The sequence below is a fragment of the Nocardia terpenica genome, from assembly GCF_013186535.1.
In the GTDB taxonomy this organism is placed as follows: domain Bacteria; phylum Actinomycetota; class Actinomycetes; order Mycobacteriales; family Mycobacteriaceae; genus Nocardia; species Nocardia terpenica.
The window spans coordinates 1,415,436-1,530,778 of the sequence record NZ_JABMCZ010000003.1 but is presented as its reverse complement, the minus strand read 5'-3'; the positions used below and the strand labels follow the sequence as shown (position 1 = coordinate 1,530,778).

The window sequence follows — 115,343 nt, the reverse complement described above, 5'->3', positions numbered from 1 at the left end:
TGCGAATACCACTGCGGTAACGCCCGGATACCCGTATTCTTCGAATCGACGGTTCAGCACGGCGAATTCGGGGGCCGAGGGCAGCGCCCTCGGGTGGTGCACCGATCTCTCCCCTCCAGAGCGTTCAGATCGGTACACCGCCCGAGGGCGCTGATCGACGGAATAGAACCGAATGGTCGGAACGGCGGCGATGGGAATCACCGCCGAGCCTGCGGCAGTGGGACCCGGGCACTAGGATCGGCTAAGGTCGGTCGGCGGGCAAACGAGCATGGGTGGATGCAGCCCGAAGCCGCTGCTGGAGGGTTGTTTTGGATTTTTCGGAAGCGAACGGGAAAGCAGTGCGTCGGTGGATGCGCGGGTAGCCGAGACATCGTCGGGCGCGGGGCCCAGGGAGGTGTTCGCGGAGTCCTTCGCGCAGCTGTACGCGGCGGCCGGGGAGCCGCCGCTGGCCCGCCTGGTCTCCGAGGTCTCGAGCTCCCAGCGGCGCCGATTCCACGGCTCCGTACCGGTCCGGGTCACCGTGCCCCGAATCAGCGAGTGGCGCAACGGGCGCCGGGTTCCCGCCCGATTCGACGCTTTCCAGCTCGTGCTCGAGGTGCTGATCAAGCACGCGCTCGGCCGCAGCGCCGCGCCGCCTCGGCCCGGAATGTACGAAATCCAGTGGTGGCGACAGCTCTGGGAGCAGGCCCGCGCCGCCGGGGCCTCCGCCACGGACACCGAGGTGGCCGATACCGCCCTCGCGGCGAATTCGGTCTGCCCCTATCTGGGCCTGGCGCCCTACGGAATCGACGACAGCGACCGATTCTTCGGCCGCGACAAACATATCGCAGAACTAGTTTCGGTCACGAAAGACGCGCTGCGCCCGGCGTCCGGCAATGCGGTGGTGAGTTTGATCGCCGCGTCGGGCGCGGGGAAATCGTCGCTGCTGCGCGCCGGGCTGATTCCGGCGGCACGGCGCGGATCGCTGCGACTCGATTCCGGAGAAACCTGGTCCGCGATCCTGGTCGTCCCCGGAAAAAATCCGCTGCGCTGTCTCCTAGACCGAATTCGTGACGCCTTCGGCGTAGCCGGTGGCGCAGCGGGCGACAGTGACGTGGCGGGCGTCGGTCGCGCGGCGGACGACGGCGGCGCGGCGGACGACAGTGGCGCGGCGAACAACGGCGGCGCGGCGAACGACAGTGGCGCGGCGGACGACAGTGGCGCGGCGAACAACGACGGCACGGCGAACAACGACGGCACGGCGAACAACGACGGCACGGCGAGCGGCGGTGGCGGAGAGACCGGCGGTGGCGGGACATTCGGCGGGACAGCGACGGGCTCGGATGCCTCTGCCGCCGAGGAGATTCGGGCGATCATCGCCGCGCACCGCGGCGACACCGACCGCCTGCTGATCGTCGTCGACCAGCTCGAGGAGATCTTCACGCAGTGCCAGGACGAGGACGAACGCGCCGCGTTCGTCACCACGCTGGCGGACCTGTCGGCCCCGGCGGTCGACCGGAAGACCCCCGCCTGCGCCGTGGTGGTCGGCATCCGGGCCGACTTCTACTCGCACTGCCTCGGCTACCCCGAGCTCGCGGATTCGGTGCAGCGGCGGGCCATGGTGCTGCGCCCGATGAACCTCGGCGAGCTGCGCGAGGTCATCCTCTCCCCCGCCCGTGCCGCCGGGCTGCGGGTGGAACCGGCGCTGGTGGATGTGATCCTGCACGACTTCGGCATGGTCTCCGGAAGCAAGTCGTCGCTGGCGGCCCCCGCGTCCATGCCGCTGCTGTCGCACGTGCTGGCGGCGACCTGGCGGCAGCGCGAGAACGGCGTGCGGCTCACGGTGCGAGGCTATCGGGCCGCGGGCGGTGTCTCCGGCGCGGTCACCGTCACCGGCGAGCAGGCGTGGTCACGGCTCGACGAGACCGGCAAGGTCGTGGCCGAGGAGCTGCTGCTGCGGCTGGTGCGGGTGGGCGAGGACGCCGCCGATACCCGGCGGCGCGTCGCCCTCGACGAACTCGTCGGCGGCTGCTCCGACGAGCAGGCCAGTCGCGCGGCACTGGACGTGCTCGCCGACGCCCGCCTGGTGACGATCGACGGGGAGATGGTCGAGCTCACCCACGAGGCCGTCATCACCTCCTGGGACCGATTACGCAAGCTGATCGACACCGACCGCACCGGAACGATTGTGCGTCAACGCCTCGAGGAGGCCGCCAAGGAGTGGGAGGACTCCGGGCGCGACAAACAGCTGCTGTACTCCGGCCACCGGCTCGGGCAGGCGCTGGAGTCCAGCGACGCGGCCGGATCGCGACACCAGGTGGCGGGCGTGGCCCGCGAGTTCCTGACCGCCTCCTACCGGCAGCGCCGCTGGCTCACCCGGGTGAAGGTGGGCGCGGTCGCCGCGCTGGTCCTGCTGATGATCATCGCCACCACCTCCGCCACCTACGCCGTCCGCCAGGCCCGGGTCTCGGGGCAGCAGCGCGACAATGCGATCTTCACCTCGCTGCTGGCCCAGGCCGACGACGTGCAGGCCAACGATCCCTCCCTGGCGGCGCAACTGATCCTGGTCGCCCACCGGCTGCGGCCGCACGATCCGAAGGTCTACTCGCACCTGCTGGCCGCCCAGAACTATCCGCTGGCCACCTCGCTGCCCGGCCACACCGGCGCGGTGTACTGGGTCACGCACAGCCCCGACGGCCGCCTGCTCGCCACCACCAGCAACGACAGCACGGTCCGGCTGTGGGACACCTCCGACCCCGCGCACTACCGCCCGCTGCAGACGCTGTCACCCGCGCAGCGCGGCTGGGTGAGCTCCGCGGCGTTCTCCGCCGATGGCCGATACCTGGCCAGCGGCAACGAGAACGGCGACATCTACGTCTGGGACGTGTCCGACCCGGCGCACCCGCGCTCGATGGGCGGGCCGATTCCGGCGGGCTGCGGCTCGATCTTCACCGTCGCCTTCCACCCCAAGCAGCCGATCCTGGCCCTGGCCTGCCACGACACCACGATCCGGCTGTGGAACATCGGCGATCACCCGGCGCAGGCCGCCGTCGTCACCGGCCCGCGCGGCGCGGTGCGCACCCTGGCATTCAGTCCGGACGGCCGGACGCTGGCCGCGGGCGGCAACGACACCGCGGTCCGGCTGTGGAACGTCACCGACCCCCTGAACCCCGCCGCCCTCGGGCCGCCACTGACCGGATTCACCGATATCAGCCACGCGCTCGCGTTCAGCCCGGACAGCCGGCTGCTGGCGGCCGGCAGCGACGACCACACCGTCCGGCTCTGGGACGTGAGCGCGCCGGGCGCACCGGTTCCGGTCGGCGCGCCGCTGACCGATCACACCGGGCCGGTGTGGGCGCTGGCGTTCAGCCCGGAGGGCGGCCGGCTGGCGGCCGGGGGCTGGGACGGCATGATCAGCGTCTGGAACGTGGCCGACCCGGCCGCGCCGCTGCCCGCGACCGATCCGATCTACGACACCAGCGGCGTCAACAGCGTGTCCTTCGATCCGGTGCACGGCACGCTGGCCTCCGGCAACCAGGACGGCATGGTGCGCATCTGGTCCTTCCCCCGGGCCCGGATCGCGGGCCCCCAGCGCGGCACCGCCGTGACCGCGATCAGCCCGAACGGCGCGCACATCGCCCTGAAATCCCACGAGGCCGGGGTGGTGACCTGGGGTAACAGCACCGATCAGATCGGCTGGCTGCGTAGCCGATACGCGATTCCCGGCGATGTCCCCATCGGCGTCATGGCCGTCGACCCGCGCGGGTCCACGCTCGCCGAGGCCGCCTCCGGCAGCGGCAATGTCGTGGTCTGGAACCTGAGCGAGGACGCGTCCGCGCCCAAGCCCAGCGCGATCCTGCCGACGCGCAGCAAGTACTACACCGCGCTCGCCTTCGACAACAGCGGCAGGCATCTCGCCGCGGGCGAGACCGATCAGTCCCTGACCATCTGGGATCTGACGAATCCGACCCAACCGGTCGCGCTCGGCCACGCCGTCGTCGACGGCACCAGCTGGATCACCGCCGCGGTGTTCGACAGCGACGACAAGCTGCTGGCCGCCGGCACCGCGGACGGCCGGGTCTGGCTGTGGGACGTGAGCGACCCGGCCCATCCCCGCAGGTTCGGTGGCGCGCTGGTGTACGGCAACCCGGCGGTGAGCGCGCTCGCGTTCGGCAATCACGGACGGGCGCTGGCCATCGGCGGCCAGGACGGCTCGGTGCAGCTGTTCGATCTCGCCGATCCCGGCCACCCGCAACGGACATCGACGCTGACCCCGACCGGAGCCCCGTCGCAGATCGCGTCGGTGGCATTCGCCCCGGACGGGCGCACCCTCGCGGCGGCGAGCAACAATGCCGGAATCCAGCTGTGGAACATCACCGATCCGGCCGACCCGAGCCCGATCGGCGGTTCCATCGTGCCGGTCCGGTCGACGCAGTGGAATCTGCAGTACGCCACCGACGGCCGCAGCCTGCGCGCGGTGGGCCAGAACGGGACGGTCTACTCCTGGGATCTCGACCCGGACCGCATCGTGGCCACCATGTGCGCGGCGACCCGCTCCACCCTGACCCGGCAGTGGTGGGGACAGTATGTGTCCTCCCTCCCGTTCCGGTCCGACGTCTGTTAGCGCTAGGGTCGGAGAACATGGCGACCGAAACGGATTGGTACCAGGAGCTTCTCGAAGTCGAGCGGGAACTGACGGCCCGCGCCCCGGAATCGGCGCCGCAGCCGAGCCTGGACCGGGTGCGGGCGCTGGCCGATCTCATGGGCGGCACCCACCAGGCGTACCCCGTCGTGCACCTGACCGGCACGAACGGCAAGACGACGACCAGTCGCATCACCGAGGCCGTGCTGCGTGCCCACGGGCTGAAGACCGGCGGATTCACCAGCCCGCACCTGCAGTCGCTGGTCGAGCGGGTCACCATCGACGGCCAGCCGCTGTCGGCCGAGCGGTTCGTGCAGACCTACCGGCGGGCGCGGCCGTACCTCGACGAGGTCGACCGCACGCAGCCGATCATCATGTCCTACTTCGAGGCGTTCATGGGTGTGGTGTTCGCCGCGCTCGCCGACGCGAAGATCGACGTGGGGATCATCGAGGTCGGGCTGGGCGGCGCGTGGGACGCCACCAATATCGTGGACTCCGCGGTCTCGGTGATCACGCCGATCGACCTGGACCACCAGAGGTTCCTGGGCTCCACCCGCGCCGAGATCGCCCGGGAGAAGGCCGGAATCATCAAGCCCGGCAGCACCGTGGTGATCGCCCGGCAGGTCGACGAGGTGCGGCCGGTGCTCACCGAACGGGTCGAGCAGGTCGGCGCGACGGCCTACTGGGAGGACCGGGACTTCGCGGTGCTGTCCCGCACCGCGACCGATTCCGGTCAGACCCTCGAGGTGCGCACGCCGTCCGGCGCGGTATTCGACGGGCTGGAACTGCCGCTGCACGGCGCGCATCAGGCGCAGAACGCCGCGGTCGCCCTGGCCGCCGCCGAGGCCCTGCTCGCGCCCCGGCAACCGCTGGACCCGGAGCGAGTGCGCGCGGGCATCGCCGCCGCCAGCTCGCCCGGACGGCTCGAGGTGGTCGCCTCGAACCCGCTCACCGTCATCGACGCCGCCCACAACCCGGCCGGGGCGCACACCACCGCGCAGGGCATCATCGACGCATTCCCGGGCGTCCGTTTCACCGGCGTCGTAGCGATCCTGGCCGACAAGGACGTCAAGGGCATCCTGACCGAGCTGGAACCGGTCCTGGACCAGATCATCATCACCACCAACTCCAGCCCCCGCGCCCTGCCCGCCGACCAACTCACCACCCTCGCAACAACCATCTTCGGCCCCGACCGCGTCCACACCGAACCCACCCTGGAACGCGCCATCGACCTTGCCCGCCACCAAATTGCACCCCCCAACGGCGGCGTCCTCATCACCGGCTCGATCGTCACAGCCGGAGAAGCCCGCACCATCCTCACCTGAGCCACCCACCGCCCCGGCACGCTCTCCGCTGGCCGGGCACGCACTCCGCTGGCCGGGCAGGCACTCCGTTAGCCGGGCGCACACTCCGCTGGCCGGGCACGCTCCCCGCTGGCCGGGCACGCGCACCGCTGGCCGGGCACGCACTCCGCTGGCCGGGCACGCGCACCACTGGCCGGGCACGCGCACCACTGGCCGGGCACGCGCACCACTGGCCCCGGCACGCTGTTGGCCGGGGCCAGTGGGATGGGCCGGGGTCACACTTCGCTAGCCGGGCACGCACTCCGCTAGCCGGGCACGCGCACCATTGGCCCCGGCACGCTGTTGGCCGGGGCCAATGGGATGGGCCGGGGTCACAGGGAATGGCTGGCGGGCCGGGTCTGCATTGTGATCCATCGGGTCTCGGTGAAGGCTTCGATATTCGCGGTCGCGCCGCCGAATCGGCCGCCGGTGCCGGAGGCGCCGAGGCCGCCGAACGGGCTCACCGCCTCGTCGCCCACGGTTTGGTCGTTGATGTGCACGATGCCGGTGGGGATTCGGTCGGCGAGGGCGAGGCCCCGGGCCGCGTCGCCGGTGACGATGCCGAGGCTCAGGCCGTACTCGTCGGCGGCGGCGAGCCGGACCGCCTCGTCCAGCGTGGCGAACGGCAGCACGGGCGCGACCGGACCGAACACCTCCTGCGCGACGACCGGCAGCTCCGGGGACAGGTCGGAGAGCACGGTGGGCCGGTAGAACAGGTCCCGATAGCGGCCGCCCGCGGTCAGTTTCGCGCCCGCCTCGACCGCGGCGGTCACCAGGTGGTGGATCCGGTCGCGCTGCACGGCATCGATAACCGGGCCGAGCGAGACCTGCTCGGTGGCCGGATCGCCGACCACCAGCGCCTCGGCCCGGGCGGACAGCCGCTCGACGTACTCGCCCACCAGGCTCTCGTGCACCAGGTGCCGTCCGGTGGCCATGCAGATCTGCCCCGAATGCAGGAACGACCCGTACGCGCCGAGACCCACGGCGGCGTCGAGGTCGGCATCGTCGAGCACGATCAATGCCGAATTACCGCCGAGCTCGAGATGGGTCCGCTTCAGGTGCCGCGCGGCCAGCTCACCCACCCGGCGGCCGGTCGCGGTCGACCCGGTGAACGACACGACCGGAATCAGCGGATCGGTAACCAGCGCCTCACCGACCTCCGCGCCGCCCGGCAGCACATGCAGCACCCCCTCGGGCAGCCCCGCCTCCTCGAAGATGCGGGCGAGCACCACGCCGCCGCCGACCGCGGTCCGCAGGTCGGGCTTGAGCAGCACGGCATTGCCGAGCGCGAGCGCCGGGGCCACCGACCGGATCGCCAGCGTCATCGGGTAATTGAACGGCGCGATCACCGCCACCACCCCGACCGGCACCCGGCGGCTCATCGACAGCCGATCGAATTCGGTGGGCAGCACCGTGCCCGGCGGCGCGGACGCCAGCGCGGCCGCCTCGTAGCTCTCCTGCACCGCCGCCTCGGTCTCCCGCGCCGCCTTCACCGGCACCGATCCCGACTCCCGGATCAGCCAGTGCTCGACCTCGGCCGCGTGCTCCCGGAACAGGTCCCCGGCGCGCCGCAGCACCGCGGCCCGCGCGGTGAACGGCAGTGCGGCCCACCGCCGTTGGCCGTCGACCGCGGCGCGGGCCGCGGCGGCGACGTCTTCGACCCGGGCGGTGCCGATGCGCCCGAGCTCGGCGCCGGTGGCCGGTTCCACGACCGGTGCGGTCGCGGCGGCGTCGCGCCAGCGGCCGCTGAAGATCCTCCCGGTCCAGATCGTGGGGTCGAGCACGTCGGCGTGTGCGGGCATGGCGAAATCCTTGCTGCGGGAACGGTGTCCGGGGGAGATAATTCCACGGACGCGGGCGACGCGCCTAGGCCCGGGTCTTCCCGGCTCGACACCCGGCGCTGCGCAGTGTGACCATCCGTCCGGCCGAGCCCGCGCTCGATGGCGTGCACAATGATCAACTCGGAGCGCCCGTATTGCGCAGCAGGTATCCGATTGGTGTACTGCGCAGCGATGAATGCTCCAGCCATCGATCCCGAGGCCACCACCGACGTGCTCGACGAGATCCAGCGGCGCGTGCTGTGGCTGTCCACGGCGATCATCCACCACGCCAACCGGGTGCGCCCCAACCCCGGCGGGCTCAAGGTCGGCGGCCATCAGGCGTCGAGCGCGTCGATGGTCTCGATCATGACCGCGCTGTGGCTGCGTCACCTGCGGCCACAGGATCGGGTGTCGGTCAAGCCGCACGCCTCGCCCGTCCTGCACGCGCTCAACTATCTGCTCGGCGAGCTGGACGAGCAGTATCTGACCACCCTGCGCTCCTTCGGCGGGCTCCAGTCGTACCCGAGCCGGTCCAAGGACCCCGATCCGGTGGACTATTCGACGGGCTCGGTGGGCATCGGCGCGACGGCCCCGATCTGGGGTGCGGTGGCGCGCCGCTATCTCGGCACCGTGGGCGGCAATGCCGGTGTGGGACGGCAGTATTCGCTGGTCGGCGACGCCGAGCTGGATGAGGGCGCGGTGTGGGAGGCCATCCTCGATCCCGGTGTCGCCGAGCTCGGCGAGGTGGTGTGGATCGTCGACCTCAACCGGCAGTCCCTGGATCGGGTCGTGCCGAACATCGCCGCGCGCAAGCTGGAGAAGATGTTCGAGGCCGCGGGCTGGCAGGTCGTCACCGTGGCGTTCGGACGCCTGCTCGAGTCGCTGTTCGACCGGCCCGGCGGCCCGGCGCTGCGGGAGCGCATCACGCAGATGTCCAATGTCGAATACCAGCGCCTGTTGCGGTGCGGCGCAACCGAACTCCGCACCCGCCTGCCCGGCACCGGCCCCGGCGCGGCGCAGATCGCGGAGCTGATCGCGGGCATCGATGACGCGACCCTCACCGCCGCGATCCGCAATCTGGGCGGACACGATCTCGAGGCGCTGTCGGCGGCCTACGACCGCATCGACGACACCCGGCCGACGGCCATCCTCGCCTACACCATCAAGGGGTTCGGACTCCCCACCGAGGGGCACCCGCAGAACCACTCGTCGCTGCTGACCGTCGACGAATACACCCGGCTGGCAAGCGAATCCGGGGTGGATCCGGACCGGCCGTGGCAGCGTTTCGCCCCCGACAGCGCGGCCGGGCGGGTGTGCCGCGCGGCGGCGGCCCGGCTGCGCCGCGAACCGATCACCGGCGTGGCGCCGCCCGCGATCCCGGTCGACTTCGGCCGCACACCGAAGGGCACCGCCACCACCCAGGCGGCGCTCGGCCGGGTGCTGCTGGATCTGACCCGGCAGGCGCCCGACGCGGCCGCGCGCGTGGTGACCGTGAGCCCCGATGTCAGTTCCAGCACCAACCTCGCGGGCTGGGTCAACAAGGTCGGGGTGTGGTCGGCGGCCGAGCGGCACGACTGGTTCGCCGACGACGCCGAGACGATTCTGCACTGGCGGGAAAGCCCCTCGGGCCAGCACATCGAGCTGGGTATCGCCGAGACCAACCTCGTCGGGCTGCTGGGCGAGCTGGGCGCGACGTGGAGCCGGTGGGGGCAGGCGCTGTTCCCGATCGGGGTGCTCTACGACCCGTTCGTCGAACGCGCCCTGGAGCCATGGTCGTTCGGCATCTACGCGGGCGGGCAGTCCATCCTGGTCGGCACCCCGTCCGGCGTCAGCCTGGCCGCCGAGGGCGGCGCTCATCAGTCCATCAAGACGCCGTCCATCGCGCTCGAACAGCCCGGCTGCATCGGCTACGAGCCCGCCTTCGCCGTCGAGGTGGAGTGGACGCTGCTCGCCGGTCTGGCCCGCCTCGGCCGCCCCGACGGCGGTTCGTCCTACCTGCGCCTGTCGACCCGTCCGGTCGATCAGACCCTCGCCGCGGTGCCCGCGGATCCGGCGGCCCGGGAGCGCCGTCGCCGCCAGGTTCTCGCGGGCGGCTATCCCCTGGTCCGGCGGGACGACGCGAAGGTCACCATCGCGGCCATGGGCGCGATGGTGACCGAGGCCCTCTCCGCCGCAACACGTTTGGCGCAGGCCGGGGTGCCCGCCGACGTCGTGTGCATCACCAGCCCCGGGCTGCTGTTCCGGGCGGTGCAGGCGCGCGCCGGACGCGACACCGGCGAAACCTGGATCCTGGACCAGCTCTTCCCGGCCGACCGCGCCACCCCGCTGGTCACGGTCCTGGACGGGCACCCGCACACGCTGGCATTCCTCGCCGGGATCAACCGGGTGCGCCATATCGCGCTCGGCGTCACGCGTTTCGGCCAGGCGGGCTCGCTCGAGGACGTCTACCGCTATCACGGCATCGATACCGACAGCGTGCTGCGAGCGGCCCTCGACCTGCTCTGATCAGTCCCGCAGCCCCATCTTGGCGGCGCCGTTGCGGATGACGCCCCCGAAGTAGTCGAGGAACCGCTCCTCCGGTGAGCCGAACGGATTGTCGGTGACCAGATAGGTCCAGGTGGACGTGGGTCGTTTCAGCCCGGCGGATTCCAGGTCGAGCCCGTCGGCGGTGATCGTGGCCCGGTCGAGCGTGTCGGCCGAGCACTGATACACCTCGGTATAGAACCGGGAGAACTCCGTGACGGCGATGCGATGGAATTCGTCGATGGGGGTCTCGCGCCCCAGCGCCCGCAGGTGGATGCCCTCGCGCACATCGGCGAGGAAGGCCAGGTGCTCGCTCCAGCGCTCGTCGAGGTGCGCGAGGACGATGAGCCGGGCGGCATCTCGGAGGGCGGATTCGCCTGCGGCGGCGAGTATTTCGTCGTAACGCTCGGGGCGCAGTTCGTGCAGGCGGCGGGCCGCGAGGTCGCCGCGAAGCACCTCGTCGCGGTGTGTGAGCACCTCGTCGCGCTGGATATTGATCAGCTGGTGGTAGCGCCAGGTGTTGCGGTGGATCTTCAGGTGGGTGCCCTCGGCGACCCGCTGGGCGTGATCCATGGCCCGCTGCGCCCGTCCGTCGTGGACCCGCCCGTCGGGATCGACCGATTCGGGCGGTCTGGCGCCGGGGACGTAGTAGGTGAGCAGATCATCGTCCAGGCTGGTGAAGAAGACCGAGCTGCCCGGGTCGCCCTGCCGTCCGGCGCGGCCGCGCAGCTGATCGTCGAGCCTGCTGGTGTGATACCGCCCGTACCCCACGACGCACAGCCCGCCGAGCGCGGCGACCCGCTCCCGGTCGTGGCCGTCGACGGAGCCGAGCCGAATGTCCGTGCCGCGCCCCGCCATCTGCGTGGAGATCGTCACCCGGCCGTATTCTCCGGCGCGGGCCACGATCGCGGCCTCCTCGGCATCGTTCTTCGCATTGAGCACCACGCCGTCGATGCCCGCCGCGGCGAGTTCGACGGCCACGTGCTCGGACTCGGCGACGCTGAGCGTGCCGATCAGCACGGGCCGCCCGGTGTCGTGTACCTCGCGCACATAGTCGACGAGCGCGGCCAATTTCTGTGCGGCCGTGGCGTACAGCCGATCGGGCTCGTCGTCGCGGATACACGGCAGATTGGTGGGAATCCCCCCGGTCTCGAGCTTGTAGAACTCGGCCAGATTCTCGGCGACGGCGACCGCGGTTCCGGTCATGCCGCACACCGAGCGGTAGCGACCGATCAGGGCCTGCACGATGATCGAGTCCAGCACCTCGCCGGTCGGGCTGGCGGCCAGTCCCTCCTTGGCCTCGATCGCGGCCTGCAGGCCGTCCGGCCACCGCTGCAACTGCGCGACCCGCCCGCGGGCGACATTGATCAGTTCGACCCTGCCGTCGCGCACCAGATAATCCACGTCGCGGTGCAGTAAAGCCTTGGCGTGCAACGCGAGCTGCACCTGCGTGACCGACTCGACGTGCCCGGCGGTGTACAGATCGATGCCCCCGAGCCGGTGCTGCACCTGGTCGATTCCGGCGTCGGTCAGATACACATTGCGCCGATCGTCGTCCACCTCGTAGTGCTCGCCCTCGGCGAGACCACCCACGACCTCGGCGACGGTGGCGGCGGCCCCGAGCCGCCCGTGGTCCACCGTGCCCGCCAACACCAGCGGCACGGTCGCCTCGTCGACCAGCACCGAATCGCCCTCGTCGACGATCACGACGTCCTGCGCGGGCAGCACCGTGTCCGCGGGATCGGTGCACAGCCGGTCACGCAACACATCGAACCCGACCTCGCTGACCGACACATACGTCACATCGCACCCGTAGGCCGCCCGCCGCTCCTCCCGCTCGGCATCCTCGTCCACCCACCCGACCGAAACCCCCAGCGCCGCATACAGTTCCCGCATCCACTCCGCATCCCGGCGCGCCAGATAATCGTTCACCGACACCACGTGCACCCGCCGCCCCTGCAGCGCGTACCCCGCCGCCGCCAGCGCCCCCGACAGCGTCTTCCCCTCCCCTGTAGCCATTTCCACGACATACCCGTGCAGCAACGCCACGGTCCCCAGCAACTGCACATCGAACGCCCGCTCCCCCAGCACCCGGCGCGCCACTTCCCGTCCCACAGCACACATCTCGGCCATCTCACGATGCCCGAACGGCCGCTCCGGCGCAGTCCGCAGCCCCTCGGCAACCGCCGTCAACTCCTCCGCCGAAAGCCCCCGCAACGCATCTTCCCGCTCCCCGGCCGCCGCCACCACATGCCGAAACCGCGACAGATTCGCAGACCCCGGCCGATCCAGCAGCCGCCGAACAGCGGCCCCCGCGTCTCCCACTCGTAACCAGCGCACAAGCCACGGTAACCGAGCCCGAACCCCCTGTGCCCGAGATTCACCCCAGCCGCACCCCTTACCGCAGCCTCGCCGAGACACAGAAGACTCTAGATTGCTAGACAATTGCTAATGTGACCCGATACATACCCGATCGGGAGGACAAGCAATTGATGCGTAGGATCGCCGCCGTGGCCGTGGCGGTCGCCGCTGTCGGGCTGACCGCGTGCGGAAGTGACAAGGAGTCATCGGGTACATCCACCGCTCCATCGAGCGCTCAGCGCCTCGACCCTCATCGCATGGTCGATCTGCAGTCACACCGTGGTGGTCGCGGCCTGCTGGTGGAGGAATCGCTGGCCGCTTACGCGCATTCGATCGAAATCGGTGTCAGCACATTGGAACTCGACATCGTCCTCACCGCCGACAAGGCGCCGCTGATCTGGCACGATCCGGTGATCCAGGCCGAGAAGTGCGCCGATACCGCACCGGCGTTTCCCGGCGATCCGAAGTTCCCGTACGTCGGTAAGCTGGTCCACGAGCTCACCTACGACCAGGTGCGCACCCTCGATTGCAACAAGACGCTGCCGAAATTCCCGGAGCAACAACCCGTTCCGGGCAACAAGATCGCAAAATTACCGGAGTTGTTCGATCTGGTGAAGAGCTACCCGGGCGCCTTCGAGGCCCTCCGCTACAACATCGAGACGAAGATCGAGGCCGAACATCCGGAACAGTCCGCAACACCCCAGGAATTCGTCGACATCATCCTCGACGAGGTGAACAAGGCGGCCGCCACCGACAAAACCGAGATCCAAAGCTTCGACTGGAGCTCCCTCCCGCTGGTGAAGGCGAAGAACCCCGCCATCCCGACCGTAGCCCTCTACGACAATTCAACCTTCACCCCCCACTCCCGATGGCTGGGCCCCATCCACTACGAGGACCACAAGGCCGATCCCCTCGCCGCAGTAAAGGCCCTCGGCGCCGACATCGCCTCACCCAGCTACGTAGAACCCTGGGACACCGACAACACATTCGGCTCCCCCGGCTTCAAGATGGCAGTGACAACCACCGACGTCCAGAAGGCCCACAACCTCGGCCTGAAGATAATCCCCTGGTCCATCAACGACAAACCCGCCATCGCCGCCCAAATCGACACCGGCGTCGACGGCATAATCACCGACTACCCCAACCGCATGCGAGAAGTAATGCAGGAGAAGGGTCTACCCCTACCTCCAGCGTTCCACAAGTGAAGCGACCCGGATCAGACCATCCCGACTCACACCCAGTAGGCCGAAAAATGGCCCAGGCCGGAGAGTTCGAAAACTCCTCTGGCCTGGGCCGCTAGTAGCGGGGACAGGATTTGAGCCTACGACCTCTGGGTTATGACAGATACTCGTATACGGTTCGGGGGTAGCGTTCCTTCGAGATTGACAGCTGTGATTGCATGCTGACTTGACGATTGCAGCACGAACGGCGCGGTCGGTTCTGGCCGATTTCCGTCGCTGGAGCCGGAGGACCGGTCGTGCGTTTGTCGTCGTACGCATGTGGCCATATGCCCTGTGGGGCTCCTGGGCTCTGCCTGCAATTGCGGTGCCGTGTTCCTGTAGGGGCCAGTAGTCGTGTCGAGGGTTGGCCTTGGGTACGTCCGTGGGCCAGGCGGCGGGGTTTATGCGGTATCGATCGCTATCCACCTCGATTTAGGTACCGGAGCAACTGCTGCGTTGGTTGAGGGTTCGGTCGTGACCAACGGCCTGGTCGTCTTCGGGGCAGGTGCTGTCGATCCGGTTGTCGTGAAAAAGGTTGGCGCACTGGTGGAGAGACTGCTGTCCGGTGAACTCAACGAGCTGGGGGATCGAGGTGGGGGGGGCATGAAGCGTCTGGTGTGTGTGCTGTGATGGCCCGCTGCGACAGATGGGCACCTCGTGCACCGTGCGGATAGGGCGGAAGATTCACGGATGTGACGAACATCGCCAAGATCACTGGTTCGGTGCGCCTGGGCACGACTTCGGACACGGGTGAGCGCGTGGTCCAGCAGGTCTTTTATACGGACGGTTCCGGTTCACGCGGGAATCTGGACGCGGACCTCGCGACGATGCACAGGCAGCTGGCGTTGAACTGGGAGCCTGGTGACGAGATTTTCATCTTCGGCTTCAGCCGCGGCGCTTATACCACCCGCAGCCTGACCGGCCTGATTCACCGCCTGGGACTGTTGACGGCTGAGGCGATGGGCGCCGGACAATTTCCGGATGCTTTGAAGATCGACCGTCAGCACAAATAGAATCCCGACGATCCGGATCCGCAACTTTGGGTGGATTTCCGCGAGGAGCACAGCCACTATCCCGTGTCGGTCAAGTTTCTTGGAACGTTCGAGGCCGTCGGCGCGTTAGGAGTGCCCGAAGTGACCTCGTGGCGGTATCGCTTCCACGATGTGCAGCTGTCTCCATATGTAAAAACCGCCCGCCAGGCGCTGGCCATCGATGAACGCCGCCGGGCCCTGCCTGTGGGAGGGCAGCGACGAGGCGGGAGTGCTGCTGCAGCAGCAGCCCGACCGGGTCAAGCAAGTGTGGTTCAAAGGCTCACACATCGATATCGGTAGCGGCTATGCCGACAGCCGACTGTCCGATATCACGCTGCACTGGATGGAGAGAGGCAACCGCCGCAGGCCTACAGTTCTCCGGTACCGGATCCTGAATACCCTCGACTTGCTACTCGATCCGCGCAGCCGTCGGTACTATCCGGACTCCTGGCGACGCCTCGATGCCTCCGACGACCAGAAAGTCTACTTGTCATCGGCAGTCGATCCAGGCGGCGCCTACCACCCGCCGAATGTCGAGCGGTGGGAACAAAAGCTTCTCGGTGAGGGCAGGACCGTACCGACCGAACGGATGGACATAGGCAAGAGACCATCTCGCCTGAGCATCTGCCTGACGCGCCCTCATCACACACGACACGGAAATCTAGCAAAACATGCTTTGACCTGCATTTATTTCGACGCCACTGCCGCTTCCAGATAGCTCAAGTATCGGTGGTCCCAGGACCGGCGGCCTCGATCAGGATCGCTACTGCAATATTGATGCCGAGCGCGGGAATGCCAGCGTTCACGTGCGCCAGACCGATATTCCAGAACGTCGCCCAGACAACGAACGCCTCGCCGACGACGGTGCCACCCAGCACCGCCGCTTTACCCAGCAACGGACGTTCGGGCAACCCAGCCACCAGACCGGGAGCGAACTGTACCAGCCCGCTGAAGGTGATCAGCAGCAGATTGGCCAGAGAATTGGGCCGAGTCAGATCTAAAACCAACGCCAACGCCAGAATGAGTAGGACCACACCGTGGTTGGCGAAGACCTGGGCGCGTGGACTGCCGACGCGGATCACGTTGCGCGCCACATTCGATGACATCGCCAGCACCATCGCCGACGCTGGCACCATTGCTGTCGCCGCCCCTGCCACCGCGATCAGTCCTAGCAACCACGCCGGCACCGATTGGCGCGTCAGCGTCAACAGCGCACCGTTGGCCGACGCACTCCTGGGCAGCGTCAAGATCGCGACGAATCCGATCGTTATCGGCAGCACTATCGCTATCTGGTAGAGCGGAAGCAGTATCCAGTTGCGGCGCAGGCTTGTTGCGCTGCGTGCCGATAGCAGCGCGGGCCAGAGGCCCGGGAGTGTGAAAAAGGCGCTGCCGATGAGACTGGCCAGCATGCTGGTGATCCACCACACTTGATCATTGGGTCCGGCGTGCAGTGTCAGCATTGCCGGGTGTAGGCGCGCGATGTCGTGGAAGACATGTCCGATACCACCGACGTGTAACGACACCCCGACCGCGACGATCGCGACTGCGGCGAGCATGAGGGCGTCCTTCAGGTACGAGGTGGTAGCGGTGCCGCGGATACCCGACCACAGCACGAAGGCGGCCGTCAGCACCGTCCCGACGATCTTGGCCCAGGTGCCGGAGCTACTGTCGTGAGTGACCAAGCCGACGATCAGCCCGAGCCCGGTGATCTGCAGCTGCAGGTAGGGCAGCATGAAGATCACCGAGGAGACCGCAACCAACGTGCCCAGTGTCTTGCTGCCATATCGCTGCTCGTAGAAATCGGCCTGGGTCAGGTAGCCGTGCCTGCGTCCCAGCCGCCACAGCCGCGGCCCCACGAAATACCAGACGATACAGGCCAGCGGGGCGTACACGATGACGTAGGTGACGGCGACACCACCGGTGAACGCCAGGCCCGCTAGGCCGAGAAAGCCGAAGGTGGTGAATGTCTCGCCCGCCTGCAGAAACCACATGGTGACAGCGCCGAAACGTCGTCCGGCAACGGACCATTCGGCGAGGTCGACAGCGGGGATACGACGGCCCAGGAAGCCGGTCGCGGCAATGGCTACCATGCCAACCAGGGCGACGGCGACAGCGGTATTCACGGCGTGGCCACCAGCGCCACTGTCGGTGTCAACGGTGCCAGCGGGAGGACATCGCGGTAAGCGCCGTCGGGCAAGATGCGGGAGAAACCTTCGGAACCGGTGAGCGGGTTGACTATTCGCTCGAAGCATTCCTCGTTGGGGATCTCGGCGATGGCCAGGGCCATGGGGCAACCTCCCGAAGGTAATACGAAACCCGCTGCGAGAAAGTCTATTTCACGGTTGCAGAGTTGCGGTGATGCTCCACCGATTTGGGAGGTGCAACAGCCGCAAGGGACTGCGGCCCCGACTGTGATTAGGAATAATCGGCGCATGGGGAAAGCCCATCGAGAATTGGATCCACAGGCGTCGGCTGCGGCGACGTTCGGCGCGGAACTGCGGGCACACCGGCTGGCGAGCGGACGATCGCTTCGCGCACTGGGGCGTCTGGTATTTGTCAGCGGCGAGCTGCTGGCCAAGATCGAAAACGCGCAGCGGCGTCCGCATCCGGACTTGGTGCAACGGTTGGATGACGTCCTGGACGCGCGGGGTGAGCTCGAGCGACTGGCTGCGCTGTTGTTCGCCGCTGCGGATCGACCGATGGTTCAGCCGCCGACATTGTGTCCGGATAATGCGGAGATCACGTTACGACGAGTGATCGACGATGTGCGGGCGGCCGATCACACCCTGGCCGTGGATCGGCATGCCGAGCTGATGACATTCGCCAAAGCCACTGCTGCAGTGGACAGTTCGAAACTGTCGGCCCCGGCGAAAACATCGCTGCGACGCACGCTGGCCGAGGCCGAGCAGCTTGCCGGGTGGATGATGTTCGATCGAGGTGATCAAGCGGGCGCCGAGCGGATGTTCGCTCGCGCCCGGAACGTCGCAGAACAAGCCGGTGCCGCGGACCCTTGTCGCCTATGTGCTCGGGCCGAATGCGGCGTTATCCAATATCTGGTGCGGTAATCCCGCGTTGGGCGCCGAGCGCGCGTATGGGTCTTTGGCGTGGGCGCGACGCAGCGGCAACAAGAGGTTGGCGGCGTTCGCGGCCGCGATAGCTGCCCGCGCCCACGCCCGGCTGGGTGAGGCCGACCTGTGTCGCCGGATGCTCGATGAGTCGGAATCGGAGTTGAACCGGCATGTGGCAGACGACTCCGACCCCGACTGGCTATCGGTTTTCGACGAGTCCGGTCCGGTGAGACATCGTGGGTGGTGTCTACTGGATCTCGGCGAACCGCGAGCGGCGATTGCGGTGATGGAGGATGGAATCGCAGCCAGCCCGCAGCTGTTCGTTCGGAACGGTATCCTCTGCCGTCTCGCATCCGCTGAAGCACATCTGAAGCTCGGTGAGATCGAGACAGGCTGTGCCGCAATCGAGGAGGCACTCGACTACGCCGAGCCCGGCGCGGTAACCCCGCGCGTCATCCGAATGTTCCATGCTGCCAGCCTTCGTTTGCGATCGAGTCCGAGCATCCCGGACGTGGCCGCTACGTGGGACCGGTTGCGGAGTTTCATCGTGGCGAACGAGTGAAAGGGTACGTGGCCCAACGCAATTGGGTTCCCGAAGCAGTGCGGACAACGGTCAGGCGTTCGCCCTGGAAGCGTCCTTGGACGGCAAGGTAGCAACCGGGAGCATCGGTAATGAAAGCGGTGTCGGTGTTGTCCGGATCGGCGGCAAGGTTGGCGTGCAGGCCGTCATGGCGCCAGGTGAACACAGTTTCCTCGGCTTCGGACCACCACCGGCCGAGGATCTCGCCGACCTCCTCGGGACACGGCGGTGCCGGTCTCCACCTCGGTGCAGGGGCCGGCGGGTGGAGGACGGCGGCTTGGTCGGCAATGTCGGCGGTGACATCGGCCAAAGTGATGCCACGCGTGGCGTTGGTGCAGGCGACGACCACGGTCCCGGACTCTCTGTCGATGGTCAGCGCCGCGTGAAAGCCGGGCGTGTGGCCGGTGTGACCGGCGAGAATGCGATCGGGGCGGCGTTGGAGGATCAGTCCCAGTCCCCATCCCTTCGTCCACGCTCGGGGATCGGCCATGATCTGTAGGGTATGCATTCTGTCGATGACCGATATAGGCACGACATCCGGTTCCGCACCGATGAGCGCATTGCCCCAGCGCAGCAGATCGGCTGGAGTGGACCATAATTGGCCGGCAACAGCGGTCGCCGCTCGATCCAAGACCGGTTCACGGTGGAAGACCTCAATATATGGATCGATGCGATAGCCGACCACCGCATCCGACGGTGGCGTCCACGTTGTCCGGCTCATGCCCAACGGCGTCAGCAGTGTCTCGCTGATCAGCTCGTCACAGGGACGACCTGCGACATACTCGATGATCGCGCCGACCGTGGCGTACCCGAGGTTGGAGTAATGCCATCGCTGTCCCGGCTCGGCCACCATCTCCACCCGGGTAAAAGCCTCGCACAATTCAGATTTGGTCGGTCCCTGCATCGACTCCCACAGATCGCCGGGGACCTCACGTTGAATGCCGCCGCAGTGGGCCAACAGCATGCGCAGGGGCACCTGACCGAACGAGGTCGACCGAAGGTAGTGTCCGACCGGGGCGTTCAGGTCGAGGCACTGCTGATCGACCAACTGAAGGGCCAGCGCCGCGGTGAAGGTCTTGGTGATGGAGCCGATGCGGTACACGCTGTCGGGGCTGGCCGGAATACCGTGCTCGACGTCGGCGAAGCCCATTGCGACTGCGCCGAGGCAAACCTCGCGCTGGGCGACAGCTACCGTCAGGCTGGGCACGCCGTGAGCGCTGTGCAGCCGGGTGACACGGTCGCTGAGCATCTTTTCGAAATCGGTATCCATTATCCCTCCATTCACCACCAGCATCCCATACCACCCGCCGATGACTCCGTGTACAAAGTTCCGCTGTACACGTGATCTGTCTTCCGCCGCAGCGATATTCGGACGACGCTGATAGCAGCACCCGGCACCGGTCGGCAATGTGGCTGACCGGCGCCGGTGTAGCCCTCTCGGCGATGAACGTTCTAACTTCGAGCTCTCCGGTTCCGCGGTCGTTACGTAGATCGGACGCTACACAGCGTCGAGTGCATACCCAAGCAATAATGCTCTATCCGAGGATTCCGCCAATGCATTTCCCTCGCCACGTCTTTCGCAAGGTCGCTGATTCTTTCAAATTGATGGCGAAACCCCGCTGACCGACAGAAGGATCCGGTCAGCGGGACGCACAGTTGCTGAATTGCATTACGGTACAGGGAGGCTGGTTTCGACAATGCCTACGGACATCGGTCCTATCAAAAACCGGTCGTCAACCGGAGACCGATCTGATCCTCACGACCTGCGGGAGATTGCGGCCACACACGGCATGGATGCGATTGCGGCGCGAATCGACGAGTTGCACGCCGCAGGTAATCATTTGGCGGCGGACACCATCGAGTACGAGTTGCGGGGGTCCGGCGTGGATGGGGAGCCGGTCGACTCGGATTACATCGTCCGCCTGACTCGGCAGTTGACAGCCACACTACGTGACGACACGCTGGATGAAACCACCGCGCTGCGGCTGGTGGGAACACTGATCGCCCGCGCCGCCGGAAGCCGCGGATGCGGGAACAGCCGGTGACGTCACGCCTTCCACGCCAACACCCCCATTCGCGGTACCGCCCCCCTGTCCGCGCGCCCAGGAATCACCACCGTGTCCGTGGTGGTGCGAACGCCGACCCATACCTCGATATGCCCGGGGCCGGTTCTCGGCGCAACCAGCAGCCGACGCATCGGGTCTGCCGTTGAGAATTTACCGCGGACAAACCCTACGACGCGGGTGTTGTCCTGCAACCGCTATGTCAGCGGTGATCGTACCGTCCACCGCACTAGTTGCCGATCAAGTCGGGTACGTCAACCCGATCGAGATCTTGAACACCTATGCTTCACGCGAGGATAACCCAAAAACGATCAACGACTCACAGCTAACTCGGTCACGACCCCAGGCGCTGTTCCCGCGCTGCAGGGCCAGGGCACGCCTCCGGATATCGCTCTAATTCGCCTATTTGTTGCCCGTTTCGTCGGCGTCCTCCTCGAGTGACGAGGCCATTCCCGCGAAGAGGGCGGTTGCAGCGCTCGTTCGCTCTGCCTCCGCGACGCGAATCTGCTTTTGCAGAGCGGCGATGCCCGCATCGGCAGTGGCCATCTCAGCACCGATTCGTCTCTGCTCGTCCAGAGACGGCAGGGGCACTAGCAGCTTGCCGAGGTTGGCCGAACTGATGGACGGGATGGTGGTACCAGCGGCTTTGTTCTCGATCCACGTTCTGGTGGAAGGGAGCGAGAGGAATGCAAGGAGATACAGCGCGTCCACCGAGCTGGGGTCAAGTACGCGTAGCCTCAGTAGACTCGTGCTGAACAACATGCCCTCGTTGCTGCGATCGGCAATCGCGCAGGGGCCCAGAGACCCAGTCCTGACGCACAGAATGTCCCTCTCTCTAAGCTGGAACTTCCTCATCCCCGCAGCAACCGCTGGGAGTACCGACCTCGTATGTTCGTCCGTGATGCGGCGATACCGCAGTTGCGTGGGCGCAATAATTGGGACCCCGTTATCCGCATACTGGATCTTCTTGATGATATTGTTCGACGGGCCCGCCTGGATCTCACATAGGGCACGTAATGGCGCCAAATTTCTACCTGCGATATTGCCAGGAATCGGGCGGTAATCAGCGGGACCGAGAGAGTATGCATGACGTTTGATATCAGCAAGGCTTACAGCGACGGCGAGACCCCCTCGATCCAAATCTCTCGTGCGGAATTCCGGCGTAGAAGTTCGCCAGTCAAAATAACATCCGACGATGGATTTTTTATCCTGTTCTCGCAGGATTCGCTTCCCTGCCTGCTTCTTGCCCGCCGCTCGGGCGTCGATAAGAAGAACGGATTGTCTGCTTTCCTCCTGTCGGGTAAGGATCCAAATGCTCACCGGAACGGGCGTGGTAGCGAACAGCCCTGGAGGCAGGGTGATGACACATTCAACGACTCCGCGCTCGACCATTGCGGCACGTATGGCTAGCTCGTCCTCGTTATCTGACACGGCGGCTTGATTTGGCATGACCACCGCCGCCCGACCGCCATCGCGCAGCGAAGCAAATACGTGCTGGAGCCAGGCGAAGTTGCCGTTCTTCTTCGGCGGCACTTTGAATGGCCAACCTCCCTCGGGCGGAGTCCATTCGCCGGACACCTTCTGATTGAACGGCGGGTTGGACACGACAATGTCGGCCCCAATCGGTCGGCCCGACAGATCCTTAGCGGCCAAGACATCGCCAGGTAGCAGGTTCGCAATATCTGCGCCATGAACTGCGATGTTCATCGCCGCTAGGCGGAGTTGCTCCGGGCGATGTCCATACCCCGTCGCTTCTACATCTTCAACAGCAGATACCACCCCCGCGAGAAATTCCCCGAATCGCAGATAGGGATCGTGGCACCGTACAGGGCCCGTGACCTCATGGAGCATGATCTCAGTCGCCAGCCCCACAATGCTAGATGGCGTAAAGAATTCACTGCTGTCCCGTTGACCCCACTCCGCGAAACGATCAAGTATTTCCCGAAACGAGTCGTGGTCCAAATCATGACATGTCCGCAGGACCTGGGCCACGTCCTCGACCGCGTCCGGCTGTAGTCGCGCGAAGATGGGCCGCATACCTGGCAGCACACCGTGCCCGCGCAGTACTGCGTCTACGACTGCCCCAACCGAATCGAGCAGCTTCGCCGGATCACCTTGATCTGCAACAGCTTTGGCGGAAAGATCACTGATCCGCGCCCATTGCTCGGGAGCTCGGACTCGTACGAAAACCGCACACAGCAGTAGTTGCAGGTAGTCCATCTGCGGCCCGCTACCGCACACCCGTTGCGCCAATGGCCCATACAGTTCGGCGAGGGCATCGGCATGGCTGGATGATTGCCGGTCGGCCCCATCGCGAGCGCCCGATGGGGCCGACCGGTCAACAATCCGATTAGGAGAGTTCCGAATTATCCGATCGGCGTACGTGCAACCTTTGCGTTCGGTCGGCAGCAGTTGACCTTCAGGGATCGGGCGGGTCCTCAGCCACTCGAGTACTTCGGCAAGGACAAAGAACTCCCCCTCCTCCGAGGACTGCGGGCGAGGGAAGTCGGGGTGCCTCCGCTTCCACATCGACAGGGTCGCCCTGGTGATGCCTGCCAGGGCGGCGACCTCCTTCCGCGACACCAAGCGGTTCCCGGTCTCGATCACTGCCGGAATCCGAACAAGAAGGCGATGACCGTAAGGGCGAAGACGCTCGCACCGGCGCACCCAGCCGCCCCATGAACGACAGCGGAGGACAACGAACCGCCGTCGACAGCGGTCAGGATTCCAGCGATGAGGCCTACGATCACACCGAACAGGGTGGCAATCAGCATCAGCAGAACTCGGACGGACTGGGACATCGAACTCCTCCGTATCGATCAGCTAGGCGAGAGTCGTCTCGCTTCACGGCCAAGACGCTACGCTTACTGCCCTGCGAAAGGAAGAGCGCATTGCAATGCGCACTTCTCGATCCACTGAGCGCGTCGCGTCGCCGGGCACTAACTCTCCTCATAATCTAGGGTTAGACCTGCGCATTTGTGCTACGACGGGAAGGCACGGCCACCATTCTCACGCGTGCACGCTGTTAACAGCACTATCAGGTATGGAATCCAGAAGGTCGCTTGCGCGCGTCATGCCAAGCAGGTCCGAGGCGGGTTCAACCGGTCGGAATGCCGGAGGCGTTGAGCCATCGAGCGATGGAGGGTTCACGGTGGCATCACCTGCGTTGCATGGGCGTAGACATTGCGGTCCAGGTGACGTGCCCCTGGATTCGCCGGTCACTTACGCAGCGAATCCAGGTGCTCGCCAGTCTCGGTGACCTTCCAGAACTGCGTCCACCCATTCCGGGAAGCGGTGACGTCCGGCGAGGTAGCAGCGACGACCGCACTTGCTGACTGCGACGGGGATGTGAACACTTTCCCGGCCAGTTCCCCACTGGTGATCTTCACCGACTGATCGTCGGGGTAGTACTCGCCTTCAGTGCGAGTCCCCTTGTACGTGCCGTGAATCCGGATGCGCTCACGCAGCGGTGCTTGCGGCTTCACCGTGGTCAGCAGGCCGCGCAGCGCGCGGGCGTAAACCTCGGCTGGGTCGATCCCCCATGCCTCGGCGAGGGTTATGGTTGCGTGATAGTCCGGGTCGTTGACTCTGAGGTTCTTCATATCACTATGATACGAGTGATTCGGAGTAAATCCAAGTAGCGCTTCTACTATATCGACGCCATCGGTACATTCCGGACGCTGGGATCGCCTACCTACGCGAACCTGCCGGTGAGGAGGTTATCGAGCGTCATGCGAATGCCTGGCAGACACCCCGGCGATCCCAGTCCCATACGTCCCGCCCTGCCTAGGGAAATCAGCTGGTAGAAGAGTATTTCGGAGCGCTTCAAGCGCCGACCGGTACAAGCGACTCGGCGTGATACCAAGGCCGGTACCGCGAGCCTCGACAAAAGTCGAGGGCGGCCCTGAAAATGCCAGTCAGGACCGCCCTCGTTAGTAGCGGGGACAGGATTTGAACCTGCGACCTCTGGGTTATGAGGTCCCTTCCCCATACACCATCACATGCCATATGGCAAAAGTGAGTGCTCATCAGCAAAGACGCGGTTTACAAGCCCAGCGGTTAGGGCAAGTTATGGCACGTTGTGGCCGCAATAGTGGAGATTAAACGGAGACTCACGCACTTGCCATATGGCTCCATCCACCCCGAATGGGGTGGGTTGCACATCTCACCGGAGTGCGCCAACACCGAGCCTCACGCACTCGGCGTACGCCCATCAAATCAAGTTCAGCCTACCCAAGGAGCAGCAGAAGGGGCATCCACACAGCAAACCAGAGCAGGTGACCCAGCGGTCACGGTTCACGACCGCTGAGTCACCCAACTCATCAGGCCGTCATCGTGCATCAACCGGCTACCATCGGTACCCATGCCTGTGTCGCCCGAGGAACAGCAGAAGCTGCTCACTGCCGTGCGCGACACCGCGCGCCGTGCCGCCGAAGCGATCGAGGCGCGTGATCAGGCCATCCGTGTTGCATTCGAAGCCAAGGTGTCCCGGGTGCGCATCGCCGAAGCTGCCCAACTCTCCCGCGAGCGGGTCTATCAGATCGGCAACACACCGAACGACGAAAGTGTGTAGTTGACTTGACACTCCAGCACTCAGAGTGTGTAATTGATTACACACTCTGAGTGTGGCGCGAGATCGGCAGCAACCTCGTAGATCCGCCGATTCCGGGCACATAACCTGACATCACCAACCATTCCAGGAAGGCGTCATGCCGGATTTTGATTCAGCGCGCCCAAAACCAGAATCATGGTCGGGTGAAGCAGCCGTTGAGGCCGAATGCGAAAGTTGGGCAGAACTATCTGCATTCCGAGCGGAAGATCAGAATGGATCGGTGACTTCAAACGGTCGATCTATTGATTACACAGTCCTCCGCTCCAATGAAACGATAATTCTCCTGATCGTCGCTGCAACCGTCGGAGTATCGACCGCCGCCGTTATCAGGCGCTGGAATCGTAAGAACGGCGGTGCAGAATGAGCCCATACGATGAGGCGATTCGCAAGCTGAGACAGCTGGTGTTCGATACGTTGCGCCGCCGCGATGGCGAGTCGGCCGTCGTCCTCCGGCAGGTAGACGGCTGGGGCAACCTATCTGTCGAAGTACCCGTCGATCCGCTGGCTGCTGCCGCAGTCTCCAAGTCCCTCATGTCGCAGCTTCAGCGACTGGCCGGCGAGTACGCCCGACACGGCCGCGAAGAGGGTCGGTCCTGGTCAGAGGTCGCCCGCGCGCTCCATCTCGATGGCGAGCCGTATCCAGGCGAAGCCGCCTTCAACTACATCGCAGGCGGCTCGTCCCACCCTCATTCACACCCCTTCACCTCATGGACATGCCGGACGTGCGGCTGCCGGATCGTGGATTTCGGTCCACAATGCGGTCCGCATCCAGACGACCGCGAGGTTGGGCACACGCCAAGTTGCGCGCGACACAACGAAGAGATTCGCACGTACCGACAGCAGCTCGACTGCAACTAAGCAGCTGGCCCGGCCCGCTGAACCTGCGGCCGGACGCTCGTTCCACCCCTCCCTCATCGGCTTGATGAAGATGGAGATCGACATCGTGGCCAATCACACCGCTCACACGTTGGAGATTCTGGGCAGGCAGCTCATCGAGCTTGTTGGCGCCCATCCTCTCGCAACGGCGCTCACGCTCCTGACCGCAGCTTGCTGCCTCGGGCTCATTGCGATCCTGTCCAATCGACTGACGCGCATTGCGGCACAACGTGGTTGGACGGGAGAGGGCGTCGGCACACTTCTCGCAGCAGCAATCGCCACCGGGGTCAGTGCTCAAGGCATGTGGGTCTTCATGGGCGACGCCATGCATCTGTCCGGGTTCCTCCGAATCGCGTTCTTCTCATTCCTGGAGATCATGGTGATCACCAGTGCGCTCCGGGCTCGCGCAGCGCAGCGTGCTGGTTCCCCCGGCGGTGTCGATGGCATCGCGATGTGGGCGATGACGTGCTTGAGCGCGGTGCTATCGGCCTCAGACGCTGACAACTTCGGCACGCTCCTGATCCGGCTGACCGCACCGCTGGTCGCCGCCTGGGGGTGGGAGCGCAGCATGGCGCTCGAACGCCGCCTCAATGCAAGTCGCCGATCGCGGATCAACTGGACGATCACACCCGAGCGGCTGCTTGTTCGGCTCCGGCTAGCCGACCTGGATCCGCAGCGAACCGCGTCCGATGCGGACAGGCAGCGGCGAGTGATCGCGTTGGCTCTCGCCGTGGATGAGGCGCATACGATCCGCAACTCCGACGGTGCGAGTGCCCGTCGGGTTCAGAACGCCAATCGGCGTCTGCGCAAGGCGATGCGGCACGCTATCGACAGCGGCGGCCTGATCCCCTTCGACGGACGCGATCACCGCGAGGTACTCATCGACCACATCGCAGCGCTGCGCAGCACGACCGCACTGCTCGACCTGGACCCACCGAGTCCGTGGCCTGCCGTGCACAGCGACGATGGGCTCACCCCGCCAGGAGGACCGACGACACCCTCACCCGCTCATGGCGGCGCAAGCACTGAGCCTTCCCGCGTTGCCGGCATAGCCGCCGCACGGTCGTCGGCTGGTGACACCGTCACACCGATGCGCAGTCATGCGCAGCATCAACAATGTTCCGTCGGACAACGCCTACAGACGGCGCACGACTGCGGCGCCGCCGGGCCGTACGACGGCACTGCGGTGGTGCGTATCGGTACGCACGGCCGAACAGCCGGATCGCGCAATTCGGAGGCCCCGGCAGGACCTGCGGTTGATGTCTGGACCGACATCGCCACGAAGTTGTGCTCGGAGGATCCGGCCCGCCGCCGCGACCCCGACACCGTGCGGGAGATCCTTCGGCTGTGGCACGACGAGCAGCGAACTTATCCTCAAATCGCGAAGCTCGTAGGCGGGTGCAGCAAACACGCCGTCGGCCGAGTGATCCGCCAGGCCAGGAAGTATGACAGCCGCGAATACGCTGAACGAGCGTAGTCACCGACTCCAGGAGACGATCGTGACCAAGCGTGACCGGCAGGAGATGATCGAACTCATCGGCAACCTGCTCGCGAAGGCCGAGAGCCGAGCCGGAACCCCCGAAGGCGATCTCTTCGAAGAACGCGCCTTCCAGCTGTTAGCCAAGCACGGAATCGAGTACGCCCACATCAAGGTCGGTCGTACCGCCGCCGACGCCGTGATGCGCGAAGACTATTCACTGACCGGCGGCTTCCTACACCAGCAGATCATGCTGCTGGCCGGCATCGCTTCCGCACTGCACTGCACGACGGCCTATTGGCAGCACAGCCCTACCTCCGCAACTGTCGAGGTCTACGGGGCACCGCGTCATCTCGAACGAGTCCGAATCCTGTACCCACCGCTGCGCAGCCGAATGCTCCGCCACGCCACAGATCCGCCCCTACCAGCAACGCCCGGAGTTGCTCCCGATGACCCCGAGATCAGCTGGATGCACGGCTTCAGCCTCGGCATCAGGGCTCGCCTCCAAGCCGCCGAAGCGGCTGCGGCAGCCGAGGCCGACCGGCAAACCGGATCCGATCTCCAAACCCGAACTCTCGCAGCCGACGCCAAAGGCGCGGCGAACGCAAGGAAGCTGGCCCTGCCGACCCTCCGTCGCGGTACCTACAACCCGGAACTCGAACGTGAATCGCTCACACGGGGCTACCAGATCGGTTGGAACTCCGACATCGATCCGTAGGCCAGCACCGGTAGAGGGCGCAATCGGAACCGGTGGAATACTCACCCCCGTCGCGCTCTCACTCCGGGTCGTCAGCGTGACGTTCTTTCCGGTCCAGCACACCGCGCGCGATCGTCGCCCTGCCACCAGTCGGGCCACGACGTTGCAATATGCACACCCAAGCGATCTCGGCGATCACGGCCAGTTCTGTGACGGGCCCTTGCCGGTCGCCTTCTCATGCTGCTGGCAGTCCGTGCCTGCACAAACTGGTTCTATAACGTAGGCATACAGTGTTGACATGTTGGTGTGAGTGGCATGTACTGGAGGTATCAACAGATCCGAGGGATCACCATGACCGTCATTATCGGACTCGTCATCCTCGTCGCTGCCGTTCTCATCGGCGTGATCGGTGTGTTCGCGAATTCGGGCAATGCCCACACCCTGACCGACCATTTCGGGGTGCTGGGCTACCACATCACCGGATCCACCGGCGTGCTGTTCCTCTACGGCATCGTCGTCGGCGGTATCGGGATCGCCGGACTGGGCCTGCTGCTCGCCGGCGCCCGGCGCACCGCTCGCCGTGGACGCAGCGCCCGCAGCGAACTGAAGACCTCGCATGACACCCGCCGGCGTTCCGCGCCGCGGCCGAGCGCCCCGGCCTCCTACGTCGGCGCGACTGATGTCGCGGCCGAGGTGCCTGGCGATGGACCGGAGGCGGTGTCCTCGCCTCCGGTCCATCGGCGCAGTCTGGGGCAGATGTTCGGTCGCGCTACCACTGGTGCCCGTTAGACCGGCGCCCTTCGCGGATCGTCACCGTCGAGCACCCTCGACCCATTTGGGCAACCGCTCGATGTGCCGCGTGACACCTCACGCAATACCAGAGAATCAGGTAACCCCACGTCATGATCATCTTCGGAGCCGTCCTGCTTATCGCCGGGCTGGTGCTCGGTTTCGGCTTGCTCACCACCGCCGGAATCATCGTCCTGCTCGTCGGTGTGGCGCTGATGGTCGCCGGCCGCATCGGGCACGGGGTCGGCGGCCGACGCCACTACTACTGACCGACGCCACAACAACCGGAACCAGCCGCGCCTGGCAGGGCTGCCGCACGGTGACCGGCACTCACGTGCCAATCACCGGTAGACAGCCAACCTTCACAGCAATACACAACCAACGCATCACCCGGGAGCCATCATGCTCGTCCTCGCCCTGATCGTCGGCCTTGTCCTCGGCGCCAGTGTCGTCGGCGTCCTCGCCGTGGTCGTCCTGAACGGCCAGTCCGCCGGCGGCCCGCGCCCGTACCTCACCAGCGCGGCCCGAGCGCTGCTGCGCCGAGCGCATCCCCAGGACACCGCGACAAGCCGTGACTACGCCGAACATGCCGGCGGCTCACGTCACATCCGCACCCACCCGAGCTGGCGAGACAGGCTCGAGTGAGCGATGCCGAGGCACACGATGCGGGAGACCGCAGTCAGAGATCGGCAATGAAACATCCCCGAACCCGGCGAGTCGTCGTGGCCGGCGGCTCACCGGCAAAGATGGGATCCGCGCTCGCCGTGCTCACCTCGCATGGATTCGATGCCACGGGAGTCTTCTCCGAACGCGAAGCCCACCAGGCGATCTCGCGGGCCGACGAGATCTTCGCAGTCGTTGCGGGTGGCTTCCTCGCCGAACCCGCGCAGAATCGACTACGAGCAGCGGCCGCCTCCAGAGGCGCGATACTGATCACGGCCAACATCGGCCACCAGGATCCCACCGAATACTTTTCCACACACATCGTCCCGCAACTCGTCGCGGCGGACGACCGGCCGTGCGCCCAGGCCACAGCTATACCCTAGCGCTCTACATCTGAAATCTGTTGTACAGGTTTACGATTCGCCAGGAAGTCGCGACCGGTCGACCAGAAACCTCCCCACCCGAATGCTGTTCGAGGAAACCTGTCGCCTCGGAACTCAAAGCTGGACTGCGGCAACGCTTTCGGTGTCACGAGGATCTCGCGTAGTGGTTACCATCAGGTCGCCACGCCCGAAGTGGCATTCGGGCCGCAGCGCCTGTCATGACCGCGTGCGCGGGCCGCGGCGATGGCGATGGCGATGGCGATGGGGCCGAGTTCGAGTTCGAGTTCGATCGCGCCGGTCGCCCGGACGTTCTGTCAACGGCGTTATACTACAATGTAGACTTACATCGTATAAGCGTCTAAGCTGGGGTGACAACCGGTGCAGGCATCGAACGGCCAGGCCGATCCGGTTTAACCACACACCCGGAGACGGCGACTTCGAACGCTGACTCCACAGGGATCGGCGGCACCTCGGGGGTGGCTGTTCCAAGGCCACATCGTCGCCCGGGCTCGAAGCAGATTCGGCCGAATCCCCGGCCGAGATAGGAGCGTCCGCTATGACGCAACAGACCATCCGAATTGGTACCGGGCCGCACAGCCCACCCGGCGAACGCACACCGCGTATTCTGCTGAAGGTCGATTCGGCCAAGACCGGCTATGTCGACGGCGCATGGTGGCCCTACAGCGACGACCTCCCGGCCGAGCTTCCGGCCGTGCTCTCACCACTGGCCGCGCAGCTCGGCACCGTCCATCGCGTGACCTATCGCTTGCGGGAATGGGCAAGTGCGCCCGATGAATTCGTCTTCGCCGGACACGTCGTGCGACTCGACGGATACCGACACGGCACCGCGCACACGGTCGAAGTGTCCGGCCCGCGCGATCGCCGTCTGGTCCTGCTCGTGGTTCCCCCCGGCACGACCGCGCATCGTGCGTTCTCGGTGATGACCACCGCATCCGGCAAGCACAACGAATCGACGGTCGACGAGTTATTGATGTCCGGCCCGCGAGACCGTATCGGCCGGGCTGCCGCGTTACGACAGTGGCAGCGCCGGCTCGAGACCCATCGTCTCGGATGGACCGGCAGCACACGCAAGGAGTCGTCGTGAACGTCGTCATCGTCATCGTCGTCGTCATCGTGGTGCTGCTGATCATGGTGGCGCTCTCGATCCGGATTGTGACCCAGTACGAGAAGGGTGTGTTGTTCCGGCTCGGGCGCGTGGTGGCGGTTCGGGATCCCGGCCTGAACCTCATCGTCCCGGTGATCGATCGGCTCCGGCGGGTGTCGATGCGCATCGTCACCATGCCGATCCAGTCGCAGGGGATCATCACCCGCGACAATGTCAGCGTCGACATCTCGGCGGTCGCCTACTTCCGGGTCATCGATGCCGAGAAGTCGGTGGTCGCGATCGAGAACGTGTATTCCGCGATCGATCAGATCGCCCAGACCACGCTGCGCAAAGTGGTCGGTCAGCACACTCTCGACCAGGCGCTGTCGGAGACCGACACGATCAACGCCGACATCGCGCAGATCCTCGATACCACCACCCTGGAATGGGGCGTGGAGGTCACCCTGGTCGAACTCAAGGACATCCAACTGCCCGCCAGCATGCAGCGGGCGATGGCCCGCCAGGCCGAGGCCGAACGCGAGAAGCGCGCGAAAATCATTGCCGCCGAAGGCGAATCGCTGGCAGCTGCAGCGCTGGGCGAGGCTTCGGACACAATGATGGCCCACCCCTTGGCTCTGCAGTTACGCAATTTGCAGACCCTGATCGAACTCGGAGTCGACAAGAACACCACCGTGGTGTTCCCGGCACCACTGATGAGCGCGATCAGCGAAGTCGGCACCTTCCTGGCCCGCGAGAAGACTGCCTCCGCAACCCTGCTTGCCGCCGCCGCGCCGACACCCAACGGGGCCGTCGATTCGTGACGATCACGGCGCCACTTGCCTCGGCGGGTGAAGCGCCGTCCGTCTGTAGGAGCATGGGGCCGTTCGTATGTCAACATTGTTGACCTATGCTTGCCCGATCCCGGAAGGAACGGAGCCCGTTCGTGGTGGCTGAATCGTCGAACAACTCCAAGAAGCCCAGGGGCGGTCGCCGGGACAGTCCGGTGACGCGGGCGGCGGTGCTGAGCGCGGCGCTCGAGGTCATCGACCGCGACGGGGTGGACGGGTTGTCGATGCGGCGCCTGGCCGAGGCGGTGGGCCGCGATCCGATGGTGATCTACCGGCACGTGCCGAACAAGGCAGCGGTGCTAGACGGAGTCACCGAGAGCGTGTTCGGGCAGCTTTCGGTCGACCCCGCGGCATCCGACTGGGTCGCCGAAGTGCGTCGCGTCGCCCGGGACTTCCGGCGGCTGGCCCTGGCACATCCACAGGTGGTGCCGCTGCTGGTGACCCGGCCGCTGTCGACCCCACTGGGACAGCGGGCGCCGGCGGTGGTGCGGCCGCTGGAGGACATACTCGCACTGCTCACCCGCGTCGGATACACCGAGGTCGATGCGCTGCATATCTATCGCGCCCTGTTCGGATTCCTCTACGGGCACGTGCTCAACGAGTTGCAGGAACTCGTCGAACGCCCCGAGGAGACCGACGACCTGCTGCGACTGGGCTTGTATCGGCTGCCGATCGGCGAGTTCCCGCTGGTGCGAAACCTGGCCTCGGTGCTGGCAACCTACGACGGCGCCGTGGAACTCGAACGTGGCCTCGACATCCTGCTGGCCGGTCTCGCGGCCACACTGCCAGGGCCGGGCGATGCCACACTCCCCGGACCGGAGGATGCGCCCGCCACGCGGTGACCACATGCGCGCATCATCATGGACGCTGCGGCGTGGCCCGGCTGGGTAGGGCGATCGCGATGGTGATGGCATCGCATATGCCTGGGCAATCTGCCCGTTACGACGCGGCCCGGACCGCCGGGACGGTGTCGATTGGCCAGGTGTCCGTGCGGGTCTGGACCAGTCCGCGGATCACCGCACCGATCTCCTCCAGCGGTAGTACGAGGTCGACAACGCCGGTAGCGACGGCAGCCTGAGGCATACCCGCCCGTTGCGCGGTCCGAGGATCCTGAGCGATCGTGGTCCCACCTTGCGATTTCACGGCGGCAACGCCCACCGCACCGTCACTTCCGGTGCCGGTGAGTACGCAGGCGATGGCATGCTGCTTGTAGACCTGGGCTACCGACTCGAAGAGCGGATCGGCTGAGGGGCGCGAAAAGTGCACGCGCTCACTGGTCGACAATGTGAGGCGCCCGTGGGGGCCGACGAGGAGGTGGCGATCGGGCGGCGCCAGGTAGACGGTGCCGGCCACGGCGTATTCGGCATCGTCGGCCAGCTTGACCACCAGGGTTGTGACGCGGGCGAGAATCTCGGCGAGCATGGTCGGATGGCGCCGGTCGAGGTGCTGGACAACGAGCACCGGCACCGGGAGGTCCGGGCCGAGCGCACCCAGCAGGGTACGCAGGGCGTGGATACCACCGGCCGACGAGGCAACGGCAAGGACGTCGTAGCGCCCCGGCGAGCGCGGCCCGGACATCCTGTGCTGCGCACGCAGGCCATCGTGGAGTTGTTGTCCGACAACAGATTCACCGACTGCCCTATGCCGCGTGGCCGGCCGGTCCGTGATCATGGACTGGGTTGGGGGACATCGACGTGGCATTTGCCGACCGTCGGATGCATGCCCAGGTAGTTGAGCGGGCCGGCGATAATGGTTACCGCGATGGTTCCGGTGCTCGCGCAGTTGGTCGGTGCGCTCGTGTAGTAGTGCCGCTGCCCACCGGCGATGGCGCCGATGATCAGCCACACGAATACCAGGACTATGACGACGCTCGTCGGTCGCGAACGGCTACCTCCGCGCATCATCCTGCGGTTGTTTGCGTATGTTCTCATTTCTGCTCCGTACGGTTGAATGTAGGGCTGCTGGTGCAGGTTTCAGGATCGACCGCATCGCTCGACAGACACTCCGATGTGGGAGCCAGAGGTAGATGGGCGTCGCTTGGATCCGCCGGTGTATCCGGAGACGGGTCGGTGGCGCGGCCGAGGCGTGTAGTGCGGAACGCAGGCCCCGCCGACCAGCCGAGTGGTCGGCGTCGCCGTCTGCGAAGGTGTTGTGGCCGTGGAATTTTCGTTCCGACGCGGTCTCGGGTGCGTCGTCGGCGGTGGCGATCAGGAAACTGTCCGGCAGTGCGAGCTTGTTGATCGTGCGCAGCGTCACCAGGTACTGACCCAGTAACGGCCCGGTGGTGTAGGGCAGGTCGTATGTGCCGCACAGGGCCCGGACCCGGCGGGCGATCTCGGCGTAGCGGTTGCTGGGCAGGTCCGGGAACAGGTGGTGTTCGATCTGGTGGCACAGGTTTCCGCTCAGGAAGGCCAGCAGCGGTCCGGCGTCGAAGTTGGCGGTGCCCAGCATCTGCCGCAGATACCATTCGGCTCGAGTTTCGTGGTCGAGGACCGCAGGTGTGAATTTCTCTGCGCCGTCAGGGAAATGGCCGCAGAAGATCACCATATGGGCCCAGAGGTTGCGTAGGATGTTGGCCGTCATGTCAGCGGCCAGTGTCCGCCGCCACCGCCGACCACTCAATACCGGGAACAGCACGTAGTCCTTGCCGGTCTGCCGGGCGATCTTCTTGACCAGCGCCTTGGTCTGCGCGGTCTTCTCCTGGGGTGTGGCCGCGCGGTCGCGTTCGGAATACAGATCGTGCAGGGCGATACCCCACTCGAACGTGGCCGCCAGCAGCAGGTTCTGCAGTGGCTGGACCAGCAGCCGCAGTCGCCACTGCTGGTCGCGGGTCACCCGCATCACGCCGAAGCCAATGTCGTCGTCCATACCCAGCACGTTCGTGTACACGTGATGGCGGAAGTTGTGGGCGTAGCGCCACTGCGACGACAGTCCGGCCATGTCCCATTCCCATGTGGCGGAGTGGATTTCGGGATCGTTCATCCAATCCCATTTGGCCGTGGCCGACGTTGTGGCCGATCTCCATGTTCTCGATGCTCTTGGCCACCGCCAGCCCGGCGGTGCCCAGCGCCCAGCCGAGCCGCCTGCGGCTCAGGCCGATCGTGAGCCGGGCCGCGACATCCAGCGTTCGTTGAAATGCGATGGTGCGGCGAATGTAGGCCGCGTCCCGCGCCCCACGGCCGTGCTCGATATCACGGCGGATCGCGTCGAGTTCACGCCCGAGCGCCTCGATATCGGCGGGACTCAGATGGGCGTAGACGCCGACTTCGGTAATCGCCATTGTTCACGTCCTCGACTTGCTCGACTGCCGCCACCACAGCGGCCCGGAGGCGATCCGGTCCGCCGTGGATGCTGTGAACGCCTCGGAGCGGGTTCAGCGTTTGAACACATCCCGGAGCGTGTTCCTGGCCCGGTCGATGGCGCCGCCGGCGTGGCGCCCGAGGCTGTCCGTCCGCCGGTGGGCGTCCGCGGCGGCTTTGTCGAACAGCTTGTCCAGGTTCGTCTTCGCTGCCCGAACCTGGTGAGTGATCTTGTCTTCGATGGCCATCGCAATGGTCCTGACCCCGGATGCGCGCTCTGGCCGCGGGCGGCCGGAGCGGCCGGCCGGTCGACGCATGAACCGGTATAGCTACCAGCCTAGATGCGGATACAGCACATGTCTACGGTGTAGAAGTACGATGTTGTCAACAGTGACCGAGTCAGGCGGTGCAAGCGATGAACGACGCGAGGGGCTGGACCATCCGGTGGCCGGACTCGACCGACCTCTCGCGCCGGCGACGATCGCACTCGCCCGTTGACCCGTCCGGTGATCCTGGCCGCCGCACTCGAGATCATCGACCGCGACAATGTTGACCGGCTGTCGATGCGGCGCCTCGCCGCAGCCCTCGGGCGCGACCCGATGGTGCTCTACCGGCACACGGCCAGCAAGGCCGCACTGCTGGACGGCGTCACCGAGGTTGTGCTCGGGCAACTGACCGTCGACACCGGCGACCCTGACTGGCGCCACCAGCTACGCGCCGTCGCACGGGATTTCCGCCGGCTTGCCGTGGCCCCACCCGCATGCAGTTCCGCTCCTGGTCACCCACCCACTAGCCACACCGCTCGGGCAGCGGCCGCTGGGCACGCTACGGCCGCTGGAACACATCCTGGAACTGCTCATCCGAGCGGATTTCAGCGGCAGCGAGGCCCTGCACATCTACCGCGCGCTGTTCGGATTTCTCTACGGGCACGCGCTCAACGAGTCACAGGAAACCGTGGAACACCCCGACGAGGCCACCGATCTGCTGCACCTCGGATTGCATCACCTACCGATCGCCGAGTTCCCGCTGGTGCGCGGACTCGCCCCCGAACTGGCCACCTACGACAGCGCCATCGAACTCGAACACGGCCTCGACATCCTGCTCACCGGCCTGGCCACCATCGCTCCGGCAGCGCCGCGATGACCCCGAGAGCCACGTACTCCGCATCGAAAGCGTAGACCTACACTGTTGACACAACGGAGTGTGCGGCGTGTACTGGAGGTAATCGACAACGGGAGTACCACCATGGCGCGACTGCACATTCACCGGCACACGGCGCGGCGCCGCATCCCACCCGAGCGCACACTCCGGTTGCGGCTGAAGCCCGAAAGCGACGGCTACATCGACGGTGTCTGGTGGCCCCGCTCCGACCGCCTCGCCACCGAACTGCCCGGTTTGCTGTCCTTCCTGGCGATTCGGCGGGGCTCCGTCTGCCGCGTCGTTTACGACCAGGCCAGCTGGGCGCCCGCACCGCGGCAGCTGACCGTCGACCAGCACGAGGTCCAGCTCGACGCCTACCCGTTCGAGGCAGGCAACACGCTGTACCTCTTCGGCAGCGACAACGCCATGCTCGTGCTGCAGGTCATCGCCCCGACCGCCGACCACGACAGCCCCCGCTCCGCCGCCGCTCCAGGGGCATCACCACTACTCTCCGAGCCGGCAGGACCATGACACAACTCGATGCGCGACGCCCGATCACCAATCACCTCGACATGGGCCGGGACACCGATCCGCCAGGCCGGACATCCACGATGACGCCACCACCGAATCGCCCCGAGCCGAACCCTGCTGATCAGCCGCGGCTGCGTATGGTGCCCGAAGCCCGCCACGCCGGGCCGATCGCCGGCGCATGGTGGCCTCACAGCAATGACCTGGTCACCGAACTCCACGGCTTCCTCCCGGCACTCACCGCGCGGCTCGGCCCGATCCATCGCGTGATCTACCACCTCGGCACGTGGGCCCCGGCTCCACGCAAAGCCCGCATCGGCGACCGGCAGGTGTGCCTCGACGGATACCGGCACCGGCCGGCCACCACCCTCGATGTCGTCGCGCTCAACGGCACTGCCGTGGCCGTGCTGATCATCCCCCCGAACACCACCTCCGACTCCGCACATGCCGCCATGGCGGCCGCGGCCGACCCCACCAACCCGTCGACAATCGATTCCCTGCTAGCGATCACCGCACCGAAGGACATCGACGACAGCGCGGAAACCGTCGGCGCAGAACAACAGTGGGAGTCCGACGGCGGCGCAGGCGGCCACTGAACGGTCGTCGGCTGTACTCGTCGAGTGGTCGGGAGCGTGGCGAACCCGGCGATGGACTCCGACAAGCCACACGACTGGAGGCACTTCTCGCGAATGATCGGAACCCACCACGCCCGCGACACGGCACCGTCCGACTACCACCGTGGTCTCGCGCGGCGCCGAGCCACCACGCGCGTGGTGCCGGGCATGCGGAAGCGCCGGGATCACCGATCGCAGCGTAGATGTATGCGTCGCCGCGGATGCGCGGACCGGATCGAGAAACCGCCCGCGCCTACCAGCCCGACCAGGCCGATCACGAAAATCCACTACCCGATAGGAAGCAAGAAATGGCAACGAAAACGCCCTATGAGCGTCGAATGACGCGTGTCCGCGATGTCGTGCGGGAGTACTCGGACCTCGACGACAGCGCCGCGACCGCACTCGCGGTGCAGGTGCTGCGGGCACTCGACTCGATCCCCGAGAAAATTCGCTGACCGCACGGCCGGGCCTGTTGAGCGGCGCTGAGGATGCGCACGACAGCGGCGCGAGCGATTCCGACTGGAATGACTGTGGGGGGTTCGCAGCCGTTGGCGAAGTGCCGCACTCCGTCGGCCAGGTGCGGCTGCAACGGCATGCGCATTCGAAGCGATCGCCCAGGCTGTGGCGTCAGCGGTGGACATCCGAGTGTCGGCGATGGTGGTGGCGCCGGTGTCAATCGGCTCCGGCCGGGGCATCTTCGGAAGGTGGCGACCGATGAGTATATCCGCCGGGCAGTGCCCGCTGGTCACCGGCCGCGCTCCACGGCGCGGGCACAAAGCGCCGATCTGGACTGGATCTTGCTCGCCGCGCGCCGGGACGCGATGCGACAGAGCCTGGTCGATGCGGCACACAGGTTAGCCGCGACCGAGGACGAGGCAGCCTGCCTGTATGCCGGGATCGCCGCTCATCGGCGTGACAGCACCGATAACGCTCGTCGGCTCGCCGAGCACGCCCGGGCGTCTGCCCGCCGCGCCCGCGAGATCGCCAACTATTTCTCACGCTCCGACTGAGCGACCCAGTCCGGCTTCGCCGCCCGCCACGACTGGGCGGACCTGTCGACTGTATGCAGCCGCCTACACGCGCAGAGCACCCTCACATCCACGCTCAACGGGCAGTTGGGCAGCAAACCTGGACGTTTCTTAAAACGATGCGGCCTGTTCGACGTGACAGATCGACCTGCCAACGGGAAGACCGTCACATACCTACGAAACAAATCAAACTGCTGAATCCGTGCCTGATACGCCGTCACCAGTGCGTGCATCCGCCACCGAAACAGAGTTCGGAGCATAGTTAGGCGCGTCAACCACAATGCTTGGGCATGGCTTCCGGCGTCGCCCTCTGCCGGTAGTCCCGGGTGTTGCGGCCACCAAGCTATTTACCTGCCGCAGGGTGAGCCCGGTACGACTTGCAATAGCCGAGGCCGTCTCACCGCGTCGACTCATTCGCGACAGGCATTCAGTCTGCCGCTTCTTCAGATCCGCGAGCGCCGCACGATGCCGGTCGTTTGCAGCCGTGATTGCAGCCTCCCGCTCCGAATCGACCGCTTCAGCCTTCTGCTCCAGGAGCAGATAGTCGACGAGATCCGCCTCGTTCAGCTTGTTGCGTTCCGCCTGCTCTGCACGCTCTCGGGCGAGCCGCTCGCGCGCTTGACGACGTGCGGAGATTGCTGAAGTCTTCTTGTCAACCATGACCACACTCCCTTGCAGGATTTATCGTGAAACAGACCCTGAATTATACCATCGAATGATCAGTAGATCCATTTACTCACATGCCATTAGCTGCCATATCCAGCACCTCAATTCGTTTATTCACACCTCTTGCACCGAGGATTACGAAATGATAACGACGGTATAATGTGAATAGTGACGGCGACGTTACACAAGCTTTCTGCCGGGGACGGGTACGAGTACTACGTTCGGCAAGTCGCTGCCTATGACGCGTCCAATCGCGGCCGGTCTGCGCTGGCGGACTACTACACCGCGAAGGGGGAATCGCCTGGAACGTGGTGCGGGTCGGGGTTGGTGGCGTTCGACGACATCGACGCCGGTGACCCGGTGTCGGAGGAACAGATGAAGGCGCTGTTCGGGGAGGGACGACATCCGAACGCGACGAGAATCGAAGAGCAGGTGCGCGCGGCGGAGATCGCCATGGGTGCGAAGGCGAAGGACGCGGCGCGAGCGGCGTTGGCCGCGACCCGCTTGGGCAATCCCTACAAGGTTTACACCGGCGGCGGTGCGTACCGGCAGCGATGCGCCGAAGCGTTCGCCGCCGCCAACGTCGCCCGCGGCCAGCCACGACACGCTGCGCTGCCCTACGAGGAGCGGGCGGTGATCCGCACGAAGGTTGCGCAGGCGATGTTCGCCGAGGAGTTCGATCGGCCCCCGACTGATGATCGGGAGCTGTCCGGGTGGGTGGCCCGTAACTCCCGCAACGCCACCACCGCCGTTGCCGGATTCGACTTCACCTTTTCCCCGTCCAAGAGCGTGTCGGCGCTGTGGGCTGTCGCGCCGCGTGCCGTCGCGGACAAGATCAAGGCTGCGCATGACGCGGCAGTGGCCGACGCGCTCAGGTATCTCGAACGGCACCACACCTACACAAGGGTTGGGCGTCACGGCTGCCGACAAGTCGATGTCGAGGGGCTGATCGGCACTGCGTTCGTGCATCGCGACAGCCGCGCGGGCGATCCCGATCTGCACACTCATGTGGTGCTGGCCAACAAGGTCCGCACTCTCGACGGCGGCTGGTATGCCCTCGATGGCCGACTGCTCTACCAGGGCGCTGTCACGGCCTCGGAGGTCTACAACAGCCGCCTGGAAAAACACTTGGCCTTGATGGTCGGGGTGGCATTCGAGGCCGTCCCGCATCCCGACTCCTCCAAGCGGCCGACCCGGGAAATTGTCGGTGTCGACCGCGAATTGTGCCGGCGATGGTCGCGGCGCCGCGCCCAGATCGAGTCCAAGCTCGGCGAATTGGCGACCCGGTTCCAGCACCGGCATGGCCGCGAGCCGACATCGAAGGAGATGCTCGGTTTGGCGCAGCAGGCGACGCTCGAGACCCGCGAATCCAAGCACGAGCTGCGGTCGCTCGGCGAGCAACGCGCCAGCTGGTGGGACGAGGCCGTCCAGGTCTTGGGCTCCCCGGCCGCCGTCGTCGAGATGGTGTACGCGGCCTGTCATCCGCCCCGGACACAGCCGGAAATCATTGACGCCGTATGGATTTCCCGCGTGGCTGACGACGTGATCGCCACCGTGTCCGAGGAGCGCGCCACCTGGTGCGAGACCCACATCCGGTCCGAGGCCGAGCGCCGCGTTCGCGGGCGGGTCACCGCCGACCAATGGGATACCGCCGTGGAGGCTGTCGTGGCCGCGGCGCTGTTGCCGAACAGGTCCATCGCCCACCGGATCCCCGACCGAATCGCGACGCCCGCGCTGCTCATGCGCCGCGACGGCACCGAGGTGTACCGGACGGCGGGCTCGCAACAGTTCACGTCCGCGCGCATTCTCGCTGCTGAGCGTCGCCTGCTGGCCGCCGCCCACCAGCGTGGCGGCAGAACCGTCTCCAAAGACACAGTGGATGCCGCCGTTCGGGGATTCGCCGACCGGCATTCCGGGCGTGGGCTCAACGCGGGACAGGAGGCACTCGTTCGCGAGTTCGCGACTTGTGATGCGCGGTTCGCGGTCGCGGCGGCGCCTGCCGGCACCGGCAAGACCACCGCGATGCAGGTGTTGGCGCAAGCGTGGACCGCCGCGGATGGCACGGTGGTCGGGCTGGCGCCGACCGCTGCCGCTGCGGCAGTGCTGGGTGAGGACATCAAGGCCGCAACCCACACCATCGACAAACTCACCCACACCCTCGGGCGCGTACTCGCCGGGGACGACCCGGTCGTACCTGAGTGGATTCACGACATCGGACCCCACACTCTGGTGATCATCGACGAGATCGCCAAGACCGGCACCTTGAAGCTGGATCTGGCGGTGGCGTTCCTGCTCAAACGCGGTGCGAAAGTGGTCGGTATCGGCGACGACCATCAGCTCGCTTCGGTCGCTGCCGGCGGCGTCGTGCGCGACATCGTGCACGCTACTGATGCGCATACTTTGACGTCCGTTATGCGTTTCATCGATCCCGATACAGGACGACGTACGGCCGAAGGTCCGGCCAGCCTTGCGCTTCGAAGTGGTGACCCGGCCGCTATCGCCTACTACCTCGATCACGGCCGCATCCATTCCGGCACCCCTGCCGCGATCCAGGACTCCGCCTACACCGCGTGGACCCGTGACACCGCGGCCGGACTCGACACGGTCATGCTGGCGCCCACTCACGAGATCGTGCATGCGCTCAACGAACGCGCCCGCGCCGACCGACTCGCAGTCCTGCTCGGAACCGGCGGGGTGGTGGGGCGGCACGCCGAGCTGGCCGACGGTCTGCAGGCCAGCGTCGGCGACGTGATCATCACGCGCCGCAACGAGCCGCGGCTGCGCATCTCCGCGACCGATTCCGTGCGCAACGGATACCGTTGGCTCGTCACTGCCGTCCACCCCGACGGCAGCATCACCGCAGCACATCTGAAGTCGCGTCGCCGCGTCACCCTGCCGCCCACCTATGTGGCCGCCAACGTCGACCTGGGTTACGCCTCCACGATCAGCACCGCCCAGGGCATCACCGTCGACACTTGCCACGGCGTCCTCGCCGGGCACGAAGACCGCGCCCTGCTGTACGTGATGCTCACCCGAGGCCGACATGCCAACCACGCTTACGTCCCCACCGCACCCGACGCCAGCGAACAAAGCCCCTGGACCTACGAAGCGCTACACCCGGCCACGGTCGTCAACACCCTCACCGACATCATCGGCCGCGACGGGCACCAGCGGTCGGCCACCACTCTCCAGCGCGAAGCACTCGACCCGAGCAAGCGTCTCGGCCACGCAGTCGACGCCTACACCGACGCCATCGGCGCCGTCGCCGAACACCTCGCCGGTCCCGACACCATGGCCCGCATCGACGAAACAGCCGACCAGCTATACACCGGATTGACCGACCAACCCGCGTGGCCGGTGCTGCGTGGACACCTCGCCACCCTCGCGGTCGAAGGCCACGATCCCCTCGACGCACTCCGCGCAGCCGTCGCCGAGCGTGAACTCGACACCGCCGACGATGCCGCCGCCGTACTCGACTGGCGACTGGATCGCACCGGCAACCACTCCGCCGGAACCGGCCCGCTACCCTGGCTCCGCGCGGTGCCCACCGCGCTCACACGCGACCCCATTTATGGCCCCTACCTGGCGGCCCGCACCAGGCTCGTCGCCATCCTCGCCGGACGGGTCGAACAACAGGCTCAGCAATGGACGACAGCCACCACACCGACGTGGGCGCGGCCACTCGCGGGCATAGATCCCGACCTGATCGGCAACCTCACGGTCTGGCGCGCGGCGCTGCACATCGACGACGCCGATCGACGCCCGGCCGGACCACCCCGCCGATACCCGCTCGCCGAGCACCGGTACCAAGACGAGCTGCACGGTCGGATCACCGCGGCCCTCGGGAACCATCCGAACCACGCCACCAACCGGTGGGCCACCCTCGCCCACCAGGTCAGTCCCCGTATTCTCGACGACCCGCACTGGCCCGTACTCGCCGAACAACTCGACCTCGGCCACCGCGACGGATTCGACGTGGCGACCCTGCTGCGCCACACCGCCGACAGTCGGCACTTGCCTGACGAGCTTCCCGCCGCAGCACTGTACTGGCGGCTGATCACGGGGCTGGAACCTGGCGCACTCGCGACAGCGAGCAACCGCCTCCGACCCCCTTGGACTGCCGTATTGCCCGACGTCCTTGGCGACGACCTCGCCACGCAGGTACTCGGCGATCCCGCATGGCCGCAACTCGTCGCCGCGATCGAAGCCACCGACCCCGCCGAATGGCCACCACGGCTACTGCTGGAGTCGGCTTACACGCTCATCACGGCAACCCACGAGGACGACCGAGGCCCCGTCCGGCCACACGAGATGGCGACCACACTGGCGTGGTGGATCGACGACATCGTCCGCCACACCGCCACCACTTCCACCGACCTACCGCCCGAACCACTCGACCCCGACGCCGACGAGGAAGCCGCCGCCCGCGCCGGGATAATCGATCCCGACCGCATCACCGAACCTGACACCGAGCCACCCGCCTCCTGGGTACCCGAGCCCGTATTCGATAGCGAGCCCGACGAGGACTACATCGAGGCGTTACTGGCCGACGAACCGGCAAGCGACGCCGACGACCCGCAGCACGCCGAAGACGACTTCGACTGGGCAACTGCCGCACTCCAAGCCGCCCATTCCAGCCCTCGCCGATACCCGGATCTGCCGCTCAGCGAACAAGCCGACCAACTTCGCCAGGACACAGCAGACCAGCAGCGGCGTATCGCCGAGATACAAACCGAGATCAGCAAGGACGATCCCCTCGACCACACCGGGATCACCGATCCGGACGTGCTCGAACTACGTGCCCGCGCCGATACCCAACGGCCCTATCGAATCGCATGGCTCGACGCCATGGAACGCCTCCTCGACGCCGAGGTGCAGGCAGCAACAGACCGCGCTCGACGCGACGAACTCGCGGCAGAACTCGATCAGAAACAAGGACACGACCCGCACCTCGCCGAACTCGAAAGTCTCCTGGAGAAAACCGACCCGGCCGTTCGCGCCGAATACGCGGACGCCCTCGCCACGCTGCGGACCGGACCCGACAACATCGGTATACGGCTCGATCTGCACTTGGCCGAGCTCGCGGCAATCAGTTCAGCGAACGTAGCCGCTGAGGTCAGGTCCGAAGCCGAGATTGCACGACATGCGCTGATCGAATTCGCTGGCGGCCCAGACCAACTCGTCGACGACACCGACGTACAGCTGGCGCACCTCAACGCCGCATTCCGCCTCCACGACCAACTCGCGCACGCACGGCAGCTCCTTCAGAAGACGAAGACCGAACTGTTCCACGTCACCACCCTCCTGCGCGGCGGGCGCCCAATACCAGCCGATCGGGCAGCCGTCGATCGAACCACCGACCCGATCTGGAGGTTGACCGACAGCCAGCTGGACGAGCTGATCACCAATCTACGGCAGCGACTCGCCGTCATCGGCCACCCCGATCCTGTATGTGATCCCAACCAAGCGAACCGACTCGTCACCATGGCAATAGGCTCGAACGCCGATGCGACGCAGTTCGAGCAACAGTTGGCAGCCGCGCATGAAGAACGGCAACGCCGCGCGGCACTCACCGATGACCAACGCACCCGCGAAGACGCGCTCCGCATACGAGCCGCCAGCCCCTCTGCCCAGCAGAACGACGGTGCCGCTCCGGTGCCACTCCCTTCGCGGGACCAGGCCACGGAACTCGACCTATAAATGGAATCCCACGTATCCGCGATACACAACAATCCGCATTGGTACAGAACAGGACAGACACCTACGCCGGGTCGGCGCCCAAGAGGCTATGTTCCGAGTCCAGACCTCCCGATCGTTGCTCGACGATGCATGCCGGATGGCAGCGGTACGAAAGGGAACGTCCCGCCTCTTTGGGGCAGGACGTTAGGTAGCAGGTGCCACCCCGGCCAACGGCAGCCGCTCGGCCACTCTTGTTCAGGCAGCGGCAAATTCGCCTGCGTGCAGGCCGCGGACAAACGCGCTCCACTCCGCAGCGTCGTACGTCAGCGTGACTCCGGACCTGCCGCGAAGGACAACATCACCATTCACGCGTCGGTCGACTGTAGGGAGGTCCTCTACCGGCACCGTAGGGGTTCCGGCGGCGGCATCGACGAAAGCAGACCACATGGCAGTCGGGACCGTCAGGATGGGTTGATCTGCGGGACTGCCGACGTACTTGCTGTCCCGGACCAGCACAGTGTTCCCGGCGAAGCGGACCTCAACGCACGTCGAGGAATCTTTCGAGAAGGAGGATTTCTTCCAGTCCGTGATCTTGGTGTACCGACAGCTCATACAGCCGATCCTAGCTCGTCGGCCAACCGCTTGATCAGGGCCAACGAGTCTTCGCGACCGAGGGCCTGTGCCTGCGCGTATCCGAAGGTCGTCACCAGATTCCGGACCATCGTCGAATCCTCCAGAATCTGACCGACAACCGCCGATTCGTGCCAACCCAACGTCGGCAACTGAGCGCGATCGAAGTCGATGAGGTGGAAGTTGGCACCGCCCAAGATAGTTCCGCTGCGACTTGTGAAGGGAAGGATCCGCAGGTCGACCGTCGGTAGGCTTTCGATCGCGTCCACCAGCCGATGCAGCTGCCCCAGCAGGACTTCGGGTCCGCCGACCTGCTGCATCAAAGCAGCTTGAGACACAACAACATTCAGCCGAAGCGGATCCTCGCCTGTGAGCCGTTCCTGTCGGCGCATCCGTACCTCGACACGTTGTTCGACTTCCGTCTTGCGCACGAACAACCCGTCGGCATCGATCAATGCGCGGGCATAGTCCTCGGTTTGCAGCAGACCCGGCATCATCAGGCTTTCGAAGCTGCGGATCTCCGCAGCGCCGAACTCCAGTCCCCACAACCGCATCTGCTCGTCGTTGAACAGGCTGATGTACTCATTCCACCAACCCCTCCCGCTCGCGATCTCCCTGATCTCGAGGAGTTCTTCCCTCTCCGAACCCGAGAAGTCAAGAGCGTCGAGCAGGATCCTCGTCTTGTCCTCGGACAGCACCCGCCACGTGCGTTCGATCGTCGGCCAGTACGTCGACGTGATACCCAGCGACTTGGCGATCGCAGCACTGGTGGCACCCAGCTCCTCTCGCCGTCGTCGTATCCGGTACGTCAGCTCCCATCGGGCCACAGTGGGTGAGGCCGGTGGCATGGTCGATCCTCCACTTCCTTGGTGTCGCGAGTCACCCTAGCACCGGCTACCGCTCGAATTAAAGCTTTAAACATAGATGCGATCAGCCGTTGACTTGCACTAGCGATTGATCCTACAGTTCGTGTGTCAGCCATCACAGATGGGAAGCTCTCCAGCCGGTCGCAAGACGGGCGGGATCGAGGAACCATGCCGGCACAGATCGAGAACCCGGCGACGACCAGCAACTGCCGATCTGCAGATTCGATATCAGCTACCGGCGAGCGGGGGTGGTGATGACCGTTCACCTCACCGCAGCGGGGACCGAAAGCGAGAGGATTCTGATCGGACGTCAGGCACTGGGGCTCATCAGCTTTGTTGATGTGCTCGACGGTGGTGCTCGGCGTCCTGCGAAACCGGCAGTGTGCCGTCACCACGCGGGCGGCGTCGCCACTAGGGGAGATCTACAGCATTCCATGGCTCAAGTCGTCCGTGATCGCGGGGGCGAACCATGGTGACCGCGCGAGTTCTGGGTGTAGTGCGCGTCGATGCGTGCCGGTCACAGGGACCGGAGGTGTTAGTCGATCGGATCGTGAAGTGGGCCGACGAACGCGACGCTGAGTTGGTCGACGTCTGGATCGTCGAGTCGGAGGCCGAGTTTCCGCAGTTGTTCGCCTCGTTGTCACCGGCGCGAATTTCGGTGGTTGTGGTCCCCGCGCTGTGGCATGTGTACGGCTGGATGGGCACCATCCGTAGCGATGCCGATCTGTGGACCCTGCAACCGGAAATCTGCTGGGAACGAAAGCCTCCGCCTCCTCCACCATCCCGACAATTACGTCAGCCGCCCGGACCGCCGTGGGGCAGTGACCGTCCCACCATGTCGGGTGGCAGCCCCGGCAGGGGAGGTGATCGAGGCATTTGAGTAGGCGATGAGCGAGCTGCTGTCCGGTACAGGCGCGGTCGCTGTCAGGGCCTCCGCGCATCTGCGCGCGCCGAGCATTCCAGGCTAGGAGCAGGTCATGTTCGACCCTCATCGAAATCGCGATCCGGGCACATGCTGCGGTGCGACGGTCGACGGTAGGGCGGTGGTATTGCCACCGTTGTGTTACGGGTACCTGCGCACGGATTTGATCGCCGAGCAGGCAGTCGAGGCGTGTGATGCCGAGTTGGCTCGTATCGCTTCGGCCGAGTACCACCATCAGCTCGCCGGCGTCTTCCACGAGTCCTCACCGCAGAACTGCCAGCTACCCCCGGAGCTGGTGCGGCTGGTCACCGAATGCGCCCGCGCCGAGGCGCACATGGTGCTGACCTTCACCGGGCATCTGTCCGGGATGGGAGTGGCCCGCATCTGCGTGCTCGACTACATCGCCCGTCAAGGCCACGCCCACGTCGTGGAGGTCACCTATGCTCACTGACCTCGCCCCAAATACTGACGCAGACGCGGACACCGGGGAGCAGGTGTGCCGGTGGTGTCGGGAGTGCGGACTGGCCGCCATCGCTACTCATACCGGGTATCCGACGCTGACGACCGACAACGCGATCGGGGCGGTCATACTGCCACGCGCGCTAGGTTGTGCGCTCCGTGGCCTCTTCGCCGACGATATCCCCCTGTTTCGTGACCGGCTCTGGGGCAACCACATCGCGCTGGTAGTGCCTGGACCAGGCCGGATCAGCGCCATGATCGCAGGGCTGTTGACCGCCCACGCCGGGGCGGTGATCCCGCATGGAACACGGGTCGTGCTACCGCGAACGCTGACCGCATCGCAGACCGAGGAGTCCTGGGTCACCGCTCCCACTCCGGACAGCTTGATCCCGTCGCTACAGCTGCCGGTTGTCCTGATGCGCGAATTAATCGATCCCAACCTGCACTCACACAGCCTGACCTCCCGACCCTGAAACCACCGAGTTGGACGGTCGACGAGAAGCTTTCCGATCGGCGGATTTCATTTCACCCGTTACGAATAGGAGAATTCGATGATTATCACAGCTATGTCCGAAATCAAGTATTCGGCCTCGATTCACGAGATTATCGAACGACGCGATATTTATCGGCGAGAATTCGTTTTGAATGCTTTCTGCGGGGACGGCGGTCTGTATGTGAGCGCGGGCCCGGTGTCGGGGCTGATGATGCCGCGCCCGCTGGCGGCGCGGGTGATCGCAGCCGAGGGGCTGGCACCGGTGCCGGCGGTCTCGATTCATCCGACGGTCTGGATGCTGCTGGCTGACGGCCCGACCTCGCTCGGGGAATCCCAGCGAATCACGATGCGGCTGTTGCGATTCGGTGTGACGGTCGTGATCCCGCGCGGGGTGATCGGATTGCCGACCCCGGGCGATTCGACCCGGGTGTGGATACACCCGCCGCAGGGCCGGACGCGGCCCACCGTCGCCGCGCTGGGCGACGCCATCACCACCACCGCAGCCGGGGGTCGTCGTGGCCGGTGACCGGCTGCACCCGCACCTGTTCGTGACCACCGACAGCCGGTTCGCGGAGGTGATGTGTCAGGTCGAATTCCTCGACCCCCTCACCCCCGCCCGCGCGCAGCAGCTGCACAACCTGCACCGCTGCCATCCACCGGACGACTGCCTTGTCCGGCTGGCCAGCCTCGCCTGCCTGGCCGAGGACAAGCACGTCGGGGCGCATCGCCCGACATGACCACGGCGACAACTTGTTTCGCCCTCGCCGCCGGACTGACCGAACGCACACGAACACCCTGAGCCCGCTCCAGCCGACATCCCGGCCACCGATCCCGTACCCACCGTCACCCCAGCCCCAGTCACCATCTCCATCAGCTACGCCGCCCTCGACGACTGGCTGAGCCAGTAACACAGACGGGAAACGTCATGTGCAGCAAACGAATCCACCTCCACACACCCCACCGGCCAGGAACTCGCCACGATGGTGGCCCATCGACTACCACTGGCACCACGTACCGGCCACCCACCGAGGCGGAGCTGAAGACCATCCGGCACCACCTACAAGACCGGACTACGAGCTTCCGGAGGCCGATGTGGCTGCCGTGTTGATCGGTCTCGGGTTCTGGATGGTATGCATGTTTTGCGCCTACGCCAGTGTTGGTCTACCGCAGCTGGTTTCACGCCAACAGCGTCATAGAATCGTTGGGCCACAGTGGAATTCGAGGCACCGACCGAGGTCCAGCCCGGCTCGCCGGAAGTACGGATCTCGGGAGAATGCGGCCGAGCTGGTCCAACGACTCGCCCCCGAATACGACCCACACGTACAAGCCGCAACGGCTGCATGTGTATGCCCTACGGTTCGGCCGCCCAGGCCGGACGAACCCCGATGTGCCCGTGCGATGCACCTTCGTCGACCAGCGCGTCGACTTCATCGCCTGAGTGAGGGCAACAATCAACTTTCCGCACTCGCGGCAACGACGCCACTGCTCCGGGCTTCTCGGCCGCCGTCGGTCGAGATGGACCGGTCAACCTACTCAGATCGCCCTGCGAAGAGATGAAGACAAATGAACCCACGAGCCCACACCACGACATCACCCGGTGAGGTGCAACGGGTATGAGCACGCAACCATCCGGAATGATCCGTCCCGAGCACGCCACCGGCGGATGGGAGCTGCGCGGCGACACCCCAGAACGCTACTGGCTGTTCAAGTTCTACCCGAGATGCGCCGGGCGCATACGCGCGACGACACCCTCGACGTGTGCGTGGTGGATCGGCGAACCAGACGGAAACACGCTGCGGGAGGCAGCATCTCGGTCGGTCGAGAACGCCAAAGCGTGCGCGGACAACTGGGTGGCCGAGCACAGACTGGGTGGCCGGTCATGACCGACAGCCTTGAATCGGAGAGCAACCCCTCCCCCACGCCAGCCAGCGACCGGACGACAGCCACCGACGCACTGTGGGATCCGTGCACACTCGGTCCTGACGTGTGGCGGCGGATCGGTGTCGATCCTTCCACGCTCAGCCCCCGCATCGCGGGTTTCGATCGCGTCGACGGGTTCAAACGATGCGGCGGCGTCGACGCTCTACGAACCTACGCGATCGACGTGTGGTCTCAGCTCCACACCATCGACGACTTCCGACGGAAGGAAACCGGAACCGAGTTCATACCCATCACGATCGCCGACCGGGATGGTTTCCGGTACCGGCCGAGATCGGATCACAGTGGTGATCAGTGCAATCTGATCTTCCCGGCGGTCCGCGGCTCCTACAGTGTCGATGTGCTCCGGCTGGATCCGCGGGCCCGGACGTCGCCTGCTGAGCGTGTGGTCGAGGTTGCCGAGATCGTGGTCCCGATGCTGCCGGACTGACCCGGGTAAGCCGGTGAAGATGATCGGCGTCATGCCCGACGCCGATCATCGACCGGTGGGCGCTGGTAATCTTCCCTTCTGGAAGTGGGCTCGGCGAGCTCAGCCAGCGAAACCGAGGGGGCCAACGGCGATGGGCCAGCTGCCGGACAAGGGGCAGGAGAAAGCTCGAGCGACCTATGATGCCGCGAAAGCCGGTCAGTTCGTGATGCCCGAAGACGGTGCCACACGACTCGCAGCCAAGTGCGACAAGCTCATCGACGGCCTGGAGGACGAAATCGCGGGTGCGAAGCACCTTACGCAGGTGACCGGTTTTCCCGACCTTCCCTCGGGGCTGGCGTTGACCAAAGGGTTCAGCGCTAAAGGGCAGGAGTACATCGACACCCTGAAGGCGTTCAGGCTGGCGGCACTGCAGTATAAAGCGGCATATCTCGCGGCTGGCAAGCAATTCACCGAGGCCGAGGCCGCCAATCAGGCAGCAATCAAATATGCGGCCAAGCAGCTCGAGGACAACGCATGAGTGTCACGCCTCGCGCTCACGTAGCGCGCCACATGTCGACCCTCATCGTCTTGGCCGCTGCCGCACTGACAGCGGCAGCGTGCGGCAGTTCCCAGCACGGAACGGCGATCGTCACCTCCTCGACCAGCGCAACATCGACTGCAGTGTCGAAATCGGCTGGCCTTCCGCCGTTCCCCACTCTGACCGCGTCGAGTCTGCAGCCATCGGCACAGCACAACCAGAACCGTCCTGATGTGGCTTTCGATCCCTGTACGTGGATTGATGGCGCCACCGTCACTCACCTCGGGTATGCCCCCGAGACTCGCAAGAGAACGACCGACATCAACGCCGAATACACGTTCCTCGGCTGCGAGCTCAAATCACCGGACAAGGCATATGTGTTGGGAATCCTGTCGGGTAACCGCACGATGGATGAGGGGCGGGCGAAGGAAACCGCCGAGGGCGCGCAAATTCAGGACACGACCATCGGTGGCCGCTCGGCGATGGTCGTACGGACCAAGGATCCGGATACCTGTGACGTGTTGTTGCAGACCAAAGTCGGCTACGTCGATTTCCAGCGGACGATATTCGCTGATCACCTTGATGGTCCGGCTCCTGAAAAGTGTTCGGGCATGACGGATTTGGTGCAAGACATCGTTGCGCGTATCGGGGACAACTGAGCCGGGAGGGGGTGCGTCGTGGGCAGGCGGACGAAGAACGAGATCGCAGACGACATCCGTGGCCAGGAAGCTCAGCTGTCCCGAGTCACCGGGTTCGGACCGGCTGGGACTGATCCGGCGTATGTGGCCGATCGTGAGCAGTTCAATGGCTATACCCATCAGCAGATTTGGGATCGGGTGCACGAGAAGATCAGTCCGGACGCGCTCGGCCAGATCGCCAGCCACTGGAGTGATCACGCTCAGAAGGTGCACGATCTGTTCGACGAGTACGCCCAGGGCGTAAAACACGAGTTCGCGGAGTGGTCGGGTGCGTTCGCGACCTCGGCACAGCAGTCGACGGATGAGTTCTTGGCTGCCAGCCTGGACGCGCACGGCACCGCGACGGCGGTGCAGCGGCTGATGGAGTTGAATGCCAGTGCCGCGCAGAATGTCCGGGCGTCGATCCCGCCGCCGTCCCCGCCCTATCAGCCGGACCCGGATCCGGCCAGGGAAGCCGCGGACGGCGGTGTCCGGTTGCGGACATATCAGAGCCAGGCCGCGTCGGCTCAGGCGGACGTGCAGGACACGATGAACTTCGTCTACAACCCCACGATTCCCGCCTCCGGCGATGCTGTGCCGCGATTCATTCCACCCCCGCCAGGGCCAGGTGCGCAATCGGGCTCGGCAACACCCGGCACTCCCGGCACGGGTGCAGGCGGCGGTCTGCCCACGCCGGGCGCTGGCTCCGGCAACACCGGGATCCCGGGCAAGGATGGTGATCCCGGCAACGCCAAGCCCGGAGACCAGCCCCCAGGTGATAGTCCTCAATCGAATACGGCCCCGGACCAGACTCAGCCGGCATCGACGAACTCCCTGACGGCGACCACGCCGTCTTCGTTCCCTGGACTGCCGACCGGTACCGGCCCTGCCACCACAACGCCGACCTTGCCGACGAGCGCTACGCCTTCGATCGGCACAGGCTCGGGTGTGCCGAGTGGATCGGGAACAACCGGTCTGGGCCCGATGATCCCGGGTACGCCGGGCACACGGTCACCATCTGGCGGAGGTTCGGGTGTCTCGCGGCCCGGTGAGCCCGCTCCGACGGCGGCGCAGGCGAACGTGGCGCGAGCGGCTCGATCGGCGGAGATGGCGGCGCAACGGCCGATGTCGAGTGGGATGCCACACGCCGGTCACGGCAAGAAGGAGTCGGACGACGATCGTTCCAAAGCCAGTCCGGAATACCTGCGACGGCAGTACGAGGAACTGGTCGAGCTACCTGCGGCAGGGTCGGGCGTGATCGGCACGACCCCCGATGACGAGCAGCAACCTGCTGCCGTAGTGCCATCGCCGACATCGGCGAGTCCGGCCCCGGAGCCGCCGGAGACGCGGTCGGGCTACCTCGGCCGGGGCCCGATGGAGGACGGTCGGTGACGCAGTGGTCGTTCACGAGCGACGAGTTCAGCTATGTCTGGTCGGTGGAAACCGGGCTGGATCGCAGGCCGTATCCGATCGATCTCGCCCCTCGCGGGACCGTGGTCACCGAGAGCGAGCAGGCGGCGCTGGGTCTGGAGCAGCGGTTCTCGTTCAACGCGGACCCGGAGCTGACCAGCACGCTGCGGTTCCTCGCCCGCTCCGACGTCACCACGATTTCGGTGTTCGGTGACCGATTCGCCGAGGGGCAGCGGCAACCGGACCCGATCCTGGCATTAGGGGTCGCGCTCGGCGAGTGGGGCGCGGCGGTGCTGGCCACGTCGGAGAAGGTGACCGTGGCATCCTGCCACGCCCGCGCCGTGCCCCAGCAGCTGGCGGGTGCGATGGGCTCGGTGCCCGCAGGCAGTCTGCAGAAGATGCGAGAACCACGCCGAGCGGTGCTGGAACCCGATCCAGAGCAGTGGCAGGAAACCGACGACAGCCGCCGCGCCACACGGCTGCGGCAGGCGTTGCGGCGGCCGATCGACGCCCGCGGCTACATCACCGTCACCGTGCTACCGGAAGAGGCGATGTCCCCACCACCGGTACATCGCACCTGGCTGGACTTCACCGGCGACGGCCGCTACCTGCTCGCGGTCGGGCACGACCTCACCCTCGCCCCCTCAGGCGACGACCTCGTGGTCCGGCACCTCGCACAGCTGGCCCGGATCCGATGACGACGCGATCTGCGGATGCGTAGTTGCGTGATCTAATGACCTGCGCGACGCATGACACGACACTGATGGGGGTTTAGCCGATGGAGCCACTGCTACAGGTCGACATCGACCAGCTACACAATCTCGCCGGGGTACTGGCTGGGGCGGGGATGAATATCACCAAGGTCAACGTCACGGCCGCGGCCACGGGGATCGCGGAGGCGCTGCCGGGCAGCGGCCTAGACGGTGTTTGCACCCAAGCCGGTCAGTTCGTCGACGGCGCCTATCAGCGGGTTGCGAAGAAGTTGTCCGACGTGTCGGGGAAGATCGAGACCTCGTCCCAGTGGTATCTGGAGACCGAGGAGACATTCGCTGCCGCGATGCGTAAGTTCGACGTCCACCACGCGGGAGGGCAGTAATGGTCGCCCCCGGATCAACATCGCTGCTGCGGTCGAACGTGGAGAAGTGGCGAGTCCCGGCGCTGACCGACCTCGCTGCCGCACTGGCCAAGGCCAACAACGAGACCTTCGGGGTGAATATCGAGCAGCCGAAGAAGCACTTCGCCGACCTGGGCACCTCCTGGCAGGGCGCGGCCTATAACGCTGCCTACGATCGTGTCGGTCAGGACCACGACCAGGCCCGCAAGGTGTGGGCCTATGTCGACGACCTGGTCACCGCGATCCGCAACGCCGCCGCCGATATCGACTCGCATCGCACCGTGCTGCTGACCAAGGTCAACGACGCCCGCAGTCATGGTCTGACGGTCGCCGATAATTGGGTGATCCCCGACAAAGACGGCGTTCCTGTCGACACCATCAATGCCCTCCAAGACGCCATCAACCTGGCGTTCTACCCGTTTCGAGACGCGGTCGCCAACACGGCCACCAAGATCAGCGAAGCAGCCGAACTCGTCCGCACGGCTGGCGACCTGTTCGGCTCCGACCTCGACGTCACCGACGCACCCAGCCAGGGCGGGCGCACCGGCGCCGAAGACGGCAAGGAAGCGGCCGAGGCAGCCAAGAACGGCGACCCCGCCAAACTCGACGAGGTCGCCGCCCACCTTCCCACCCACGTCCTGACACCGGAACAGATGCAGGCGCTGTCGGAGGGCAAGGATGTCCCGACTTTGCCCGCTGAGGTGCAGGACTATTACAAGGAGTTTTTCAAGAACGCTGGCAAGGACGGCGTGCTCGCGCTACAGGATCATCTGCAGCAGGAAGCCACGGCGACCCCGGACCATCCCGCCAGCACGGTCGCTGCCGCGCAGCAGAGGGCGCTGGCCGACGGGATGATGACCATCACCGACGAGCACGTCGGCACAGGTATCGGTCCCAATGGCAAACTCTCCTCACCCGGCGCGTATACCAACCTCCCGCCCGACATCCGTCAGCTCATCTCGGGACGCGAACAGGAATACGTCGGCGACAAGAGCGGACCCGGCGACACAGTTCGCCGTATGCAGGACCGAATGAAGCTGGCGAATCTGCTGGGGAACGCCGATCCGAATATGACCGGTGGCACCACATTCAGCACCGAACTCGGCCGTCAAGCCCAGAGCATGGCGCAGTATCTCGACAGCAGCGGTGGCAGACCCATCGGGTTCACCGACGAGGAGACCAAGTCGCTCAACGACGCGGCCACGAAATTCCTGAACACCGCGACCCGGAATCACGAAGCCGATTATCAGCTGCTTACCGGGCACGGCCTCGATGGTCAGAAGATCCCTGCCGACCTATCGTTCGGAGCGAACGGAAATCAATACAGGTCACCGGGTGACTACGACCCGCAGAAGTTCGCCGACACGGTGTTCCGCAATCACACCTGGCCAGACCAGGGCAAGGCTGCTTCCAACCTGTTCGAGTGGGCTGGACAACATACACACGATCCGGGCGCCCAACTGCCGGGGACCGAGGGAAATCGAGCGCGCGAGGTCGTCGCGAAATTGCCACAGCTCTTGGCTCCCCACCATGGAGACAGTTTGGACATGGGGCCCGGCAACAAGTCCTTGGTCCAGTCGACGACGGACTCTTTCAACAAGAACCCCGAGTTCGCAAACAGTCTTTCACGGGTAATCACCGGAAATTTAGATTCCTTTGCCGATCAAGGAACTACGCTGATGCGGCACGATCCGAACATTCCTGTCGAGATGCAGCTGAGGGATAGTCAGCGCTTGCTCTTCCTGGCGAATCAAACCGAGGAAGGCCGCCAGACCCTCGAAACCGCCCGGCAATCGTATGACAATGCAGTTGCGTATCAACTGGCCAACAATCAAATAGCACCGGAATCGCAAGTCGATACCATTCGAAAGCTAGCCACACTCGACGCCCATATCACCGATTCTCGGTACAATGCCTTGACATATCAACACGGCAACGATATTGCTCAGCAGAACGATCAGGCGCTGAAGTCTTACAATCAAACCAAAGATATCTCGGACGTGGCCAAGAAGATCGTTGACGCAGTCCCCGTCCCGGGCGGGCCGGTCGGAACGACGGTGAAAAACATTGCCGAGGATCAGGCATACAAAGCAATAATGAACGGCGTCAACCCTCCTCCGACACCTCACTTACTGCAATTCCCCTATGCCGACGAGGTTCAAAAGTCGGGGAACGATGAATTCGGCACTCGCCTTCAGACGTTCCTCGACTACAGTGCCAACCGTCCGCCGCAGCAAACGTTGAACAGCTACTATACTCAGTACCAGGACAATTACGACAGCACCATCGATTCCACCCTGGTCAAGAACAGCTCGGACCTGGAGCAACTAGCTACAGGCGGTCAGCAAGCGCCTAAGAAGCCTGGGAGCTGATGTGACGAGGCATCAAACGTACGGCACGGCCGCGAAAGAGCGGACTCTCTGGTTCCAAATTATCTCTGCAGTTCTATTGACCTGCGCCGTGGTATCCGGGTGCAAATCCAACGACAGTGAACCACCCAAGCCGAGAATATCCGATCGGATACCGACATCGTTCGACCCGTGCAGCGATATACCTCCCGATGTGATCACGAGCCAACAGTTGATGCCGGACCCGAAGCGTCAAGCCGAGCGAGACGACGGCGACGGCGTCAAATCGTCGGGATGCGAATACCGCAGGAGTTTCGAACTAACGCAAACACGCGGAACCGGAATCTCGGTCGATGTAACCAACATGACTGTCGACTACTTTTCCGATGTTTATTCGAAGTCTAATTCAGTTGATGGCACCCCAGTCAGGAGACTGACCATCAACAACAGACCAGCTGCAATTCAGGGACCGCGATCCGATAACACCTGCATGATTATCACCGACATCAAAGACGGCGGAGTGCGATTCGACAACGCGGCCCACACGGTCGATCCATGCCAGGTTCTGATCGAGTTCGTTCAGGCGGTTTCCACGCATCTACCTGCATAGCAGGTGGAGCACTATGGACGGAGCGGAAAGTAAGTACAGCTGAAACAAATCTCACGATACCCTTTGTCGAGGACATACGGGTCGCGCGAACGGCGATGTCTCAAGTGTGCTGGTCGCCGAGGGCGAGGTCGGAACGAGAACTGTGCCGACCGGATTCTCCTGCATCCGAACCGGATACGAATCTCACACTATTAACGTGGTCACCGTGACGATGCCGTTGTCGGTCTTACCGTAACGGCCCAGCCACTGCCGACCCACATGCGCGGTCGCCGTGCCGTCCTTGTGGTCCCCGGAATCGTCGATGACCAGCACCCCACCGGCATGCGGGGCGGTCGCCGGATCGGCCACCAGTACCGCCAGCCGCCGCGCCTCGACCAGGTCCGGATCCCACCTCGATTCCGACAGGAACCACTGCAACCGCTGCACCGCGCGATGCTGCGCCCCGACCATCGGCTCGGCGCCGGACAACGCGGTCAACGTCTTGTTCCGCTCCCGCGGGGCCAGCAACCCCGACAGATACTCTTGGAAACCACGCCGCTGAGGCAACACCGAAAACAGATCATCGAACCCAGCCGCGTACCCCTCCAACGGACCAGCCACTGGCGGACACCGACGACGCGCAGTCATCCCCACCACTCCGGATACACGCGAAAACCCTTGCCCCACACCGGCTACCCACAAACCGAGGCCAACAAACTACCGGTAGTAGTGCGCACGTGTGTCGGGGCCGTGGATCTTGCCGAGGACCTGGTGGAGGTCGGCCGGTAGCGGGTCTGCGGCGGTGAGGGTTTGGTCGCCAGGCGCGGATCTCGACGGTTCGGGATCGGCGGGTAGTTTGAACGAATTTCTTTATGCTCCAACCGGTTCGGGTTTCGATTCAGTAGGAGATCGCCAGGGCCGCGAACACGATGGTCAGGTGGGCTTCGATGGATTGCACTTGTGGTGGTAGATCGGCCTGGCCTGCAAATCATATTTTGACATGCGGAAACCGTGCTCCACGTGCCAGAGTTGGTGGTCGGCGTCGATGACGAACCCGGCGCTGGTGTCGGTCATGTTGATGTAGCCTTTGAGCCCGGCCAGGCGCGGGTCTTGGCCTCAAGTGCCCGGTTGATGGACTTGGCGGCGCCTGTGAGCTTGATGAACTGGTTGCGCTTGACCGCGGCTTGCCCGTCAACCCCGCGCTGGCCCTTGGCGATCTGCTGGTCGATGCCACGCAGCATGCGCCGTGCCCGGTCGGCCTGGTACTGGTAGTAGATGACCCGATCCGGGATCGGAGATCACCTGGGTAGCCGGATCGCGCTCACCGACGCTCCCACCATGGTAGCCAGATTTTCCAGTTCGTGTGTGATAGCGGTGCGAAAACGCCTCCCGCTCGGATACCCGTCGATGAAACCCACTCTTGCACTTAGCTTTTGGCTGTCCCTCTCGCACTCCGTCCACCCTACTGCTTTGCCATCGAAGAACAGCGGCAGCGCATAGTAGCCGAATCGGCGCCGGACTGCGGGCGTATATGCCTCAAACACATATCTCCATCCCCAGAGATGTTCAAAGCGCTTGCGATCCCAGACGATGGGATCGAATGGGGCCAAAATCACCGCCTTGTCAGCAGGCCATTGCGCGTCGAGCGCAAACGAGTATGGCCATACGTACTCAACGCCGTCCGCCGATCCGCCAAGCAGCCGCCCGCTCTCAATGAGCTCCGCGATCATCGCTGTGGCGCGGGGTGCGAGGTCGCGCACGATCGGACGTAGTGCGGCACGCAAGCTTCCTAGGGGCACCGGTGCTAGCAGCCGAGCCACTTGCAAGACAGCTCGTTTCAAGCACTCCTCCCGATCTGCGACCGCCTTGGGCGGCACCGCGAGCTCGTAGAGCTTTACGCCTTGTTCGCGGCCAGCGATACGCAAGAGGCGATGTTGATGCAGCTCGTCAAGGGCACGGGTAGTCGCCGACGATGCTCCACCCCAGTCGTTGCGGACAGTACGCGCGCCCAGTGCGTCCCGAACCAAATTCGGGTGGACCGTTCCGTGCTCGGCAACTACCTGCAATACCTGCGCAGCCAAACCCGTCGGAGTGTACTCATCAACGCTTGCCCGCAAACAGTGCACCATGGCGGCCAAGTCCGATGTCATCGCGCCGTACACGTGAAGGGCACCTTCCTCAAGCCCGAGTCGGCCGTAAGCCACCTCCAGGTCGCCCAGGCGGTAGTTCGCGACTCGTTGGTGAAGGATCAGATCTTGAGCCCGCGCGGGACGCCGAATCGGGTCGTATTGCACGAACTGCAGTCGGGTGATGGCCTGCTCCAACGCTAACCTGCCGCCCCACAGCGAGGCGGCCGCCGCCGCAGCCAAACGCGAGACGCCGCCGGATACCGGCTCGAACCTGGCCATCTAACAAGTGCCTTCGGGACGAGGCGGGACGAGGCCGACATCGACCGAGTTTTGCTTGCGCTTGCGATAGCGGGTGGTTTTGGCGATCGAGCCGCACCCTCGTGCCCCAGGACCCGCCTCCATCGCACACCATACTCGGCTATTGTTCTTCGATCGATCGTAGAAGGCCCAACCACAATCCGGGCACGCCCTCAGCCGCCGTAGCGTGCCCTGCACGGATGCCTCGACAAGCAGCCCGACCCCGACCGCCACAGCGTTCGTGGGGTCGCAGGGCGCGATCGTGATCGTTTCGCGGCCGAGTCGCAGCCGTGGAGCGTACTCGATCACCAGGCGATCCATCACCTCGGACTCGCCGTAGGTCACCAAAGTACGCAGAGCATCGCGGAATTCGATGATCGCTTCGAGCTGAGGCGGACACGGCACACTGATGAACGTGGACCGCCACACCTCCGGATCGGAGGCCCACTGGACCAGTTCGTCGCGGATCTCCCGAGTGTCGTTCGGGATGTGCCAGCTGTTCAACAGATTCCGCAGATCATGTATGGCCGTAGGGGTTTCGTTGGCTGGGCCCATTGCTCCTCCCGGTTGTTCACCATCTAACGCTTATGATAGTAAACATAGCAGAGGGAGGTAACTATGACCGGGTACCGATTGCTGTTCTCCGATCCGCGCATCTGGTGGTGGATGGTCGCCACGGTGGGCACACGCCTAGCGGTCTGCACGGTTCCGCTGGGTGCAGTCTTCGCGGCCCGAGATCATGTGAGCTCGTACGCGTGGGGCGCGATTATCGCCGGCGCCTACGCAGCCGGTGAGGCCATCGGCGCTCCCACCATGGGGGCACGCTTCCAACGACATTCGCTGCGACGAGAACTCGCGTGGGTCGCCGTCGCCGAGGCAGTCGCCCTGGTGGGTGTCATCACATGCCTCGCCATCGAGCTTCCGTTAGCTGCCGCACCGCTCGCCGCCGTGGCGGGCGGCATAGCCAGCGGCACGCCGGGTGGGTTGCGCACTCTTGCAATGAATTCCGCCGAGTCCACTGCACGCGAGAGTGCACTAGCGCTGGATTCGATCGTGAGTCAGGCGTGCCAGTTAGCGGGCCCCGCGCTCGCGGCCCTGCTGGCGGTGACATGGACCCCAGACGCTCCCCTACTGATCGTCAGCGGCGGCCTGCTGATAGTCGCAGTGAGCGCCGTCAAACTCCCCCACACTCTCGTTGCTACAGGAGGTGATACGGGCACCACTCATCCAGCCGCCCCGGCGATGTCGACACTCACGGTGATCCGGAAGATTTGGCCGTCTATGGCCACCGTAACGGTCATGCTGATGATCACCTCGGTCCTCGACGTGACGCTGCCCGGGATACTGGAACAGCGAGACGCGTCGCGCGCATGGGCCGGAGTCGCGCTCTCGGGTTTAGCCGCGACCAGCATCGCAGGCAGCTTCGTATACGGGCTACGGCGCTGGCCCGGGCGTCCCCATCAGCACACCTTGGGCCTGGCCACGATATTCGCAGCGATCGTAGTACTCGCCGGGTTAGTGTCGCTGCCGTTACTGACCGTCGCTCTCGTCGTGATTGCCGGTTTGTTTGAGGCACCGGCGAGTACGGCACGCGGGTTAGCTGTCAGCGACGATCTTCCTACCGATGCGTGGCCGGTTGGATTCTCCCTGCTGTATTCTTGCGGTGGCATCGGTTACGCTTTAGCAAGCGCGCTAAGCGCAGTATTTCTCGTGGCTACCAACGCAGTGACGACGCTCACTATCCTCGCAGTCGCCGGATTCTCGGTGGTACTAGCAACCGGATGGGCGGAACATCTCATCTACCGCACCCGTGGACGCACGGCGCCTACCAAGGAACCGGCAACGGTTCAGAACATTACTGAGTAATCTCATCCTACGGTTGGATAAGCACTCTGTGCAATTATCCAGATAACCCCATCACATGAGGAGCCGATTCGGGAGATCTGCGAATCATCTTTCCACGCCGAAGTAACTCGGTTATGATCCGCTCGACGGTGTACGCCATCAGGAACGTACACTCATTCGAGGGGATCAGGGGGATCGACGTGGACTCGAAAACATTGGCCGACATAGCCGGGGACAAAGGAATGACGATTGCTGATGTGGCGTTTCTAGCTGGAATCGAAGAAAGTACAGTCAGTCGGTTGTGGGTCCAACCTGGTTGGCTAGACAAAGTCAAAGGGCGGACGCTACAAGCAATCATCAGTGTCGTTCCAGGTGTCGCAGAGTCTCTGGCGGATTACGCACTCTTTCGACGTCGGCGTGAACTGATCGGCCAGCTCGCCGATACCGGCATACTGGTTCGAGAAGACGCTTTCCGGCGCCTGGTGACGAAAGAAAGCATACCCGAGCAATGGATCAGCAGCGCACTGCAGGGTGCACTCTATGTCATGCAGAGCAACGACCGCGCAGCGGCTGCATGTCTGACACGATTCTGGGGCCATGATCAGGATCGAGCACTCAGCTTCATTTGGACCGCTGACAGGACTCTAGGACTATTCACAGATACCCGTCCGCTCTTGGCGAGATCGTCGGCAATGTCCGCAAGACTGGCCGACCAAGGAAATTCCTTTCACGCTATGGTGGCATACGCAACCTTCGCGCATCATATCGCCAAGGCTACCGGCTATTCGGTAGACAGCATTACCCCGACGACATTGGACCGGCGAACTGTCATGGCCTACCGCAGTGGCGTGATCGGACGAATAATCCAGACTGGAGATGTATACGAGACACAGATTTATACTCGCCATGTACAACAGAACACGCTTTTATCCATGCTCGAAGGCTGGGCATTCCCAACGTTTACTCGAGACGCAGTGGTGACAACCGACTTCTCGGTGCCGCGTTCACTGCTTCTGCGCAACTTCGCACGCTATGTGCTCCGGGAAATGGAAGTCTGCAACGACGCCTATCTCCAGTATCTGATCACCGTCGCGATACCGATCATGTTACAACGTGATTCCACACTCGGGTTACGTTCAGCTGAAATCCAGGAGAAATTGCAAGATCGCATCGATGCCTGCACTTTGAAGGAAACCAGGGTAACAGGATCAGAACTCCTGGATAAGATGTCGACTATTCCGATTTCGATAGGAGCGAGGAAGAATTAATGGAGGCGATGGATGCTTCCCCTGGCCAGAGTTACTACGCCAATTCCGAATACTGGATAGGAATAATCCGAGGGCGGTTGGACAAGTACCGGATCGAACTCACCGATCGGGCTGTGTTGGCGGCAGTCGGCGAATGCGCAAACCGCCGTGTCCTCGATGCCGGCTGCGGCGAAGGATATCTATCACGAATACTACATTCCTACGGTGCACAAGTCGTCGGCATCGACGCGTGCGCCGATCTGATCTGCGCCGCGCGCGACGAGGCGCGCCGCGCAGATCGGGAGATCATCTATCACCTCGGAATAGTAGAAGCGCTTCCCCTGGAAAACCGATCATTCGACTATGTCGTCTGTAACCATTTGGTCAATGACCTGCCGGATCCGGCATCAGCATTCCGTGAATTCGGCCGCGTACTTGAGCCGGGCGGAAAGCTAGTCGTGATGATGTTGCATCCATGTTTCCATTCCATGTCTACGCAGAATACCGAGTCGTTCTGTGATAAGTTTCTCGTAGACGAGTACTTTAGCGCTCGGTCTTTTTCGGAGAGCTTTCTGGTTGCGGGCCGGATATCCCCCGTCCCAGTCAGAGTCTGGATGCGTTCACTTGAGGACTATCTGTCAGCAGTGACCGACGCAGGGTTCACTCTCACCGCCATACAAGAGCCTCGGCCTACACCCGACCAATTCACCACCGACCCCTGGTGGCGTGAGAACTTTCGTCTCCCGACGTTTCTTCAGATAATCGCCGAGCGCACGCACGACTGCTGACCAAGACGCTATTGCTGGCTCCCACGATCGCCCTCGCTCGTACAACCAAGCGGGGGCGATCGTCGTCTTTGCCAGCACGTAATGCGCAACCAAAAGTACTGACACGCGGTCACATACTCTACGCATTTGTCAAGGTGGCCTGCGTACATTCGCGCCACTTGCTCGTAGCACGCCACCCCTTGAATTGCCAGTTTCCGGCCTGCGATCCTAGAGTAGTCCGGCTCGGAGGGGTACCGAGGGAGGACACACCTCGACGACAAGGGGACTTCGTCAAAATGCAAAGTGTTTTTACTCGAAACGCAGACCTCCTGAGATTGCATAAATGTTTCAAAGGCCAACTCCTGTCTCCGAAGGATTTCGCCTACAACGAGCACCGTCGCATCTGGAACGGTACATTTGATCGCCGACCGACCTTTATCGCTCGGTGTATCGACGCGGCCGATGTCAGTACAATACTTCGGTACGCCGCGGATACCGACCATCGCGTGACAGTGCGAGGGGGTGGTCATAATGTCGCGGGCACCTCCATCGCCGACGACGCCATTCTCATTGATCTGTCCTTGATGCGGGCGGTCACAGTGGATGCCGATCACCGGACAGCGATCGCTGAGGGTGGCTGCCTACTCCGTGATCTCGACGCGGCGACGACCGTCTACGGCCTCGCTTGCCCGGCCGGTGTGGTATCGCATACCGGCCTCGGTGGTCTCGCGCTCGGCGGCGGGTACGGATGGCTCGCACGGAAATGGGGACTGACCTGCGATCACATTCTGGGCGCGGAGGTTGTCCTGGGTGATGGGACGATTGTGGAGACGACCCAAACAAACGAGCCGGACCTACTCTGGGCACTACGCGGTGGCGGCGGCAACTTCGGCGTCGTCACAAAATTCAAACTCAGGCTGCGCCCAGTCAGCGATATGTACCTGCGTCGATTCCTCTTCCCGGTGAACGACGCGGTCGCCGCCATTGCGGCCTATCAGAAATTCGCACCGGAGCAACCGAGAGATCTGCACGTCGTTGCAACACTCAAGTCTTCCGGAAACGACAATTGGATACCGTCCGAGCTGTACGGCAGGCCCGCACTATTTCTGAACGCCCTCTGGCTCGGCAACCCAGAAGCAGGGCGGTCTGCAACCGAAGCACTAGTCATGACATCTCAGCCAGTGTCAACCACGGAATCGATCATACCGTATCTCACTCTACAGCAGTTGGGTGACGCCTCCGAACCGGCCGGCAATCGCTACTACACGAAATCGTGCTATCTGAGCGAACTTTCGGAGGATGTCGCGACGCAATTAGTAGTAGCCGCTCGAGAGAACCCGTCGCAGCGGTCGACTATCGACTTCGAGTATCTGCGCGGCGCCATTAATGAAACCGGCTCCGAAACATCGGCCTTCCCGAACCGGGATGCTCCCTATATTTGTACTGCATCGGCACAGTGGCTCGACAGCGCGGCCGACGTAGAGAATACAGACTGGGCTCGTGGCACAATCACGCGAATTAGCGGCCACCATTACCGCGGAGTATACATCAACTATATCCAAGATGAGACCGCTCCGGCAGCCGTGTACGAACCGCAGCAGTATCACCGACTCGCGGCCCTGAAATCACGATACGACAGTTCAAACATCTTCAGAAGCAATCAAAACATCAGCCCGCAGAGACTGAGTCAGAGAAACGGAGACCGATAATGACACTGTTCATAGATACCTCCGCCAGGATTTCCCCTCCACATACCTGGGATAACACCCCGGGCGCTTTCACCACAGCACTGCGTTCTCCATGGTACGTCGTGATCGCAGATCTACAGGATATTATTATGCGGGCGACCACCGAGTACGCAAATGCATACGGACTGAAGGCGCTCTATCTGCCGCTTACGACGCGTACGATCACCTGCCCAACTGGGCTTGGCAGCGATTCGCAGCCCGTGCCGGTCACGGTCAACGGGGTGAGTACATACCTACCCGACTCGATGCAGTTCTCGCTCGAATACGGGTGCCGACTTGCGGCGAAGGGGTGCTACAATGTTATGCCCTCATTCCGCGGAGAGGACCCCGACGAAACCCACCTGAACCAGTACATACACAGCGAGGCAGAAATCGCTGGCGGATTGGATAATCTCATCGACTACGTCGAGGGATATGTTCGCCACCTGGCCCAGGCAATACTGTCGGACTACGGCCGTGAATTGTCGGACGCCATCAAGGATATTTCTCATATCGATCGGATGGCCAACAGCGCTGGCCACTTCCCGCGATTGACCTTCGATGACGCGGTGCACCTGCTCCGCACCGAATCGGGGTGCATCCGTGACGAAGGCAACTGGCGGACACTGACTCGCCGCGGTGAGCGCCTACTGATGAAGAGAGTGCATGAATTCCTCTGGGTGACACACTTCGATCATCTCTCGGTGCCCTTTTACCAGGCATTCGGCGACGATTCGCAACGATCCGCCGCGTGTGCGGATATGTTCTTCGGTATGGGTGAGGTCATAGGATCTGGCGAGCGACATTGTACTGGTGACGAGGTACGCCATGCCCTCGATGTGCATGCTGTCCCTGAGCGAGACTATGCCTGGTACGTCCGGATGAAGGACGAGTTCCCAATGCAGACTGCGGGTTTCGGCATGGGCATCGAGCGGTTCCTGATGTGGGTTCTGGATCATGGTGATATTCGGGATATTCCACTGGTTTCGCGAATCGATGAGGAACATTCGTGGCCTACGAGTGTCGAGCGTCCTTAAAGGGATTGACAATCCGTATCGAAATCATAGATCCGGGATAAAACATGCCGAAAATTATTCTTGCCAACCCCAACAGTAGATCCATGACGGCGCGGCCTCAGGATATCCCAGAGGACGTCGTACCATTTTATGATGCTATCGCTGACCGACTTCTATGGATGTTGGATGAGGGCGATGCTGCGGTCGTCCCCGGTCCCGTGAAAGAAGAATTCGTCGCCTACCTGTGCGACGTCTTAGGCGTCCCGGCCGAGACGATCTCCGTGAGTAGTCTGCGAGCCAACGGTGTTGCCGATTGGTATCCGGGGCACCATACGGATCTCATCACGAATCTTCGCAAAGTAATCGATGGCAACCGATCCGCCGAATGGACCGTCGAATGTTATATACGCGACCGCGAGATAATCGCCTGGGAAACCGAGCTGAGCGCACGCGGCCGCGCAGCGAGCACCTTTGCCCAAGGCATCGCCGAGTTAATGAATACGAAATCTGTGTTCAGAAATCTTGCGCAAGCAGCAGGAGCACCGATCGCCGAGGGGCGCGTCGCTACTCGGGGGGACGAGCTGATCGACGCAGTCATCGATCTGCTGGCCAAGACTGGCGCTGTGATCGTGAAGCAGGACCAAAACTCGGGTGGTGACGGAAACGCGCTCATTACTACCGACAAGAGCATTCCGAGTATCGGAGCGTACCGGTCGTTACGGATTACTAGATCCGATAGTGCAGCCGTGCGATCCGCGCTGGCCGAGGCGGGACTGCACGAGGAGGTCGAAGTACCGTCCGGATGTTGTCCTGCAAAGTATGTCGTCGAAGTTTATCATCCGCGGTCACGCACTTTTTATGTGGAACTGCATATTCCAGAGCATTCTGCGCCGTATTTGCTGAATTACGGTGACATGCGAATGAGTCCGCTGTGGTCGGGCTTCGAAATTCCCGCTCAGGGCCTGCCGGCAGCACAACACGCTAGGCTGTGCGCCGATGCGCAGCAGTTGGCCGTTTTGGCGCAGCGCGTCGGATACCACGGCCTGATAAATTGCGACGCGATCATCGATCAGCACGGCGAGATTCTATTCACCGAGTTCAACGGACGCGCTGGGGGGTGTACTCACATCGATATCATCGCGCGCAGACTCTTAGGCGAGGACTATCTTCGGAATTACGTGCTGCTCACTCAGAATGCCGTCAAATCCCCAGCTTTTTCAAAGCTATTGACACTGCTCGCCGATGCGTCGCTGCTCTTCTGCAGGGACCGCAGAGCAGGAATCATCGTGGCGCAGGACAATACCGCTGTCACCGGAACAATCGAATATATCGCGATCGGGCGCGACCACGATGAAGCACTCGACTACGAGCATAGGCTGCAAGTCGCACTAGACAACGCCAACAAACTCGTCACGGTGTAATGCCCCTTATTCAGCCTCGGCGACCGCGCGCGGTCGACCGAATCCGATTGGAGATCAATGCGTATTGGTATTCTCGGGTACGAACATGACGAGTACGAGTCGGTGGATCTGGAACAAACCGGCCGCGACCTCGGCTACGACACAACCCTGTTCAGTCTGGACGACATCAACTGCCGCAGTAACGGCGGCGATATCGATCCGTACATCGGTCCGGAGCCAGTATCAGCGTTCGACGTGATCATCTCGCGTGCGCAGATCCGATCCGACCATACGCAGCTCGATTACGAGCGGTATGCACTCCTGTCTCGGGTTCCAGGAGTCACCGTTCTGGATCCGGCCGACGTCTATCTAACAGCGGAGAGTAAATTTCTGGGGTTGCGCCGCATGGCGATAGCGGGGCTGCCGATTGCGCCCACCCGCTCGTGCGGCAGTCTCGCGGATGTGGCCGCGGCGTTAGCCGACTGGGGCCACGTCGTACTGAAGCCATCATTCGGTCTGGGCGGCGAGGATGTCGAACGGATCAACACTCTCGACGATGAGGGTCGAGCACTCGCTGAGACACTACTGCAAAAATATCAGGCCCTCGTCTGCCAGCCCTACTTTCCGCACCCCGAGGGCGACATCCGGGTCACCATAGTCGGTGAGACCGCCCCGCTCACCTGTGCTCGCATTCCGGCGACGTCGAACTGGAAGGCGAACATTAACATGGGTGCTTCAGCCCGCCTGGTGCCGGCTGATCCGGAACTGGTGGAGATCAGCATCCGAGCGGCCCGTGTCATGGGCGTGACCGTCGCGGGACTGGATTTCATTCCAACGAAGGATGGTTATCGGATTGTTGAATTTAACAATACACCGGGTTGGTATTTCGTAGGTAAGGACGAGCAGCGACGTGTCACCGAGGCCATATTCGACGTAGCGAAAGCTACTTACGAATCTAAACGCATGTACCCTTATCAGAGCGAGTTCACCCCTCACCAGTTAATTTAACCGAGCCCGAGCGAGCGCGGACCGCCCGCGCGGTGTCAGCGCGGCGGTCCACATCTTCGGCCTATACCTACTTGCGAGAAACTCATGGGAATCGGAATTATTGGCATAGGCGAGTACTCGCCGAGAGTACCCATAGGCAACGACCAGATAAGTCGATGGGCGAGCGTAGATCAGAATTGGATTGTGGAGCGAACTGGAATCAATAACCGTTACTACGCCAAGACAGACCAGGCGACATCGGATTTGGCCGCAGCAGCAGTCCGCGATGCTGTTGCCGCTTCGACAGTGTCATCGTCTGAAATCGGGTTCCTGGTTGTCGCCACCAGCGCCCCAGATCAGCCGCTGCCAGCGACTGCGGTGCACGTGCAACGAAAAGCGGGACTGAGTCAGTGCCCCGCTTTCGATATCAATGCCGTGTGTTGCGGGTTTATCTATGGACTGGTGCTGGCCGCCAACCATCTTGCGATCGATCCTCGCTGTCACGCGGCGATCTGTGTGGGGGCGGATGTGTATTCGCGAATAATGGATCGCCGTGACCGTCGAACCGTCTCATTATTCGGCGATGGAGCCGGTGCGGTCGTACTGTCAGCCGTTCCGGATAGTTTCGGGATAATCGGTTACGCACTGTCGGCCGACGGTGCAACAGCGGATTACGTCGAAGTCCCGGCGGGTGGTTCCGCGCTACCTTGTAGTGCGGCCACCCTGTGCAATGGCGACGACCGCTTCCGGATGCAGGGCGGGAAAGTCCTTGAGTATGCGTCGGCGACGTTGCCGAAGGCGGTGAATGAGGCCGCGGATATAGCCGGAGTCCGGCTCGGCGATATCGATCGGGTGATCATCCATCAGGGCAATGTGCGTATGGTGGAACGAATCGGTTCTCAACTAGGTATCGATCGCGATCGGATAGCGTTCAGCGGCGATAGGATTGGGAATACCGCAGCTGCATCCGTTCCAATGACGCTCTTCCGAAGTCATGGTACAACGCCGTTGCATCGCGGCGATCTAGTCCTGCTGGCGGCGATAGGAGGCGGAATGACGACAGGGGCTGTAGTAATGAGGTGGTACTAGAATGTCGAACACTCAATCTATATTCGGAAAAATGAAAATTGCCTCCGGTCACGGCAGCCACCTTGTAACCGAGGATGGTCAGCAAATACTCGATGCATGCTCGGGCGCGGTCAATGTGAATGTCGGACACGGTAATCGGTTGGTCCTTGAGGCCATGAAGCGGCAGCTCGACACCATTGCGTTCGCCTATCGGGCGCAGTGCACGACAGAGCCGCTCGAAGAACTACATGAAGCTCTCCACAACCTGTTCGGTAATTCCTTCACCCATCATCTGTTCACGAACTCCGGCTCGGAGGCCCTTGAGCAGGCTCAGCGCGTGGCGTGGTGCTATCATTATGCGCGCGGCGATATCCGTCGCAGGGTCGTACTCGCCGAAATCCCCAGCTATCACGGAATTACGTACGCGGCCTTGAGTACTTCGGGGCATCCAGTGCGCTGGCGGGCGCTAGGTACTGTGCCCGCCCCCGATCGCGAGATATTCCGGCATGTCGAGGCGACTGGCGATCGCGACGAGCGGGCGGGGCTGTCCGAATGGCAAGCGGCGATCTCGGAGATCGGGGACGAATTAGCGGCTGTCGTTGTCGAACCGGTCGGAGGTGCTTCCTCAGGCGCGGCGGTCTGTCCAGAAGGCACCTTACGCGGGATTCGTCGCGCTGCAAACGAAGTAGGGGCTGTAGTCATCGCCGACGAGGTGATGACGGGCTTCGGGCGTCTCGGTCACTGGATGCCGTCGATGCAGAATGGTCTGGCTCCGGATATCGTCGCCGCGAGCAAGGGGTTAGGCGCTGGCTATTATCCGATAGGCGCTGTGCTGGTCCGACCCAGCATCGCCGAAACCCTTGAGGATCAACCGGATCTGGGCACATTCGGCCACACCATGGCCGGTAGTCCCGTCGCCGCAGCGACTGCAGTCGCGGTCCTCAAGCAATTGCGCGAGGGCGACCTGCTGGCGTCGGTGCGCGACCGCGCGCCAAGCCTGCGGCAGCGGTTGTCCGATGCGGTCAGTGAATGTCGCTTTCTTGGCACACCGCGAGGCGATGGTTTCCTGCTCGCCGTGCCAATCATCGACAACCCCCGATTGTGGCCCCGCACGCGGAATTTGTTCCTGGAGCACGCGGCACGGCACGACCTTCTATTGTATCCAGCCGGAGTCGACACGAGGACAGCTTCCGTCCTGATCGCGCCTCCCTTGACCAGTTCAAGCGCTGATATAGATGAACTAATCATCAAGGCCACCCAGACTGTGATGGATTTTCATGCGGAGAGGACAAATAGCTGATGTTCGGCCCGTCGTCATCTATTCGCGAATACTATCAGGCTCTCGGCGAAGCTACTATCGCGAAGCGCTCCGATATTTGCTACGAGCGCGGCGAGCTCGACCGTGAATCCTGGCTCGAGATCGCTACCGAGGGAGTGTGGAAACTGGCCGTCCCGAAATGCTGGGATGGTGCGGGTGGCAGCTGGTGGGATTTCGTCGCCGCCTTCGAAGGGCTGGCCCAGGGTGGGCGCGACCTTGGATTCTCGCTGTCAATGGTGGCACAGGCAGGATTGATTCGCTCGCTGCTCTATTACGGCACTACAGATCAGATCGCAGAATTCCTGCCGCCACTGACATCGGGAAAAGTGGGTGCCACCGCCCTTACCGAAACTCGGGGCGGCTCTGACGTCTCGGGCGTCACGACCTGCGCGGTGTCGGCACCGGGCGGATACGTACTGTCTGGAGCCAAGGACCATGTAACCAACGGTCCGATTGCCGATCTGGCCATGATCCTCGGGCGAATTCCCGAGGTAGGCTCACGTGATATTACTCTCTTCATGGTGGATATGGCCAATCCAGGAGTAGAGCACGGGAAACCGGAGGACATGATCGGCAATCGAACCAGCCCGACGGGCCCCTTCACGTTGCACGAAGTCGAAGTTCCAGAATCCGCCGTTATCGGGGGTGTTGGCGAGGGGCTGTCGATCATCTACAACACGATCAGTCTCGACCGGCTGCTGTACGGAGTGCTGGCCTCGGCCTACCTTGAGCCAGTACTGTCTGATGTTATCAATTATTCGTTCGAAAGGGTGGCGTTCAAGCAGCCCATCGCGGATTATCAATACGTTCAATCAAGGATAACTGATATCAAATTCGGTATCGAAACCAGTCGCTGGATGGCATATGCGGCATTGGAATCGTTGCTTGCTGAGGATCCACAGGCCAATCTCCGATGCTCCATCGCCAAATATCACGGTTCGGAGACCTTGCACAATTCCACCGAACACCTCTTTCGGATTCTCGGCCATCTTGGGTATATGAACGGTCAGTATTCACGAAGACTCCTCGACGGTCTCGGTCCTCTGATTGCAGGCGGGACATCGGAGATGCAGCGAAAGAATGTTTTCCAGCAACTTATCAAACTCAGGGAAGAGGTTTCCGTATGACCGCCGTCAATCGCCTCGGAAATTTCGAAGCTGCACTGAATCAAACCGTCACTGTCGAACATACCGTGACAGAGAAGGACACGGCGATGCGCTGGGGCAACGACCTACCTGTCCTGTCGACTCCGGTATTGCTGTGGCTGTCGGAGCTCGCAGCCATGCGCGCGGTGGAACCGTACGTGGTACCCGGCTGGATGACTGTCGGCATCGCGCACGACTCAAGTCACCTAGCTCCCTCAGTTGAGGGCAACACCATCAGCATCAACGCGACCCTAGTCGACGTCGACGGCAGCCGACTGCGCTTCGATGTTTCTGCCGAGGACGGGGAAACAGTCATTCTTGCAGGTTCACATACCCGCGGTGTGATCAACAGTGAGCGCTTCCGGCAGCGCTTGATCCTGAGATAGCCGGAGGGACACATGGAAACGCAGAACAACACCTACCGAAAACTCATCCAGCTACTCAAATATCATCGGGCGCGGTATCGAATCATCGATCACGAACCCGAGGGGGTGACCGCAATCGCGAGTGAACTCCGCGGACATGCACTCGCCGCCGCAGCCAAGAGCATTGTGGTCGCAGTCAAGCAAAAGAGTGCCGCACCAGCGCACGTTCTCGCGGTCGTTTCAGGTGTGGATAGGGTCGATTTCGAGAGCATCCGGCGAATGTACGGGGGCACCCGCGCGTATTTCGCGCCCGTGACAACTGCCGAGGACCTGGCGGGCAGCGTCAGCGGAACGGTGCTGCCATTCACATTCACCGACCAAATGGAGCTGATTGTCGATCACAATCTACTTACACACGAGGAAATATTCTTCAATGCGGCGCGTCTGGATCGTTCATTGGCACTCGATACCGTCGATTATCAGAAGATCGCTAATCCGCGAATAGAGTCGATCGCCCAGAGCGGGTGACTCGAACATTCTCCATCCTGATTCCGCTGACGACGGACTCCAGGCGCCCACACCACGGGTGGCCCGCTCCGGCGCCAGCCGGTTCAGAAATAGTAGGCGGCCGCCACCGCGGCCGTCCTGGCCGACCTCGCCAACCCCAACTACAAGGCAGTGGTCGTCGACTCACCACCCGGAGCCGACAAGAGCACTCTCGTAGTCCGTGCAGCAGAGGATCTCGTCAACGCCGGTGAGCGGCCGATCGTTTTCCCCCAGACCAACGATCAGGTGGACGACAGCGGCTGAATTCGTGATGTCGCCGGGCTTGACGCCGATGCGGGCCGAACGGGGTACACCTGTTGGGTGAAGTACCCGCAAGGCGGTGGGTTGACCGCTGGGCGTCGAAAGTTCAGGGAGCGGTTGCGGTTGCAGGCTGCGCAGGACTTCGCCCGGGACGTGGACAACGCGGTGATCGCCAAGAGGCTGCGAGTCGGTGTGCGGTCGGTGCAACGGTGGCGTAAGGCGTGGTCGGTCGGTGGTGAGCAGGGGCTGCGGTCGAAGGGTCCGGCGCAAGGATTCGCCCTTGTTGAGTTGGCGGGAGATCTTGCGCCGATAGTCCGAATCGGACAGGGAGCGGGCGGTAGACGGTGCGCCGCAGGGCCCGTACTCCTTGAGCGCGGCGGCGAGGGTGTTCTGTCGCCCGGACGCGGACAGCTTGCCACTTCCTCGAAGGTCTGCGATACGACCACGACGCCCACACCACCCTGCGACAGATCATCCGCCACGACAACCGGCTGCTGAGCTCCACGATCACACTCCTCGCCGACCTCGCCGCCGTCCACCGCCGATGACTCTGCGGGGGCGGGATCGGGGATCGTGCGGGGTGGTGGTCGGCAGGCTGGACGACCGTATCGACATTCAGGCCGCCCTGTACGGAAAAATGGGCTTGCAGCACGTCACGGTGTGGTTCGCTCACAACAAGACTACTGTCCGCTTTCATGTGAGTGTCGAGAGAATCGGGTGAATCTAGCTATCGAGTTCGGTGCCACGGTTTTGCGTTCGAAACGGAATTACTGTTGCGTCGTGCACGGGGTGTTGCACTGGGCCGATCACCTCGTGGCACTGCGATTTCGCAACGAGAGCCACGACGACTGCGCCTTCGGATACGCTTCGGCCATTCCGGTCGCGGTCTACGGGTGGTCGCCCGTTGGGCCGTTCGGCCTTGTATTGTTCTATTTTCTCGAGACATGCCTCGTCTGCATGTTGGGCCATGAGGGCGCGGACCTGCGCCGGTGAGTCGAGGCCGAGTTGGTGGCAGAGTGCGGGTGTGGCGTTGAGCATCAGGCTCCAGCCGCGGTGGCGTCCTTTGGCGGCGAGTCGCTGTTCGAGTGCTTCGCGGCGGGCGATGGCTTCTGGGCTGGTTGCTTCGTGGCGGAGTTGCCGTTCGAGCTGGTCGAGTTCGTCGTACATGGCCTTGAGTTCGCCGAGGCGATCGAATCCCGTGGGCGGTTCGGTGTCGAGTTGCTGGAGCCGGTCGGTGTCGAGGTGGAGTCGCCAGCGTCGTTCCTCGAGCGCCTTGGGGAGGTCGTTGACGAGGTTTTCGACGCGGGTCATGAGGCCCGAGGCCAGCTGGCCGAAGGCTTTGTCGCGTTCCTCGGCGGTGAGGCCCTGCTGTTTCTTCGGGTCGAGGTAGAGCTTCTCGTGCTCGATCGCGCGGGGCGTGACCGCGAGGCCGACGGGTTTGAGGTATAGCTCGGAATTGCTTGTGCTGTACCGGACTTCGATATCGAGCCCTGCGATGGTGGCGACGGTGATCGCTTCGTCGACTGGGCGGTTGTGGAGCCGTCCGGCGGCTTGGCGGAGGGTTTCGACCAGTGCCCGGGAGGCGTCGGTCCGTTCGGTGTAGGTGGTGCCGTGCACGGTGGTGGGTGGGGTGGTGCCGTCTTGGTGGTGTTTCTCGGCGTCGGCGAGGGCGGATTCGAGGGCAGCGATGGCCCTCCGGTGGCCGGGGATGGCTGCTTGCAGGGTTTGGTGTTCGCGTTCGGCGCTGCGGGCGGCGGAGAAGTAGGCGTCTTGTTCGGCTTGCAAGTCGGCGACGGCGGATTGGAGTTCGATCTGGCGGATGTAGCGGTCGTCGCCGGTGGCGATGGCCTTGATCATGGCGGCGTTCTCGGCGAGGCTGTCGGCGCCGAGGTCTTGCACGCGGCGGGCGGAGCGGTCGGCGCGTTTGAGTCGTTCGATGAAGAACGCCTTGCGCTCCAACACCTGCCACATATAGGTGTCGAAGGTTCGCTCGGCGATGTAGCAGAAGATCCGCACCGAGGGGTTCTGGTTGTGCTGGCGGATAATTCGGCCTTCGCGCTGTTCCAGGTCCGCGGGGCGCCAAGGCACGTCGACGTGATGCAGCGCCACGGCCCTGGTCTGGATATTGGCTCCAGTTCCCATCTTCTCGGTCGAGCCGAACAGTACCGAGACTTTCCCGGCGCGGCAGTCGGCGAACAGGTTGGCCTTCGCTGCGGCGTTGCGGTAGTCGTGGATGAAGCGGATACCGTCGGGTTCCATGCCACCCGCGACGAGTTCGTCTTTGATGGCCTGGTAGATCGTCCACTGGGCGCGATCGGTCTTGGGTGTGGCACGGTCGCAGAACACGATTTGCAGGCCGCCGGTCACCGGTGACGGTTCGCCGAGGTCGTCGGTGTAGGTGTTGTCGCGGGTATCGGCGTGGACGGCGAGGATCTGTTCGGCGACGACGCTGGCGCGCAGCCGCCCCTGATCGGCTTCGTCGGCCACCGCGCTGGCCTCGGAGCCGGCGGCCATAGCGGCGAGGAATTGTTGGTCTTCGGCGATGTCTTCGTGTCCGCTGCGGCGGGCGAGTTCACGCAGGTAGTCCAGGCGCTTCTCGATGGCCCCGGGTGGGTCGAGGTGAGCGGCGCGGGGGTCGAGGGTGACGTTGCGGCCGTCGGTGGCGATTTTGAGGCCGTTGTCGATGTCGAGGCGTTTGGGGTCGGTGGTGTCGGCGCGGTAGCCGAGGTCGGCGATGAAGTCGGCGACTTCCTGGCTGGGGGTGAACGAGACGACGATCCGCTGGCCTTCATCGAGTTCCGGTAGTGCTGCGGTGATCTGGTCGCGGGTGACGGAGTCGGTGAACACGCTGGTCATGCCGATGAGATCGCCGGTGTTGACGAAATCGCCGACGCGGGTGCGGGTTTCGAAGCGGGAGCCGCTGGTGTTGAGTTCGATGGTGTCGCGGGTGGTGGTGAACACCGCACCCCAGGAATCGAGGTGCCGCACCCCGGCCTCCTCCAGCAGGTCCGGGCGCAGGTAGTTCGTCATCACCCACAACTCGCCGATGCTGTTGGACACCGGCGTGCCGGTCGCGAAGGTGGCGACCCGCTCCACGTAGGCGTCGGCGGGGATACCCGCCGCGACAGCTTCCCGGCGACGCTTCTTGCGTAGATATTCCAACTTCAATTGCAGGTCCATCGCCTGCTGACTCCCCGGAGTGCAAGCCAATTCGGTAATATTGGAAACACGCAAAAGATTCTTGTAGTGGTGCGCTTCGTCGATAAACAAATAGTCGCAGCCGGAGTCTTCGAATCCGATTCCGGTATCGCGTTTGATTTCTTCGAGCTGTTTCTTGAGTTGCTGTTTAGCGGCTTTGAGACGAACTTCGAGAATTTTACTGGCTTTCTTGCCTTCGAGTTCGCCTTGGGCGATGCCGAGTTCGTCGATTTTGCTCTGAATGAACGCGGTCCGTGTCTGCTTCGAGGTCGGCATCCGCTTGAATGCCGAGGCCGGGACGATCACGAAATCCCAGTCCTGCGCAGCGGATTGGGCGATCAGGCGGCGACGCCCGGCCGGATCGGTGGCCGACGATCCGCACAGCACCCGTGCTCCCGGATACCATTGGTTGGCCTCGCGGGCGACCTGGTCGACGATGTGGTTCGGGACGACGATCCAGGGTTGCCGTGCCAGGTGCAGGCGCCGCAGCTCCATTGCCGCCATCAGCATGGTTCCGGTCTTGCCCGCCCCCACAACGTGATCCAGCAAAGTCGCTGGCTCGGACACGATTCGCGCGACGGCGTCGAGCTGGTAGCGGTAGGGCTTGTAGTGCGTGCCCAACCCCGGCACCGTGAGGTGCGCGCCGCTGTAGGCCGGTGCGACAACGGAATTGAACAGTTCGTTGTAGCGATCCAGGAGGCGTTCGCGCCGGGCGGGGTCGGAATCCATGGCCCAGTTCTCGAACTCCTGGGCCAGGCGGCGGGCCTTGCTCTGAACGGCGCGGGTCGCGCGGGCGTGCAGCTGGTCTCCCCCGACCGTTGTGAGGTAGTCCTTGGATTTGTTGACCCGGATCGGGGCGGAGTTGCACAGGTCGCCCAGTAGCGTGATGTGGTCGTAGTCGCCGCCGGCGACACCGGCATAGGCGATGCCGAGTTCGTCGGCCTTGGGGTCTTCGAAGTTGTAGCCGCCCTCACGCTGCCCCTGAAATGCCTTGGGCGCCAACCCCCACTTGAGCAGGTCGCCGCGCGCGCCGGGGTAGGTCTTGTCGACCTGGATCACCCATTGGCCGTCGACACGTTCGACGAGCACCTTCTCCTCGGCCGGGATGGTGAAGGTGTCGCGAATGAACTGGACGTAATCGGCCGACTCGACCCACACCGCACCCAAGCGCACATCCACGGTGGTCTTGCGCTCGGGTACCACCGCGGCCAGCGCGGCGGCGTTGGCGCGGTAGCGCGGATCACGACCCGCCGCCTCGGTCGCGGCGGCGAGCTTGCGGCGCACGTTGCCCGACAAATACATCGGCGCATGCAGCCACGTGTCCGGGTCGTCGAGGGAGCGGAACGCCAGGCCGGTGGCTTCGAGCTGGGTTTCCACGTCCTCGCGGGTGGTGTCGAGCAGGCCGGTGATGCGGGGCAGGTCGATCCGGTTGGATTCGTCGAGGCTGATCGCGATGGCGTCTTGGATCGTGTCCGCGTGGGTGGGTGGTGTCGGTGCGGCGTGGATGACGTCGGAGGTGAAGATCGCGGCCTTGGTGCCGCGGTGGGTTTGTTCGTCGAAGTGCTCCAGCGCGAAGACCACCGACGTGGTGGGGTCGTTGCGCAGGATCCCCTCCAGGTGCGCTTGCTTCTTGTAGGGCTCCCGCTCGGACTCCCACGCCTTGTCCGACAGCTCCTCCAACACCTCGTCCGGCACCGCACCCTGGAAGGGCCGCTCCGCGGTGCCCTGCTCGATGCGCCACCGCTCGATCGCGGTGTCCAGTTGCGCGCGGTGACGGGCGTCGTCGACCGCGGGCGGGTCGATCATCGTGAACCGGTTGATGTATCCGTATTTCGCCAGGTACGTGTCGTAGCGGCGGTTCAACTCGCTGCGCAGCGCTGCGCGCTGCTGCGCATCGCGGCCGTCGAGCTGCGCGCCGACCAGCTGTGTGGCGACATCCCGCAGCCCGAGCAGTGCGCGCCACTCGGCCATCTTGCGTTTGCCGCGCACCTCGGCGCGCGTCCAACCCGCCGGGCCGTAGACGTCGATGCGCTGCTGGTCGTCGTTCCAGCGCAGCGTGTCCACCGCGACACCGCCGGTTTCGGTGGTCGGGACGACCAATCCGGTCTCCACGTCGGCGCCGACCAGGGCGGTCGACTCGGCCGTCGCGATCAAGCCCAGATCGTTGTCCCGGGCCTGGTCGATGAGGCGGGTGAGGTGCGCGTCGATGCGCTCGGCCAGCGCGTCCCCGGCGACGCCGTCGACGTAGAGGTCTTCGCGACCGAAGGCGTTGCTGGCATAGGTCAGGGTGCCCAGGATGTGCTCGGGGTGTTCGGCGAAGTACCGGTTGATCTGGAATTCCCGCACCTCGTAATGGCCGTGTTCGGTCTTCTCCCGCACGGTCAGCGTGCCCTGTCCCAGAAACAACCGCGTGTCGTGACTGGGTTCGCGCTCGGGTTCGCGGACCCGCCACACCAGCAGATCCGTGGAGGTGTCAGTGCCTGCGACCCGCTGGAATGCCTTGGCCGGCAACCGTAATCCGCCGATCAGGTCGGCGCGGTCGGCCATCTCGCGACGCGCGCGGTCGTCGAGGTTCTCCGCGGTGTACATGCTGGTGATCACCGCGACGTACCCGCCCGGCCCGACCAAATCCAAGGATTTGATCAGGAAGTGGTTGTGGATCAGCTGATTGGTCGGATTGTGCGCCGGGTCGTAGAGGCGCAGCTTCGCGAACGGTACGTTCCCGATCGCCGCGGTGAAACTGTCTGTCTCGACCCGGGTTTCCTCGAAACCCTCCGCCCGGATCTGCGCCCGGGTCGGATACAAGGCGGCGGCGATGCGCGCGCTGACCGGATCGACCTCCACACCGACCATGACCGCCTCGGCCGGGGCATGGGCGATGAAAGTGCCTGAGCCACAACCTGGTTCGAGCACTCGGCCGCCGGTGAACCCGGCACGCTGCACCGCCCGCCACATCACCGCCGCGATCCGCGGGTCGGTGTAATGCGCGTTCAGCATGCTTTCGCGCGCCAGCGCCCACTGCGCCGGATCCAAAAGCTCCGACAGTTCGGTGTGTTCGGCTTCCCATTCCGGGCCGCGCTCGAAAACCTGTGGGACCGCGCCCCATCCGGACCAGCGTGCCAGCACCGCTTGCTCATCCGGTGTGGCGTAACGATTCTCGCGATCCAACACGTCCAGCAGCCGGATAGCCGCGAGGTTGGCGTGCGCGCGATCCTTCGCTGACTCCGGCACCACGATCGCGGTATCGGGTGGGAAGTCGACCGGCTCCGGCAGATCGCGTTCGTCCTCGCCCATCCCGGTGGTGGCCACGGGCTCGGTGACCGGGCTCTCCGGCGCCCGTGCCGGGCTGACGTCGCCGATGACGGTCAACAGGGTGTCGCGAATGCGATCGGGCAGACCGAGGTCAGCGACCAGGCCAACCAACCGGGTGCGAGCGGTATCGGCATGGTCGGCGTCGATAGCGGCGGCGTCCAGCCACGCCTCCACGTCGAGGCTCAAGTCCTCGATCTGATCACCATCCAGACCAGCATCGAAGACCGCATCCTCGATGCGCTCCCACACCTGCATGAACGGCGGCACACCCGCATCACGGCGCCCACCGACTCCAGGAGCTGCCGACTCGGCACGCTCGTCCGCCGGGTCAGCGACGGGAGACCGGCCGCCGACTACCGAAGCCTCGGAGGAGGGCACGGTGGTCGGCGCGAGCGTCTCGGTGGCGGTTTCCGCTGGGGTGGACGGTAGCGGGGTGGCGCCGGGATTGGCTGCGAAGGGGTCGATCGGCCCGGCGCCGAACGAGTCCAGCAGGGTGAGTTGGTTGGGGTCTAGCGCGTTGCGGCGAGAGCGCCGGGGCCGTCGAGCGGCTGGCCGTCCTTGCGCATCCCGGTTTCCAGCCGGTTCATGAATGACGACATGGCCGCGCTGTCGTGGGCCTCCGGCAGCGGCTGACCGTCTTCCCGCATCACCTGCAGCAGGTGCGCCGCCATCACCCGCACCAGCGTCGACCGCGTCGGCAGCAGCCGATCCGCCAGCTCCTCCAGTTCCGTGTCCGGCTCCGGTCTCCGCGCTGTCGGCACCCGCCACCGATCCGCCGGCACCACGTCCGCGGTCACCGGCTCGCCCGGACCGGCGTCGAGGGGTTCGTCGTGGACCGGGATCTTGTCGTAGAGGGCCTCGGTCAGCACTTCCTCGGTGATCTGCTGGCGGCCGGTGTTGATCAGCGCCACCAGCGTCAGATAGTCCGGTTCCTGCCCCGGATTCTCGGTCTTCCACCGCGCGACCGCCGGACCCTGCGCCGTGCCCATCCGGTCGGCGATCTGCCGGGAGATCGCGCGGGTCTCCCGATCCAGGAACGTGCTGATCTGTTCCGGGCTCCACTCCGGCGGTAGGCCGATGTGCTCGCGCCAGGTTTGCTCGACGATCTGACGAATCTGGTTCGACATGATGTTGATCCTCCTCGCTCACTGGCGATGATTCCACCACCGCGAACAGATCGAGTTGTCCCTCGCCGGGGAGGTTGGATTTCGCTGCCATCAGGTCTCCTTTCCCCAGGTCAGCCAGGAATTCAGGGGTCTAACTCGTCACCGATGCCGTGCGCAATCTGACCCGGAGGTTGCCGAGACGGCGCCTGCACCGCCGGTGCGATGTCATAGGTCGGTGTGGCCGCCGAGATCAGTTCCGCGGCCGATGCTTTCTCCGGCGGTGTCTGGTCGCGGTCGCGGTCCCATGACGCGGGCGGGAATCCACCTCGGCTCAGCCAGTCGTCGAGTGCGTCCCAGTGGTCGATCAGCTCGTCCAGGTAGTCGATGGACTCGTCGTTGTCGTTGCCCTGCTGGACTTCTCGCACGAGCTGCCGTATGCGTCCCAATGCAGCATCCGGGTCCATCCGCTCACCACCGTCGGGTCGAGTTCGGGAATGTCGGTCCGAGGTCGAGTCCTGGCTTGCCACCGGCGTTTCCGCCGCCGCCACCTCGCTGGGGGTCCGCATCTTCAACAGCTCGTGCCGGAATGGAGTACTGAATTGGCGGTGCGCGGTGTGAATCAGCGCGTTGACCGACACGCTGTCGGGATCTGCGGCCTCACGGACCTGGTCGTCGACAGTCTCGACCGCACGTGCCTGATCAGCTGCGGCGATCCAACGGTCACCAGCAAGCAGCGGGTCGGCCAGAAGCTGCGCCTGGATCATGTTGCGCCACTCGAAATCGCCGTCCACATTCGGAATACCCGAAACCGGATAACGATCGGTCCAGGCGCGCAGGCGGTTCGGGGTCGACGACCAGTCGCTCACCGCGTCTGCAAGATGCGCCCACTGCTCGGAATACTCGCCCTCGCGCCACATGGCGGCCCAGTCATGGGACAGCTCGGTCAACTGCTGCGCCACCACCCGCAGCTGGTACTGGTGCGCATAGATTTCCCGCATCATTCGTTCGTCGTACGGGGGCATTCTGAGCGACATGGTTCAGACCCCGAGTTCCTGATCGGCCGACGGCGCCGCGGTGGCGTGCTGACCGGTAGTCGCGGGAGTAGGTGTGGCGGGCTGTTGTGGTTGCGCCGCACCGATATTCGGATGGGCCGTATTGATCAGATTCGCGGTGGTCGTCTCTGCCGCCGACGCGTGCGGGGCCTCCGGGGCACTCCGCCCATTGGCAGAGTTACCTCCCTGCGACGCATCGGCAGTCGAAATGCTTTCCGGAGCAGACGAATTCGCCTCATCGGAGGATCCGACTCCGGCTTTCCCCGCGCCAGCAGAAGAATTCACCACCGCTGCGGGATCGGAGACAGTCTGTGCCACGGCGCGACGTTGCTCCTGCGTCGCATCGGACTGCGCCGACGATTCGGTCGAGACGCTCGGCGCCTGCGCCACCTGGCGGTTGAGGCGATCGTTCTCCTCGCGCAGTGCGGCAGCGATGTTCTCCAGGGCCGACAGGCGGGCATAGTGGTCGGCGGCCTGGGTTTCCAGCTGCGTCACCCGGGCCTCGCGTTGCTCGTGGGTGTCGCGGCTCATCCACACCGGGTTGTCCCCGAGCCCGAGGGCGTGGGCGGTATTCACCGCGTGGGCGGCTTCGCGATCGGGCCGCTGCGGGGCTTGTTCGGCGCGTTCGCGATGCAGCTGCTCCCACTGTTCGAGCCGGCGTCGTTCTCTGTCCCCGGCCAACCCGACTCGCAGCCGGGACAGGCTCGCGTGCAGTCGCGCTCGCAGCGCCGGGAGCCCGCGCGCTGGGAGCGGGGTGAATACGGGCAGCATGGGCACGCTGGGCGCGTGGTGGGCCACCGAGAGGGAGGTGACGGCTTGGCCGCGGTCCTCGGCCGACAAACGGGGTTCGGCGTTGATGCGTTGTTCGATGGCCAGCCGGTCGCGTTCGAGCTGTTGCTGGCGGGCGAACCACGTCTCCGGGGTGTCGACGCTGCGGGGCCGGTAGCCCACGAGCATGGTGTGCTGGTGCTCGCGGACCGCCGCCTCGATATCGAGCCGGGCACGCTGATAGTCCAGGAACTGGCGCCGCTGATCCTCCCGGATGGCGAGGCTGATCTCCTTACGGACACCACGTGGGACACTGTGGGCCTGCGGACTTTCCTGCCGCCAGCGTTGGATGATCGCGAGAATCGATTCCGTCAGCGGGTCGGGAGAATTGGCTGTTTCCTGCGCCATGACGACTCCTTGAGGTCAATTACGTTGGGGCTCAATACGGTTGGCGTCGCGGGTGACCTTTCTTCGTGGGCTGTGCGCCGTTCAGAGTTCGAGGCCGTCGTCCAGGTCGGTCACGGTGTCGGTACTGGGGCGTCCACCGGCGGTCTGTCCATTCGGTGAAGACGTGGCCGTGTTGCCGGTTCGGGTGGCGCTCACCGGTTCCGGCGTCGCCGGTCGGGGGAAGAATCCGGGTGGGACCGGTTTGACCGGCAGTGTCGCCACCGGGTCGTGGCGTTGCGGGGTGCAGCGCCACATCGGCCCGTTGGCGGCATCAGTGAGGACACGCATGGTGGGGTCGGCGTGCATGAGCCACCAACTGTCCATGGCCGACCCGTCCGGGGTGATCCGCGCGGCCTCCCACGCCTGCCACAACGCCGCAAGACGCACGGCGACCACGCGGTGCCGCCACCATTCCGAGCACCAGGTGTGAGTCCCCTCCCTGTTGCCGGAAGCAAGCCGCAGGGTGTACTGCGGAAAGAACCAGTCGTCGAGCCAGTCGACGAACCACGGGTAGGCCAGCGCCGGGGCCTCGGTATCGGATTCGGGTTCGCTGCTCATGGGGCGTTTTCTTCTTCGTACAGCTCGAGGGAGCGGTGGATGAGCGGGGCGAATTCGGTGTCGCCCCAAAAGGTTTTGCGGACCAAGACCGGTTTGTTGCCGGGGATGCGCACGATTGCGCGGTCCTTCTCCAGCGCTGCGAGGTCAGTGACTTCAGCGATGGGTTCGCTGCGCCAGGAGCGGGTGTAGCCGGTGCCGCCGCGGCTGGTGTTTATCTGGGTGTCGGCGACTTCGTGGTTGCCGATCAGTTCGACCCATCGCCGCAGGTAGGTGGTGTCGCCGATGCCGCCGCCGTAGCACTCAACCGATTGGGCAAACATCTTGTACAGGCCCTCTTCACCCCAGATCTGTTTGCCCTGTTCGAGGACTTGCAGCCAGACCATGAGGATGACGCCGTGCCCGCCGGCGTAGGTGAAGTAGTTGGGCAGCTCACCGAGCTTGCAGCAGTTTGCCGCTTCGTCCAGCACGCACACCAACGGCACTCGCAGCCGCCCGTTCGCCCGGCGGCGCGCGGAATCGAGTGCGGCTTCGACGATTTGGCCGACGAGGGCGGTCATGATCGGCGCGGCGCTATCGGGACCTTCCATGGATAGCGCATACAGGCTGTCGCGGCTGTCGACGAACGCCCATGGGTCGAACTCCGGAAGGTCGTGCACGGGCTTGTTGTCCGGTTCACTGGTGAGGTCGATGCCCGCCTGTTCGTCGCCGGAGACAGAGATCATTCGGCGGTGCGGTGGGAGTATCACCCACGCGTAGGTTTCGTCGGTCAGTGAGCCGAGAAACCTTCTGGCCATGTCGAATACGCCGTCTCGCTGCCTGCTGGTGAGGCTTTGCTTTTCGGTGATCAGGCGCGCGGCGTTGTGATGGTTGAACCGGTGCAGGATCAGTACCGGGGTTTCGTCCTGATCGCGTCCGAGCCATTCGGCGGCGTGCACGAGGTCGCCCTCGGCGCAGGCGGCGGCGAGGATGTAGGTGGACAGCAAATCCATTGCCGCACCGTCGAAGTAGGCATCTTTCCGGTCGCCGGGTTCTCGGCTGGCGGAGATGAAGAACGACGCGAGCTTGCGGGCACCGGCGAGGGTGTCGATGTGCGCCAAGGGATTCCACCAGAATTCAGCCCGCCGGTGCCCGGTGACGCCCTGAAGGTCGCATAACCAGACACGCCCCACCTGTTCGCGGCCATACCGAGTGTGGGCATACAGATCGGGCTTGTTCGAAGTGGATAACATTGCGCCGGGGGCCGATAACGCAGCGGGGATCGCCCACGCCATCGTCTTGCCTGTCCGTGTACCCGAGACGAACGTGGCGGGCATTTCCCAGGTCAAGTACACCGGGCCGCCTCCGGCAACCGGGACACCCAGCGCGATCCCAGGCGAAGATTTGGCGATATCGGGAGCGTCGGACAACAGTCGTCGGGCAATGTCGGCTACATCGCTGCGAGTAGCACCGGACAAGGTCCGCACCGGTTGCATGGTGCGCGCGGCGTAGTCGAGACGGCCACGGCCGTGCTTTTCATGCCAGAGCCGAAACGCACCGACTGCCACGGCGGCAGCGAGCACAACAAGAATGACCGTCGACTGCCAGGGCCACGGCTGGGTACCAGTCGCGATTCTGATCAATGCGGCGGGTGGGTTCTTGGTCGCGGGCAGTCCAGCCCACCAGCAACCCAACGTCAACGCGCCCCAGACCAGGAGCCCGAGTATCACTACGCCGCAGCCGATCAGCAGCGCCGCGGTCTCTTCGCCGATGCCGGACTTGTTGGTACGGCGGGTTTCTCGCGTCACCTTCACGGTTCACGCCTCCGTTCGCTGGGAAGTCACAACTGCGAGACGTGTTCGAGGTCTAACTTCGCCCCCGGCGCATTGATCGGGAACGGTGCCGGCTGAGCCGGACCGATGCTGCGAGGCTCCGGGTGTGCGATGTCGATCAGCCGTGCAGCCTCTGCACCCTCGGCGGTGACGGCTGCATCGTGGCTGTCCGGTGTATCGGCGCGGGCCTCGGAGAGGTCGGTGGCCATGTCGGTGTAATCGGCCGCCATCTGTCCGCCGTCGAATAGATGGTCGGGATACTGTGGGCCAGAACCAAGTTCGTCGGATTGATTCCTGGGTGCATCAGGATCTCGTAGGCCGGAAGTGAGTTTGTCGGCATGAGCCCTAGCAGCGGCGGGGTCTGCTCCGGACTCCCGAAGGCGAGCTGTCCATGCGTCGGCCAGTCCAGGATCAGTGTCTCGGTGTGCTTCTGCGGCGGCCCAGCGTGAGAGCAGTTCGCGTGTACGTTGCTGGTGTTCGATCTCGGCCAGGTCATCGGCGATCGGCTGGTTGCCTTCGCGGACGGCGAGACGGCGTTGCAGGACTGTGGTGCGCAGTTGTTGCTCGAATATGCGCAGCCGGTGTTCCCGCTCCCGGCGAGCTTCCTCACGCTGTCGCAGGGTTCGTTGGGTACTCCGGTCCCTCGCAGCACGTGCCGCCTGGAGCGCTCGTCCGGCGGCCCGCGTCAATTGTTGTGTGATGTCGTCTATTTCAGTCATCGGACCTCCAAATCTGTGACGAGCCAAGGCTTGTCGGCGCTATCTCTGGCGACTTGTAGATAGGCGGTGAGTTCGCGCGGGGCTTCGTCGCCGGGGCGCTGTGTCACGGCGATCACGCGGCGAATGCGGGTGCTGGTGTCTGTGGGGTGGTCGTCTTCGGTGATGCGGACGGTGGCGGTGACCGTGATGTGCAGCGAGGACCAGCGAGCCCAGGTCGCTGCGGTGATCGGTGCCATGGCGGTGGCCGATGCGCCGATCTGGTGCAGGTAGTCCGTCGCTATCAGGGGTGCGGCGGCAAGGAATGCCGTGGCGGTGTCGCGCTGGTGATCGGGCCGGTAGGTGAAGATCGCGGTTGCGGCGGCCGTCAGCACCGCGTGAGGCGAGCAAGGATCGGTCTCGGCATAGGGTGTAGGGAAATGTGTTGCCGCACAGTGAGATATGCCGCGCTCCTGCTGGTGGGCGCAGCCTATGCCCGCCAGTGCGACGAGTCCGACAGACAGCGCTGCGGCGAGAACGACGGTAGGTTGTCGGCGGTTCACAGCACCGCTCCTGCGTCGGTGGAAGCAATCTGTCTCAACGACTCCGCAGCAGCCCAAGCCGTTGACCCGGCAAGTGCTGCCGACATGGGGCCGCTAGGTTCCCGCTGGGATGGAAGCGCACAAGCCAGAAGTCGTTGAAGCCGAGGGTCGGCAGCCTCGAACTGTTCGGGCTCAGCGAAGGCTGGTTCTAGTTGCGGCTCGATCAGATCGGCGAAGTCGATCTCCGAGTAACCAAGTTCAGTGGCAGGTTCGAGATCTTCGAGACTGTGACCGGCATCGAGGTGATCGTTCAGATCGTTGCCGTCACGTGCCTGGACGACGGTCACTTGTTGGACCAGGGGATGCACCAGTTGCCGGACGGCGCGGGCATGTGTGTAACCGGCCGGGTCCCGGTCCGCCACGATGACCACTCGGCGTGCTCCGGTCAGTTGTTGCGCGTGGGCGGGGGTGAATGAGCCCGCGCCCAGGGCGTTACAGGTGGCCGTGAGGCCCAGGGTGACAGCGCGGTCGGCGTCTTTTTCGCCTTCGCATAGCCAGATGGTTCGGCTGGTCCCGATCGCGGTGGAAACTTGTGGCAGGCGGTACAGCACCGGCTCGAACGCGCCCAATGGCCATGTGCCGGTGGAGGGTTCGTATCGCCGTAGGTAGAACCCCTTTTTCGAGCCGTGTTCGAATTCGGTGCGGGTGCGGATCACTCGGCCGATCCGCACGCCGTGGATGTCGCGGTAGACATAGTGGGCCACGTCGATGGGCCACCCGAGTTGCTTACCAAGGCTGCGTCGTTTGCGCCGTCCGGCAGGCGACGCCTGCGATCGGTGGTCCCGCGATATGGGCACGCGGTGTCTTTGGTTGTCGGATGCGGGTTCGTCGAATAGGTCGCCAACGGTCAACCCGAGGCTGTCCAGTACTGCGGTATCCGGGCATCCGGCGAAGCAGCGGACGATTGTCTTATGTTGGTGCGCATCGTATTTGATTGCCGCGCTGGCCTGGTTGTCATCGTGAGCCGGGCACAAGAACGTGGCCCAGGCCCCGTTGTTGGTCGACTGACCGCTGACGGTGACGAATGCGTCCCGTATCAGCTCGAACGACGGTCCTACATCGGCGGTCATCACGCACCGTCCCCAGGGTCTTCTCGCCGCCGCGCGACCGCACGGTTGAATACTGGCGCCTGTTTGAAATCGGTTTTGTTGCGGAATTGGTTTGCCATGACGTCTTGCCTCTTATAGTTATGTCGACAACTGCGGTTCGGAATGGGAGATTGGAGGCGATTGGCCGAAGCGACGGATATCTATACGCTCGCCATTCCAGTCTGTAAGGGGTTCGATTTTTGTATTTTGTCCTGTGGCTGGCGAGTTGAGGACGAGGTCGGTTCCGTTGCTGTTACCTGCGAGGATCCCGACGTGATGTGAGTCGTGTTCACCGGGTTTGGTGAAATAGATGAGGTCGCCAGGGCGTCTCTGTTCGAAAGGAATTGCGGTGGCGCGTGGGTCGTCTTGCTGGGCCTGGGTGTAATGCGGTAGTGAAATCTGCCCGCCGGATGCTTGGAAAATGGCGTAGAGGGTGAGCCCGGAGCAGTCGAACCCGACAACTCCGTCCTCGCCGCGGGTCGGGCCGCTGGTGTCGCCGCCTCCCCACGCATATGGGGTGCCAATCCACCGTTGTGCCGCCGCAAGGACGGCGGCGCCGAACGTACCGGGAGGAGCGGCGTTCAAGGGGCTGCTGCCGGAGGGGCCGCATCCTTGGGTGCCGGGCGCCATGGTGGAGGTATCGTTGTCGGCGAACAGCGTGTAGAGCTGGCGGGCGAGGTCGAGGCTGCCGGCGTAGGCGTTCGGCGCGGACTGCTCGACGGCTTGAGCGAGGTCCGCGGGGGCGAGTGAGCTGCCACCGGGACCGAGCTTGTCGGCCTGGTCGTAGAACCAGTTGATCTGGTACTGCGGGTGCATGAGTTCGGCCATGCCCACCGATCCCCAGATCCCGGCGCGCATCTGATGGGGGCCGACGCTGTCGTGATCGGCGCCCACTCCGTCATGGGGGAAGGTCAGCGATTCCGGCACCGCGGAGTTGGCCAAGTTGCGGAACCCGCTCTCGGTGCCTTGCGCAGCCAGCTCGGCAACGATCGTGTTCTCGGGTTGGCGGCGTTGTTTGCCGATCGCAACACCGTCACGGGCGAGCCGAAGCTGGGATTCACTCAGGCCCGCCAGCGACTGCCCCGTCGGGCCACCGACCCCGCCCGGCATGGCGGCGCAGGACTGCCCGGATTCCGATCCGATGATCGCTATCAGGACGACGGTCAGCAATAGTGGTATTATTGCGACGCTCAAGAGAATTGTTTTGGAGTTGTTCATGAGACAACACCTCCTCCCTCACCACTGAGGGGTGAGCGAGCAAAAACTGGGTTGATATCTGGTTAGTTTTTGTTCAGTCCATCGAACCGTTTGTTCGTATTGTGGATGCCGCTGTCACGCTCGGTCGGCGTGAAGGTCATGCGGAATGGAATTCCTGGCGTGTTGTCCTCACCGGTTTTGAGGAGGAAACAGCCGGTGCCCGCGGGGGTTTCCCGGATAGCGTCATTGTTGTGTTGGTTGTCGGTGAGGGGGCGGGGTGCCGACCAGGAGGTCACCATGAGTTTTTCGGTTTCGGTGAACGACATGACCGTGCGGAGCCGTTCGATTTCCTCGGGTCCGACCGGGCCGATGACTTTGGCGCGGGCGCGTTCGATGAAGCCGAGGGCTTTGTTCACTGACGCTTGGGTGTTGAAGGCGCCGAGGTCTTTGATGGTGTGCGAGCACATGATCAACGACGTGGCCAGCGGCCGGTTGAGGCGGGTGAGGCTGTCGACACGATCGACCATGAACTCACCCACCCCGAGGACGCGCCAGATCTCATCCATGACCACGTGGAAGACCCGTTTCGGTGCCAGCCCGGCGTCGGCGAGGGTGTGGGCGGCGGCGATGGCGCCGAACCCGTCGGACCAGCAGACCATCAACACTGCGGCGAGGAGTTTGGTGTCGCCCTCGGGGATGTGTGAAACGTCCATGCACACAGCAGGACTCGCCGGATCGAGCACGACGGTGGTGTGGCCGTTGAAGATTTCCCCGAACGGACCTTCCACCAACGCGCGCAGGGATCGGCGCAGGGGTTTGGTGGCGTCCCGGTAGGCGTCGAGGGAGTCTTCCTCGGCGAACTGCATCATCTGCTCCCCGCCGCAGGAGATCACGGTGAGGAGATCTTCGAGGAGTGGTGGGTGGTCGGGGGTGAATCCGCCGGGTCCGTAGAGCTGGCGGAGTCCGGCGGCGAGGAGGGTTTCTTCGTAGTCGGCGACGTGGGCGCCGCGCACGAGTTCGATGAGCCCGGCGACCACGGTGACCTGTCCGGCCTCCACCCTTGCGGTCACCTGGCGCCGCATTTCCGGGTCGGGCAGCTGGTCGACGATGCCGCCGAGCGCGCCGACGGCGAGGGGGTTGAGTTTGCCGTACCCGTACCCGAGGTCGATGACCTGACCGCCGAGGGTTTCCACGAGGTCGCGGTAGTCGGGTTTGGTGTCGCCCAGGCACATCGCAGTATCGCCGGTGGCGACCGCACCGGTCACGATCCGCCGGATCAACGAGGATTTGCCGAATCCGTTGAGCGCCAACACGAACATCGACGGTGCGGTGATGAACCCGCGCAGAAACCAGGCCATCGGATCGAAATGCACCGGCTCCCCGGTCACATAGTGATGCCCCACCGGCGTTCCCACCGCGGGCGCTGCCGCACCGACCGCGAACGGCCACAAACCAGCGACTTGTGTTGTGGTGGCCCGCCATTCGGGCATCGCGGGCACGACCGCGGCACGGCCGCCCCCGAGGCCGCGATACCCGCGGTCGGTCAGCGTCGCCAGCGTGCGGACGAAACCGTCTCGTGCCGTATCGGTTTCACGCCGCTGGGCGGTCGCGCGGCGTGCGTCGTCGTGCCACAACCGATACTGCGCACGCCACTTCCGCAGCCCACGGCCAGCCGCCGTCGCTTCCGCGCGTTGGCGGGCGCCCGGTGTGAGAACGCGTATCCCGGCGATCCGGGTCGTCCGCGCGGGCCTCATGCCGACATCCGGCGCGAAATCGACCCGTGCTCAGGCAGCACGAGTCCGATACCCAGCGAGGCCGCGAACGCCGAGGCTTGGTAGCCGTAGCAGCGCCGGACCCCGAGCCGGGACGCGGCGGTCATGGCCGTCACCGATGCCTCGATGCCGGGCAGGTCCGCATCCAGGCGGTCGCTGACGGTGATCAGCATCCCGAACCGGGTCAACCCCGCGCCGCGGGCCTGTTCCTGCCGGGACGCTTGCGTGTTCGCCACGCGGATCGACGCTGCGGCAGAAGCGATTCCACGTTCGGTCTGCTCCGCAGCCAGGGCATCGCGGTAGTCGGAGTCCACCATCTTCGCGGCATCCCCAGCCGAGTGCAGCCGATACACGATCGCAACCCGCTTACGCGGCACGTCCGGCCGCGGGCGCAGCAACTCCTCCATCCCGGTCTCCAGAACGGTGCCGCGCGGAGCGGCATCCATTTCCCAGGTCACCGACCGGCCACCGTCGTGCACGAAATGGTCCCAGGAGTCCAGGTGCGAGATCGGACCGGCCGCGTCCCAACCCTGAGTGGCCAGGATGTCCTCACCGGCTTCTTCCACATCCGCCTGTGCGGCGAGGTCGTAGCGCGAGCGCACCATCCCCAGTACTTCTGCCGCGGTCATCGGCGTGGCCGGCAAACCGGCATTGTTCAGATGCGCCAGCACGCCTTGCAGGCGTTGCCCGATTTCCTTGGCTTGTTCGGCACGGTCGCGGTGGGTCTTTGCGTGGCCGAGAGGCCGGTAGGTCAGCGCGATGCGGGCCTCGATCCGCACCCCGGACCCGCCGGAGGCGCCGGCTTCGGTCATCACCGTGCGCGCGAACTCGGGTGCTTGCGGGCGGACCAGTCGTGCGACCTCGCGCCGCTGCTGCAACCGGGTCTCGACGACGTGTTCCAATACCGCGGTCACGGCGACGATCTCGTCGCGGCCCTGGGTGGCCAGGAACTGCCCGTATCCGGTCACCCAGTCATCGATCTGGGCCTGATCCACCAACTCTTTGCCGCGAGGCCGCACCCGCAGCACCACCGTGTAGTGGTCGGTGCGGCGGATATGGATCATGCCGAAGCGTCGGCCGCCGGGGGTCTCGTATTCGACCATGGTGGAGTCGGCCAGCAACCCCGGCAGCCGGGAGGTGCCGGGGATCATCGAGAACCGGCCTGCCCGATAGATGTGCTCGCCACGCCGCCGGGCGAGGACGAACTGGGAGCGCAACAGCAGTGTCTCCCAACCGGTTCGGCCGTTGCGGGTGATCACCAGGGGCACGAATATCACGGTCCCGGCCACGATCAGAGCACCCGCCACCAGGATCGAGCGGGTGACCATGAATCCGACCATCACCGCGACCACCAGAGCCATGCCGAGCATCGACACACCCCACGTGAGGCCGAACAGCCCGGCCGAGCGCGGTCGTTCCCATCGTCCGTACACGCGTTGACTCATCGTCGTACCTCGTGTTCTCCCAGGGCGCGGGAACCGTTGTCGGCCCCGGCGTTCGTCTCACCACTGATTTGCTGACTGGCTTCCCCCAGCCGCTGCGTCGTCGCTCGGACGGCTTCCCCAGCCACTACGGCCGCCGCAGCCGGACCCGCCGCCGCAGCCGCTCCCGAGGACGCACCAGCACCCCCGGCTGCGGACGCCTGCCCGCCGCCAACGGCACCCGAGCCCGACCGAGCTGCCGTCGAGCCACCACTCCCGCCGCCGCTCGGCGCGACACCGCCGCTGCCGTCGGCACCGGCGCTACTCGGGGCCAGGGAACGACCGCCCGAGCCTGGGCTTGAGCTGGATGTCTGATTCGTCGACCCCGAGGTGCCACCGCTGTGCGAGGCCGACTGGCTCGATCCCCCCGCTGCTTGGGTGCCGGCCTTGGCTCCCATCGCGGCGCCCATTCCGACGCCGCTGCCGAGCATCGCCGCAGCGGCCACCCCGGCGCCGCCCGAGCCCATGGTCGACACCGCGGGTGCGACCATCCGCATCAACGCGGGCAGCACGAGGGCGACCAGGGCGAGCAGGATCAACCCGAGCAGCTGCTGCTGGACGTCGGAGCCTCCCGCCCCAGCGGCGGAGAACGCGACCAGGTACACGATCGCGCCGACCGGTTTGAACAGCGCGAACGCGACCGCCCACCCGATCAGTCGTTTGTAGGCTTGGCTGCCCGGCCCGGTCCCGGCCGCCGATGCCGCGATCGGGATGACCGCGACCACGACGATCAGCAGGGCTTGGCGGATGACCAGCAACGCAAGTTGGAGCAGGGCGCCGATGAACCCGATCAGGCCCAGGATGAACATTCCGGTCATGCCGAGTCCGGTCTTGCTGGTCAAGGCGCTGAATTCCACCAGGTGTGACAGGGCCGAGGAGGGGTCGCCGTGGGCGGCGTCGGTGATGAGCCAGTTGGAGAACTCGTCCCCCGCCCGTGTGGCCATCGTGATCACGGCGGCGAACATCCAGGACGCGAACACCGCGCGGGCGAAGGCCATGAACGATTCCTGCACCTCCCCGGCCAGGGCGCCGCGTTTGGCGAGGGCCAGTCGCGCGGCGGTGATCATGACCGCGCCGGTCATCAACAACACCTGCAACCCGGTGGTGTACTCGCGCACGGTGGACAACGCCGACATGTCGGTGAGATCGGGCGAGGGTAGTCGCACCCACCACGACAGCGACCATTCGAGGAGCTTGGCGAAGCCGTCCAGCATCGAGTCGACGATCTCTTTGAATCCCGACCCGGCGGCGCTGGTGACGGCCTGCTGTCCCAGGTTGCACACGGTGCTCACCCCGGGCAGATCGCACACGCCCAAGCTCGACGGGTCGGCCTGCGCGGGCGCGCACACCATCACCATCACCGACACCGTGCCCGTGACCACTACGGACACGAGGACCGCCACTCTGGCCAGTAGCCGCGCCTTCATTTCCAGGCTCCGAACCCGGTGAGTGAATCCAGGTGCACCGAGTCCCACAGCTGTCCGGGATCGTCTGGCACGCGCACTTTCCAGTCGCCGTCGACCCAGGCCATGGGCCAGGTCGAGTACGACCAGCCGTCCTTGGCGCGCACCGCGATCTGCACCACGGCGAAATCCGGCCGGTAGCCCGGCAGCACCCGGAAACCGTCAGGCACGACAACGTATTTCGCCGCGTTCGGGGTGCTGGCGCGGCTGCGCGTCAGACGCTCGAGCAGCGCCAGGCCTCCGCCGACGTAGCGTTGCGTCACCACCCGCTGCCACACACCCTCCGGTGCCGCGAGGGCGCGGCCGAGCGCGTCATAGGCGGCCAAGCCCGCGCCCTGGGGTGTGTCGGCGTAGCCGGAAGCGATCCCGTCCTGCACGCGGGTGGGGCCGTCGCTGCGCGAGAAGCCGAATGCGGCACCGCCCCAACCGCTTTCCCACGTCATCCCGGCCGGAGCCGCGAAAAGGTAGTCCGGTGCGGTCTGCGAGCCGGGACGTACGGTGGAATTCTGCGGCAGCGCGCTGCCCGCTGGATCGGGGGTCGACTCCAGCCGGTTGCCGAACATGTCGACACTCGGCAGGCCGAAATCCGAGGAGCCAGGCTGGGACGGCCCAGGGGATTGCGGTGCAGGTGTTGCCGGCGCGGCGGTTCCGCCGCCGTGGTCTTGGTGGTGACCGGTCACCACGACGATCGCAACAACGGCCACGACTACAGCGACTCCGAGGGCGGCCAGGACACGGGGATGGGCGATCATCGCGTCGGCTCCTTGCTCGTGGACGGCAGCGCCACCATGTCCGGCGGCGTGCTCGTTACCGCGGTGACCGGCGGTGTGTCCGGGTTCGCGGGGAGCTGGAGCAGCCAGGTGTCGGCGTGCCGCACCACGGTGGTCGCGTTGCGGGTCAGCGAGCCATCGCCTTGGCGGGTGAACACGGCGACGCCCGCCCGTGCAGGGGTGTAATCCGTGACGGCGTAACCGAGAACCTGCGGCACAACATCAACGGGAACCGGGTCGGTGATCGACATCTGTACCCGTGCGGTGGCCCACCGGTCGCGGCCCGCGCCGGGGGCGAGCAGCTCCTGCCCCACCTGCACCCACTGCGTGTCGGCGGCGACCGACATGCGGACGGTCGACTCGATCGCCGCCAACGCGGCTCCCGCCGGAGAACGGTCGTATCCGGTGGCGATCGGCCCGTCAAGGTGTTTGGGTCCCTGATCACCAACCGGCACCGACACTCCCTGGAAACCCACCCAACGCAAGTGGCTCGGCGCCGCCCGTAGGTCCGGGTGCTCGGGTGTTGCCTGATGGTGAGTCGGCGAACCACACCCGGCCGTGACGCCAATACCGGCGACAGCAGTGAATGTGGCAAGCCATGCAATAGTCTTGGGGCAGTGCATGTTTGGGTACCTCCCGTTACACGGGTGCGTGGAGGGCTCCGGCGATGAGTCCGGCCGAGCCGACGATGACGCCGCCGAGGAGCGCGCCGATGAGTCCTTCGATGCTTTCGTCGCGATGCGACCGCACGATCAATAGCGCTGCGGCCCAGATGATTCGACCGGTACACAGAGCCAAGACGAACCAGCCCAGCCACCCGAGGAGCTGATACAGGGGTTCGGTAACGTTGCCGGGCAACGGTTTCACGACACGACCTCGTTCATGATCGCGCCCGCGGACGTGATCAGGATGCCGCCGATCAGCGCGCCGAGCACGATCTTCGGCGATTCCATCACCCCGCCGTGCCAGCGTTCCCACGCGAATTTCCCACCGGCATAAATGATTCCGGCAACACCAGCGGTCATGGCAGCCCAGGACAGCCACCCGATGATCTTCATCATCTTGTCTGCCGCCGGCGGTTCCTTCGGGACCACGTTGATGGTGTCGGCGAGATAGGCCACGGTCTGATGAACAGCAAACAGGATCGACATGACAGGATTTCCCTTCAAAGGCTTTGCAGCACACCGGTTGTCTGCAACTCGGCAATGGATTCGGAGATGCGGGCCGCTACCCGGCCCACCTCACGCGGTGCGGCAGCGGTCAGATCAGTGCGGCGCCGGGGCTCGGATGGAGTGTCTGGCTCGCAGGGAGCCAGCTGGCGGCGTTCGAGGGCCAGCAGGTCGTCGTACCAGCCGATCGAATAGACCGCTCCCGCCACGAGGGGCGCGACGATCTCGCGGAATCGACGTACCGGTGCCGGGATCCGGCCGGGCCGTGCCGGGATCAACACCAGCCCGACCACCACGACCCCGGTGGGGGTGAGCTGGGCGTGCCACTCCCGCAACCGCGTCGCCGCCGCGACCAGTCCCGGCATGCACATCCGCGCCGTCAACACCACCAGTTGGGTGCTGTCCGGGCATCCCGGCCAGGCCCCCTGGGTATCGGCGGCTTGCGGCCACCACCGGGCCAGGGTGGACGCGCCGGCACCACCGTGAGCACCCATCACCACCCATTCCGCCGGTGACTGCCCGGCAGCATCCGCCGATTCCATCCGGACAGGAGCGCGGTCGGTGACCTTCGGGGCGACCACCAGCGTGGGATTCCGTTCACCCAACACCGGAGCGCCGCGGTGCGAACGAAGAACGTTGGGGACCAAGGTGTTTCACCTCAATTCCCGTGACCGGCAGCGATGTCGTGCGCTGCGGCTGCGAACCACCGCGCACCCACATCCAGTGCCGACTGCCCCGACGGTGACGACGAAAACGACGCGTAGCCTTGATGTTTGGCGATCGTGTCGCTGTACTTGATCAGCGTCGAGATGTTGAACAGGTCCCGGTTGTCGGTGACGTTGTCCTTCAACGCCGTGAACGCTTCGTTCACCCACCGCGACTGGGTCGCCGGCGGCACCAGCTCCATCACCGCCGAGGCCACCTTGCCGCCCAACGTCATCGCCGCACCCACCGGATCGGCCAGCCCGACCGTCGCCAGCTGCGCGATGGTGTCCGGCGTGAATACCTTCGTCACCACGGTTTTCGTCGCATTGAACGCGATCGTGCCGACCTTCAGCAGCGCCGACAGCGTGTCGTCGACGCCCGGCATCGGGGTGCGCGGGTCCGATGCCTCCGCCAGCCGCTGCGAGATCGTCTTCTGCGGGGTGTAGCTCAGCTGATCGAGGGTTTTGCCCTGGACGTCGTTGTTGATTACCGGTACTACGGTCTTGAAAGTCGTGGTCGCCAACGCTTGTGCCACAGTGGAAATCGCGGCCACCGGGTCGTTGGGGTCCAGCGTCGATTGCCCGGCGATGTTGGCGATCAGATGCGCGACTGGTGCATGCTCGGGGGCATCACATGCCAGGTCCCCCGGTGCGCAGATATCAGCGACACGACCAGACAGCGATCCGTAGCCTTCGCTGGTATCGGCGAGTGGAGCAATCCCGGCACCGGTCAGCCCGGGATCGGTGACCGTGATCTTCGAAACCTCGGCACCGTTGGTGCCCGGTATCGGCTCCGGCGAGTGCAGCCCCGGCTTGCCGGGGAATACACCCGATCGCGGCTGCCGGGTGGGGTCGGCCAGCAGGACAATCCCGGCCACTCGGTCAGCGGGAACCGCGCCCTGCCCAGCGCCGACCTTCTTGGCCCACATCGACATCGCGTGTGCGCCTTGCGAATACCCAGCACCGGCGAACTTCGTCGACGGACACCGCTTGGCTTCGCCGGCGACCATCTGATCCAACCGGCCCACCGCGTGATCGACCGACTGCTCATACGGCACCGGCCCACCGGCAACCGCGCCACCGAAACTCGCCTCATACGGCACGTAGGTGCGGTCGATCAGGCCCGACGCCGCGGCCATCATCGGCCGGAACATCAGACCCAGCATTCCCGTGTCGTTCTTCGGGTCGGCGTCCGGTGAGGACTCGCCCGTTCCCTGAACACCGAAAACAGCGAGTGCCGGGCAGTTAGCATTCTGAGCAGTGTTGGGTTGCTGCGCGAGCGCCACATTGACGCCTGCCATGCCAAGCAATGTCACCAACACCGCGATAACGCCAGCTTTTCGAAGGAGGGGCATTACCAACCACCCCGCTCGACTGCGCAGCCCCGGCACCGGGTATCCAGGCACCACCAGTGGTGCCGACGTTCATCTATGGCTTCATCGAGGCCCGCCCAGTCGTCTTCAGAGATCAGCCGCTCTAGGGCTTCATCCAGCGCTTGTTCTGCCAAAACATTCGCAGTTCGCGTCCTCATGACAGCCTCCCCGCCGTGGCCGCCTTACGGCTCTGAACCCATTCGTCGACGATGGACTCTTCAAGTCGCAGCGGCGAATTCGGAGCTTCGCCGCTCTTCCAGGCCCGTGAGTACAATTCGTGGCCTTCGACTCGAAGTCGACGGATGCGATACGGGGAATGTCCAGTGCGGGCGCTGATTTCGTGAATGTTCAGCAGCCGGTCTACGACATCGGACGTGTGTTTCGCAGTCATGACACACTCCAATCCGCCCTCTGCACAAGCGCTTTCAGCGAATGCGGACAGCAAGGAACGTCACGCCGGTCGCAAGCGAATGTTTGTCGAGTGGCTTGGATAGGTGGCCGAGCAATGGCCAACCCGTGAAGTCCCCGCCGAAATGACTTGCGGGGGCGTGAAATCGACTCCTCCCCGGAGGAGTGTCATCATCAGAGCACGCTGCGGGTGCCCTGGATGAGTCACCCGGGAATTCCCGGTACGACTCCGCTGCGCTACAACTTGGCTGTCAGCCCGAACGGGGCTTGACCTTCAGGGCGGAAGCAACACGCCCCGGATTACCATCTCCAGTTTGGATTTGGTAGCGAACTGTCATTATACCACCTCATGGCAAGTCGCTACTGGTTTGCTGAGATTCGGCTCTTGTCGGCGCTCGCACCATCCCAGAAGCGGTCACGCTGCTGATCCGTCTGTACGGTGATGCTGGCGGCATGTCGGACAGCGGTCAACGACTGACGGCGGCACTGGCCCAACCGGGGTGACATCAATGAGGGCCTGCGGGCGGTTGTCATTGCTGATGCGGCTCCACCGAGCTTGCAGTGGAATCCAGTCATCGCCGGGGTCGAGTCGGAGCCGAGTTCTGGTGTGAGCGGACCAGGTGGCGCCTCCGAGCAGATCCAGGCACGTCGTAGCCACTTGAGCCTGGTCGTCGGGATGGAACAGAGGCGTGTGGTGTCGCCAGCTCGCGATAGCGTCGTTGCTGTTGGCTAGCCATTCGTGTATGACTCCTGCATTGAGGTCAACCAGCGCCAGGGCATGACCGGGTTGGATGGGCAAATTCCGGGCCGCGATAGAGCTGAGGTCGGGGTTCACCGGAGGCTGATGGCCGGTGATGTCGCAGACGATCGCGCGGACTGCTTGGCGAGTGCCTGAGCCGTCGTTGTGGGCGCGAGCAGCGATGTAGAAGTGGTGGGTTACGCCGCCGAGGTACTTGGTGGCGGTTCCCGTCCACCGGTCGACAGGGTTGACCAGGTTGAACATGGACAGGAAGTCGGCGCGGTCATCCCAGCGATCGAACCACGAGATCACCTCCGGCAACGTGTTCTGAGCCGGCGGATCATTGCGCGGAGCCCCGGTCAGCAGCCGCGCGTCCGGTGAGAGTTGAGCGACGAGTGCTGTGTCCCATTCGATGGCGCCCACCAGCGGTCGCGATGGCGGTTGCTCGTCTTCAGCGCCGATCCACACGGTTGTCGCATAAACGTGTCCGGACGGACCGGCGACCGGTACGGCAATGATCCGCACCTTCGCTCCTCCGGGTCGCGGCACTCGTTCGTCCTGGATGGCGGCAGTGTCTGCACAGCGCTGAATGATCTCGGGTAGAGAGCGCGCCGCCGCACTGTTGCGCCCGAGGCTGCCACGGAGGATCTTCGTGAACGCGCGAGGATTCTGACCGTCGAGGATGGTCGTCGGCCGATCGGGGCCGGTGAGCGTTTCGACGACCACCCAAGTGCGCGCATCGGTCTGCGCGGGCTGCCCGCAGCGAACCTGTTGTCCACCGCCTGGACCACCCGAGGATCGCGACTTCGGCAGCCAGGGGCGAGCGGGTACAGCGTGCGGCCGAGCACCAGTGGATTCGCGCGCAGCAGCTTCCGAGGAAGGGCGAGAAGTGGATTCGCGCGGTAGGGGTGAATTGGTCATTTGTCCGGCTCCTTCGCAGGCAGCATTAGCTACGGTCGCCGTGATATCTCATCGGCGAACGCTGCCTGGCGCGGTCCACATAAAACCGACCACAGCCGGAACCCCACCCCAGCGGGCGGGAGCGCACCACTATTTTACTCGCGAATTCTCAGCTATCGATAGTGAATTTTACGAGCCCGGCGGTTGTCTCCTGATCGATGGCGACCAGGCTCGCGCGGGCGATGATGGGAATCCAGCTGCCGTCGACACCGCGGACGCGTAGTCGGCCGGTGGTGCTGGACTTGGCGAGGCCCTTGGCCATCTCGATCATGGTGCGGCGGTCGTCGGGATGGATTTCTGGGGCTGGTTCACCGTCGACGTGGCGCCAGCTGATCCGGTCTGGGATCGGGGAGCCGTGCACCCAGCGGATCAGGCGCAGGTTGCTCAGGTTGATCAGCGCCCGGTACTCCCCGGTGGGCACGTCGGCCTCGAGCAGCCGGTGTTCGAGCAGTACGAGAGGTTCGGGTCTGCCGTCCCCGCCGGTGGCGACGGTTTGGCTGACGCCGCGGGCGACGCGGTGGAGTTGTCCGTCGGCAGGTTGCTCGTAGATACGGCAGGAGAAATGGGACCGGAATGTCCGCCCGTCGGGGCGGTAGACGGTCCAGATGCCCTGGTGAGTGCTGCCGGGCACCGCTTCGATGATGCGTTTCATGGCCCGCAACTCGCGCTCGTCGGTTTGAACCTGGGCGAACATGTTGGCCAGGGAACGTTCCTGGCCGCGTTCGTCAACGGGAATGTCGGCCAGCTCCGCCCATTCGGGACTGCCGAGCGCGGTCAGGGTGGTGAGGTTGATGTCCCAGGATCCGGCCAACGGCCGGTCTGGTGGGATTTGGTCTTCGGTGCCCGACCACACCTGGACCGCGTGCAACCGGTCGCCGACGAAGTGTGGATAAACCTCCACGCGGCGGCCGGCGCCGGTCGCGGAGAGCGGCTCGTGCGAGCGGGCTACCAGATTGACGGCTTGCCGGATCTTGGGTGCGGCTCCTTTCACTGCCTTGTCGAGAGGTAGGAATTCCTTGGGGTGACCGCCCCAGTCGACAATGGTGTAGTTACCGTCCAGCTCATCGTCAAAGGTTTCGATGAGAAGCCATTGCGGTGACCGAGTGTGGTCCTCCTGTCGTAGGATTTTCTCGCCCATACGGTTGATCATGCGCTCTTGGTGCCCGAGGATCACGCAAGTAGGAGAAACCGAATGCCAACAGAAACTGTGATCTTCGGTGACACCTATTTCCGGGATCCACACGAGTTCTATCGAGACGTGCACCGGCGCGGACAGATCCACCGGTTCACCACGCCAGCGGGGGTCCATGGATGGCTCGTGACCGGGGACCACCTCGCGCGCACGGTCCTCACCGATCCGCGCGTCGGAAAGGGGCGCGACACGATGCTCGGCGTATCGACCGCCGACGAAGCGGGCGTCGGGCTGCGGCAGCGTGCGCTGCGATACGGAACCGAGTGGGTAGTAACCCACATGCTGGGAGCCGACCCCCCGGAGCACACTCGGCTGCGACAGGCTGCCGCCGACCACTTCAGCCCCCGCGCTGTCACTGCTCTCGCGCCGCGGATCGATGAACTCGCTGCCGAGTTCGTCGACACCATGGATCCCGCCGCGCCGGTGGACCTGGTGTCGGCCCTGGCCTGCCCGCTACCGGTCGCAGTGATCTGCGACATCACAGGCATATCCAGGCGCTACCAGCGACGCATCGAACGATCATCCGCAGTGCTGTCCGACGTCACCGTCGCCGAGGCCCGGGACCTCCGGCGCGCCAGCATCGACTTCGCCCGGCTGATTCTGCCGCACTTCGCCGCGCGCCGGTTGCGCCCACGTGAGGACCTGATCAGTTCACTGACCCGACAGATGGCCGCTCGGCAGGTGAACCTCAAGGAGGCGCTCTCGACGATTGCGCTGCTCCTGATTGCCGGGCACGAAACCACCTCGAACCTGATTCTGGGTGCCCTACTCGCGCTGCTGCGCAACCCCGCCGAGTTCGACAGGGTGCGGGCAGACCCCACTCGTATCGGTGCGGTCATCGACGAAACCCTCCGAACAGACCCTCCGCTACCGGTCACCACCCTGCGCCAGGCCCACGCCGACCTCGATTTGGGCGGCCATCGCGTCGCACAGGGTGAGCTGCTCATGGTGTCGCTTCTGAGCGCCAATCACGACCCCGAAACAGTCAGTGACGCAACCACATTCGACCCCGACCGGCCTGCCCGGCACATCTCCTTCGGCGTCGGCATCCACCATTGCCTGGGTGCCCGTTTGGCCCGCGTCGAGGCGACCGCGGCCATCACCAATCTGCTGAAGCGATATCCCAACTTGACCCTCGCCGCCCCGCCCGACACCCTGCGGTGGCGGCGCAGCATCTTCTTCCGCCGACTGGAATCGCTCCCTGTGCACCTTGTACCCCAAACCCCCCGCTGAACTATGGGGCCTGTCAACGAAATTGATAGGTCGGCGCCCCTCTTGTCATGCGAAATCCCCTGGGGTTTACAACCTTTGAGTTGATGGTCGAGTTGGGATCCTATTTCATTGTGTGGGCAGCGATTCAGGAACCAAATCTCCGGTCACTTCGCCGACGATATAGTTTCTGCGCAATAACCTCGTCTTCTCGGTCTGTCACAGCTCGAGGGGCTCGTCGTCGGCCGGGCCGCCACGATGGTCCAGTCCGAGTACGTTGCCCTTCAATGTCCAAGCGAGGTTGCGGGCATATCTGCGGTTGGTGCCGGTCGAGGTGTCGAGTCGGGCGAGACTTTCGCGCATTGCTTCCTGGTCACGGCTGCTCGGTTTGGGTTCGCGTTCCTCGGCACCCTGGAGTTCCAGGGACAGGATCGGTATGCGCGCCGACGGGTTAGCCTGCCACACCCCGCACAGGCGGTGCCGGCCATCGACCATCCGCCGATGCCAGGGGTCGACGGTCGGTGCAATTCGGGAGTTGAACCAGTTGTAGACGATGTTGCGTTCCTCCTCGCCGAGGGCTGTGAGGTCGCAGTCGACGATCACGGTGTCGTCGTAGTAGGGGACAAGATCATCGCGATCCAGTTCGGAGGCAACGATATTGACGGCCGTAGCGACCTGTTCCCAATCGATGGTGTCCTCGGTGTAGCGAGGTTCTTCGCCGTCGTCGGGATCGGTCAGCCAGGGCAGATCGGTACGCTGGGCGATCCACCAGAGCTTGTATCGCCATACCGCTAACTTTCGCGAATCTGCCGATGCTTCGGCCGCTACACGAGCGCAACCCTGAAGGCCGTCGACTGCAATTTTCACTGCATCGGCTACTCGAGGTGGGCATAGCCCAGCGCCACTTTCGCGTCGTAGGCGCTGTTCCCACGGCATGAGGATATCCAGCGCGTTGATGACCTCGGCGTCGCCGATTTGAGAGGGGTACGCGTCCACGAGTTCGCGATCGGTGTCGGTGAGTCGAGCTGGTGTCACCTTCACCGCGAGATGGGCGGTGTCCAGGTCGGGTTCCGCTGGATCGTCGACGCGCATCAGCCAGGTACTGTCTGGGTTGTCGTAGAGCGCGCAAACTTGTTTCGTACGCTCCTCGGAGTCGCGTACCAGCTGAGCTACGGACCGACAGGCGATCTTCACCTCGGTCGGCCACCTGTCGCCCTGCCCATGTAGCTGCTGAAGGGCCTCTGCGTTGCGGCGGACATGGAATGAATCATCGGTTACTGCAACGGGTTTCCCGGTTCGTTGCCATTCCTCGACGACCTCTCTGCGATGGAACTCGCCGGGGAACTGTTCGACCGGGCTACCGATCAGCCGGTCCACATCGGTCACTGACGGGAGGTATTCGCAACGGAGGAAGGTCCAGTCCCTGCTGGCGCCCCACCCGGGTCGGAAAATTTCGTTGATGAAGCGGGGAGGTTGATGGCGTGTCCTGTGCTCGATAATGATCCAGGTGGCCCGTCGACCTCGCCCGTGAAGGACATGTCGGTTCAACCATGCCACCCACCAGCCGAACTGGATGCGGGGAACCGCACCACCGTCGAGAACGGTGAGAACCACGATCGTTCGCCGACGGAAACAGCACCAACCACGCCACACGCGCACATGCACCGGATCGTTCCGCAGCCCCAGTGCGGGCACTTCTACGATCTCGTCCACAACGCGGCGCAACGGCTTGCGTGCTGACCGCAGCCACCACGCATGCCCAGTGCTCAGGAAACGCCGCACCACCATCATCCCGGCGCTCAGCGCCGCCGCGAGGACGAGCAAGTCGACCACCATGGATCCAGTCCATCACGCTCCTCAGCCGAGACCACTCAATTCGAACAACATCTGTTCATCGTTACTGCCGGTCGCGGGTTTCGATCATTTCGCGATGATTGGTTCGAGATACCCTGCGCCGCAACGACTGTGATGGCCATTAGTGTCCTCGACGAAGGTCGCGGGTATCGACCCCTCGGCAACCGTTCCGGCCGGGCTCCGCTTTCCCACCACGGAGCCCGGCCAATGGCTACTCGGGCATTGCCGACACCATCACGCCGCCTGCTCAGTCACGCCGCCATGTCCGCGCCCCGGCTCACCGGTCCGTGGTCTGTGTGCAGGCGGGGTTTCGAAAACCTTTGTGCGGCCTCACCAGATATTGCCGATCACGCGGCGGTGTCGAGTTCCGTCGGGCCGTCAGGATCGCCAGTGTGTGCGGGGTGATCGTCAGGCGCGGGCAATGCGAGGTGTTCGGCCGAGGGCAGCTCGCCGCGCAGCGGTCCCGGCATTATGACTCCGGCTTCTTCGATTTGGCCGACCATGGTGAACACGCTGTTGAGGACGGTTTCCTGCGACTTGACCCAGTTGGCTCGGAATCGCGTGACATAGTTTTCGAGCAGTTCGATCTCGCGCTTGCCGTTGCGAGCGATCGTGATGATTCGATGCAGGCACGCGGCGAAGGCTTCGGACTGGACGAATTTGTATACCCTTGTGCTATCGCGGTGTTCGGCCGCATCCGAGAGTTCTCGCCACTTGCTGTCGATGATCGCCTTACGGAATGCGCCGGCGACATGGACCGCTGTCGTAAAGTCGCACACCAAGATTCCGTCCATCCATGTCGAACCATCCACGCCATCAGGCAATTTCGCGCTCACCAGCACCGCGACATTCCCGCCGTGCTTCGTCTTGTCCTCGGTCAGCTTCGTTATCCACTTCGGTTCGAATCGCTGTGTCCACTTGCACTCCCACACAATGGCGCCGCAGTCGATATTTCCGATCCACACCGTCTGAATGACGTCCGCGCCCTTCTGCCCCCGCTTGACGACGCGAATGTCGTCGTCGGGCCAGCGGTTGCGTAGTTCCTCGGCGAATAGCTCTTGCCGTGCGAGGCCCTCATGCTGCGGACGTGCGCCCGCCGATGCCAGGCGGTGTGCCTCCTCCACTCGCTCGCTCAGGCCGCGCTTCTCCCGCTCGAGCACCGCGATCTTGGCCTCGTACTGCGCCGCAGCATGCCGTTCGGCAAGCCGGCGTTCTTCGGCCGCGATCTGATCACGCAGCTGTTCCTTCTCCAATACCCAAGAATCCTTCTCCCGCTTCAGTTGACGCCGCTCGCGCAGCGCATCCCGGGCCGCTTCCTGAGCCTGCTCAAGTTGTGTGTCTCGCTCGGCGATTTCCGCGGCCTTCTCCTCGATCTGTCCACGAAGCTCCGCTTCGGTGCTCTGCTGTTGCGTCAGTTGCTGGCGCTGCTGTCGGCGATGTTCGGCCCGCAGTTCGGCCTTCTCCCGTTCAGCCTCGGCCTCGAGCTTGGCGGACAGCTCCGCACTGTGTTCGGCGAACTCGATGTCCTTGCGCCCGATTTCACCGCGCAGGGCTGTCTCGGACTCCTGGCGTGCCTCGCGCTGTCGTGCCAGTTCCGCACGCAGCGCGGTGATTTCGTCCGCTACGTCCGCGTGGGCTTTCTCGGCGAGTGTGCGTTCGAGATCTTTCTGGGCTTGGGCGGTGAGCGCGGCCTGTTCGTCGTGGCGCTTGGCTCGTTCTTCGAGCTGGTCGATGCGCGTCTGGTATTGCTGGTCTATCCTGTCGTGCTCGACCTTCACCCGTTCCTCGACGAGTCGGTCTGCTCGTGCGCGTTCCTGGTTGGTGATCTCGTTCCGCATGCGGGCCTTCTCAAGCTCCCACTCCTGCTGTTCGGTCTCCAAGCGCTTCTGTGTGGTCAAAGCATTCTGTTCGAGTTCCTGGGAGAGCTTGAGCTTTTCGTCCTTTTCAGCCAGTTCGGCAATCTTCTCGTCAATCAGCCTTTGATACTTCTCCTCGGTATGGCGCTGAACCTGTTGCTGCTGTTCGAGTCTCATGTTCGCGGCGGCTGTCGCCTCCGCTGCCGTCGCGTCGGCTACGGCGGCAAGCTTCTGCTCGTACTCGATACGAACCTGCTCTACCTGTGGTTCAGCGAGCTTTCTGATCAGTGCGTGCCCCAGGTCTGTGCCACATTGGGGGCAGTTCATGGACTGGGACTCGAGGGGGGTACTACGTTTCGCCATGCGCGCTCTCCGATCGATCTGCTTGTAACGGTCGAGGATTCTTGCACGGCCTACCGACAAGTAATGAAATCAGGCAACTTTGAAGCAAAGTGCATCAATAGTTGTTGGGGCACAACATGATTAATCGATATAGCAGACGGAACTATGCCATATGCGTGAGTGCAATCACTCAATGCGCCGAAAGCACCGAAGCCAATGTGACGGTGTCGGACGTCACTGTTGAAATTAGATAAGTATGGTGCGGCCCCATCGGAGTCGGCCGCGATGGAAGCGGTCCCGGAATCCACACTTCGAGGGGATTGACACGGCCTCACCCCCGAACCGAGAAACCCCATGACTACAACCTCAGCAACTGCCCTGGAGCAATCCGTAGGAGCCAGACGAGGCCGCTACATCATCAGCCCGAGCTGGCGATCTTCCAGTGACGCTGGAAGTCCATCGGAAATTTTGTTGCACGGATCACACCGGCGGCTTATCCTCGATAGCACTCGGCACGAGAGCGACAACTCAGCTACCACCTGGAAGCGCCCACATTAGGGCACGCGCCTCGTCGCTGAGGGGCAGTAACCTCGCCCCGAAAGTCACACACGTGGCGATCCGGGGTTCATTCCGGGGACCTGCGCAGGCGGTCTTCGAAGGCGTGAGCGTGTTCCACACCTGAGTGGAACCAGACTCGCGCGTCCTTCTTTCATCACACGCTCCGCTGTGACTCCCGCAGTCAGTGCGTTGCCTTGTCCGCGTTGCTGTTTCACGCAGCCGGTCGGGCAATAGGAACCTGTCCGCGGCCGTCGCAGCGTCGACGGAGGGAGAATTCGATGACGCTGTCAGTGCAGAAGAAGACGGGCGGCCCTATCTCGGCGGCATTGGTCGCCGCAGCCCGCGAGTCAATGCAGAGGTCGAGATATCCAGCAGCAGTGAGTATTTGGGTTATTTGGTCACGATCCCGGCATACGGTCCTCTGCGAATCCGTCACCCGATTGGATGTCGACATCCCGGTAGTAATGCCGGTCTACGCCGATGAGGTCGTTGTCGTTGCTGTCGCGCCCACCCGATTGGCAGGTCCGGTAATCGGTCGAGTGGACGTCATCTACGACTACCTCACCGGCAAAGGATTTGCGCCACACGCCGTACACACCTATGCCCTCGAGCAAGGGACATTGTGGACAACGTTGCGCGGCAACGCAATCGGAGGAGTCATTCCTCCGCTGACCGCACCACCGAACTTATCGCCCCGGCGCCACGGCTGGCTGCTCCGGCTCGGAACCGGCTCAGGGCGACGACTACTGATTGCCACGGAGTGAGGGGGATCCGATGACGCACGCCATCGATACTGGCACCGGCTCATCCACACCGTGGATCATGATCGAAACTCTCGATCCAGCCCTCGAACCCACCGTGGTATCCACGGGTGAGGACGAGAAAGACTTCATCGCCCTCAGCCGAGTCGTCCAAAGAGCCATCAATTCAGCGCGTCTCGGGGCTACGGTGACAGCTGCCGACGTCTGTCGTCGAATCTTGGCGGCACGAGATCGGCGCGAACCTGTCGACGCCGTATTCGGGCACGGACGGGCGAGACGAATCCTGCACGCCCGCCCGGTCTTCGGCCCACAACAGCACGTGCACGGCGTCCAATACTGGTTCGGCCCGATCGATCAGGACCCGCCCCCACGCCACCGGGCTACCGGCGTGGTCTGGGATCTCCCGACCGAGCTGGTCCATATGACGATCGACTGCACCCGAATGGCCGGCATCCCCGATGCCAAGTTCCTTCCCGTGTTGCCACTGGCCATGTTCTGGCACAACGCCGAGCGATTCGACCACCACGAAGAGGTCTACCACCTGCTGTACGAATCGGGTCCAAAGGCCAAGCTCCGCACCACTGGCACAGTTCGCAACCACGCCCAGCGATGCGAAATGCATTGGCAAGCAACGGTTCGAACCCGAAAGGACAGTCAAGCACACGGCGCATGGGGTCTTCTCGAGGATCTCACTTCCATGAAGTCGAGACCACCACGAGCAACGCTGGAACAGACCGCATTCCGCGACTACCTGCGTGCTAACGGCGCATACCTCGGCGTGATCCGTGTGCCCGACGGGTCGATAGTGCGATGGCTAACCGACCCACCGCCCTGGATCGACTGCACCCGCGCGCCCCATGAGGTTTTCGCCCCAGAGGATCGAGCCCGACTCGCCAAGGCGACCGCACCGGACGACGGTGTCGTACGCGCCATCAACCACAACAACGACTACACCCCAACCAGAATCGTCCTGACGCCATATCGGGGCTGCCGAAACAACCAACTCGCCATCGGTCGCTTCTACCGTGCCGACTCCACCACGGACCGCGGACTCCGGAGAGCGTGATGGCTACGACCTTCTGCCGCACAAGATTTGGCATGTCACAGCCAGATTCAGGCTGGAGTACCAGGCGGGCGAATACGCGCACGCTCGTATCCTGCGCGCACGACTTCAAGGCTGACACCCAACTCATGTGCGAGAGCAGTAGCGCGTTCGTCGTCGAGTGCCCGTTCGGCCCGCTCGATCATGCCGAGCATCTGCGTGCTCAAGCCAATCCGCATGGCCAGCTGCGGCTGTGTCAACCCAGCCATGACGCGCAGATCAACCAAGGTTCGTTCGCCAAGAGGTATCCGGACGAATTCTTCGATCGTCAGCCCGAGCGCGGAGGCGACCCGGGCGATGGAATCCGGCTGAGGCGTTCGGTAGCCCGACTCCCAGTTGTAGATAGCGCTTGGCCCGACCCCTGACATCCGAGCAAGGTCACCCACTGTCATCCCTGCGGCTGCCCGCGCATCGGCCAGCCGCCGCGGGTCAAATCCCCGTAGCGCTGGGTGCTTCATCCGAGGTCAGCCGTCCACGTCATGACCCGCCAAGGTTCCGACAACACTCACATGGAGTCAAAACGTGTAATCATTAGATCGTTGTTTAACGTGTAATCAACCAAGGAGGTCTGACCGTGGGACGTGGACGTCCACCGATGACTCTCGGGACGTGGGGTCACATCCAACGAACCGAGATCGAACCAGGCCGCTGGTACGCGGACTGCTGGGTACGCGATCTCGACGGAATCACCCGTCGAGCGCGCCGCCATACGCCGACCGGCGTCGTCGACAGGAAGGGCGCCGCCGCCGAACGAGTGCTGATCGACCATTTGAAAAACCGCATCTTCGCCACGAGCGACGATGAGGAGATCACCCGGGACACCACCGTGGCGACACTCTGGAAAAACTATCGCGCGCATCTGGTCGAGCTGGGCCGGGCGAGCAACACGCTCCAACGCTACGACCATGTAGCCAAGATCATCATCAAGGGGCTCGGGGGAGTCCGTCTAGGCGAAGTCACCACCCAGCGCCTCGAACGCTTCATACGAACCGTCGAAAGCAACCAGGGCGCGGCTGATGCAAAGACCTGCCGAACCGTTCTGACTGGAATGTGCGGCATGGGCGTCCGCTTCGACGTCTGGAGCGAGAACCCTGTTCGTGAAACTCGATCTGTGGACACCACACCGTCACGAACCACACAAGCTCTCGAACCGGAGCAACTGCGCCAGCTGCTTCACGATGTTCAGGAAAGCGATGCCCCGTGTCCCGCGCTGCCAACGGGCAAGGATTCCGAATCGGCGGGCGAGCAGCGAAAGAGCAAGAAGCAATACCGGATTCCGACCGTGGCCGAATACTGCCGAAAAGCCGATCTCGCCGATCTGATCACGATGTTCACCGCGACGGGTGTCCGTATGGCCGAGTTGTTGGCGTTCTTGCCCGAGAATTTTGATCCTGAAACCAAGACTATCGAAGTAACTGGGCACATCGTGCGCATACCCAAGGTCGGTCTGCGGCGCCTGACCAACGATTACGACCCCAAGATGCCGAAGAACAAGCGGCGCACACTCGCGCTGCCGGACTACGCCGTCGTCATGTTGCAGCGACGCATTGCGGAGCTCCAGTCCGACGATGACGATGCCACCCGACCCGACACCGACACCGACGAACACGTCCAGACGCTATTCCCGTCGAGTACGGGGACGCTGCGCGATCCGACGAACGTCAACGATCAGTGGCGGCGGGTACGCGCAGCGCTCGGCGTCGGGGACATCACCGGTCACTCGTTCCGCAAGACCGTAGCAACCCTGATCGACGACGCCGAGATGTCGGCGCGAGTGGCTGCGGACCAGCTCGGCCACGCCCAGGTGTCCATGACGCAGGACGTCTACATGAAGCGCGGGACGGTCCGGTTCGAGGTCGCGGGCATCCTGGACTCCGTCATCAATAGTGGAGACAAAGTGGAGACTCGACCCAAAAAGAAGACCCAGGCCAGTCGGTGATTAACCTTCTGACCTGGGTCGCTAGTAGCGGGGACAGGATTTGAACCTGCGACCTCTGGGTTATGAGCCCAGCGAGCTACCGAGCTGCTCCACCCCGCGGTGGTACGGACTACATTACACACCGGGGAACGGGGGTTTGCAGGGGGGTGGGTTCGGGGGGCGGGGCGGCGGGGGGTGAGGGGGTTCGGCTCCGTTAATATCGTGCGTCATGGCCGATTATCGTGAGCGAGTGCTGTTTTCCACCTCCTCCGACTACTTTCCGGCCGCCGAGCGGGAACTGCGGGATCTGTACGGCGCGAAGGGGGCCGGGGGTGGGGGGCCGGAGATCGAGCGGCTGGGGCCGGATCTCGGCCGGATTTCCGGGGGTGGGGTGCGGATCGAGGAGCTTGCGCGGGCGTGTCGGGAGGAGCCGCTGGCGTTCATTCGGCATCTGACCGTCGAGCGGGCCGAGGTGTCGGTCGAGGACGCGGCCGATCTGGATGCCGTGGGGGCCGTGGTGCGGCGGGTGGCCGAACAGGCGGGCGCGGCCGAGCTGGCGGTGCAGTGCTGGATCAGCGGCCAGGTCAAAATGCCTTACGGCACAGCCGAATTGGCGCAGCACAGCATGAAGGTGCTGACCGAGTCGGGGATCGCGACCGGGCGCGCCGGGCTGTCGCACGCGCTGTCGCTGTGTCTCACCGATACCGGATTGCTGGTCGGTACGGCGGCCGCGGCGGAGCAGTTGAGCGATTGGCCCGGCGGGCGAATTCGCTTGTCCCGGAGCAGCGATCAGATTTCGCGCGCGGAGTTCAAGCTGGAGGAGGCCGTTCAGGTCTTCGGGATCACTCCCCCGGCGGACGGTTCGGCCGTGGATCTGGGCGCCAGCCCGGGTGGCTGGACCCGGGTGCTGCGGAGCTACGGAATGAGCGTATGGGCGATCGATCCCGGCGATCTCGACGATCGGCTGCGACACGATCGCGGGGTGCGGCATGTTCGGACGACCGCGGGAGAGTTCTTCCGCTCCGAACGCCAGCGCTTCGACATGGTCGTCAACGACATGAAGATGGCGCCGGAGCTGTCGTGCAAGGTGATGCTGGCGGCTGCGGAACGTTTGCGGCCGGGAGCCCTGGCGGTACTGACCTTGAAGCTGGGCCCGCATCGGCCGGTGGAAACGGTCCGCCGCTGCCTACGCCTGTTGGACGCGAAATATACGGTGCGTGGTGCGCGGCAGTTGCATCACAATCGGCACGAGGTGACCGTGATGGCGGAACGCCGCTGAGAAAGTGCTGAAGCCCGCAACGTCGTCGACGATTGCGGGCCAGCCAACCTGCTAGACGCGGGCCAGCGAGGTCTTACGAGCGACCTTGCCCGCCTTCAGGCAGGAGGTGCAGACGTTCAGGCGCATCGAGGTGCCGTTGACGACGGTCTTGACCGACTGGATGTTCGGGTAGAACATACGCGCCGAGCGGCCCTTGATCCGCCGCTTCTGAGCACGGACGCCCAGACGGGCAATCTGCCGGCCGAAGCGGGGCTCCTTGCTGCATACGTCGCAGTGCTTGGACATCATCTCTCCGTATCGTCATTCACGTCCGAGGCGCAGAGGCAATGTCGTCGCGACGACACCTCCAGCCTGTTGGATCCTAGCGTGGGCCCGCGGCTTCGAAGCCACCGCCCCAGGAACGACCCGGCTGCCTGTCCAGCAGCCGGAACACTCCAGGTGACGGAATCGGAACCCCTCGTACGAGTCGACACCGGGATCGGGATCCAGGGCCACCAGCCACGCCCGCGCTCATACGAGTTCCGCGAAGATCCTAGCAGATCACCCAACTCGGAGCCGAGCCGCGCCATGAATCCGCAAACATAAAAAACGGCCCTGAACATTTCGTTCAGGGCCGTTCTCGCTAGTAGCGGGGACAGGATTTGAACCTGCGACCTCTGGGTTATGAGCCCAGCGAGCTACCGAGCTGCTCCACCCCGCGTCGGTGAACACAACATTACACAGAGGTTCGGAAGAATCGCAAATCGTGTGGTCAGAGCGGATTTCGGAGGTCGAGCAGATGATCATGATCCGGTCACGACGGGGCGCGGCGGGGCACGAGGTGAGCTAGCTCACCGAGATCTTGCCGGGGTCGCGCCGAGCCGCGATCGGGCCGCCCCAGCGGGAGGACGCGGAGACCGCCGGGGCGGCACCCTCCCACGCGAGCCCTATATATCGGGCCCGCATGCGCGCGTCTACCGGCGCAGGGGGTGGAAAACGTGATCCACGTCACTATCTCGAAGTGATCTGCAACACATAACGAGTAGATAACATACCGTCCAGAATTTTGAAATACAGCATAGCCAACCTGCATCGACACCGATTTCTCGGTTATACGTTTCATGCAATTCTCGATGTTATCAAGACGTGATCTGCCGAGATTGCTTCGTTATGGTCATTCTCGGCCTCGAACAAACCTGTGACGGGCCTCCGAACCGGATCGCTGCACACCGGGCCCTGCCCCGCGATTCGGCCAACCCCGACACCTGGGGGCAGGGACTCGGCGGGCGACCGCCGGGCAGGTGGGCACGGGGAGGGAAACCACCATGCACAAGAACCGGAAGATCAGCAGTCGCGCCCTCGGCTTCGCCGCCGTCACCGGCGCCCTTGTTGCCGTCCCGTTCGCCATGTCGGGCACCGCCTCGGCCGCCACCCACGACTGGGACGGCGTCGCTCAGTGCGAGAGCGGCGGTAACTGGCATATCAACACCGGCAACGGCTACTACGGGGGCCTGCAGTTCACGCAGAGCACCTGGCGAGCCAACGGTGGCAGCGGCATGGCCAATCAGGCCAGCAAGGAGGAGCAGGTCCGCGTCGCGGAGAACGTGCTCGCCACCCAGGGTGCGGGCGCCTGGCCCGTCTGCGGCAAGTATCTGCGCTGGGGCGCCTCCGCCGAGGACGCCTCCGACACCCAGGAGGCGGCGCCGCAGCCCGCGCCCGCTCCCGCCCCGGCTCCGGCCCCGGCGCCCACCGATCGCCAGGTCCTGATCGACCAGGCCAAGAGCGCGGGCGAGCAGGTCGCCAAGCAGTTCGGCTTCGACGGGCAGTACCAGCAGATCCTGCAGCAGAACAGCAGCCTGATCGAGTCGCTGGGCCACTGACGATCCTCCGCGTAATCACGAAGGGCGCTGCCTCCCACCGGGGGACAGCGCCCTTCGTCGTCGGACCGGGCGTTACCCGCCTGCCTTGTTGTAATCGTTGACCGCGTTCTGCAGGCCCTCCAGGGCCTTGCCGAGCTGGCCCAGATCACCCGACCGCTGCGCGTCCTGCACGCCCTTCAGGGCGTCGTTGAGCTCCTTGACCGCGGCGTCCTTGCCACCGGACGAACCGGTGGGCGGCGGCGTGACCGGCGGCGGTGGATTGTTCTGGCCCGGCGGCGGATTCGTGCCCGGCGGGTTGATCGCCGCCTGACCGGGTTGCTGGGTCGCCACCGCGCCCAGGCCGTCCTGGACGTCGTTCAGCGCGTCGCCCAGCGTGGGTTGATAGCCGACCTTGTCGCCGTAGCTGGCCAGCACGCGCACCAGCTGCGGGAACGACGCGGTATTGGGCCCGGCGTTGCGTTCCAGATACCACGGTTCGACATAGAGGATGCCGCCGTCACCGACCGGTAGCGTCAACAAGTTTCCATATTTGATCTTGTTGGTATTGCCACCGGTCAGCGTCGTTCGCTCGTTGGAGACGCGCGCGTCCGTGGTCATCGAGGTCTGCACCTGTTGTGGACCCGGCGTCTGCGAGTCCGTCGGCAACTGCAGGACCGTGAACTTGCCGTAGTTGTCCGGGTCCGATCCGACCGAGATGTAGGCGGCCAGGAACTGTCGCTTGAAGCCCACCATGGCGCTGGTCAGCTTGAACGACGACTTGCCCGTCTTCGGATCGCCCATCAGCAGGTAGTACGGCGGCTGATTGGCGCTGGTCGGGGTGTCGGAGGTCGGATCGCTGGGCACCGACCAGAAGGCGTTGTTGGTGAAGAACTCTCGCGGATCGTTCACGTGGTACTTCGCCAGCATCTCCCGCTGCACCTTGAACAGGTCCTCGGGGTAGCGGAAGTGCGCGCGCAGTTCCGGCGAGATCGCGCTCGCCGGTTTGACCGCGTTGGGGAACACGCCCTCCCACGCCTTGAGCACCGGATCGGAGGGATCGGCCTCGTAGAGGGTGACCGTGCCGTCGTAGGCGTCGACGGTCGCCTTCACCGAGTTGCGAATGTAGCTGACCTCCTTGCGCGGCAGCATCCGCCCGGTGTTCTGATCGATGCTGTCCTCGACCACCCCGTCCAGCGGGGTGTGCTGCGCGTAGGGGTAG

The 115,343-nt window shown here is 64.3% G+C and carries 100 protein-coding genes, 2 tRNA genes and 6 pseudogenes (1 of these 108 only partly in view); 60 read left to right on the top strand and 48 right to left on the bottom strand.

Annotation, left to right across the window (positions count from 1 at the left end; genetic code table 11):
* Positions 1-346: 346 nt before the first annotated feature.
* Complete coding sequence (locus HPY32_RS46270) at positions 347-4,603, top strand: WD40 repeat domain-containing protein (RefSeq protein ID WP_067577417.1); 4,257 nt, start codon at positions 347-349, stop codon at positions 4,601-4,603.
* Positions 4,604-4,620: 17 nt separating this feature from the next.
* Positions 4,621-5,946, top strand: coding sequence for a bifunctional folylpolyglutamate synthase/dihydrofolate synthase (locus HPY32_RS28635; RefSeq protein WP_067577415.1), 1,326 nt, complete (start codon positions 4,621-4,623; stop codon positions 5,944-5,946).
* 350 nt (positions 5,947-6,296) lie between these two features.
* Here HPY32_RS28635 and HPY32_RS28630 read toward each other — a convergent pair whose 3' ends face one another.
* On the bottom strand, positions 6,297-7,766 hold the full coding sequence (locus tag HPY32_RS28630) for an aldehyde dehydrogenase family protein (protein ID WP_067577412.1): 1,470 nt from the start codon (positions 7,764-7,766) through the stop codon (positions 6,297-6,299).
* 210 nt (positions 7,767-7,976) lie between these two features.
* On the opposite strand from HPY32_RS28630, the gene HPY32_RS28625 reads away from it, so the two are divergent.
* Complete coding sequence (locus tag HPY32_RS28625) at positions 7,977-10,289, top strand: thiamine pyrophosphate-binding protein (protein ID WP_067577410.1); 2,313 nt, start codon at positions 7,977-7,979, stop codon at positions 10,287-10,289.
* Here HPY32_RS28625 and secA2 read toward each other — a convergent pair whose 3' ends face one another.
* Positions 10,290-12,632, bottom strand: coding sequence for an accessory Sec system translocase SecA2 (secA2, locus tag HPY32_RS28620; protein WP_171983096.1), 2,343 nt, complete (start codon positions 12,630-12,632; stop codon positions 10,290-10,292).
* Between the two features lie 167 nt (positions 12,633-12,799).
* Here secA2 and HPY32_RS28615 point away from each other — a divergent pair, with 167 nt between their 5' ends.
* The 3 genes and pseudogenes from HPY32_RS28615 (at position 12,800) to HPY32_RS44920 (ending at position 15,637) form a co-directional block, all read left to right on the top strand.
* On the top strand, positions 12,800-13,873 hold the full coding sequence (locus tag HPY32_RS28615; RefSeq protein ID WP_067577406.1) for a glycerophosphodiester phosphodiesterase family protein: 1,074 nt from the start codon (positions 12,800-12,802) through the stop codon (positions 13,871-13,873).
* Positions 13,874-14,362: 489 nt separating this feature from the next.
* Positions 14,363-14,518: a hypothetical protein gene (locus tag HPY32_RS28610; RefSeq protein WP_156673798.1), complete on the top strand. Its 156-nt coding sequence runs from the start codon at positions 14,363-14,365 to the stop codon at positions 14,516-14,518.
* 62 nt (positions 14,519-14,580) lie between these two features.
* A pseudogene (locus HPY32_RS44920) lies at positions 14,581-15,637 on the top strand (phospholipase effector Tle1 domain-containing protein).
* 1 nt (position 15,638) lies between these two features.
* On the opposite strand, the gene HPY32_RS28590 reads toward HPY32_RS44920, so the two are convergent.
* Together HPY32_RS28590 and HPY32_RS28585 are read right to left on the bottom strand one after the other, a co-directional pair.
* A complete protein-coding gene (locus tag HPY32_RS28590) occupies positions 15,639-17,042 on the bottom strand; it encodes a sodium:solute symporter family protein (protein WP_216676386.1) in 1,404 nt (467 codons plus the stop codon).
* Positions 17,039-17,206: a hypothetical protein gene (locus HPY32_RS28585; protein WP_171983094.1), complete on the bottom strand. Its 168-nt coding sequence runs from the start codon at positions 17,204-17,206 to the stop codon at positions 17,039-17,041. Before HPY32_RS28585 ends, HPY32_RS28590 begins: the two co-directional genes overlap by 4 nt.
* A gap of 166 nt (positions 17,207-17,372) precedes the next feature.
* On the opposite strand from HPY32_RS28585, the gene HPY32_RS28580 reads away from it, so the two are divergent.
* Entirely contained in the window at positions 17,373-17,984 is a 612-nt protein-coding gene (locus tag HPY32_RS28580) for a helix-turn-helix domain-containing protein (protein ID WP_067577402.1), read from the top strand.
* Entirely contained in the window at positions 17,917-18,549 is a 633-nt protein-coding gene (locus HPY32_RS28575; RefSeq protein WP_507236515.1) for an NsdA family TPR-like regulatory protein, read from the top strand. The genes HPY32_RS28580 and HPY32_RS28575 overlap by 68 nt, the downstream gene beginning before the upstream one ends.
* Here the strand turns inward: HPY32_RS28575 and HPY32_RS28570 are convergent.
* Positions 18,530-19,837, bottom strand: coding sequence for a serine hydrolase domain-containing protein (locus HPY32_RS28570; RefSeq protein ID WP_171983093.1), 1,308 nt, complete (start codon positions 19,835-19,837; stop codon positions 18,530-18,532). The two genes, HPY32_RS28575 and HPY32_RS28570, sit on opposite strands and share 20 nt — an antisense overlap.
* A gap of 520 nt (positions 19,838-20,357) precedes the next feature.
* Between HPY32_RS28570 and HPY32_RS28565 the strand changes: the two genes are divergently transcribed.
* On the top strand, positions 20,358-20,612 hold the full coding sequence (locus tag HPY32_RS28565) for a hypothetical protein (protein WP_067577396.1): 255 nt from the start codon (positions 20,358-20,360) through the stop codon (positions 20,610-20,612).
* A 420-nt stretch (positions 20,613-21,032) separates the two neighbouring features.
* Here the strand turns inward: HPY32_RS28565 and HPY32_RS28560 are convergent, their stop codons facing one another.
* The 3 genes from HPY32_RS28560 to HPY32_RS28550 all read right to left on the bottom strand — a co-directional run bounded on the left by HPY32_RS28560 (position 21,033) and on the right by HPY32_RS28550 (position 24,232).
* Positions 21,033-22,850, bottom strand: a complete 1,818-nt coding sequence (locus tag HPY32_RS28560; protein ID WP_171983092.1) for an N-6 DNA methylase — start codon at positions 22,848-22,850, stop codon at positions 21,033-21,035.
* 383 nt (positions 22,851-23,233) lie between these two features.
* Positions 23,234-23,431: a hypothetical protein gene (locus tag HPY32_RS28555; protein WP_067577392.1), complete on the bottom strand. Its 198-nt coding sequence runs from the start codon at positions 23,429-23,431 to the stop codon at positions 23,234-23,236.
* Between the two features lie 417 nt (positions 23,432-23,848).
* Positions 23,849-24,232 (bottom strand): hypothetical protein, encoded by a 384-nt coding sequence (locus tag HPY32_RS28550; RefSeq protein WP_067577389.1) that lies wholly within the window; start codon positions 24,230-24,232, stop codon positions 23,849-23,851.
* 761 nt (positions 24,233-24,993) lie between these two features.
* Here HPY32_RS28550 and HPY32_RS28545 point away from each other — a divergent pair.
* The 12 genes from HPY32_RS28545 (at position 24,994) to HPY32_RS28490 (ending at position 32,922) form a co-directional block, all read left to right on the top strand.
* Positions 24,994-25,203: a hypothetical protein gene (locus HPY32_RS28545; RefSeq protein ID WP_156673796.1), complete on the top strand. Its 210-nt coding sequence runs from the start codon at positions 24,994-24,996 to the stop codon at positions 25,201-25,203.
* A 136-nt stretch (positions 25,204-25,339) separates the two neighbouring features.
* The gene (locus tag HPY32_RS28540; RefSeq protein ID WP_156673795.1) at positions 25,340-25,606 is read left to right on the top strand and encodes a hypothetical protein; all 267 of its coding nucleotides are present in this window, start codon (positions 25,340-25,342) and stop codon (positions 25,604-25,606) included.
* Complete coding sequence (locus tag HPY32_RS28535) at positions 25,603-26,100, top strand: hypothetical protein (RefSeq protein ID WP_156673794.1); 498 nt, start codon at positions 25,603-25,605, stop codon at positions 26,098-26,100. The genes HPY32_RS28540 and HPY32_RS28535 overlap by 4 nt, the downstream gene beginning before the upstream one ends.
* Positions 26,101-26,164: 64 nt before the next feature.
* Complete coding sequence (locus HPY32_RS28530; RefSeq protein WP_156673793.1) at positions 26,165-27,595, top strand: hypothetical protein; 1,431 nt, start codon at positions 26,165-26,167, stop codon at positions 27,593-27,595.
* Between the two features lie 22 nt (positions 27,596-27,617).
* The gene (locus HPY32_RS28525; protein ID WP_067577383.1) at positions 27,618-28,313 is read left to right on the top strand and encodes a DUF2786 domain-containing protein; all 696 of its coding nucleotides are present in this window, start codon (positions 27,618-27,620) and stop codon (positions 28,311-28,313) included.
* Between the two features lie 330 nt (positions 28,314-28,643).
* Complete coding sequence (locus HPY32_RS44030; protein ID WP_197696314.1) at positions 28,644-29,081, top strand: hypothetical protein; 438 nt, start codon at positions 28,644-28,646, stop codon at positions 29,079-29,081.
* Between the two features lie 113 nt (positions 29,082-29,194).
* Positions 29,195-29,350 carry a DUF6131 family protein gene (locus HPY32_RS28515; protein ID WP_171983091.1) on the top strand — a complete coding sequence of 52 codons (156 nt, stop codon included), beginning with the start codon at positions 29,195-29,197 and terminating at the stop codon, positions 29,348-29,350.
* Between the two features lie 133 nt (positions 29,351-29,483).
* Positions 29,484-29,726: a hypothetical protein gene (locus HPY32_RS28510; RefSeq protein ID WP_156673792.1), complete on the top strand. Its 243-nt coding sequence runs from the start codon at positions 29,484-29,486 to the stop codon at positions 29,724-29,726.
* A gap of 47 nt (positions 29,727-29,773) precedes the next feature.
* Positions 29,774-30,127, top strand: a complete 354-nt coding sequence (locus HPY32_RS28505; RefSeq protein ID WP_067577379.1) for a hypothetical protein — start codon at positions 29,774-29,776, stop codon at positions 30,125-30,127.
* Positions 30,128-30,683: 556 nt separating this feature from the next.
* Positions 30,684-31,232 (top strand): DUF5994 family protein, encoded by a 549-nt coding sequence (locus tag HPY32_RS28500; protein WP_067577377.1) that lies wholly within the window; start codon positions 30,684-30,686, stop codon positions 31,230-31,232.
* A gap of 44 nt (positions 31,233-31,276) precedes the next feature.
* Positions 31,277-32,053 carry a slipin family protein gene (locus tag HPY32_RS28495; RefSeq protein ID WP_373686694.1) on the top strand — a complete coding sequence of 259 codons (777 nt, stop codon included), beginning with the start codon at positions 31,277-31,279 and terminating at the stop codon, positions 32,051-32,053.
* 86 nt (positions 32,054-32,139) lie between these two features.
* Positions 32,140-32,922, top strand: a complete 783-nt coding sequence (locus tag HPY32_RS28490; protein WP_067577374.1) for a TetR/AcrR family transcriptional regulator C-terminal domain-containing protein — start codon at positions 32,140-32,142, stop codon at positions 32,920-32,922.
* A gap of 97 nt (positions 32,923-33,019) precedes the next feature.
* Here the strand turns inward: HPY32_RS28490 and HPY32_RS28485 are convergent, their stop codons facing one another.
* From HPY32_RS28485 to HPY32_RS28470, 4 genes and pseudogenes are all read right to left on the bottom strand, one after another.
* Positions 33,020-33,658, bottom strand: coding sequence for a chemotaxis protein CheB (locus HPY32_RS28485; RefSeq protein WP_067577372.1), 639 nt, complete (start codon positions 33,656-33,658; stop codon positions 33,020-33,022).
* Between the two features lie 89 nt (positions 33,659-33,747).
* Positions 33,748-33,927, bottom strand: a complete 180-nt coding sequence (locus HPY32_RS28480; protein ID WP_373686678.1) for a hypothetical protein — start codon at positions 33,925-33,927, stop codon at positions 33,748-33,750.
* 40 nt (positions 33,928-33,967) lie between these two features.
* Positions 33,968-35,360 (bottom strand): annotated as a pseudogene (locus HPY32_RS28475) (fatty acid desaturase family protein).
* A 93-nt stretch (positions 35,361-35,453) separates the two neighbouring features.
* On the bottom strand, positions 35,454-35,627 hold the full coding sequence (locus HPY32_RS28470) for a hypothetical protein (protein WP_156673791.1): 174 nt from the start codon (positions 35,625-35,627) through the stop codon (positions 35,454-35,456).
* Between the two features lie 246 nt (positions 35,628-35,873).
* Here HPY32_RS28470 and HPY32_RS28465 point away from each other — a divergent pair.
* From HPY32_RS28465 to HPY32_RS28450, 5 genes and pseudogenes are all read left to right on the top strand, one after another.
* Positions 35,874-36,522: pseudogene (locus HPY32_RS28465) on the top strand (TetR/AcrR family transcriptional regulator).
* 102 nt (positions 36,523-36,624) lie between these two features.
* Positions 36,625-37,050, top strand: coding sequence for a DUF5994 family protein (locus HPY32_RS28460; RefSeq protein ID WP_067577370.1), 426 nt, complete (start codon positions 36,625-36,627; stop codon positions 37,048-37,050).
* Entirely contained in the window at positions 37,047-37,643 is a 597-nt protein-coding gene (locus HPY32_RS28455) for a DUF5994 family protein (protein ID WP_231951270.1), read from the top strand. The genes HPY32_RS28460 and HPY32_RS28455 overlap by 4 nt, the downstream gene beginning before the upstream one ends.
* 326 nt (positions 37,644-37,969) lie before the next feature.
* Positions 37,970-38,116: a DUF6307 family protein gene (locus HPY32_RS44915; RefSeq protein WP_231951269.1), complete on the top strand. Its 147-nt coding sequence runs from the start codon at positions 37,970-37,972 to the stop codon at positions 38,114-38,116.
* A gap of 249 nt (positions 38,117-38,365) precedes the next feature.
* Positions 38,366-38,671: a hypothetical protein gene (locus HPY32_RS28450; RefSeq protein WP_067577366.1), complete on the top strand. Its 306-nt coding sequence runs from the start codon at positions 38,366-38,368 to the stop codon at positions 38,669-38,671.
* Between the two features lie 204 nt (positions 38,672-38,875).
* Here HPY32_RS28450 and HPY32_RS28445 read toward each other — a convergent pair whose 3' ends face one another.
* On the bottom strand, positions 38,876-39,349 hold the full coding sequence (locus HPY32_RS28445; RefSeq protein ID WP_156673790.1) for a hypothetical protein: 474 nt from the start codon (positions 39,347-39,349) through the stop codon (positions 38,876-38,878).
* A gap of 174 nt (positions 39,350-39,523) precedes the next feature.
* On the opposite strand from HPY32_RS28445, the gene mobF reads away from it, so the two are divergent.
* A complete protein-coding gene (mobF, locus tag HPY32_RS28440) occupies positions 39,524-45,055 on the top strand; it encodes a MobF family relaxase (protein WP_082870473.1) in 5,532 nt (1,843 codons plus the stop codon).
* A 234-nt stretch (positions 45,056-45,289) separates the two neighbouring features.
* Here the strand turns inward: mobF and HPY32_RS28435 are convergent, their stop codons facing one another.
* Both HPY32_RS28435 and HPY32_RS28430 read right to left on the bottom strand, forming a co-directional pair.
* Entirely contained in the window at positions 45,290-45,646 is a 357-nt protein-coding gene (locus HPY32_RS28435) for a DUF397 domain-containing protein (protein WP_067577362.1), read from the bottom strand.
* Positions 45,643-46,512 (bottom strand): helix-turn-helix domain-containing protein, encoded by an 870-nt coding sequence (locus tag HPY32_RS28430; protein ID WP_067577360.1) that lies wholly within the window; start codon positions 46,510-46,512, stop codon positions 45,643-45,645. Before HPY32_RS28430 ends, HPY32_RS28435 begins: the two co-directional genes overlap by 4 nt.
* Before the next feature lie 487 nt (positions 46,513-46,999).
* Here HPY32_RS28430 and HPY32_RS28425 point away from each other — a divergent pair, with 487 nt between their 5' ends.
* From HPY32_RS28425 to HPY32_RS28360, 14 genes are all read left to right on the top strand, one after another.
* Complete coding sequence (locus HPY32_RS28425) at positions 47,000-47,410, top strand: Rossmann-fold NAD(P)-binding domain-containing protein (protein ID WP_156673789.1); 411 nt, start codon at positions 47,000-47,002, stop codon at positions 47,408-47,410.
* A gap of 97 nt (positions 47,411-47,507) precedes the next feature.
* Positions 47,508-47,903, top strand: coding sequence for a hypothetical protein (locus HPY32_RS28420; RefSeq protein WP_156673788.1), 396 nt, complete (start codon positions 47,508-47,510; stop codon positions 47,901-47,903).
* Positions 47,893-48,384 carry a hypothetical protein gene (locus HPY32_RS28415; protein WP_156673787.1) on the top strand — a complete coding sequence of 164 codons (492 nt, stop codon included), beginning with the start codon at positions 47,893-47,895 and terminating at the stop codon, positions 48,382-48,384. Before HPY32_RS28420 ends, HPY32_RS28415 begins: the two co-directional genes overlap by 11 nt.
* Before the next feature lie 78 nt (positions 48,385-48,462).
* Positions 48,463-48,930: a hypothetical protein gene (locus HPY32_RS28410; protein ID WP_156673786.1), complete on the top strand. Its 468-nt coding sequence runs from the start codon at positions 48,463-48,465 to the stop codon at positions 48,928-48,930.
* Entirely contained in the window at positions 48,920-49,141 is a 222-nt protein-coding gene (locus HPY32_RS28405) for a hypothetical protein (protein ID WP_067577352.1), read from the top strand. The genes HPY32_RS28410 and HPY32_RS28405 overlap by 11 nt, the downstream gene beginning before the upstream one ends.
* A gap of 876 nt (positions 49,142-50,017) precedes the next feature.
* Positions 50,018-50,287 carry a hypothetical protein gene (locus HPY32_RS28400; protein WP_171983089.1) on the top strand — a complete coding sequence of 90 codons (270 nt, stop codon included), beginning with the start codon at positions 50,018-50,020 and terminating at the stop codon, positions 50,285-50,287.
* On the top strand, positions 50,284-50,772 hold the full coding sequence (locus HPY32_RS28395) for a DUF3558 family protein (protein ID WP_171983088.1): 489 nt from the start codon (positions 50,284-50,286) through the stop codon (positions 50,770-50,772). Before HPY32_RS28400 ends, HPY32_RS28395 begins: the two co-directional genes overlap by 4 nt.
* 13 nt (positions 50,773-50,785) lie before the next feature.
* Positions 50,786-51,289, top strand: coding sequence for a hypothetical protein (locus HPY32_RS28390; RefSeq protein WP_231951268.1), 504 nt, complete (start codon positions 50,786-50,788; stop codon positions 51,287-51,289).
* Positions 51,290-51,321: 32 nt separating this feature from the next.
* Positions 51,322-51,948, top strand: coding sequence for a DUF3558 family protein (locus HPY32_RS28385; RefSeq protein ID WP_171983087.1), 627 nt, complete (start codon positions 51,322-51,324; stop codon positions 51,946-51,948).
* Positions 51,949-52,071: 123 nt separating this feature from the next.
* Entirely contained in the window at positions 52,072-53,358 is a 1,287-nt protein-coding gene (locus tag HPY32_RS44025; RefSeq protein ID WP_197696313.1) for a hypothetical protein, read from the top strand.
* Positions 53,355-54,074: an ESX secretion-associated protein EspG gene (locus HPY32_RS28375; RefSeq protein ID WP_067577343.1), complete on the top strand. Its 720-nt coding sequence runs from the start codon at positions 53,355-53,357 to the stop codon at positions 54,072-54,074. The genes HPY32_RS44025 and HPY32_RS28375 overlap by 4 nt, the downstream gene beginning before the upstream one ends.
* Before the next feature lie 80 nt (positions 54,075-54,154).
* Positions 54,155-54,472 (top strand): hypothetical protein, encoded by a 318-nt coding sequence (locus HPY32_RS28370; RefSeq protein ID WP_067577340.1) that lies wholly within the window; start codon positions 54,155-54,157, stop codon positions 54,470-54,472.
* The gene (locus HPY32_RS28365) at positions 54,472-56,862 is read left to right on the top strand and encodes a TPR repeat domain-containing protein (protein WP_067577338.1); all 2,391 of its coding nucleotides are present in this window, start codon (positions 54,472-54,474) and stop codon (positions 56,860-56,862) included. The genes HPY32_RS28370 and HPY32_RS28365 overlap by 1 nt, the downstream gene beginning before the upstream one ends.
* 1 nt (position 56,863) lies before the next feature.
* The gene (locus HPY32_RS28360) at positions 56,864-57,448 is read left to right on the top strand and encodes a DUF3558 family protein (RefSeq protein WP_171983086.1); all 585 of its coding nucleotides are present in this window, start codon (positions 56,864-56,866) and stop codon (positions 57,446-57,448) included.
* A 183-nt stretch (positions 57,449-57,631) separates the two neighbouring features.
* On the opposite strand, the gene HPY32_RS28355 is transcribed toward HPY32_RS28360, so the two are convergent.
* From HPY32_RS28355 to HPY32_RS28340, 4 genes and pseudogenes are all read right to left on the bottom strand, one after another.
* On the bottom strand, positions 57,632-58,048 hold the full coding sequence (locus HPY32_RS28355) for a transposase (protein WP_231951267.1): 417 nt from the start codon (positions 58,046-58,048) through the stop codon (positions 57,632-57,634).
* A gap of 96 nt (positions 58,049-58,144) precedes the next feature.
* Positions 58,145-58,719 (bottom strand): annotated as a pseudogene (locus HPY32_RS28350) (IS1634 family transposase); the annotation flags it as partial.
* A gap of 6 nt (positions 58,720-58,725) precedes the next feature.
* Positions 58,726-59,835 carry a DNA glycosylase AlkZ-like family protein gene (locus tag HPY32_RS28345; RefSeq protein ID WP_067577336.1) on the bottom strand — a complete coding sequence of 370 codons (1,110 nt, stop codon included), beginning with the start codon at positions 59,833-59,835 and terminating at the stop codon, positions 58,726-58,728.
* Positions 59,836-60,357 (bottom strand): CGNR zinc finger domain-containing protein, encoded by a 522-nt coding sequence (locus HPY32_RS28340; protein ID WP_171983085.1) that lies wholly within the window; start codon positions 60,355-60,357, stop codon positions 59,836-59,838.
* A 114-nt stretch (positions 60,358-60,471) separates the two neighbouring features.
* On the opposite strand from HPY32_RS28340, the gene HPY32_RS28335 reads away from it, so the two are divergent.
* The 13 genes and pseudogenes from HPY32_RS28335 to HPY32_RS46610 all read left to right on the top strand — a co-directional run.
* Positions 60,472-61,719 carry an MFS transporter gene (locus HPY32_RS28335; protein WP_067577332.1) on the top strand — a complete coding sequence of 416 codons (1,248 nt, stop codon included), beginning with the start codon at positions 60,472-60,474 and terminating at the stop codon, positions 61,717-61,719.
* Between the two features lie 179 nt (positions 61,720-61,898).
* Positions 61,899-62,966: a helix-turn-helix domain-containing protein gene (locus HPY32_RS28330; RefSeq protein ID WP_156673785.1), complete on the top strand. Its 1,068-nt coding sequence runs from the start codon at positions 61,899-61,901 to the stop codon at positions 62,964-62,966.
* A complete protein-coding gene (locus HPY32_RS28325) occupies positions 62,966-63,733 on the top strand; it encodes a class I SAM-dependent methyltransferase (protein WP_082870469.1) in 768 nt (255 codons plus the stop codon). The genes HPY32_RS28330 and HPY32_RS28325 overlap by 1 nt, the downstream gene beginning before the upstream one ends.
* Positions 63,734-64,008: 275 nt before the next feature.
* Complete coding sequence (locus HPY32_RS28320; protein WP_197696312.1) at positions 64,009-65,421, top strand: FAD-binding oxidoreductase; 1,413 nt, start codon at positions 64,009-64,011, stop codon at positions 65,419-65,421.
* Positions 65,421-66,476: an amino acid--tRNA ligase-related protein gene (locus HPY32_RS28315; protein ID WP_067577330.1), complete on the top strand. Its 1,056-nt coding sequence runs from the start codon at positions 65,421-65,423 to the stop codon at positions 66,474-66,476. The genes HPY32_RS28320 and HPY32_RS28315 overlap by 1 nt, the downstream gene beginning before the upstream one ends.
* An 83-nt stretch (positions 66,477-66,559) precedes the next feature.
* Entirely contained in the window at positions 66,560-67,876 is a 1,317-nt protein-coding gene (locus HPY32_RS28310) for a peptide ligase PGM1-related protein (RefSeq protein ID WP_156673784.1), read from the top strand.
* A gap of 57 nt (positions 67,877-67,933) precedes the next feature.
* Positions 67,934-68,863: an ATP-grasp domain-containing protein gene (locus tag HPY32_RS28305; RefSeq protein ID WP_067577326.1), complete on the top strand. Its 930-nt coding sequence runs from the start codon at positions 67,934-67,936 to the stop codon at positions 68,861-68,863.
* A gap of 84 nt (positions 68,864-68,947) precedes the next feature.
* A complete protein-coding gene (locus tag HPY32_RS28300) occupies positions 68,948-69,931 on the top strand; it encodes a ketoacyl-ACP synthase III (RefSeq protein ID WP_082870468.1) in 984 nt (327 codons plus the stop codon).
* Between the two features lies 1 nt (position 69,932).
* Positions 69,933-71,210: an aminotransferase class III-fold pyridoxal phosphate-dependent enzyme gene (locus HPY32_RS28295; RefSeq protein WP_082870467.1), complete on the top strand. Its 1,278-nt coding sequence runs from the start codon at positions 69,933-69,935 to the stop codon at positions 71,208-71,210.
* On the top strand, positions 71,210-72,355 hold the full coding sequence (locus HPY32_RS28290; protein WP_067577322.1) for an acyl-CoA dehydrogenase family protein: 1,146 nt from the start codon (positions 71,210-71,212) through the stop codon (positions 72,353-72,355). The genes HPY32_RS28295 and HPY32_RS28290 overlap by 1 nt, the downstream gene beginning before the upstream one ends.
* Complete coding sequence (locus HPY32_RS28285; protein WP_067577319.1) at positions 72,352-72,759, top strand: thioesterase family protein; 408 nt, start codon at positions 72,352-72,354, stop codon at positions 72,757-72,759. The genes HPY32_RS28290 and HPY32_RS28285 overlap by 4 nt, the downstream gene beginning before the upstream one ends.
* 12 nt (positions 72,760-72,771) lie before the next feature.
* Positions 72,772-73,266, top strand: coding sequence for a YbaK/EbsC family protein (locus HPY32_RS28280; RefSeq protein ID WP_067577317.1), 495 nt, complete (start codon positions 72,772-72,774; stop codon positions 73,264-73,266).
* 339 nt (positions 73,267-73,605) lie between these two features.
* Positions 73,606-73,785 (top strand): annotated as a pseudogene (locus HPY32_RS46610) (helix-turn-helix domain-containing protein); the annotation flags it as partial.
* A gap of 39 nt (positions 73,786-73,824) precedes the next feature.
* Here HPY32_RS46610 and HPY32_RS46855 read toward each other — a convergent pair.
* The 22 genes and pseudogenes from HPY32_RS46855 to HPY32_RS28170 form a co-directional block, all read right to left on the bottom strand.
* A pseudogene (locus tag HPY32_RS46855) lies at positions 73,825-73,956 on the bottom strand (hypothetical protein); the annotation flags it as partial.
* A 312-nt stretch (positions 73,957-74,268) separates the two neighbouring features.
* Positions 74,269-80,310 carry a helicase-like domain-containing protein gene (locus tag HPY32_RS28270; RefSeq protein ID WP_216676385.1) on the bottom strand — a complete coding sequence of 2,014 codons (6,042 nt, stop codon included), beginning with the start codon at positions 80,308-80,310 and terminating at the stop codon, positions 74,269-74,271.
* A 254-nt stretch (positions 80,311-80,564) separates the two neighbouring features.
* The gene (locus tag HPY32_RS28265) at positions 80,565-81,182 is read right to left on the bottom strand and encodes a hypothetical protein (protein ID WP_067577313.1); all 618 of its coding nucleotides are present in this window, start codon (positions 81,180-81,182) and stop codon (positions 80,565-80,567) included.
* 122 nt (positions 81,183-81,304) lie between these two features.
* A complete protein-coding gene (locus HPY32_RS28260) occupies positions 81,305-82,123 on the bottom strand; it encodes a hypothetical protein (protein ID WP_156673783.1) in 819 nt (272 codons plus the stop codon).
* Between the two features lie 75 nt (positions 82,124-82,198).
* A complete protein-coding gene (locus HPY32_RS28255) occupies positions 82,199-83,389 on the bottom strand; it encodes a prolipoprotein diacylglyceryl transferase (protein ID WP_067577309.1) in 1,191 nt (396 codons plus the stop codon).
* Between the two features lie 81 nt (positions 83,390-83,470).
* A complete protein-coding gene (locus HPY32_RS28250) occupies positions 83,471-83,986 on the bottom strand; it encodes a DUF4913 domain-containing protein (RefSeq protein WP_067577307.1) in 516 nt (171 codons plus the stop codon).
* Complete coding sequence (locus HPY32_RS28245) at positions 83,983-85,776, bottom strand: type IV secretory system conjugative DNA transfer family protein (RefSeq protein WP_082870465.1); 1,794 nt, start codon at positions 85,774-85,776, stop codon at positions 83,983-83,985. The genes HPY32_RS28250 and HPY32_RS28245 overlap by 4 nt, the downstream gene beginning before the upstream one ends.
* Positions 85,777-85,802: 26 nt before the next feature.
* Positions 85,803-86,513 (bottom strand): hypothetical protein, encoded by a 711-nt coding sequence (locus HPY32_RS28240; protein ID WP_156673782.1) that lies wholly within the window; start codon positions 86,511-86,513, stop codon positions 85,803-85,805.
* On the bottom strand, positions 86,510-87,052 hold the full coding sequence (locus HPY32_RS28235) for a hypothetical protein (RefSeq protein WP_156673781.1): 543 nt from the start codon (positions 87,050-87,052) through the stop codon (positions 86,510-86,512). The genes HPY32_RS28240 and HPY32_RS28235 overlap by 4 nt, the downstream gene beginning before the upstream one ends.
* The gene (locus HPY32_RS28230; protein WP_082870464.1) at positions 87,049-88,161 is read right to left on the bottom strand and encodes a toprim domain-containing protein; all 1,113 of its coding nucleotides are present in this window, start codon (positions 88,159-88,161) and stop codon (positions 87,049-87,051) included. The genes HPY32_RS28235 and HPY32_RS28230 overlap by 4 nt, the downstream gene beginning before the upstream one ends.
* 117 nt (positions 88,162-88,278) lie before the next feature.
* Positions 88,279-89,397, bottom strand: a complete 1,119-nt coding sequence (locus HPY32_RS28225; protein ID WP_231951266.1) for a C40 family peptidase — start codon at positions 89,395-89,397, stop codon at positions 88,279-88,281.
* 62 nt (positions 89,398-89,459) lie between these two features.
* Positions 89,460-91,130, bottom strand: a complete 1,671-nt coding sequence (locus HPY32_RS28220) for a putative type IV secretion/conjugal transfer ATPase (protein WP_156673780.1) — start codon at positions 91,128-91,130, stop codon at positions 89,460-89,462.
* A complete protein-coding gene (locus HPY32_RS28215; RefSeq protein ID WP_067577299.1) occupies positions 91,127-92,593 on the bottom strand; it encodes an SCO6880 family protein in 1,467 nt (488 codons plus the stop codon). Before HPY32_RS28215 ends, HPY32_RS28220 begins: the two co-directional genes overlap by 4 nt.
* Complete coding sequence (locus HPY32_RS28210; RefSeq protein ID WP_067577298.1) at positions 92,590-94,056, bottom strand: TrbL/VirB6 family protein; 1,467 nt, start codon at positions 94,054-94,056, stop codon at positions 92,590-92,592. The genes HPY32_RS28215 and HPY32_RS28210 overlap by 4 nt, the downstream gene beginning before the upstream one ends.
* A complete protein-coding gene (locus HPY32_RS28205) occupies positions 94,053-94,844 on the bottom strand; it encodes a DUF8175 domain-containg protein (RefSeq protein ID WP_156673779.1) in 792 nt (263 codons plus the stop codon). Before HPY32_RS28205 ends, HPY32_RS28210 begins: the two co-directional genes overlap by 4 nt.
* Positions 94,841-95,485, bottom strand: coding sequence for a DUF8175 domain-containg protein (locus HPY32_RS28200; protein ID WP_507236514.1), 645 nt, complete (start codon positions 95,483-95,485; stop codon positions 94,841-94,843). Before HPY32_RS28200 ends, HPY32_RS28205 begins: the two co-directional genes overlap by 4 nt.
* A gap of 16 nt (positions 95,486-95,501) precedes the next feature.
* The gene (locus tag HPY32_RS28195; RefSeq protein ID WP_067577294.1) at positions 95,502-95,729 is read right to left on the bottom strand and encodes a hypothetical protein; all 228 of its coding nucleotides are present in this window, start codon (positions 95,727-95,729) and stop codon (positions 95,502-95,504) included.
* Positions 95,726-96,013 (bottom strand): hypothetical protein, encoded by a 288-nt coding sequence (locus HPY32_RS28190; protein ID WP_067577292.1) that lies wholly within the window; start codon positions 96,011-96,013, stop codon positions 95,726-95,728. Before HPY32_RS28190 ends, HPY32_RS28195 begins: the two co-directional genes overlap by 4 nt.
* Before the next feature lie 14 nt (positions 96,014-96,027).
* A complete protein-coding gene (locus HPY32_RS28185) occupies positions 96,028-96,639 on the bottom strand; it encodes a hypothetical protein (protein ID WP_067577290.1) in 612 nt (203 codons plus the stop codon).
* A 50-nt stretch (positions 96,640-96,689) separates the two neighbouring features.
* Positions 96,690-98,126, bottom strand: coding sequence for a cutinase family protein (locus HPY32_RS28180; protein WP_171983083.1), 1,437 nt, complete (start codon positions 98,124-98,126; stop codon positions 96,690-96,692).
* 805 nt (positions 98,127-98,931) lie between these two features.
* Complete coding sequence (locus HPY32_RS28175; RefSeq protein ID WP_156673777.1) at positions 98,932-99,981, bottom strand: GAF domain-containing protein; 1,050 nt, start codon at positions 99,979-99,981, stop codon at positions 98,932-98,934.
* A 343-nt stretch (positions 99,982-100,324) separates the two neighbouring features.
* On the bottom strand, positions 100,325-101,497 hold the full coding sequence (locus HPY32_RS28170) for a GAF domain-containing protein (RefSeq protein WP_171983082.1): 1,173 nt from the start codon (positions 101,495-101,497) through the stop codon (positions 100,325-100,327).
* A gap of 36 nt (positions 101,498-101,533) precedes the next feature.
* On the opposite strand from HPY32_RS28170, the gene HPY32_RS28165 reads away from it, so the two are divergent.
* Positions 101,534-102,640: a cytochrome P450 gene (locus HPY32_RS28165; protein WP_171983081.1), complete on the top strand. Its 1,107-nt coding sequence runs from the start codon at positions 101,534-101,536 to the stop codon at positions 102,638-102,640.
* A 195-nt stretch (positions 102,641-102,835) separates the two neighbouring features.
* On the opposite strand, the gene HPY32_RS28160 is transcribed toward HPY32_RS28165, so the two are convergent.
* Together HPY32_RS28160 and HPY32_RS28155 are read right to left on the bottom strand one after the other, a co-directional pair.
* Positions 102,836-104,452: a hypothetical protein gene (locus tag HPY32_RS28160; protein ID WP_067577284.1), complete on the bottom strand. Its 1,617-nt coding sequence runs from the start codon at positions 104,450-104,452 to the stop codon at positions 102,836-102,838.
* Between the two features lie 365 nt (positions 104,453-104,817).
* Entirely contained in the window at positions 104,818-106,653 is a 1,836-nt protein-coding gene (locus HPY32_RS28155) for a DUF2130 domain-containing protein (protein WP_171983080.1), read from the bottom strand.
* Positions 106,654-107,504: 851 nt separating this feature from the next.
* Between HPY32_RS28155 and HPY32_RS28150 the strand changes: the two genes are divergently transcribed.
* Both HPY32_RS28150 and HPY32_RS28145 read left to right on the top strand, forming a co-directional pair.
* Complete coding sequence (locus tag HPY32_RS28150; RefSeq protein WP_156673776.1) at positions 107,505-107,990, top strand: hypothetical protein; 486 nt, start codon at positions 107,505-107,507, stop codon at positions 107,988-107,990.
* 10 nt (positions 107,991-108,000) lie between these two features.
* Positions 108,001-109,053, top strand: coding sequence for a GAF domain-containing protein (locus HPY32_RS28145; RefSeq protein ID WP_156673775.1), 1,053 nt, complete (start codon positions 108,001-108,003; stop codon positions 109,051-109,053).
* Between the two features lie 47 nt (positions 109,054-109,100).
* Here HPY32_RS28145 and HPY32_RS28140 read toward each other — a convergent pair whose 3' ends face one another.
* Positions 109,101-109,547 carry a helix-turn-helix transcriptional regulator gene (locus HPY32_RS28140; protein WP_082870457.1) on the bottom strand — a complete coding sequence of 149 codons (447 nt, stop codon included), beginning with the start codon at positions 109,545-109,547 and terminating at the stop codon, positions 109,101-109,103.
* Positions 109,548-109,684: 137 nt separating this feature from the next.
* On the opposite strand from HPY32_RS28140, the gene HPY32_RS28135 reads away from it, so the two are divergent.
* The gene (locus HPY32_RS28135; protein ID WP_082870456.1) at positions 109,685-111,028 is read left to right on the top strand and encodes a site-specific integrase; all 1,344 of its coding nucleotides are present in this window, start codon (positions 109,685-109,687) and stop codon (positions 111,026-111,028) included.
* 25 nt (positions 111,029-111,053) lie between these two features.
* On the opposite strand, the gene HPY32_RS28130 is transcribed toward HPY32_RS28135, so the two are convergent.
* Positions 111,054-111,127: transfer RNA gene (locus HPY32_RS28130), tRNA-Met, on the bottom strand.
* Between the two features lie 109 nt (positions 111,128-111,236).
* Between HPY32_RS28130 and HPY32_RS28125 the strand changes: the two genes are divergently transcribed.
* Positions 111,237-112,286, top strand: coding sequence for an SAM-dependent methyltransferase (locus HPY32_RS28125; protein WP_197696662.1), 1,050 nt, complete (start codon positions 111,237-111,239; stop codon positions 112,284-112,286).
* A 51-nt stretch (positions 112,287-112,337) separates the two neighbouring features.
* Here the strand turns inward: HPY32_RS28125 and rpmB are convergent, their stop codons facing one another.
* Together rpmB and HPY32_RS28115 are read right to left on the bottom strand one after the other, a co-directional pair.
* Entirely contained in the window at positions 112,338-112,571 is a 234-nt protein-coding gene (rpmB, locus tag HPY32_RS28120) for a 50S ribosomal protein L28 (RefSeq protein ID WP_171983181.1), read from the bottom strand.
* 341 nt (positions 112,572-112,912) lie between these two features.
* A tRNA-Met gene (locus HPY32_RS28115) sits at positions 112,913-112,986 on the bottom strand.
* A 604-nt stretch (positions 112,987-113,590) separates the two neighbouring features.
* Between HPY32_RS28115 and HPY32_RS28110 the strand changes: the two genes are divergently transcribed.
* On the top strand, positions 113,591-114,145 hold the full coding sequence (locus HPY32_RS28110; protein WP_067577272.1) for a transglycosylase family protein: 555 nt from the start codon (positions 113,591-113,593) through the stop codon (positions 114,143-114,145).
* Positions 114,146-114,217: 72 nt separating this feature from the next.
* On the opposite strand, the gene HPY32_RS28105 is transcribed toward HPY32_RS28110, so the two are convergent.
* On the bottom strand, positions 114,218-115,343 hold the final stretch of the coding sequence (locus tag HPY32_RS28105; protein ID WP_067577270.1) for a UPF0182 family protein. It continues 1,871 nt past the right edge of the window; the window shows 1,126 of its 2,997 coding nt (coding positions 1,872-2,997); its start codon lies off the right edge, out of view; its stop codon occupies positions 114,218-114,220.

Bases quoted from the DNA above. Each gene is read 5' to 3' on its own strand.
- HPY32_RS28435 (WP_067577362.1), bottom strand. From the start codon at position 45,646: ATGAGCTGTCGGTACACCAAGATCACGGACTGGAAGAAATCCTCCTTC.
- HPY32_RS28415 (WP_156673787.1), top strand. From the start codon at position 47,893: ATGCTCACTGACCTCGCCCCAAATACTGACGCAGACGCGGACACCGGG.
- HPY32_RS28630 (WP_067577412.1), bottom strand. From the start codon at position 7,766: ATGCCCGCACACGCCGACGTGCTCGACCCCACGATCTGGACCGGGAGG.
- HPY32_RS28625 (WP_067577410.1), top strand. From the start codon at position 7,977: ATGAATGCTCCAGCCATCGATCCCGAGGCCACCACCGACGTGCTCGAC.
- HPY32_RS28280 (WP_067577317.1), top strand. From the start codon at position 72,772: ATGGAAACGCAGAACAACACCTACCGAAAACTCATCCAGCTACTCAAA.
- HPY32_RS28500 (WP_067577377.1), top strand. From the start codon at position 30,684: ATGACGCAACAGACCATCCGAATTGGTACCGGGCCGCACAGCCCACCC.
- HPY32_RS28570 (WP_171983093.1), bottom strand. From the start codon at position 19,837: ATGGATACCGATTTCGAAAAGATGCTCAGCGACCGTGTCACCCGGCTG.
- HPY32_RS28305 (WP_067577326.1), top strand. From the start codon at position 67,934: ATGCGTATTGGTATTCTCGGGTACGAACATGACGAGTACGAGTCGGTG.
- HPY32_RS28250 (WP_067577307.1), bottom strand. From the start codon at position 83,986: ATGAGCAGCGAACCCGAATCCGATACCGAGGCCCCGGCGCTGGCCTAC.
- HPY32_RS28445 (WP_156673790.1), bottom strand. From the start codon at position 39,349: ATGGTTGACAAGAAGACTTCAGCAATCTCCGCACGTCGTCAAGCGCGC.
- HPY32_RS28545 (WP_156673796.1), top strand. From the start codon at position 24,994: ATGCCTGTGTCGCCCGAGGAACAGCAGAAGCTGCTCACTGCCGTGCGC.
- HPY32_RS28220 (WP_156673780.1), bottom strand. From the start codon at position 91,130: ATGAGGCCCGCGCGGACGACCCGGATCGCCGGGATACGCGTTCTCACA.
- HPY32_RS28510 (WP_156673792.1), top strand. From the start codon at position 29,484: ATGCTCGTCCTCGCCCTGATCGTCGGCCTTGTCCTCGGCGCCAGTGTC.
- HPY32_RS28635 (WP_067577415.1), top strand. From the start codon at position 4,621: ATGGCGACCGAAACGGATTGGTACCAGGAGCTTCTCGAAGTCGAGCGG.
- HPY32_RS28345 (WP_067577336.1), bottom strand. From the start codon at position 59,835: ATGGCCAGGTTCGAGCCGGTATCCGGCGGCGTCTCGCGTTTGGCTGCG.
- HPY32_RS28270 (WP_216676385.1), bottom strand. From the start codon at position 80,310: ATGCAGGTGTGGGAGCGCATCGAGGATGCGGTCTTCGATGCTGGTCTG.
- HPY32_RS28190 (WP_067577292.1), bottom strand. From the start codon at position 96,013: ATGTCGATCCTGTTTGCTGTTCATCAGACCGTGGCCTATCTCGCCGAC.
- HPY32_RS28110 (WP_067577272.1), top strand. From the start codon at position 113,591: ATGCACAAGAACCGGAAGATCAGCAGTCGCGCCCTCGGCTTCGCCGCC.
- HPY32_RS28240 (WP_156673782.1), bottom strand. From the start codon at position 86,513: ATGACTGAAATAGACGACATCACACAACAATTGACGCGGGCCGCCGGA.
- HPY32_RS28430 (WP_067577360.1), bottom strand. From the start codon at position 46,512: ATGCCACCGGCCTCACCCACTGTGGCCCGATGGGAGCTGACGTACCGG.
- HPY32_RS28200 (WP_507236514.1), bottom strand. From the start codon at position 95,485: ATGCACTGCCCCAAGACTATTGCATGGCTTGCCACATTCACTGCTGTC.
- HPY32_RS28530 (WP_156673793.1), top strand. From the start codon at position 26,165: ATGAAGATGGAGATCGACATCGTGGCCAATCACACCGCTCACACGTTG.
- HPY32_RS28315 (WP_067577330.1), top strand. From the start codon at position 65,421: ATGACACTGTTCATAGATACCTCCGCCAGGATTTCCCCTCCACATACC.
- HPY32_RS28555 (WP_067577392.1), bottom strand. From the start codon at position 23,431: ATGTCCCAGTCCGTCCGAGTTCTGCTGATGCTGATTGCCACCCTGTTC.
- HPY32_RS28460 (WP_067577370.1), top strand. From the start codon at position 36,625: ATGGCGCGACTGCACATTCACCGGCACACGGCGCGGCGCCGCATCCCA.
- HPY32_RS28550 (WP_067577389.1), bottom strand. From the start codon at position 24,232: ATGAAGAACCTCAGAGTCAACGACCCGGACTATCACGCAACCATAACC.
- HPY32_RS28425 (WP_156673789.1), top strand. From the start codon at position 47,000: ATGGTGACCGCGCGAGTTCTGGGTGTAGTGCGCGTCGATGCGTGCCGG.
- HPY32_RS28140 (WP_082870457.1), bottom strand. From the start codon at position 109,547: ATGAAGCACCCAGCGCTACGGGGATTTGACCCGCGGCGGCTGGCCGAT.
- HPY32_RS28400 (WP_171983089.1), top strand. From the start codon at position 50,018: ATGAGCACGCAACCATCCGGAATGATCCGTCCCGAGCACGCCACCGGC.
- HPY32_RS28560 (WP_171983092.1), bottom strand. From the start codon at position 22,850: ATGGACTACCTGCAACTACTGCTGTGTGCGGTTTTCGTACGAGTCCGA.
- HPY32_RS28365 (WP_067577338.1), top strand. From the start codon at position 54,472: ATGGTCGCCCCCGGATCAACATCGCTGCTGCGGTCGAACGTGGAGAAG.
- HPY32_RS28215 (WP_067577299.1), bottom strand. From the start codon at position 92,593: ATGAGTCAACGCGTGTACGGACGATGGGAACGACCGCGCTCGGCCGGG.
- HPY32_RS28420 (WP_156673788.1), top strand. From the start codon at position 47,508: ATGTTCGACCCTCATCGAAATCGCGATCCGGGCACATGCTGCGGTGCG.
- HPY32_RS28470 (WP_156673791.1), bottom strand. From the start codon at position 35,627: ATGGCCATCGAAGACAAGATCACTCACCAGGTTCGGGCAGCGAAGACG.
- HPY32_RS28385 (WP_171983087.1), top strand. From the start codon at position 51,322: ATGTCGACCCTCATCGTCTTGGCCGCTGCCGCACTGACAGCGGCAGCG.
- HPY32_RS44915 (WP_231951269.1), top strand. From the start codon at position 37,970: ATGGCAACGAAAACGCCCTATGAGCGTCGAATGACGCGTGTCCGCGAT.
- HPY32_RS44030 (WP_197696314.1), top strand. From the start codon at position 28,644: ATGACCGTCATTATCGGACTCGTCATCCTCGTCGCTGCCGTTCTCATC.
- HPY32_RS28490 (WP_067577374.1), top strand. From the start codon at position 32,140: ATGCTTGCCCGATCCCGGAAGGAACGGAGCCCGTTCGTGGTGGCTGAA.
- HPY32_RS28285 (WP_067577319.1), top strand. From the start codon at position 72,352: ATGACCGCCGTCAATCGCCTCGGAAATTTCGAAGCTGCACTGAATCAA.
- HPY32_RS28225 (WP_231951266.1), bottom strand. From the start codon at position 89,397: ATGAACAACTCCAAAACAATTCTCTTGAGCGTCGCAATAATACCACTA.
- HPY32_RS28265 (WP_067577313.1), bottom strand. From the start codon at position 81,182: ATGTCGAACCAGATTCGTCAGATCGTCGAGCAAACCTGGCGCGAGCAC.
- HPY32_RS28320 (WP_197696312.1), top strand. From the start codon at position 64,009: ATGCAAAGTGTTTTTACTCGAAACGCAGACCTCCTGAGATTGCATAAA.
- HPY32_RS28135 (WP_082870456.1), top strand. From the start codon at position 109,685: ATGACTCTCGGGACGTGGGGTCACATCCAACGAACCGAGATCGAACCA.
- HPY32_RS28255 (WP_067577309.1), bottom strand. From the start codon at position 83,389: ATGGCGCAGGAAACAGCCAATTCTCCCGACCCGCTGACGGAATCGATT.
- HPY32_RS28155 (WP_171983080.1), bottom strand. From the start codon at position 106,653: ATGAACTGCCCCCAATGTGGCACAGACCTGGGGCACGCACTGATCAGA.
- HPY32_RS28310 (WP_156673784.1), top strand. From the start codon at position 66,560: ATGACGGCGCGGCCTCAGGATATCCCAGAGGACGTCGTACCATTTTAT.
- HPY32_RS28210 (WP_067577298.1), bottom strand. From the start codon at position 94,056: ATGAAGGCGCGGCTACTGGCCAGAGTGGCGGTCCTCGTGTCCGTAGTG.
- HPY32_RS28370 (WP_067577340.1), top strand. From the start codon at position 54,155: ATGGAGCCACTGCTACAGGTCGACATCGACCAGCTACACAATCTCGCC.
- HPY32_RS28160 (WP_067577284.1), bottom strand. From the start codon at position 104,452: ATGGTGGTCGACTTGCTCGTCCTCGCGGCGGCGCTGAGCGCCGGGATG.
- HPY32_RS28410 (WP_156673786.1), top strand. From the start codon at position 48,463: ATGATTATCACAGCTATGTCCGAAATCAAGTATTCGGCCTCGATTCAC.
- HPY32_RS28335 (WP_067577332.1), top strand. From the start codon at position 60,472: ATGACCGGGTACCGATTGCTGTTCTCCGATCCGCGCATCTGGTGGTGG.
- HPY32_RS28205 (WP_156673779.1), bottom strand. From the start codon at position 94,844: ATGATCGCCCATCCCCGTGTCCTGGCCGCCCTCGGAGTCGCTGTAGTC.
- rpmB (WP_171983181.1), bottom strand. From the start codon at position 112,571: ATGTCCAAGCACTGCGACGTATGCAGCAAGGAGCCCCGCTTCGGCCGG.
- HPY32_RS28295 (WP_082870467.1), top strand. From the start codon at position 69,933: ATGTCGAACACTCAATCTATATTCGGAAAAATGAAAATTGCCTCCGGT.
- HPY32_RS28615 (WP_067577406.1), top strand. From the start codon at position 12,800: ATGCGTAGGATCGCCGCCGTGGCCGTGGCGGTCGCCGCTGTCGGGCTG.
- HPY32_RS28325 (WP_082870469.1), top strand. From the start codon at position 62,966: ATGGAGGCGATGGATGCTTCCCCTGGCCAGAGTTACTACGCCAATTCC.
- HPY32_RS28145 (WP_156673775.1), top strand. From the start codon at position 108,001: ATGACGCACGCCATCGATACTGGCACCGGCTCATCCACACCGTGGATC.
- HPY32_RS28395 (WP_171983088.1), top strand. From the start codon at position 50,284: ATGACCGACAGCCTTGAATCGGAGAGCAACCCCTCCCCCACGCCAGCC.
- HPY32_RS28540 (WP_156673795.1), top strand. From the start codon at position 25,340: ATGCCGGATTTTGATTCAGCGCGCCCAAAACCAGAATCATGGTCGGGT.
- HPY32_RS28455 (WP_231951270.1), top strand. From the start codon at position 37,047: ATGACACAACTCGATGCGCGACGCCCGATCACCAATCACCTCGACATG.
- HPY32_RS28300 (WP_082870468.1), top strand. From the start codon at position 68,948: ATGGGAATCGGAATTATTGGCATAGGCGAGTACTCGCCGAGAGTACCC.
- HPY32_RS28565 (WP_067577396.1), top strand. From the start codon at position 20,358: ATGGATGCGATTGCGGCGCGAATCGACGAGTTGCACGCCGCAGGTAAT.
- HPY32_RS28535 (WP_156673794.1), top strand. From the start codon at position 25,603: ATGAGCCCATACGATGAGGCGATTCGCAAGCTGAGACAGCTGGTGTTC.
- HPY32_RS28495 (WP_373686694.1), top strand. From the start codon at position 31,277: ATGGTGGCGCTCTCGATCCGGATTGTGACCCAGTACGAGAAGGGTGTG.
- HPY32_RS28515 (WP_171983091.1), top strand. From the start codon at position 29,195: ATGATCATCTTCGGAGCCGTCCTGCTTATCGCCGGGCTGGTGCTCGGT.
- HPY32_RS28505 (WP_067577379.1), top strand. From the start codon at position 29,774: ATGAAACATCCCCGAACCCGGCGAGTCGTCGTGGCCGGCGGCTCACCG.
- HPY32_RS28125 (WP_197696662.1), top strand. From the start codon at position 111,237: ATGGCCGATTATCGTGAGCGAGTGCTGTTTTCCACCTCCTCCGACTAC.
- HPY32_RS28485 (WP_067577372.1), bottom strand. From the start codon at position 33,658: ATGTCCGGGCCGCGCTCGCCGGGGCGCTACGACGTCCTTGCCGTTGCC.
- HPY32_RS28150 (WP_156673776.1), top strand. From the start codon at position 107,505: ATGACGCTGTCAGTGCAGAAGAAGACGGGCGGCCCTATCTCGGCGGCA.
- HPY32_RS28230 (WP_082870464.1), bottom strand. From the start codon at position 88,161: ATGACCGCCGATGTAGGACCGTCGTTCGAGCTGATACGGGACGCATTC.
- HPY32_RS28290 (WP_067577322.1), top strand. From the start codon at position 71,210: ATGTTCGGCCCGTCGTCATCTATTCGCGAATACTATCAGGCTCTCGGC.
- HPY32_RS28585 (WP_171983094.1), bottom strand. From the start codon at position 17,206: ATGGCCCTGGCCATCGCCGAGATCCCCAACGAGGAATGCTTCGAGCGA.